This window comes from Nonomuraea phyllanthi (genome assembly GCF_006334985.2).
GTDB lineage: Bacteria > Actinomycetota > Actinomycetes > Streptosporangiales > Streptosporangiaceae > Nonomuraea > Nonomuraea phyllanthi.
The window spans coordinates 170,780-284,727 of sequence record NZ_VDLX02000003.1; the positions used below are offsets into that span (position 1 = coordinate 170,780).

Annotated in this window: 101 protein-coding genes (2 of these 101 running past the window's edge); 47 read left to right on the forward strand and 54 right to left on the reverse strand. The window is 71.1% G+C overall.

Annotation, left to right across the window (positions count from 1 at the left end):
- The 4 genes in view from urtB to urtE are tightly spaced (each overlapping or abutting the next) and all read left to right on the forward strand, a layout consistent with a single transcriptional unit that may run on beyond the window.
- A protein-coding gene (gene urtB, locus FH608_RS09780; protein WP_139630105.1) for an urea ABC transporter permease subunit UrtB crosses the window boundary here: on the forward strand, nt 1-678 show its 3' portion. 171 nt of this gene lie to the left of the window's left edge; only the last 678 of its 849 coding nucleotides appear in the window; its start codon lies off the left edge, out of view; it ends in the stop codon at nt 676-678.
- On the forward strand, nt 675-1,703 hold the full coding sequence (gene urtC, locus FH608_RS09785) for an urea ABC transporter permease subunit UrtC (protein ID WP_139630106.1): 1,029 nt from the start codon (nt 675-677) through the stop codon (nt 1,701-1,703). Before urtB ends, urtC begins: the two co-directional genes overlap by 4 nt.
- Nucleotides 1,687-2,436 (forward strand): urea ABC transporter ATP-binding protein UrtD, encoded by a 750-nt coding sequence (gene urtD, locus FH608_RS09790; RefSeq protein WP_139630107.1) that lies wholly within the window; start codon nt 1,687-1,689, stop codon nt 2,434-2,436. Before urtC ends, urtD begins: the two co-directional genes overlap by 17 nt.
- Nucleotides 2,414-3,103 (forward strand): urea ABC transporter ATP-binding subunit UrtE, encoded by a 690-nt coding sequence (gene urtE / locus FH608_RS09795; protein WP_139630108.1) that lies wholly within the window; start codon nt 2,414-2,416, stop codon nt 3,101-3,103. Before urtD ends, urtE begins: the two co-directional genes overlap by 23 nt.
- Nucleotides 3,104-3,110: 7 nt before the next feature.
- On the opposite strand, the gene FH608_RS09800 is transcribed toward urtE, so the two are convergent.
- Nucleotides 3,111-3,863 (reverse strand): Mut7-C RNAse domain-containing protein, encoded by a 753-nt coding sequence (locus tag FH608_RS09800; protein WP_139630109.1) that lies wholly within the window; start codon nt 3,861-3,863, stop codon nt 3,111-3,113.
- Between FH608_RS09800 and FH608_RS09805 the strand changes: the two genes are divergently transcribed.
- Nucleotides 3,862-4,764, forward strand: a complete 903-nt coding sequence (locus FH608_RS09805; RefSeq protein WP_226899229.1) for a TAXI family TRAP transporter solute-binding subunit — start codon at nt 3,862-3,864, stop codon at nt 4,762-4,764. The two genes, FH608_RS09800 and FH608_RS09805, sit on opposite strands and share 2 nt — an antisense overlap.
- A gap of 18 nt (nt 4,765-4,782) precedes the next feature.
- Here FH608_RS09805 and FH608_RS09810 read toward each other — a convergent pair whose 3' ends face one another.
- From FH608_RS09810 to FH608_RS09835, 6 genes are all read right to left on the reverse strand, one after another.
- Complete coding sequence (locus FH608_RS09810; RefSeq protein WP_139630110.1) at nt 4,783-6,111, reverse strand: sensor histidine kinase; 1,329 nt, start codon at nt 6,109-6,111, stop codon at nt 4,783-4,785.
- The gene (locus tag FH608_RS09815; RefSeq protein ID WP_139630111.1) at nt 6,108-6,773 is read right to left on the reverse strand and encodes a response regulator transcription factor; all 666 of its coding nucleotides are present in this window, start codon (nt 6,771-6,773) and stop codon (nt 6,108-6,110) included. Before FH608_RS09815 ends, FH608_RS09810 begins: the two co-directional genes overlap by 4 nt.
- Before the next feature lie 9 nt (nt 6,774-6,782).
- Complete coding sequence (locus FH608_RS09820; protein ID WP_226899231.1) at nt 6,783-8,093, reverse strand: MFS transporter; 1,311 nt, start codon at nt 8,091-8,093, stop codon at nt 6,783-6,785.
- 155 nt (nt 8,094-8,248) lie between these two features.
- The gene (locus FH608_RS09825; protein ID WP_139630112.1) at nt 8,249-10,336 is read right to left on the reverse strand and encodes a glycoside hydrolase family 6 protein; all 2,088 of its coding nucleotides are present in this window, start codon (nt 10,334-10,336) and stop codon (nt 8,249-8,251) included.
- A 46-nt stretch (nt 10,337-10,382) separates the two neighbouring features.
- A complete protein-coding gene (locus FH608_RS09830; protein WP_139630113.1) occupies nt 10,383-11,357 on the reverse strand; it encodes a GNAT family N-acetyltransferase in 975 nt (324 codons plus the stop codon).
- 88 nt (nt 11,358-11,445) lie between these two features.
- Nucleotides 11,446-11,691 carry a DUF2630 family protein gene (locus tag FH608_RS09835; RefSeq protein ID WP_139630114.1) on the reverse strand — a complete coding sequence of 82 codons (246 nt, stop codon included), beginning with the start codon at nt 11,689-11,691 and terminating at the stop codon, nt 11,446-11,448.
- 213 nt (nt 11,692-11,904) lie between these two features.
- Between FH608_RS09835 and leuA the strand changes: the two genes are divergently transcribed.
- Both leuA and FH608_RS09845 read left to right on the forward strand, forming a co-directional pair.
- On the forward strand, nt 11,905-13,611 hold the full coding sequence (leuA, locus tag FH608_RS09840; RefSeq protein ID WP_139630115.1) for a 2-isopropylmalate synthase: 1,707 nt from the start codon (nt 11,905-11,907) through the stop codon (nt 13,609-13,611).
- Between the two features lie 268 nt (nt 13,612-13,879).
- Entirely contained in the window at nt 13,880-14,461 is a 582-nt protein-coding gene (locus tag FH608_RS09845) for a hypothetical protein (RefSeq protein WP_139630116.1), read from the forward strand.
- A gap of 155 nt (nt 14,462-14,616) precedes the next feature.
- On the opposite strand, the gene FH608_RS09850 is transcribed toward FH608_RS09845, so the two are convergent.
- From FH608_RS09850 to FH608_RS52530, 4 genes are all read right to left on the reverse strand, one after another.
- Nucleotides 14,617-15,045 (reverse strand): hypothetical protein, encoded by a 429-nt coding sequence (locus FH608_RS09850; protein WP_139630117.1) that lies wholly within the window; start codon nt 15,043-15,045, stop codon nt 14,617-14,619.
- A gap of 158 nt (nt 15,046-15,203) precedes the next feature.
- Nucleotides 15,204-17,303 (reverse strand): hypothetical protein, encoded by a 2,100-nt coding sequence (locus FH608_RS09855; RefSeq protein ID WP_139630118.1) that lies wholly within the window; start codon nt 17,301-17,303, stop codon nt 15,204-15,206.
- A gap of 104 nt (nt 17,304-17,407) precedes the next feature.
- On the reverse strand, nt 17,408-17,650 hold the full coding sequence (locus tag FH608_RS09860; RefSeq protein WP_139630119.1) for a hypothetical protein: 243 nt from the start codon (nt 17,648-17,650) through the stop codon (nt 17,408-17,410).
- A gap of 643 nt (nt 17,651-18,293) precedes the next feature.
- Nucleotides 18,294-19,829: a restriction endonuclease gene (locus tag FH608_RS52530; protein WP_226899233.1), complete on the reverse strand. Its 1,536-nt coding sequence runs from the start codon at nt 19,827-19,829 to the stop codon at nt 18,294-18,296.
- 494 nt (nt 19,830-20,323) lie between these two features.
- Between FH608_RS52530 and FH608_RS09870 the strand changes: the two genes are divergently transcribed.
- Genes FH608_RS09870 through FH608_RS09880 form a run of 3 tightly spaced genes read left to right on the forward strand, consistent with a single transcriptional unit; the run spans nt 20,324 to nt 24,648 of the window.
- The gene (locus FH608_RS09870) at nt 20,324-21,700 is read left to right on the forward strand and encodes an MFS transporter (protein ID WP_139630120.1); all 1,377 of its coding nucleotides are present in this window, start codon (nt 20,324-20,326) and stop codon (nt 21,698-21,700) included.
- Complete coding sequence (locus FH608_RS09875; protein WP_139630121.1) at nt 21,697-24,051, forward strand: PEP/pyruvate-binding domain-containing protein; 2,355 nt, start codon at nt 21,697-21,699, stop codon at nt 24,049-24,051. Before FH608_RS09870 ends, FH608_RS09875 begins: the two co-directional genes overlap by 4 nt.
- A 6-nt stretch (nt 24,052-24,057) precedes the next feature.
- Complete coding sequence (locus FH608_RS09880) at nt 24,058-24,648, forward strand: TetR/AcrR family transcriptional regulator (RefSeq protein ID WP_139630122.1); 591 nt, start codon at nt 24,058-24,060, stop codon at nt 24,646-24,648.
- Nucleotides 24,649-24,690: 42 nt separating this feature from the next.
- On the opposite strand, the gene FH608_RS09885 is transcribed toward FH608_RS09880, so the two are convergent.
- Complete coding sequence (locus FH608_RS09885; RefSeq protein WP_139630123.1) at nt 24,691-25,389, reverse strand: TetR/AcrR family transcriptional regulator; 699 nt, start codon at nt 25,387-25,389, stop codon at nt 24,691-24,693.
- 108 nt (nt 25,390-25,497) lie between these two features.
- Between FH608_RS09885 and FH608_RS09890 the strand changes: the two genes are divergently transcribed.
- The gene (locus tag FH608_RS09890) at nt 25,498-25,845 is read left to right on the forward strand and encodes a YrdB family protein (protein ID WP_139630124.1); all 348 of its coding nucleotides are present in this window, start codon (nt 25,498-25,500) and stop codon (nt 25,843-25,845) included.
- Nucleotides 25,846-25,847: 2 nt separating this feature from the next.
- Complete coding sequence (locus tag FH608_RS09895; RefSeq protein WP_139630125.1) at nt 25,848-26,759, forward strand: NAD-dependent epimerase/dehydratase family protein; 912 nt, start codon at nt 25,848-25,850, stop codon at nt 26,757-26,759.
- Between the two features lie 14 nt (nt 26,760-26,773).
- Here the strand turns inward: FH608_RS09895 and FH608_RS09900 are convergent, their stop codons facing one another.
- Genes FH608_RS09900 through FH608_RS09915 form a run of 4 tightly spaced genes read right to left on the reverse strand, consistent with a single transcriptional unit; the run spans nt 26,774 to nt 31,162 of the window.
- The gene (locus FH608_RS09900) at nt 26,774-27,586 is read right to left on the reverse strand and encodes a trypsin-like serine peptidase (protein ID WP_139630126.1); all 813 of its coding nucleotides are present in this window, start codon (nt 27,584-27,586) and stop codon (nt 26,774-26,776) included.
- 58 nt (nt 27,587-27,644) lie between these two features.
- Nucleotides 27,645-28,649 carry an acetamidase/formamidase family protein gene (locus FH608_RS09905; protein WP_139630127.1) on the reverse strand — a complete coding sequence of 335 codons (1,005 nt, stop codon included), beginning with the start codon at nt 28,647-28,649 and terminating at the stop codon, nt 27,645-27,647.
- 13 nt (nt 28,650-28,662) lie between these two features.
- The gene (locus tag FH608_RS09910; protein ID WP_139630128.1) at nt 28,663-30,030 is read right to left on the reverse strand and encodes an APC family permease; all 1,368 of its coding nucleotides are present in this window, start codon (nt 30,028-30,030) and stop codon (nt 28,663-28,665) included.
- 52 nt (nt 30,031-30,082) lie between these two features.
- On the reverse strand, nt 30,083-31,162 hold the full coding sequence (locus FH608_RS09915) for a substrate-binding domain-containing protein (protein WP_226899235.1): 1,080 nt from the start codon (nt 31,160-31,162) through the stop codon (nt 30,083-30,085).
- A 49-nt stretch (nt 31,163-31,211) separates the two neighbouring features.
- On the opposite strand from FH608_RS09915, the gene FH608_RS09920 reads away from it, so the two are divergent.
- Nucleotides 31,212-31,658, forward strand: coding sequence for a MarR family winged helix-turn-helix transcriptional regulator (locus tag FH608_RS09920; protein WP_139630129.1), 447 nt, complete (start codon nt 31,212-31,214; stop codon nt 31,656-31,658).
- Between the two features lie 49 nt (nt 31,659-31,707).
- Here FH608_RS09920 and FH608_RS09925 read toward each other — a convergent pair whose 3' ends face one another.
- Nucleotides 31,708-32,334: a TetR/AcrR family transcriptional regulator gene (locus FH608_RS09925; protein ID WP_193318325.1), complete on the reverse strand. Its 627-nt coding sequence runs from the start codon at nt 32,332-32,334 to the stop codon at nt 31,708-31,710.
- 70 nt (nt 32,335-32,404) lie between these two features.
- On the opposite strand from FH608_RS09925, the gene FH608_RS09930 reads away from it, so the two are divergent.
- On the forward strand, nt 32,405-33,400 hold the full coding sequence (locus FH608_RS09930; protein ID WP_139630131.1) for an MBL fold metallo-hydrolase: 996 nt from the start codon (nt 32,405-32,407) through the stop codon (nt 33,398-33,400).
- A gap of 45 nt (nt 33,401-33,445) precedes the next feature.
- Here FH608_RS09930 and FH608_RS09935 read toward each other — a convergent pair whose 3' ends face one another.
- Complete coding sequence (locus FH608_RS09935; RefSeq protein WP_139630132.1) at nt 33,446-34,714, reverse strand: Glu/Leu/Phe/Val family dehydrogenase; 1,269 nt, start codon at nt 34,712-34,714, stop codon at nt 33,446-33,448.
- 221 nt (nt 34,715-34,935) lie between these two features.
- On the opposite strand from FH608_RS09935, the gene FH608_RS09940 reads away from it, so the two are divergent.
- The 4 genes from FH608_RS09940 to FH608_RS09955 all read left to right on the forward strand — a co-directional run bounded on the left by FH608_RS09940 (nt 34,936) and on the right by FH608_RS09955 (nt 39,082).
- Complete coding sequence (locus FH608_RS09940; protein WP_226899237.1) at nt 34,936-36,486, forward strand: alkaline phosphatase D family protein; 1,551 nt, start codon at nt 34,936-34,938, stop codon at nt 36,484-36,486.
- Nucleotides 36,487-36,491: 5 nt separating this feature from the next.
- Complete coding sequence (locus tag FH608_RS09945) at nt 36,492-37,235, forward strand: class I SAM-dependent methyltransferase (RefSeq protein ID WP_226899238.1); 744 nt, start codon at nt 36,492-36,494, stop codon at nt 37,233-37,235.
- Between the two features lie 76 nt (nt 37,236-37,311).
- Nucleotides 37,312-37,896, forward strand: coding sequence for an RNA polymerase sigma factor (locus tag FH608_RS09950; RefSeq protein WP_226899239.1), 585 nt, complete (start codon nt 37,312-37,314; stop codon nt 37,894-37,896).
- Between the two features lies 1 nt (nt 37,897).
- Nucleotides 37,898-39,082, forward strand: coding sequence for a CU044_5270 family protein (locus FH608_RS09955; RefSeq protein ID WP_139630135.1), 1,185 nt, complete (start codon nt 37,898-37,900; stop codon nt 39,080-39,082).
- A 279-nt stretch (nt 39,083-39,361) separates the two neighbouring features.
- Here FH608_RS09955 and rocD read toward each other — a convergent pair whose 3' ends face one another.
- The 3 genes from rocD to FH608_RS09970 all read right to left on the reverse strand — a co-directional run bounded on the left by rocD (nt 39,362) and on the right by FH608_RS09970 (nt 41,980).
- Nucleotides 39,362-40,570 carry an ornithine--oxo-acid transaminase gene (gene rocD, locus FH608_RS09960; RefSeq protein ID WP_139630136.1) on the reverse strand — a complete coding sequence of 403 codons (1,209 nt, stop codon included), beginning with the start codon at nt 40,568-40,570 and terminating at the stop codon, nt 39,362-39,364.
- Between the two features lie 2 nt (nt 40,571-40,572).
- Entirely contained in the window at nt 40,573-41,370 is a 798-nt protein-coding gene (gene ddaH, locus FH608_RS09965; RefSeq protein WP_139630137.1) for a dimethylargininase, read from the reverse strand.
- 124 nt (nt 41,371-41,494) lie between these two features.
- A complete protein-coding gene (locus FH608_RS09970; protein WP_139630138.1) occupies nt 41,495-41,980 on the reverse strand; it encodes an Lrp/AsnC family transcriptional regulator in 486 nt (161 codons plus the stop codon).
- 115 nt (nt 41,981-42,095) lie between these two features.
- Between FH608_RS09970 and FH608_RS54140 the strand changes: the two genes are divergently transcribed.
- The gene (locus tag FH608_RS54140; RefSeq protein ID WP_139630139.1) at nt 42,096-44,456 is read left to right on the forward strand and encodes a GH1 family beta-glucosidase; all 2,361 of its coding nucleotides are present in this window, start codon (nt 42,096-42,098) and stop codon (nt 44,454-44,456) included.
- A gap of 44 nt (nt 44,457-44,500) precedes the next feature.
- Here the strand turns inward: FH608_RS54140 and FH608_RS09980 are convergent, their stop codons facing one another.
- The 4 genes from FH608_RS09980 to FH608_RS53780 all read right to left on the reverse strand — a co-directional run bounded on the left by FH608_RS09980 (nt 44,501) and on the right by FH608_RS53780 (nt 49,743).
- The gene (locus tag FH608_RS09980; protein ID WP_139630140.1) at nt 44,501-45,625 is read right to left on the reverse strand and encodes an RNA-guided endonuclease InsQ/TnpB family protein; all 1,125 of its coding nucleotides are present in this window, start codon (nt 45,623-45,625) and stop codon (nt 44,501-44,503) included.
- 134 nt (nt 45,626-45,759) lie between these two features.
- Nucleotides 45,760-47,166, reverse strand: coding sequence for a glycoside hydrolase family 16 protein (locus FH608_RS09985; protein WP_139630141.1), 1,407 nt, complete (start codon nt 47,164-47,166; stop codon nt 45,760-45,762).
- Nucleotides 47,167-47,482: 316 nt separating this feature from the next.
- Complete coding sequence (locus FH608_RS53775) at nt 47,483-48,202, reverse strand: DUF5941 domain-containing protein (RefSeq protein ID WP_139630142.1); 720 nt, start codon at nt 48,200-48,202, stop codon at nt 47,483-47,485.
- Nucleotides 48,199-49,743, reverse strand: a complete 1,545-nt coding sequence (locus FH608_RS53780; protein ID WP_139630143.1) for a CDP-alcohol phosphatidyltransferase family protein — start codon at nt 49,741-49,743, stop codon at nt 48,199-48,201. Before FH608_RS53780 ends, FH608_RS53775 begins: the two co-directional genes overlap by 4 nt.
- Before the next feature lie 140 nt (nt 49,744-49,883).
- On the opposite strand from FH608_RS53780, the gene recO reads away from it, so the two are divergent.
- The 3 genes from recO to FH608_RS10010 all read left to right on the forward strand — a co-directional run bounded on the left by recO (nt 49,884) and on the right by FH608_RS10010 (nt 52,220).
- Nucleotides 49,884-50,618, forward strand: a complete 735-nt coding sequence (recO, locus tag FH608_RS10000; protein ID WP_139630144.1) for a DNA repair protein RecO — start codon at nt 49,884-49,886, stop codon at nt 50,616-50,618.
- Complete coding sequence (locus FH608_RS10005) at nt 50,615-51,388, forward strand: isoprenyl transferase (RefSeq protein ID WP_139630145.1); 774 nt, start codon at nt 50,615-50,617, stop codon at nt 51,386-51,388. The genes recO and FH608_RS10005 overlap by 4 nt, the downstream gene beginning before the upstream one ends.
- Nucleotides 51,389-51,449: 61 nt before the next feature.
- Nucleotides 51,450-52,220, forward strand: coding sequence for a phosphotransferase family protein (locus FH608_RS10010; RefSeq protein ID WP_139630146.1), 771 nt, complete (start codon nt 51,450-51,452; stop codon nt 52,218-52,220).
- Nucleotides 52,221-52,278: 58 nt separating this feature from the next.
- On the opposite strand, the gene FH608_RS10015 is transcribed toward FH608_RS10010, so the two are convergent.
- The gene (locus tag FH608_RS10015; RefSeq protein WP_139630147.1) at nt 52,279-53,124 is read right to left on the reverse strand and encodes an LLM class flavin-dependent oxidoreductase; all 846 of its coding nucleotides are present in this window, start codon (nt 53,122-53,124) and stop codon (nt 52,279-52,281) included.
- 198 nt (nt 53,125-53,322) lie between these two features.
- Complete coding sequence (locus FH608_RS10020) at nt 53,323-53,697, reverse strand: winged helix-turn-helix transcriptional regulator (RefSeq protein WP_139630148.1); 375 nt, start codon at nt 53,695-53,697, stop codon at nt 53,323-53,325.
- Between the two features lie 63 nt (nt 53,698-53,760).
- On the opposite strand from FH608_RS10020, the gene FH608_RS10025 reads away from it, so the two are divergent.
- The gene (locus FH608_RS10025; RefSeq protein WP_139630149.1) at nt 53,761-54,159 is read left to right on the forward strand and encodes a YybH family protein; all 399 of its coding nucleotides are present in this window, start codon (nt 53,761-53,763) and stop codon (nt 54,157-54,159) included.
- Between the two features lie 83 nt (nt 54,160-54,242).
- On the opposite strand, the gene FH608_RS10030 is transcribed toward FH608_RS10025, so the two are convergent.
- On the reverse strand, nt 54,243-54,770 hold the full coding sequence (locus tag FH608_RS10030) for a CGNR zinc finger domain-containing protein (protein ID WP_317135555.1): 528 nt from the start codon (nt 54,768-54,770) through the stop codon (nt 54,243-54,245).
- 113 nt (nt 54,771-54,883) lie between these two features.
- Here FH608_RS10030 and FH608_RS10035 point away from each other — a divergent pair, with 113 nt between their 5' ends.
- Complete coding sequence (locus FH608_RS10035) at nt 54,884-55,789, forward strand: DMT family transporter (RefSeq protein ID WP_226899240.1); 906 nt, start codon at nt 54,884-54,886, stop codon at nt 55,787-55,789.
- A gap of 10 nt (nt 55,790-55,799) precedes the next feature.
- Here the strand turns inward: FH608_RS10035 and FH608_RS10040 are convergent, their stop codons facing one another.
- From FH608_RS10040 to FH608_RS10080, 9 genes are all read right to left on the reverse strand, one after another.
- Nucleotides 55,800-56,186, reverse strand: a complete 387-nt coding sequence (locus tag FH608_RS10040) for a Fur family transcriptional regulator (RefSeq protein WP_139630151.1) — start codon at nt 56,184-56,186, stop codon at nt 55,800-55,802.
- Nucleotides 56,183-57,055: a metal ABC transporter permease gene (locus tag FH608_RS10045; RefSeq protein ID WP_139630420.1), complete on the reverse strand. Its 873-nt coding sequence runs from the start codon at nt 57,053-57,055 to the stop codon at nt 56,183-56,185. The genes FH608_RS10040 and FH608_RS10045 overlap by 4 nt, the downstream gene beginning before the upstream one ends.
- The gene (locus tag FH608_RS10050) at nt 57,055-57,834 is read right to left on the reverse strand and encodes a metal ABC transporter ATP-binding protein (protein WP_193318328.1); all 780 of its coding nucleotides are present in this window, start codon (nt 57,832-57,834) and stop codon (nt 57,055-57,057) included. Before FH608_RS10050 ends, FH608_RS10045 begins: the two co-directional genes overlap by 1 nt.
- Nucleotides 57,831-58,718, reverse strand: coding sequence for a metal ABC transporter substrate-binding protein (locus FH608_RS10055; RefSeq protein ID WP_226899241.1), 888 nt, complete (start codon nt 58,716-58,718; stop codon nt 57,831-57,833). The genes FH608_RS10050 and FH608_RS10055 overlap by 4 nt, the downstream gene beginning before the upstream one ends.
- A 423-nt stretch (nt 58,719-59,141) precedes the next feature.
- Nucleotides 59,142-60,023: a formate dehydrogenase accessory sulfurtransferase FdhD gene (fdhD, locus tag FH608_RS10060; RefSeq protein ID WP_139630153.1), complete on the reverse strand. Its 882-nt coding sequence runs from the start codon at nt 60,021-60,023 to the stop codon at nt 59,142-59,144.
- Nucleotides 60,016-60,855, reverse strand: a complete 840-nt coding sequence (locus FH608_RS10065) for a 2Fe-2S iron-sulfur cluster-binding protein (RefSeq protein WP_226899316.1) — start codon at nt 60,853-60,855, stop codon at nt 60,016-60,018. Before FH608_RS10065 ends, fdhD begins: the two co-directional genes overlap by 8 nt.
- Nucleotides 60,855-62,648, reverse strand: coding sequence for an NAD(P)H-dependent oxidoreductase subunit E (locus FH608_RS10070; protein ID WP_139630154.1), 1,794 nt, complete (start codon nt 62,646-62,648; stop codon nt 60,855-60,857). Before FH608_RS10070 ends, FH608_RS10065 begins: the two co-directional genes overlap by 1 nt.
- Nucleotides 62,649-62,652: 4 nt before the next feature.
- Nucleotides 62,653-64,554: a formate dehydrogenase subunit alpha gene (fdhF, locus tag FH608_RS10075; RefSeq protein WP_139630155.1), complete on the reverse strand. Its 1,902-nt coding sequence runs from the start codon at nt 64,552-64,554 to the stop codon at nt 62,653-62,655.
- 38 nt (nt 64,555-64,592) lie between these two features.
- A complete protein-coding gene (locus FH608_RS10080) occupies nt 64,593-65,570 on the reverse strand; it encodes a 2-dehydropantoate 2-reductase (RefSeq protein WP_139630156.1) in 978 nt (325 codons plus the stop codon).
- 159 nt (nt 65,571-65,729) lie between these two features.
- On the opposite strand from FH608_RS10080, the gene FH608_RS10085 reads away from it, so the two are divergent.
- The 7 genes from FH608_RS10085 to FH608_RS10115 all read left to right on the forward strand — a co-directional run bounded on the left by FH608_RS10085 (nt 65,730) and on the right by FH608_RS10115 (nt 75,074).
- Nucleotides 65,730-66,929, forward strand: coding sequence for a molybdopterin molybdotransferase MoeA (locus FH608_RS10085; protein WP_226899242.1), 1,200 nt, complete (start codon nt 65,730-65,732; stop codon nt 66,927-66,929).
- Nucleotides 66,930-67,017: 88 nt separating this feature from the next.
- Nucleotides 67,018-68,691: a thiamine pyrophosphate-binding protein gene (locus FH608_RS10090; RefSeq protein WP_139630158.1), complete on the forward strand. Its 1,674-nt coding sequence runs from the start codon at nt 67,018-67,020 to the stop codon at nt 68,689-68,691.
- A 13-nt stretch (nt 68,692-68,704) separates the two neighbouring features.
- Nucleotides 68,705-69,928, forward strand: coding sequence for a formyl-CoA transferase (frc, locus tag FH608_RS10095; RefSeq protein WP_139630159.1), 1,224 nt, complete (start codon nt 68,705-68,707; stop codon nt 69,926-69,928).
- The gene (locus tag FH608_RS10100) at nt 69,928-72,039 is read left to right on the forward strand and encodes an acetate--CoA ligase family protein (protein WP_139630160.1); all 2,112 of its coding nucleotides are present in this window, start codon (nt 69,928-69,930) and stop codon (nt 72,037-72,039) included. The genes frc and FH608_RS10100 overlap by 1 nt, the downstream gene beginning before the upstream one ends.
- Before the next feature lie 160 nt (nt 72,040-72,199).
- The gene (locus tag FH608_RS10105; RefSeq protein ID WP_139630161.1) at nt 72,200-73,606 is read left to right on the forward strand and encodes an Nramp family divalent metal transporter; all 1,407 of its coding nucleotides are present in this window, start codon (nt 72,200-72,202) and stop codon (nt 73,604-73,606) included.
- A complete protein-coding gene (locus FH608_RS10110) occupies nt 73,606-74,094 on the forward strand; it encodes a hypothetical protein (protein WP_139630162.1) in 489 nt (162 codons plus the stop codon). The genes FH608_RS10105 and FH608_RS10110 overlap by 1 nt, the downstream gene beginning before the upstream one ends.
- Nucleotides 74,091-75,074, forward strand: a complete 984-nt coding sequence (locus FH608_RS10115) for a TerC family protein (RefSeq protein WP_139630163.1) — start codon at nt 74,091-74,093, stop codon at nt 75,072-75,074. Before FH608_RS10110 ends, FH608_RS10115 begins: the two co-directional genes overlap by 4 nt.
- 34 nt (nt 75,075-75,108) lie before the next feature.
- On the opposite strand, the gene FH608_RS10120 is transcribed toward FH608_RS10115, so the two are convergent.
- From FH608_RS10120 to FH608_RS10130, 3 genes are all read right to left on the reverse strand, one after another.
- Nucleotides 75,109-75,291, reverse strand: coding sequence for a hypothetical protein (locus FH608_RS10120; protein ID WP_139630164.1), 183 nt, complete (start codon nt 75,289-75,291; stop codon nt 75,109-75,111).
- Between the two features lie 76 nt (nt 75,292-75,367).
- Nucleotides 75,368-76,105: a GntR family transcriptional regulator gene (locus FH608_RS10125; RefSeq protein ID WP_139630165.1), complete on the reverse strand. Its 738-nt coding sequence runs from the start codon at nt 76,103-76,105 to the stop codon at nt 75,368-75,370.
- Between the two features lie 255 nt (nt 76,106-76,360).
- Nucleotides 76,361-77,689, reverse strand: coding sequence for an MFS transporter (locus FH608_RS10130; RefSeq protein WP_139630166.1), 1,329 nt, complete (start codon nt 77,687-77,689; stop codon nt 76,361-76,363).
- Nucleotides 77,690-77,778: 89 nt separating this feature from the next.
- Here FH608_RS10130 and sucC point away from each other — a divergent pair, with 89 nt between their 5' ends.
- The 6 genes from sucC to FH608_RS10160 are packed head-to-tail and all read left to right on the forward strand — an operon-like array spanning nt 77,779 to nt 84,663.
- Nucleotides 77,779-78,909 (forward strand): ADP-forming succinate--CoA ligase subunit beta, encoded by a 1,131-nt coding sequence (gene sucC / locus FH608_RS10135; RefSeq protein WP_139630167.1) that lies wholly within the window; start codon nt 77,779-77,781, stop codon nt 78,907-78,909.
- Complete coding sequence (gene sucD / locus FH608_RS10140; protein WP_139630168.1) at nt 78,909-79,787, forward strand: succinate--CoA ligase subunit alpha; 879 nt, start codon at nt 78,909-78,911, stop codon at nt 79,785-79,787. The genes sucC and sucD overlap by 1 nt, the downstream gene beginning before the upstream one ends.
- Nucleotides 79,784-80,548 (forward strand): hydroxypyruvate isomerase family protein, encoded by a 765-nt coding sequence (locus FH608_RS10145; protein ID WP_139630169.1) that lies wholly within the window; start codon nt 79,784-79,786, stop codon nt 80,546-80,548. Before sucD ends, FH608_RS10145 begins: the two co-directional genes overlap by 4 nt.
- Complete coding sequence (locus tag FH608_RS10150) at nt 80,545-81,405, forward strand: 2-hydroxy-3-oxopropionate reductase (RefSeq protein WP_139630170.1); 861 nt, start codon at nt 80,545-80,547, stop codon at nt 81,403-81,405. Before FH608_RS10145 ends, FH608_RS10150 begins: the two co-directional genes overlap by 4 nt.
- Nucleotides 81,402-83,123, forward strand: a complete 1,722-nt coding sequence (gcl, locus tag FH608_RS10155; protein WP_139630171.1) for a glyoxylate carboligase — start codon at nt 81,402-81,404, stop codon at nt 83,121-83,123. Before FH608_RS10150 ends, gcl begins: the two co-directional genes overlap by 4 nt.
- A 10-nt stretch (nt 83,124-83,133) precedes the next feature.
- Nucleotides 83,134-84,663 carry an aldehyde dehydrogenase family protein gene (locus FH608_RS10160; RefSeq protein ID WP_139630172.1) on the forward strand — a complete coding sequence of 510 codons (1,530 nt, stop codon included), beginning with the start codon at nt 83,134-83,136 and terminating at the stop codon, nt 84,661-84,663.
- A gap of 119 nt (nt 84,664-84,782) precedes the next feature.
- Here FH608_RS10160 and FH608_RS10165 read toward each other — a convergent pair whose 3' ends face one another.
- A complete protein-coding gene (locus FH608_RS10165; protein ID WP_139630173.1) occupies nt 84,783-85,127 on the reverse strand; it encodes a DUF6703 family protein in 345 nt (114 codons plus the stop codon).
- 51 nt (nt 85,128-85,178) lie between these two features.
- Here FH608_RS10165 and FH608_RS10170 point away from each other — a divergent pair, with 51 nt between their 5' ends.
- The gene (locus FH608_RS10170; protein WP_139630174.1) at nt 85,179-85,466 is read left to right on the forward strand and encodes an antibiotic biosynthesis monooxygenase family protein; all 288 of its coding nucleotides are present in this window, start codon (nt 85,179-85,181) and stop codon (nt 85,464-85,466) included.
- Between the two features lie 97 nt (nt 85,467-85,563).
- Nucleotides 85,564-86,949, forward strand: coding sequence for a glycine--tRNA ligase (locus tag FH608_RS10175; RefSeq protein ID WP_193318329.1), 1,386 nt, complete (start codon nt 85,564-85,566; stop codon nt 86,947-86,949).
- 228 nt (nt 86,950-87,177) lie between these two features.
- Here FH608_RS10175 and FH608_RS10180 read toward each other — a convergent pair whose 3' ends face one another.
- The gene (locus FH608_RS10180; protein ID WP_139630175.1) at nt 87,178-88,548 is read right to left on the reverse strand and encodes a cytochrome b; all 1,371 of its coding nucleotides are present in this window, start codon (nt 88,546-88,548) and stop codon (nt 87,178-87,180) included.
- Nucleotides 88,549-88,776: 228 nt separating this feature from the next.
- On the opposite strand from FH608_RS10180, the gene ppdK reads away from it, so the two are divergent.
- Nucleotides 88,777-91,410: a pyruvate, phosphate dikinase gene (gene ppdK / locus FH608_RS10185; protein ID WP_139630176.1), complete on the forward strand. Its 2,634-nt coding sequence runs from the start codon at nt 88,777-88,779 to the stop codon at nt 91,408-91,410.
- A 118-nt stretch (nt 91,411-91,528) separates the two neighbouring features.
- Here the strand turns inward: ppdK and FH608_RS10190 are convergent, their stop codons facing one another.
- From FH608_RS10190 to FH608_RS10200, 3 genes are all read right to left on the reverse strand, one after another.
- Nucleotides 91,529-92,077: a GNAT family N-acetyltransferase gene (locus tag FH608_RS10190; RefSeq protein WP_139630177.1), complete on the reverse strand. Its 549-nt coding sequence runs from the start codon at nt 92,075-92,077 to the stop codon at nt 91,529-91,531.
- A gap of 50 nt (nt 92,078-92,127) precedes the next feature.
- Entirely contained in the window at nt 92,128-92,964 is an 837-nt protein-coding gene (locus FH608_RS10195; RefSeq protein WP_226899243.1) for a protein-L-isoaspartate O-methyltransferase family protein, read from the reverse strand.
- Nucleotides 92,965-93,159: 195 nt separating this feature from the next.
- Nucleotides 93,160-93,624 carry a DUF6194 family protein gene (locus FH608_RS10200; protein ID WP_139630178.1) on the reverse strand — a complete coding sequence of 155 codons (465 nt, stop codon included), beginning with the start codon at nt 93,622-93,624 and terminating at the stop codon, nt 93,160-93,162.
- Nucleotides 93,625-93,730: 106 nt separating this feature from the next.
- Between FH608_RS10200 and FH608_RS10205 the strand changes: the two genes are divergently transcribed.
- A complete protein-coding gene (locus FH608_RS10205; protein ID WP_139630179.1) occupies nt 93,731-94,462 on the forward strand; it encodes a phosphotransferase in 732 nt (243 codons plus the stop codon).
- Between the two features lie 37 nt (nt 94,463-94,499).
- Here FH608_RS10205 and FH608_RS10210 read toward each other — a convergent pair whose 3' ends face one another.
- Nucleotides 94,500-96,203: a M48 family metalloprotease gene (locus tag FH608_RS10210; protein WP_139630180.1), complete on the reverse strand. Its 1,704-nt coding sequence runs from the start codon at nt 96,201-96,203 to the stop codon at nt 94,500-94,502.
- An 80-nt stretch (nt 96,204-96,283) separates the two neighbouring features.
- Between FH608_RS10210 and FH608_RS10215 the strand changes: the two genes are divergently transcribed.
- Both FH608_RS10215 and FH608_RS10220 read left to right on the forward strand, forming a co-directional pair.
- Nucleotides 96,284-97,504 (forward strand): deoxyguanosinetriphosphate triphosphohydrolase, encoded by a 1,221-nt coding sequence (locus FH608_RS10215; RefSeq protein ID WP_139630181.1) that lies wholly within the window; start codon nt 96,284-96,286, stop codon nt 97,502-97,504.
- A 68-nt stretch (nt 97,505-97,572) separates the two neighbouring features.
- Nucleotides 97,573-98,730, forward strand: coding sequence for an NAD(P)/FAD-dependent oxidoreductase (locus FH608_RS10220; protein ID WP_193318330.1), 1,158 nt, complete (start codon nt 97,573-97,575; stop codon nt 98,728-98,730).
- Here FH608_RS10220 and FH608_RS10225 read toward each other — a convergent pair.
- Nucleotides 98,696-99,583 carry a M23 family metallopeptidase gene (locus FH608_RS10225; protein WP_193318331.1) on the reverse strand — a complete coding sequence of 296 codons (888 nt, stop codon included), beginning with the start codon at nt 99,581-99,583 and terminating at the stop codon, nt 98,696-98,698. The two genes, FH608_RS10220 and FH608_RS10225, sit on opposite strands and share 35 nt — an antisense overlap.
- A 168-nt stretch (nt 99,584-99,751) precedes the next feature.
- On the opposite strand from FH608_RS10225, the gene dnaG reads away from it, so the two are divergent.
- Together dnaG and rpoD are read left to right on the forward strand one after the other, a co-directional pair.
- The gene (gene dnaG, locus FH608_RS10230; RefSeq protein WP_139630183.1) at nt 99,752-102,553 is read left to right on the forward strand and encodes a DNA primase; all 2,802 of its coding nucleotides are present in this window, start codon (nt 99,752-99,754) and stop codon (nt 102,551-102,553) included.
- A 589-nt stretch (nt 102,554-103,142) separates the two neighbouring features.
- The gene (gene rpoD / locus FH608_RS10235; protein WP_394367669.1) at nt 103,143-104,246 is read left to right on the forward strand and encodes an RNA polymerase sigma factor RpoD; all 1,104 of its coding nucleotides are present in this window, start codon (nt 103,143-103,145) and stop codon (nt 104,244-104,246) included.
- 70 nt (nt 104,247-104,316) lie between these two features.
- On the opposite strand, the gene FH608_RS10240 is transcribed toward rpoD, so the two are convergent.
- The 7 genes from FH608_RS10240 to FH608_RS10270 are packed head-to-tail and all read right to left on the reverse strand — an operon-like array spanning nt 104,317 to nt 112,613.
- A complete protein-coding gene (locus FH608_RS10240) occupies nt 104,317-105,123 on the reverse strand; it encodes a transporter substrate-binding domain-containing protein (protein ID WP_139630184.1) in 807 nt (268 codons plus the stop codon).
- A complete protein-coding gene (locus tag FH608_RS10245) occupies nt 105,120-106,535 on the reverse strand; it encodes a hypothetical protein (protein WP_139630185.1) in 1,416 nt (471 codons plus the stop codon). The genes FH608_RS10240 and FH608_RS10245 overlap by 4 nt, the downstream gene beginning before the upstream one ends.
- Nucleotides 106,536-106,560: 25 nt before the next feature.
- A complete protein-coding gene (locus tag FH608_RS10250; RefSeq protein WP_139630186.1) occupies nt 106,561-107,214 on the reverse strand; it encodes an FHA domain-containing protein in 654 nt (217 codons plus the stop codon).
- Complete coding sequence (locus FH608_RS10255; protein WP_139630187.1) at nt 107,214-108,497, reverse strand: vWA domain-containing protein; 1,284 nt, start codon at nt 108,495-108,497, stop codon at nt 107,214-107,216. The genes FH608_RS10250 and FH608_RS10255 overlap by 1 nt, the downstream gene beginning before the upstream one ends.
- Before the next feature lie 20 nt (nt 108,498-108,517).
- On the reverse strand, nt 108,518-109,333 hold the full coding sequence (locus FH608_RS10260) for a PP2C family serine/threonine-protein phosphatase (protein ID WP_226899245.1): 816 nt from the start codon (nt 109,331-109,333) through the stop codon (nt 108,518-108,520).
- Complete coding sequence (locus FH608_RS10265) at nt 109,324-111,450, reverse strand: serine/threonine-protein kinase (RefSeq protein WP_139630188.1); 2,127 nt, start codon at nt 111,448-111,450, stop codon at nt 109,324-109,326. The genes FH608_RS10260 and FH608_RS10265 overlap by 10 nt, the downstream gene beginning before the upstream one ends.
- Nucleotides 111,447-112,613: a hypothetical protein gene (locus FH608_RS10270; protein ID WP_139630189.1), complete on the reverse strand. Its 1,167-nt coding sequence runs from the start codon at nt 112,611-112,613 to the stop codon at nt 111,447-111,449. The genes FH608_RS10265 and FH608_RS10270 overlap by 4 nt, the downstream gene beginning before the upstream one ends.
- Nucleotides 112,614-112,791: 178 nt before the next feature.
- Between FH608_RS10270 and FH608_RS51360 the strand changes: the two genes are divergently transcribed.
- Complete coding sequence (locus FH608_RS51360) at nt 112,792-112,953, forward strand: hypothetical protein (protein ID WP_193318332.1); 162 nt, start codon at nt 112,792-112,794, stop codon at nt 112,951-112,953.
- A gap of 32 nt (nt 112,954-112,985) precedes the next feature.
- Nucleotides 112,986-113,948 carry the 5' portion of an amylo-alpha-1,6-glucosidase gene (locus FH608_RS10275; protein WP_193318333.1) on the forward strand. The gene runs 312 nt beyond the window's last position, so 963 of the gene's 1,275 nt are visible here — the first part of the coding sequence; the start codon lies at nt 112,986-112,988; its stop codon lies beyond the right edge, outside the window.

Consider the following 113,948-nt stretch of genomic DNA (forward strand, 5'->3'; position numbering starts at 1 on the left):
CTCGCGCTGCCCGCCGCGTTCCTGGTGGCCGGCGTCATGGGGCTGATCCTCGAACGCGCCGCCATCAGGCACTTCTACGGCCGGCCGCTCGACACGCTGCTGCTCACCTGGGGCGTGAGCCTGGTGCTGCAGCAGCTGGCCCGCGACCTGTTCGGCGCCCCGAACGTGCAGGTGCCCGCCCCCTCCTGGCTGTCGGGCGGGGTGGGCATCCTGCCCTACAACCGGCTGTTCATCATGGCGCTGGCGATCGCGGGCGTCGTGGCGGTCTGGCTCTACCTCAACCGCACCGGGCTCGGCCGCAGGACCCAGGCCGTGGTGCAGAACCGGCGGCTGGCCGCCACCAGCGGCATCGACACCGGCCGGGTGGACATGCTGACGTTCTTCATCGGGTCGGGGCTGGCCGGCGTGGCCGGGGTCGCGCTGACGCTTATCGGCCCCGTCGGGCCGACGCTCGGGACGTACTACATCGTGGACGCCTTCCTCGTCGTCGTGGCGGGCGGGCTCGGGCAGCTGCGCGGGGCCGTGCTGGCGGCGATCGGGCTGGGCCTGCTGAACTCCTACGCCGAGTTCTGGTCGGACGCCTCGCTGGCCAAGGTGATCGTCTTCGCCGTGCTGATCGCGTTCCTCCAGATACGCCCGCAGGGCCTGTTCGCGCTCCGATCGAGGGTGCTCACATGATCCGGATGCTCAGGAGGAACCTGCCGTTCGCGACCGTCGCGGTGATCGCGCTGGTGGCGGCGCCGCTGCTGCTGGAGCCGTTCCGGCTGGGGCTGCTCGCGAAATACCTCTGCTACGCGATCGTCGCTCTCGGGATCGGGCTGGTCTGGGGCAAGGGCGGCATGCTGACCCTCGGCCAGGGCGTGTTCTTCGGGCTCGGCGGCTACTCCATGGCGATGTACCTCAAGCTCACCGAGGCCGGCGGCGGGCTGCCCGACTTCATGGTGTGGAGCGGCGTCGAGCACCTGCCCGCCCTGTGGGTGCCGTTCGCGAATCCGGTCTTCGCCCTGGTCATGGCCGTGCTGGGGCCCATGCTGATCGCGGTGATCCTGGGCACGCTGGTGTTCAGGCAGCGCGTACGAGGTGCGTACTTCGCCATTCTCACCCAGGCCCTGGCCGCCGCCATGGTGATCCTGCTCGTGGGGCAGCAGGGCCTGACCGGCGGCACCAACGGCATGACCAACTTCTTCGAGCTGTTCGGCCAGGACCTCGCCGAGGACTCCACGCAGCGGCTGCTCTACCTGGCGGTCGCGGTCGTGCTCGGCGCCCTCTACCTCGCCACCCGCCAGCTGGTGAACAGCCGCTACGGCCGGCTGCTCGTCGCGGTCAGGGACGGCGAGGACCGCGTGCGCTTCCTCGGCTACGACCCCGCCCTGGTCAAGACCGTCACCTTCGCGCTCTCGGCGGGCATGGCCGGGCTGGCGGGCGCGCTGTTCGTGCCGGTCGTCGGCATCATCTCGCCCGCGCTGCTCGGCGTCGTGCCCTCGCTGGAGCTGGTCGTCGCGGTGGCCGTCGGCGGGCGGCACGTGCTGGCCGGGGCCGTGCTCGGCGCGGTCGTCATGGGCTACGCCAAGACGGCGTTCAGCGAGCAGTTCGCCGACGGCTGGCTCTACCTGCAGGGGGCCCTGTTCATCCTCGTGATGACGCTGGCCCCGAAAGGCGTCATCGGCGTGATGGGGAGGCTCCGACGTGCTCGAACTACGTGACGTCCAGGTCGTGTTCGACGGGTTCAGGGCGCTCGACGGCGTGGACCTGACCGTGCCCGAGGGCGAGCTGCGGTTCCTGATCGGCCCCAACGGAGCGGGCAAGACCACGCTCATCGACGTGATCACCGGGCTGACCAGGCCGGCGGCCGGCAGCGTGCGGTTCGGGGAGCACGACCTGGTCGGCAGGAAGGAGCACCAGATCGTCCGGCTGGGCGTCGGGCGCACGTTCCAGACATCGGTCGTGTTCGAGGAGCTCACCGTGCTCGAGAACATCGACCTCGCCGCCAGCTTCCGCAGGCCCCTGTGGTCGCTGGCCCGGCGGCGCAGGGGCGTGTCGGAGGCCGTCGAGGAGGCGCTGGCCAGGACCGGGCTCGAAGAGCTCGCCGAGCGTTCAGCCGGCGTTCTCTCGCACGGCCAGCGCCAGTGGCTCGAGATCGGCATGCTGCTGGCGCAGCGGCCGAAGCTGCTGCTCCTGGACGAGCCCGTGGCGGGCATGTCCGGCGACGAACGGCAGCGTACGGGCGAGCTGCTCACCCGGATCGCCGACGACCACACGGTCATCGTGGTGGAGCACGACATGGAGTTCCTGCGGCGGCACGCCTCCACCGTGACCGTGCTGCACGAGGGCCGGGTGCTGGTGGAGGGGTCGGTGGAGCAGGTCAGCGCGGACCCGCGCGTCCAGGAGGTCTATCTGGGGAGGAAGGCGAGCGATGCTGTCGGTAACCGGCCTTGAGTCGGGGTACGGGACGGCGCGCGTCCTGTTCGGGGTCTCGCTGGAGGTCGGGCCAGGGCGGCTGGTCTGCGTCATGGGGCGCAACGGCGTCGGCAAGACCACCCTGCTCAACACCGTCATGGGCGTGCTCCCGGCGACGGCCGGCACGGTCACGTTCGAGGGCCGCGACGTGACCAGGCTGAAGCCGCACGAGCGCGTGCGCCTCGGCATGGGGTACGTGCCGCAGGGCCACCAGTGCTTCCCCCAGCTGTCCGTCCTCGGCAACCTCCTGGTCACCCAGGAGGCCGCCAAGGAGCCCAGGAGCGCCCTCGACGAGGCCCTCGACGTCTTCCCCGCGCTCAAGCCGCTGCTCAAGCGGAGCGCCGGGCACCTGTCGGGCGGCCAGCAGCAGCAGCTCGCCATGGCCCGCGCCCTGGTGACCAGGCCGAAGATGCTCATCCTCGACGAGCCGACCGAGGGCATCCAGCCGTCGATCGTCGAGGAGATCGAGGCGGCCATCGAGCGGCTGCACGCCTCGGGGCTGGCCGTGCTGCTCGTGGAGCAGTATCTCGACGTCGCGCTGCGGCTGGCCGACACGTTCGTCATCCTCGACGGCGGCCACGTCGTGCGCACCGGCGCGGCCGGCGACCTGCACCAGGAGGACGTCCGCCGCCTGCTCGCCGTCTAGGCGGGGATCACGAGGTCCAGGCGCGGGCCTGGCTGATGATCTTCTCCAGGTGGTCGCTGTGCGCGCCGCGCCAGTAGACCTGGCCGCACCGCTCGCACCGGCCGTACACGTCGTAGGTGCGCTGCGTGCCGGCCTCCAGCAGGGGCTCCACCTCCTGCTTGGCGACCGGCTCCAGCTCGCCGTTGCACGCCGTGCAGCGCGTCCACGGCCGCAGCGGCGGGGCGAAGCGCTGGAGCAGGTCGCGGAGCTGGTCGGCGGGGCGCGAGCCGCGTACGTACGCGCCCAGCCACAGCGCGCGGCGGCGCAGCAGGCCGCGATCCTGCGTGAGCAGCACCCGGCGCTCCTCGTTGGCCTGCACCACCAGCGCCGGGTCGTCCATGTCGTTGTGGTAGGCCGCGTCGATGCCGAGCAGCCGCAGCCGCCGCGCCAGCGTGCCCAGGTGGACGTCCAGCAGGAACCGCGGCTCGTCCGGCAGTGGCTGCGGGCGCGGCACCGGGCCCACCTCCACCACATCGCCGGGTGCCAGCAGGTAGGAGGGCGGCACGCCGCGGCCCTCCGCGAGCATCGGCCCCACCTCGGTCAGCGGGATGCCGAGCGACTCGACGTGGTGGCCCAGCGTGGAGGTGCCGTCCGTCGTCACCCGCTGCCACTCCTGGCGCCGGCTCACCGGCAGGAACATCGTCAGCTCCGAGGAGATGCGCAGGCGTGCGTCCCGTTCGCTCACAGTCCCATTCTGGTGGAGCGGATACCGTGATTTCATGCCGATATCCCGCCGCGCCCTGCTCGGGCTCGCCGCGCTGGCGGCCGGGTGCTCGGCCTCCGGCGACCGGCCCGAGCTGCGGCTGGTGACGGGCACGACGGGCGGGCTCTACGAGCAGCTCGGCGACGGACTCGCGCGGGAGCTGCGGCTGGACGGGCTCGCGGTCCGCGTGATGAAGACCGCGGCCAGCGTGCAGAATCTCACGATGATGGCCGACGGCCGGGCCGACGCGGGCTTCGCGCTGGCCGACAGCGCCGACGACGCCGTCAGGGTGCGCCACCAGCCGGTCTCCGCCCTGGCCCGGGTCTACATGAACTACGTCCACCTGGTCGTGCGGCAGGGCTCCGGCATCGCGGACGTCGGCGACCTGGCCGGGCGGGCGGTCTCCATCGGGCTGGAGGGCTCGGGCACCTCGGTCAGCGCCACCCGCGTGCTGGCCCTCGCCGAGCCGGCCGAGCCCGCCGAGGTCAGCCGGCTCGACCTGGACGAGTCGGTCAAGGCGCTGCGCGACGGCGACATCGAGGCGTTCTTCTGGTCGGGCGGGGTGCCCACGCCCGCCCTGACCTCGCACGGCGACATCGCGCTCGTGCCGCTCGACTCGCTGGTGCCGCAGCTGCGCCGCCGCTTCGGGCCGCTCTACGAGCACGCGGTGGTGCCCTCCGGCGTGTACGGCAACCCCAAGCCGGTGCCGACCGTGGGCACGCCCAGCTATCTGATGTGCCGGACCTCGCTGGCGGACGACCTGGCGTACACCGTCACCGAGACGCTCTTCCGCGCCCGCGACCGCCTCCAGGCCCCGTCGGCGCCGGGCGGGCGGCTCGACGAGCGCTACGCCATCGGCACCGGGGTCGTCCCGCTCCACCCGGGCGCCGCCCGCTACTACCGCTCCGTCTACGGCTGATTCTCTACGGCTGATCTCTTACGGCTGGGTCTTCAGGGTCAGCTCCACGACCAGGCCGTGCGGTACGGCCGGCAGCAGCGCCAGCCTGGCCCCGCAGGCCCTGGCCAGCTCGGCGGCGATGGCCAGCCCCAGACCGCTGCCCGGCACGTTCGCGTGGGCGCCGGAGCGCCAGAAGCGCCCCAGCGCCTCCGCGCGCTCCTCCTCGCCCAGCCCCGGCCCGTCGTCGGAGACCCGCAGCACCCCGTCGTCCAGGGTGACCGTCACGGTGCCGCCCGCCGGCACGAACTTCTGGGCGTTGTCGAGCGCGATGTCCGCGATCCGGGCCGCCGCCTCCGGCACGACCGACATTTCAGAAATGTCGGTCACGAGGTGCACGCCCTTGGCCGCGTACACCTCCCGCCAGGCCCCGAGCCGCGGCCCGAGCGGGATGTCCTTGCCCTCGACCCCCGCGCCCGCCTCCACCCCGGCCAGCGCCAGCAGGTCGTCCACCAGCAGCGCCAGCCGGTCCAGCTCCGCCATCGCCTCCTCGAACTCGGCGGTGCCCTCGCCCTTCAGGTGCGGCTCCAGGTTCTCCAGCCGCAGCCCGAGCACGGTGAGCGGGGTGCGCAGCTCGTGCGAGGCGTCCGCCACGAACGCCCGCTGCCGCTCCATCGCCCCGGAGACCGCGTCGGCCATCGCGTTGAAGCGCTCCTCCAGCCGGCGCAGCTCGGACGGCCCGGCGCCGGGATGCGCTCGCGCGTCGAGCCTGCCCTGCGCGATGGCCTGCGTCGTACGGTCGAGCTCGGTGACGGGCCGCAGGATCCAGCGGGCCAGCCGCCCGGCCACCAGCGCCGAGTACGCCAGTGCCACCAGCGCGCCGACCGCCAGCGTCCCCCACACCAGCGACACGTCCAGCCTCGCCCGGTCGGTGGGCGCCTCCAGCAGCACCACCCCCGACAGCTGCGCGTCCCGGCCCGCCGGCTCCGCCAGCAGCACCGTGGCCGGGCCGAACGGGCTGATCGTCGGCAGGTCCTCGGTGGTACGGCCCGCCAGCGCCAGCCGGGTCGCCTCCCGGTCGTCGGCGTCGAACCGGCCGGCACCGGCCAGCATGGAGCCGTTGCGCCCGCGCACCCGCACCGCCGCGCCGTAGAGCTCGGCGTACCGGCCGATCTCGGCGACCAGCCCCGTGCGGTCGTCCTCCCTGGCCGCCTGGTCGGCCAGCTCGGCGAAGCGGGTGGCGTCGGCGCGCCGGTCGAGGAGCAGCCGGTTGGTGCGGTGGGAGGCGTAGGCCAGCCCGAGCGGCACGGCCAGCGCCGCGATGAGGAAGACGATCAGCGTGGTGAACGTGACCACCAGGCGGGAGTTCACGTCGCCGAGCCCAGCCGGTAGCCGGTGCCGCGCAGGGTCTCCACCAGCCCGGGACGGCCCGTCTTGGCGCGCAGGTTGGCCACGTGCACGTCCAGCGACCGCGACGCCGACAGCAGCGGGTCGCCCCAGACCTCGTCGAGGATTTCCTCCCGGCCGCGCACCACGCCCGGCTCGCGCGCCAGCAGCGCCAGCACGTCGAACTCCCGCCTGGTCAGCGTCACCGGCTCCCCGGCCACCGTGACCTGCCGCGACTCCAGGTCGATGCGGACGTCGCCGACGCTCACCACGTCGTCGCGCGCCGGGCGCGGCCTGGTGCCGCGCCGCACCACCGCCTCCATGCGGGCCATCAGCTCGAACGTCCGGAACGGCTTGACCAGGTAGTCGTCGGCCCCCGAGCGCAGGCCCCGCAGCACCTCGCGCTCCTCCGTACGGGCCGTGACCACGATGAGCGGCACCGCCGACACCCGGCGCAGGCGGCGCAGCGCGTCGAGCCCGTCCATGTCGGGCAGGCCCAGGTCGAGCAGCACGAAGTCGACGCCCCCCGCCAGGCGGAGGGCGTCGACGGCCAGGCCCGCCCGGCTGACCTGGTGGCCGTGCCGGGCGAGTGCCGTGGTGAGCGCGGAGGCGAGGCGGTCGTCGTCCTCGACCAGGAGAACCCGCATGTGGCCAGGTTAGACGCGCGCCGGGACCTCCGCCGACGCCTGCTCGGTCCGCGAGAGCGCCACGTCCCTCGTCTCGCGCATCGTGAGGTAGACGACGAGCGACACCGCGGCGCATCCGGAGACGTACCAGAAGAAGCCGGACTCGATGCCGCTGTCCTTGAACCACAGCGCCACGTACTGGGCCGTGCCGCCGAACAGCGCGTTCGCGATAGCGTACGGGAGCGCGACGCCGAGGGCGCGCACGTTCGTCGGGAACAGCTCCGCCTTGACCACCGCGTTGATCGAGGTGTAGCCGGTGACGATGACCAGCCCGATGAGCGCGAGCGTCAGAGCCCCGGCGAAGCCCTGCACGCCGCCCAGAGCCGTCATCAACGGCACCGTGCCCACCATCGACCCGATCCCGAACGTGATCAGCAGCGGCCGCCGCCCGATCCGGTCCGACAGGCGGCCGGCCAGCGGCTGCAGGCACATGAACACGAACAGCGCGCAGAAGCTCACCAGCGTCGCCGTCTCCTTCGCCAGTCCGGCGCTGTTGGACAGGTACTTGGTGAGGTAGGTGGTGTAGGTGTAGTACGCGACCGTGCCGCCCATGGTCAGGGCGATGACCAGCAGCGCCTCCTTCTTGTGGGCGAGCAGCTCCTTGATCGTGCCGCGGTCGTGCGGCGTGACCTCGCGCTCCTCCTCGTCGTACGCCTCCGTCTCCAGCAGGCTGCGACGCAGGTAGAACACGACCGCGGCGGCCACCGCGCCCACCACGAACGGCACCCGCCAGCCGTAGGAGTCGAGCGCCTCCTGCGACATCGTGTTCTGCAGGATGATCTGCAGCAGGAGGCCGACGAGCTGGCCGGCGGTCATGGAGACGTACTGGAAGCTCGACGCGAAGCCGCGCCGGCCGCGCGGGGTGGCCTCGGTGAGGTAGGTGGCGCTGGCCGCGTACTCGCCGCCCACCGACAGGCCCTGCAACAGGCGCGCCACCACCAGCACCACGGCGCCTATGTAGCCGACTGAGTCGTACGTCGGCGCTACGGCGATCAGCAGCGCGCTGGCCGACATGAGCGTGACGGTCAGCGTCAGCGCCGACTTGCGGCCCTTCCTGTCGGCGTACCGGCCGAGCAGCCAGCCGCCGAGCGGGCGCATGAAGAAGCCGACGGCGAAAATGGCCGCGGTGTTGAGCAGCTTGGCGGTGTCGTCCCCCTCGGGGAAGAAGGAACCGGCGAAATAGATGGCGAAACTGCTGTAGACGAACCAGTCGTACCACTCGACCATGTTGCCGATCGAGCCGCCGATCACTGCCTTCCACGGCATGCGAGCCTTGCTCACGAAGACCTCCTGCGAGGAGCCTGGGGGGAGTAGGTGCAGGCCAGAGCCTCTCCGCGGAAGGGTGTCCGGACAAGGGCGGCGGGCCGAGATCTAACGTGCGCTTAACATGCGGGAAACCATCGGCGGCGGGTCGGCGTCTCCGGCCTTTGGGAAAGCTAGAGCGGCGGGTTGGCGTTCCTGGCCCGCTCCAGCGCCTGGGCCGGCCACCACTCGCCGGCCTCCGGCAGCACGATGCCGCGCACGGGATCCTTCTCGCCGTCGGTGCCGCGCCGGCACCGGCCGTTGGACGAGCCCGCCCGCGTGATCCACAGGTAGGCGTCGGCCAGTTCCTCGCCCGTGTCGGTCGTGGGCCGGTCCCCGACGCCCCTGCCGGGCGGGTTGCACCACGTCTGCGGGTCGGGGTACTTCTTGTCCGGCTGCCACGCGCCCTGCCCGTTCCTGGCGGTGTCGACGACGAAGTGCGGCATCGTGGCCGGGTCCACCTTCGCGTCCGTCGGGCAGTCCTGCCCCCCGGTGGCCCGCTGGACGCTGATGCAGGCCGACAGCGCCCTGCCGTACTCCACGTTCTTGTCGGTGGGCTGGTAGCCGGCCGTGTTGACGAAGAAGCCGTCGGCCTCGTGGACGCCGGACTTGATCAGGCGCTGCGCCATGATCTCGGTGCCGGGCCAGTAGTTGTGGCTGCCGTCGAGGTAGACGGCCGTGTTCGGGTTCGACTCGAGGGTGCGTACGGCCTGGCGCAGGTCCGCGTACCGCTGGTCGGCGGAGCCGCGCGGGTCGCAGTTCGCCGCGCCCGGCACCTTGACCAGCGCGCCGGGCTCCAGGATCACCACCGCCCCGGCCTGGCCGATGGCGCCGGCGATGCCCTTGATCCACTCCTGGTACGCGTCCATGGCGGCGGACGTCCTCGGCCGGCAGTCGCTGCCGGGCAGGCGGTTGACCAGGAACACCGGCACGCCGCCCGCCTGGCGCGCGGCGGTGAGGGTGGCGGCGATCTTGGGCCTGACCTCGGGCTCGCCGAGGCGGATGGCGTGGGGGACGGCGGCCAGCTTGCGCATGAGCGCGGCGTCCTCGGGGCGGTCCTTCTCCCAGAGGCCGGCCTGGCGGGCGGCGGCCCCCTCCGCGGGGGCGTAGAACGTGACGCGGCCCTCGGATCTCAGGGGGTTGTGGTGCCCGCCTCCCGTGGCCGCGGTCGTGCTGCCCTGCCCGCCGGAGGCCGTCGCCGTCGATGAGGTCGTCGTCCTGGAGGCTGTCGCCGTCGCGGACGTTTGCGCGTTGTGCCACGCGACGGCCGTCGAGCCGCCCACGGCCGCCACGACCACGGCCGCGCCGGCCGCCGTGAGCCGTCGCCGCCTCCCCTCCGCCCACGCGATCATCCTCGCCCTGGTCCCCGTCCCGGTGTCCGCGGCGTGCGGCGTGCTGTGCTCCACCGAGACGGAGCCGGTGTGGGAGGAGGCGCTGAGGCGGTCCATCAGCTCCTGGGCCGTGGGCCGCTCCGAGGGATCCTTGGACAGGGCGGCTGTCACGAGCTCGCGCAGCGGGTCCGGCAGGCCGCGCAGGTCAGGGGGATCGTTCACGATGCGCAGGAGCACCGTCGGCATCGAGCCCGTGCCGAAGGGCGGGACGCCGCTCGCCGCGTACGCGACCGTACATCCCCACGAGAAGATGTCGGAGGCGGGCCCCAGGGGAGCGCCCGACACCTGCTCGGGCGACATGTACGCCGGAGTGCCCACGACCGCGCTGGTGGTCTCCGCGTCCAGCACCTGGGCGACGCCGAAGTCGATGACCTTGGGCCCGACCTGGGAGAGCAGCACGTTCGACGGCTTGAGGTCGCTGTGCACGACGCCGGCGGCGTGGATGGCGCGCAGGGCCATGGCCATCGCGGCGGCCAGGCCGTCCAGCGCCGAGCCCTTCAGCGGCCCGGACTCGCGGATGGCGGCGCCCAGGCTCGGCCCCTCGACGTACTCGGTGACGAGGTAGGCCACCTCCCCCTCGACGTCGGCGTCGAGGACGGGCGCGGTGCAGAAGCGGGCCACCCGCTTGGCGGCGGCGACCTCGCGGGCGAAGCGGCGCCGGAAGTCCGCCTGCGCGGCCATTCTGGCATGGATGACCTTGACCGCCACCCGTGTCCCGTCCGGGGCCCGGCCCAGGTAGACGACGCCCATGCCGCCCTGGCCGAGCCGACCCAGGAGCGCGTAAGGCCCCACCGTGCGCGGATCCGCGTCCCTCAACGCCTCCAAGGTCATAGAGCTCCAGGTTAGCCCGCCACCGGCGGACGGCCTACCGGACGGCTTACAGCGTCAGCCGCCACTCGTTCCACTCGTCGAAGAGCTGGAAGCCCATGGCCTCGTTGATGGCCAGCATGTGGGCGTTGGAGGTGGCGTTCCAGGTGATGATCCGCTCCAGGTGGGGCTCGTGCTCGCGCAGCCAGAGCAGGTTGGCGACCTTGAGCAGGAGACCAAGGCGGTGGCCCCGGTGCTCGCCCAGCACGGCCGTGTCGGCCTGGTGGCCCCAGCCGTCGGAGCGGTCGGCTTCGAGATAGACGCGGGTGTATCCAGCGGGAGCGCCGTCGGAGTCGCGGCGGGCGATCATCGTGTAGCACGTGAAGCCACGGTCCGGGACGGCCTCCTCGTAGTGGCGGATGCGGTCGAGGCTGAAGTCGACGTCCTCGACGTCGACGTCGCGCGGGGCGTCGTTCATGCCGTTCATCAGCGCCGCGAGGTCGGGGATCAGCTCGGGGCCCGCCGGTCCCGTCCAACGCTCCAGGTGGTAGCCCTCGACGGCGGGGAGCATGCGTGCGAGCTTGTCCCAGTCGGCCGTACGGAGGTCCAGCGTGCGGCGGGCCTCCGTCAGGGAGACCGTCAGGCCGCGGGCGCGGGCGAAACGGGCGCCCACGCCGGTGGTGGGCGTCTCGGTGAGGAGCAGGCTCCTGCCGTGGTGGCGCAACCGGTCAAGCGCGTGCTCGAGCAGCGCCGAGCCGAGCCCCCGGCCGCGCCGCTCCGGACGTACCACGAGAGGGAAGAGGTTTCCGAGACGGGTGTTGTCGAGCTGGGGGAGCGACAGCCCGTAGCCGCCGGTGACCACGCCGTCCTCGACGAGCGCCCACGCCTCGACCCGCTCGCCCGGCGAGTGCGTCGCGACCTGGTGGCGGAAGCGGGCGAGCGGGACCATGGGCCCCGGATCGTCGGCGCACGCCGCCACGTAGGCGTCGTGCAGGCGCGTGACGAGGTCTCCCGGCCGGTCGAGATCGATGGGCTGGATCAGCATGAGCCCAGCAAAGCGCACGCGACGGGCCGGGGCGAGCGAATTTACCGCCGGCAGCCCTCGACCTCTTTACCGCCTCTTTGCTGCCTCTTTATTGCCGGTAGCCCTCGACCTCGTCGACCGGGCGCGGGGCCGCGTAGTCGGGGTCCTCGCCCGCGCTGCGCCGCGCCCGGCGCTGCCTGAGCAGGTCCCAGCACTGGTCGAGCGCGGTCTCCAGCTGCTTGATGCGCTCGTGCTCCTCGTCCGTGGTCACCTCGCCCTTGCCCAGCCGGCCGCGCAGCTCGTGCTCCTCGTCGACCAGAGCACTGATTTTGGTGAGAATCTCGTCGTCCCGCATGCCGAAGACTCTAACCGCTACGGCGTTCTCGACACGTTCTCAGAATCTGAGATCATGAATGGCGCATGCCGAGACGTCTGGTAGCGTGCAAGACATGCTGCGTGGGCTGCTTCTTAGCTGCCGCGGCGGGGGCCACTGAGGCCGGCTCCCTCGCCGCGGAGCCAGTCATGCGCGTCGGCCGCTTTCTTCCCGACCGACGAGGAGCCACCAGACATGACCGCCCAGCAGCCCAGTCCCATGCCGATCCATCGTTATCAGCCTTATCAGCCCGTGCGTCTGACCGACCGCACGTGGCCCGACCAGGTCATCACCAAGGCGCCCCGCTGGTGCGCGGTCGACCTGCGCGACGGCAACCAGGCCCTGATCGACCCGATGGACCCGCACCGCAAGCTCCAGATGTTCGAGCTGCTCGTACGCATGGGCTACAAGGAGATCGAGGTCGGCTTCCCGGCCGCCTCCCAGACCGACTTCGACTTCATCCGGCAGATCATCGAAGAGGGCCGCGTCCCCGACGACGTGGTCATCCAGGTGCTGACCCAGGCCCGTCCCGAGCTGATCGAGCGCACCTTCGAGGCCATCGAGGGCGCCAAGCAGGCCATCGTCCACCTGTACAACTCGACCTCCACCCTCCAGCGCCGCGTCGTGTTCGGCCTCGACAAGGACGGCATCACCGCCATCGCCGTCGAGGGCGCCAAACTCGTCAAGAAGCTCGCCGACGCGACCGACGTCGACGTCCGCTTCCAGTACTCTCCCGAGTCGTTCACCGGCACCGAGCTCGAATACGCCGTCGAGGTGTGCGACGCGGTCAACGACGTGTGGCAGCCCACGCCCGACCGCAAGGTCATCATCAACCTGCCCGCCACCGTCGAGATGGCCACCCCCAACGTCTACGCCGACCAGATCGAGTGGATGCACCGCCACCTCAAGCACCGCGACTCGATCGTGCTGTCCCTGCACCCGCACAACGACCGCGGCAGCGCCGTGGCCGCCGCCGAGCTGGGTTACATGGCGGGCGCCGACCGCATCGAGGGCTGCCTGTTCGGCAACGGCGAGCGCACCGGCAACGTCTGCCTCGTCACCCTGGGGATGAACCTGTTCTCCCAGGGCATCGACCCCGAGATCGACTTCAGTGACATCGACGAGATCCGCCGCGTCACCGAATACTGCAACCAGCTGCCCGTGCACCCGCGCCACCCGTGGGGCGGCGAGCTGGTCTACACCGCCTTCTCCGGCTCCCACCAGGACGCCATCAAGAAGGGCTTCGAACACCTGGAGCGCGACGCGGCCGCGGCGGGCGTGCCGGTCGACTCCTTCACCTGGGCGGTCCCGTACCTCCCGATCGACCCGAAGGACATCGGCCGCACCTACGAGGCGGTCATCCGCGTCAACAGCCAGTCGGGCAAGGGCGGCGTCGCCTACATCATGAAGGCCGACCACCAACTCGACCTGCCGCGGCGGCTGCAGATCGAGTTCTCCAAGGTGGTGCAGGCCCGCACCGACAGCGAGGGCGGCGAGATCAGCCCGGCCACGATGTACGACATCTTCCGGGACGAATACCTCCCCAACCCGGCCAACCGCTGGGGCCGCCTCAGCCTCATGGCCCACCGCCACGAGTCCACCGTGGACGACAAGGACCGCATCGGCGCCGACGTCCGGCTCGACGGGGAGATCCGCGAGATCGCGGGCACCGGCAACGGCCCCATCTCAGCCTTCATCGACGCCCTGGCGGGGGTCGGCATCCGGGTGCGCGTGCTCGACTACGTGGAACACGCGATGAGCGCCGGCACCGACGCCAAGGCGGCGTCCTACCTGGAGTGCGAGGTGGACGGGCAGGTGCTGTGGGGCGTCGGGATCGACGCCAACGCGACGACGGCCTCCCTCAAGGCCATCATCTCGGCGGTGAACCGCGCCTCCCACTGACACTTTTTCTTAGTCTCGACCGCGCTCTCTCGACCTTTTGTGAGAGGCGCGGTCGATTTGTTTTGGCGCAGTCGACCGGATATGGCATTTCTATGTCGGAAATGCGCTGATTCGACTAAGTCTGCCGAGCGGGTCCTGAGTCATCGATGCTGGAAAACGTACGGTCGCAGTCCTGCATATGCAAGAATCAACCCAAGTCGCGGGCTGCGCGATCGGTTCCTGTTCGTCCCTTTTCTCGTCTCTGGCGACATAGGAAGGCCAGGAAATCATGGCAAGCATCGTCGTCGAACTCCTTGACAAGCGAGAGATCTCAAAATATCTGATCGGAATTGCCGACGTCGAGGCCGAATGGGACCTCCGTTACATCGCCATCAAGAAAGACGAATGGATCCGTACCGGCGACAATGGAATCCGGATCAACGAGGGTCAATCCGAGAGATGCCTCGTCAAATACGAACTATGGGACAAGCCGCCTCCGCCGCTGGATTGCTGGGACAGGACCTGGTCCGGAAGCGTGCGCCTGACCTCCGGACTTGTTTTCGCACTGAACGACTGCCATCCAGGCGAAGCGTATTACGGAGCAGAGTTCAACCTTGGTCAGCGCGACACCGTCTGGCAGGTCAGAATCCACCGCAAGGCTCTTGGCTACGAAGAATTCACGCCGGACCTCATCAGTTTCACCCTGCTGAAGCTACAGTTCTGGCTGGCCCCGCCGTGGACGTGCGATGCGGAAACCCCGCACCAGACCCACCACGACCAAGGACCGCATCGGTGCCGACGCCCGGCTCGGCGGAGAGATCCGCGAGATCGCGGCCACCGGCCCCTCCGCAGGCCCCGTCGGCGCCATTGAGGAGGATCGGCATCCGGGTGCGCGTGCTCGACTGCGTGGAGCACGCTCTGACCCGGCGGCACCGATGCCAAAGCGTTTCCCAGGACTACCAGGTGGATGGGCGGGTGCTGTGAGGCCGGCAGCACCCGAACCCTTCGGCCAGGGGGCTCTGGTTCTTATGCGTCCAGGGTGCAGTTGTACAGCTTGCTGTAGCGTTTTTGGGCGATACGCATAAGTTCGGCCAGATCCTTCATCGCCTCTCTGCCCTTGGCGATCTTGGCCAAGAAAATGTCGATAAGTCGCTCTTTGTCGCCGCAACGGAATTTTGCGCTCACCTGGTATGGTTGGTCGGAAAACGGAGTATTCGGGAGGTAAGCGGCCATGCCGTCACCGAGATCATTAGAGAGAGTGATACCACCATGCCTACTGTAAAGGTCGCGTCTGTCATCCATAAGAAAGTCCAGATGTTCCTGGCTTGTGCGGTCGTCCACCTGTAGCCAGCCCACTTCGAGTGGCCGTGGAGATGCGTCAGGGGCCCAGCATTCGCCGCTGTTCTGATTGCCGCTCGTTTTCTCGACGAGGGGACCGGTTACGCCGGTCACCAAGCGAAAAGCCTGCGTAGGAACGAGCTTACAGATGTATGGTGCGGAATCAGTGACGGGTTGAAGGGCCGGTGCAGGTGCGGAGGCCATCCTGTTCCCCGAAGTGCAGGCAGTGGTGAGCAACATAAAAGTCCCCAGAACGACGGGTAGACGAGAATGCCTCATTGGCCGCCTCCGTGGGTGGACGGAATCTGGAGGTTCAGGTAGTCGTCCACCTCGCTGGTCCGACGGAAGGTCCCACTGAAACGATCGATCAGATCACGACCTCCGCCCTTCTTTCGAACCCATTCAAGGAACTGGCTGTAGTCCTGCGGGCTCATCTCGGTGAAAGGCTTGATCGTGGGGGAGGTTCCAGTGGTAAATGTCCGATCGATCACTTCGATATCATCAAGTAGACCCTTGTTGAGCATGGCTGTGGCCAGCATCTGCTCTGCCAGTCGTTCCACTGCCAGCCGATTGTCAGCCACCGTTCGGTACGTCTCGTCCAGGCTCCGCCCATGGTGGGACATCTGCTGTGCGACCTTTCGCGCGACCTCGTCATACGCGGCTCCAGTGAGCTTGTCGTACCCCGTGGTCGCCAGCTTGCCGAAGGCCCCAGTGGCCAATTCGCCCACCTGCTTGGCTCCCGGCACCGGAAGCAGGCCGATCGCTTCGCGCACCATGGTCTTCAGTGCCTCGTCCGCCTTCTTGTCATCCAACCCTTGGGCGATCAGCACCTGACGACGGATTTCCACGAGGTGGCTGAAGGGGCGTGCCTCCGCCACAGTGCGGTCCGTCAGGAACTGCTTGATATCCGCCTTGTCCACTCGCCCGTCGCCGTCGAAGTCGAACTCCTTGACATCGGCCTTCGTGAAGCCGAGTCGCTCGGCGTTGGAGGTGTTGAGCCCGACCGGAGGCACGGTGTCGAGCGCCGCTCGCATGTGTTCGGTCTGCGCCGCCACCAGCGCTTCGAAACCGGCGTCATTGGAGGTGGCCAGCGCCAGCGCGTACGACATGTCCTCGGCCGCGACGTGCCCGAAGCTCGCATGGTCGAGGAGCAGCCGGGAGAGCTGGTCGATGTTGGCGGCGATCGCGCGGGCCAGAGGGTAACTCAGCGGCGTGTAGCGGTCGAAGGCGGCGCGGTCCTTGATCTCCAGGTTGCCGCTGTCGCCCTTGCCGAAGGCGCCGCGCACCTGGTCGGCGAGAATTTTGGTCATCTCCGAGGCCAGCCTTCGGGAAGTGTCGTCCTGGCCGGTCGTCGCGGTCACCAGCAGGTCGTTGAACGGCGTGTAGTCGCCCAGATAGCGGGTGGCGTCCCAGCGGGTCGTCAGCAGATGGTCGAGCACGGACTCGTTCCACCCCGCCGGAGTGTGGTCGAGCAGGGCGTGGGCGGCCTCGCGGCTGGACTTCGCCGCGTGGAACAGGTCGTCCACCACCGACGATCCGCCTTTCGCGCCCGCGGCGCCCATCTGGGTGCCCGGTCTGAGGAGGGTGCCGAGGCCGAGGGCGCCGGCCAGGTCGGCGATGGGGACCTGGGCGCCGGCGAAGATTTGTCCCAGTGGGTCCCTGCTCGCCGCCCACTCGTCCTTGCGCTGCTCGTACTCGTGGACGATCACGTCTCGTCCGACGACCTCCATGAACTCTTTCGAGTACGGCGGCTTCCCGTCGTGGGCTCGCCAGATGAGCGCCTGGGCCTGGTAGCCCGAGTAGGTGACATCACCGGCCTGGTGCTGGGCCCGACCCTGTTCCACCAGGTCCTTGAGGAAATCGGCCCCCCTGTACGCGGCGTTCTTCGGGTCCGTACCGCGAGCCAGGGCCGCGCTCAGCATGCGGAGGACCTTCTGGCCCGAGGCGGCGAGCTGGGCCGCCCGGTCCGTGTCTCCGTGGGCCCTGGCATCGCGGAGTTGTGCGGCGAGTGAGCCGGGTAGGCGGGTCACACCGGCGGTGCTCAGCGTGCCAAGGAACGCCTTGACGAACTCCGCATCTCCCGTCCGCGCCGCGTACTTCTCCAGTTCGGCCAGCGCCTTGGCCTCCCCGTTCGCGGCGCTCAGCGCGGCGCGGCCCGCGAGCGTCCCGTCCAGCAGGCCCTTCGCCGCCTCCGGCCCGTCAGGCATCTCCACGAAGCTGCCGGCGGGCGTGCTCCGGCCGAAGGTGACCTTCTGGCGCTGCAGCTCGTGGACGAGGTTCTGGCGTCGCCGCAGGTCCTCGGCCTGTGTGGTGACGCGTCCGGCCAGCTGTCGCAGCCGTGCCGCCGGAGAGGTGTCGAGCCCGGCGCTCCGCAACTCGCCGTGCAGCGTCCGGGCCAGCTCCTCCAGCCGCCCGGCGGCCTCCGTGTGCTTGCTCGTCATCGTGTCGAACTCGACCGGTTTGACCCCTGTGAAGTCCGTCATGGGGCGTCCGGGAGCGAGGCCAGCTTCTGGTTCGCGCTGTGGACGGCTTGGGCGAGCATCTCGCGCAGCTCCCGCTGATCGGCATGGACCTGCGCGTCGAACTTGGCACCCGCAGGCCCCACCCACGCGTCGCCCTCCATCAGGCGGCAGGACGGATCGAGCGCCCACCAGTGCTCGTCGGACAACCGCTGGATCCGCTGCACCACGGCCTGCATCGCCTTGCGATCGAGGTTGGCCAAGATTGATCCCCTAGAAGCGAGGTCAGGAGCGGAATCCCACAGCCTCCACACGGTAATCAACATCACGTCAACGGAACAAGCTCAAACTCGCTGAAAGGTATGGCGCCTTCGAGTTTTCTTCGAAAATGGGTTGTATGACCGGTTGGTGCAGGGGTGTTGCTCCAACAAAGCAAAAGCATGGTGAGGAGGGGGCGTTATGCGTCGGTAGAGATGTGATCTTCTGGCGGTATTGTCGGGCGAGAATTGGCTGTGATCGATGGATTTCTCCCCGATGAGAATGAAACAGGTGGCCGACGAGTACACCGTCGCGGACGGGAAGATCCCGGGCGTCGGGGGTCGGCGGAGGCGAGGAGTGCAACTGCGGGCGGACTACGCGGCCGGGTCTCCCCATTGCTGTGGTGGAGGTCGAGTAGGGCGGCGACCGCCTGGCGGATGTAGCGCCAGGTGGTCGCGATGCCGACGGCGAACTCTGCCAGGGTCCCGCCCTTGCCGTCCTATCTCTCCCTGGCCCATCCGCTCCTGCAACAGTGCGCGGATGGGCCGGCGGACGCGATTCTGCTGAAGGTCCGGATGAGGTCTTGGGAGGAAATCTGAAGGTGTCAATCTTTCTCTATGCGATCTCACTCTTGGGCGGGCCGACGCGCTAGGCAACTGGGCCCGGCCGCCCGGACTGCCGATTGCCGGAAGGCCTCACCTGCGTCGGAGGCGCGGTTCCCGGGACAACGTCGATGTCCAGGTGTTCTTTGAAGAGGTGTTTGAGCTCGGCCCCGTTGATGAGCGTGATTTTGTTGCGCCGGGCGAATAGCTCGCCGGCCCGGTCGAACCATGAGGTGGCGACCAGAACGCCGGTGGTGGCGTTGTGATCGGTCATGGCGGCGGCGAGAGCCGAAACGGCTTCGAGATCGACCGGTCCTGACGATTGCTTCGCCTGGATGAGGCAGACGCCTCCGAAGAAGAGGTTGTCGCTCGTCGCCACCGCCTCGACTCCGCCGTCTTTCGGCGGGAGGGCCGTCCATGTCTCGGCGCCCATGGCCACGAACAACTCTCGGATGAGGTGCTCGAACTCGGTGGGCGAGAGCTTGGGGAGACTTCGGCGCGAGTCGAGCCCCGATGCGACGTCCATGTCATCGGAGAAGTCGAACCGCTTCGGGTCGAAGGTGATGAACGGCTCGACGGCTTCGAGGTCGTACGGGTTCGGCGACACGAGGGCGTTGAGTCGCTTCAGACATGGGACGGGACTGCTATTGGTGAGGTCGAGGGTTTCGAACTTGGCCCGCTCGGCCCCCACGCTCAGCAGGTGCGGGCGGACCTCCTTGCCTGTCACCTGGTCGATGGTTCTGACGCGGCCGTTGAACACGATCGCTTCGACGAGTCCGCGAGGCGTCGAGGTGAAGATCTCGTGCAGGGTACGGAGCGCGACGCGGGCGATCAGCTTGGTGTATCGCTGCTTCACTTCCTTCTGCGACCGCCGAAGGGGTTCGATGGCGTCTCGGCTCTTGACGTACCTGTACGCGCGCACCTCCGGCACGATGCCTTGCGGCGGTAGTTCGAACTCGACGACCAGGTCGCGGTTCTCGGGGCGATACGCCACCTGGAAGGTCTTGGGGAAGCCCGTCGGATATTTCGATCGTTCCAACACCATAAATGCGAACCATCTCAACGCTGCGGGGCGACCGGCATTGAAGTCCGCACGCATCTGATCGAGCCGGGCGTTGACTTCAGCGATCCTCTTCCTTTGCTCGGCCGCCTGGCGGTCGTAGGCGCTGTGAGCGACATTCAGCTCGTCCAGCCACTGCTGATGACTGTTGGAGGTTCTTTTGTAGAGTGTGCGAGCTTCGGTCAGAACCTGCTCGTAGCGGTCCATGGCCGGTATTGGGGCGTTCAGGTGAGGCTCGGGCTTGAATGATGGTGGGAGGCTGGTCGGCCGCATCTGATCGAAGGAGAAGGGGCGCACGCCAAGTGCCGCTAGTAAGACGTGGTCCAGTTGTTGGATGTACTGGATGAGCTCGGCCGACATCCGTGCTGCCGCAGACTGCTGGCGTTCCTGATAGCAACGCAGACGTTCACGTTCCTGCTCTGTGACGACCTTCGCAGCTTCACGAGCGCGTTGTTCTTCCTCGCGGCGAAGAGCTATCCGATGCCGTAGCTGCCGTAGCCACTCATCACGATCGTCTGCCACCTCGATCCGCCTTCCGCTCCACACAAGGACAGCCGGACACCAGCTGACGCATCGGCGGTCGGCTGGCCGTCCATTGTGACGTTGAGATAAGGCTAGATGTACTCTGCGTGTTCGTCAGGGGATCTGGCCACTACTTCTGCCCAGCCGATGGTGATGAGGAGCAGGCGGGGCGGGGCGGGGCAGGCGGGGTGGATGGCACGCCCGATTCGGACGCGACCGAGCGGTCCACGCCGGCCGGGCCGGTTCCGAGCAGGAGCGTCATCCCGCGGAGTGAGCCGAGAAGGACCCGCACGCCGGCGCGTACCGAAGCTCCGGCCCAGCCCACCACCAAGCAGCCGACACGCGCACCCACGACTAGGCAGGCCAAGCCCACCAGGACGGCTCGGGCCGTGATGGTTCGGGAAGAGGGGGTTTCCTCATAGAGAACGTTGCGTTTCTTCTGGATGAATTCTATGCTCCTTAGAGAACGACTCGTTCTCTAAGGAGCAGTCACCATGGGTTTCGTGCTGTCCGGCCTGATGCTGGCGATGCTGTTGGGCGCGCTCGATCAGACGATCATGGCGCCCGCCCTGCCGGCCGTGGCGGGCAGCCTGGGCGGGCTCGACCAGATGCCCGGCGTCGTCACCGCCTACCTCGTGGCCGCCACCGTCGTCATGCCCGTCTACGGCAAGCTGGGCGACCGGTACGGCCGCAAGCCCACCATGCAGGCCGCCATCGTGATCTTCGTGACCGGGGCCGTGCTGTGCGCGGTCGCCACGTCGATGCCGCAGTTCATCGCCTTCCGGGCGGTGCAGGGCATGGGCGGCGGCGGGTTGATGATCGGGGCGCAGGCGGTCATCGGCGAGGTCGTGAGCCCGCGCGAGCGGGGGCGCTACCTGGGGCTCATCGGCGCCATGTACGTCGTCGCAGCCGTGGGCGGGCCGCTGGTCGGCGGGTTCTTCATCGACCAGCTCAGCTGGCGGTGGATCTTCGCCATCTACCCGCCGCTGGGCCTGGTGGCGCTGGTCGTCCTGAGCCTCACCCTGCGGCTGCCGAAGCCGCGCACGCGGGCGCCGCTGGACGTCGCGGGGGCCGTGACGCTGGCCGTCGCCGTCGTCGGGGTGGTCATGGTGGGCCAGACCGGAAACCCCGCCTACCTCGCCATGGCGGCGGTGGGCGCGGTGGCGTGGCTGGTCAGCGCGCGCCGCGCCAGAGATCCGATCCTGCCGCTGCGGCTCTTCCGCGACCGGGCGTTCGCGGTGCCCGTGTCGATCAGCCTGCTCATCGGGTTCGCGTTGTTCGGGACGGTCACGTACATGCCCGCCTACCTGCAGATCGCCCTGGGCTCCAGCGCGACCCAGGCGGGGCTGCTGGTGACGGCGCTCATGGGTGGCGTGCTCACCACGACCGTCGTGTCCGGGCGGCTGATCACGAGGACCGGCCGCTACAAGCCGTACCCCGTCGCGGGCACGGCCGTGGCGGGGGCGGGTCTCGGGCTGATCGGCCTGGCGGGCGGCGACGCGGTGGCGCTGGCCGGGGCCATGCTGCTGACCGGGCTCGGGGTCGGGCTCGTCATGCAGACCATGGTGCTGGCCGCGCAGAACGCCGTGGAGTACGCCGATCTGGGCGCCGCCACCTCGGCGGTGACCTTCCTGCGCCAGATCGGCGCGTCGGCGGGGGTGGCGCTGGTGGGTGCGCTGATCACCCTCAGGACGGGCATCTCCGCCACCGAGCCGTCCGCCGTCCCGGAGAGCATGCGCACCGCCTTCGCCGAAGGCGTCCCGCCGGTCTTCGCCGCCATGGCGCCGCTGCTGGCCGTGGCGTTCTTCCTCGCGCTGGCGATGCCGGCGCGCCCCCTTCGCACCACCGCCTACGCCGAGGAGAGAGCATGAAACTCGTCGCACCACTCACCGCCTTCGGCCGGGACGACCTGCCCCTCGCCGGAGGCAAGGGCGCCAACCTGGGCGAGCTCGCCAGGAAGGGCTGGCCCGTCCCTGGCGGCTTCGTCGTCACCACCGACGCCTACGGCCTGGTCGCCGAGGGGCACGGCACGCGGGCGTACTTCGAGCAGGTCGAGCTGCCCGGCGAGCTGCGGGAGGCCATCGCCGCCGCGTACGCCGAGCTCGGCGGCGGGCCGGTGGCCGTGCGGTCCAGCGCCACCGCCGAGGACCTGCCGGGGGCCGCGTTCGCGGGCCAGCAGGACACGTACCTGAACATCGTCGGCGAGCAGGCCGTGCTCGACGCCGTCCGCCGCTGCTGGGGCTCGCTCTGGACCGACCGCGCCGTCGCCTACCGCGCCCGGCTCGGCATCGACGACTCCGAGGTGCGGATCGCGGTGGTCGTGCAGAGCATGGTCGAGGCGGACCTGGCGGGCGTCATGTTCACGGCGAATCCCGTCACCGGCGACCGGGGGCAGATCGTCGTGGACGCCAGCAGCGGACTGGGGGAGGCGGTCGTGTCCGGGCTGGTCACGCCCGACCACTACGTGATCTCCGACAAGGGAGTCGAGTTCGCGCCGGGCCGCCGCGAGGTGGTCATCCGGAGTACGGCGGGCGGTGGCGTCACCCACGAGAGCGGCACCGGGACACCGGAGCGCCTGCCCGACCGGGCGGTGAAGGAGCTGGCGCTGCTCGGGAAGGAGGTCGCCGCGCACTTCGGGCGTCCCCAGGACATCGAGTGGGCGTACGCGGGCGGCCGCGTGCAGTTGCTCCAGGCCCGCCCCATGACCGCGCTCCCGCCGCCCCCGGTGGGCGAGCTCAACCCGATCCAGCGCCGCCTCTGCGGCATGCTGCTCGAATACCTCCCGGTACGCCCCTATCCGATCGACGTGACGACCTGGATCCCGTACGGTCCGGTGGGGCTGATGGGCAGGGTGACCGCCGGCTTCGGCGTGCGCGGCCTGTTCGAGGGGTTCCTGCGCGAGGAGGACGGCGTCGTCTACCGGATCGTGCCGCCGTCGCCGCGCCCCTCCTTCGCGATGCTGGCCGCGCCGTTCACCGTGCTGTCCAAGGCCAGGAGGTACGACCCGGCGCGCTGGACCGACGACCCGCGCTTCCGCGCCTACCTGGCGGAGGTCAAGGAGCTGGCCGGGCGTGACCTGGCGGCCATGGCGTGGCCGGAGCTCGTCCGGCTGCCGAGGAAGGCGCTGGCCCTGGTGAGCCCGATGGCCGACCTGCGCCTGGACTACCTGCCCGGCACCGGGCTGGCGCTGGTGCGGCTGAAGGTCGCGCTCCGGCTGCGCGGGCTCGGCGACTTCTTCGGCGACCTGCTGCACGGGGCGCGTACCCGCACCGCCGACGCCAATGACGCGCTGCAGCGGCTGGCGGAGGTGGCCGAGCGCACGGGCGCGCTCGACGGGGAGCCGAGGCCCGCCGAGTTCGAGGAGGCGCTGCGGGCGTTCCTGGCGGAGTACGGTCACCGCGAGACCTCCAGCCCGATCCTCGTCACCACGCCCACCTGGGAGGACGCCCCCGAGACCGTGCTCGACCTGATCAAGGTGCTGGCCGGCGGCCCGTCCGGGAAGAAGGAGGAGGACGACGCGCTGGAGCGCCTGCTCGGCCACCCGCGGCTGCGGGCCAGGGGCCGTGCCAGGCTGCGGCGGCGGGTGGCGGCGGCCCGCGCGGGCGTCGCGTTCCGGGAGGACAGCCACTTCTACTTCATGATGCCGCAGCCCGTCGTGCGCAGGTCGCTGCTGGAGCTGGGCCGCCGCCTGTGCGGCGTGGACGTGCTGGAGCGGCCGGAGGACGTCTTCCACCTGCGGCTGGAGGAGCTGGAGTCGATCGCGGACGTGACCGCGATGCGCCCCCAGCACCGGGAGCGGCTGCGCGACACGGTCAGGGCGCGGGCGGCCAGGCGCGAGGAGCTGTCCGGCGTGCGGCTCCTCGACCCGGGCGCGGTCTACCCCGTCCAGGAGACGGGCGACGCGCTGGTGTCCGGAGCGCCGGCCAGCGGCGGCGTGGTGAGCGGGCCGGTGAAGGTGATCAGGGAGCCGGCCGAGTTCGCCAAGCTGGAGAGCGGCGACGTGCTCGTCTGCCCGTACACCAACCCGTCGTGGACGCCGCTGTTCCAGCGGGCGGCGGCCGTGGTGGTGGACGCCGGAGGCGCGGCCTCGCACGCCGCGATCGTGGCCAGGGAGTACGGCATCCCGGCGGTCATGGGCACGGGACGGGCCACCGCGGTGCTGGAGGACGGCCAGATCGTCACCGTCAACGGCGACACCGGCCAGGTCACCCGGACTTCCTAAACTGCCATGGTGACCGATCATCGCAAGCTGCCGCGCCGCCGGGGCGAGGCGCTCAACGCCGCCATCCACCAGGCGACGCTCGACGAGCTGGCCGAGGTCGGCTACGCGGGGCTGACCATGGAGCGCGTCGCCGAGCGGGCCAGGGCGAGCAAGGCCTCGCTCTACCGGCGCTGGCCGACCCGCATCGAGCTGGTGATGGAGGCGGTCTACAGCTCGCTGCCCTCCCCGGGCTCCGCGCCCAGCACGGGCGACCTGCGCGACGACCTCGTGGCCGTGCTCAGGCTCACCGCCAAGGCGCTGTCGGGGCCGGCGGGCGAGGCGCTGCGCGGGCTGCTCGGCGAGGCCCTGCGCGGCGAGTCGCCGCTGGGCACCTTGCGGAAGAACTCTCAGGGGACCGCGAGGAAGCTGATGGAGGAGGTCGTGGGCCGGGCCGTCGAGCGGGGTGAGGTCGACCCGGCCATCGTCACCCCGCGCCGCCTCGACGCCGGTCACGCGCTGCTGCGCCACCACTTCCTCTTCGAGGGGCCGCCCATCCCCGACGAACTGGTCGTCGCGATCGTGGACGAGGTGCTGGTGCCGCTCTTCAAACCGAGCTGAGGCCGGTCACCGCGGTCGCGGACGAGATCCCGGGGTCGCACCTCAAGCCGAGCTGAGGCCGACCGTCGCGGCGGCCAGGCGCATCGTGTGCGCGAACGCCGCCCGCCTGTGCTCGATCGTGTTGTTGAACTGGCCGAACACCTCGAAGCTGATCCACCCGTACATCGCGGTCCAAGCCGAGACGGCGCGCCAGACCACGCCGGTGGGCACCCCGGGCATGAGCCCCTTGACGGAGGCCGCCTCGTCCGCCAGCTCCGCCGGCACCTCCTCCTCCGCGGGCGCCGGGACCGCGCCCGCCCGCCAGGCGTCGGAGACGATCCGGCCGAGCACGGTGACGTCGCGGGACCTGGCCACGATCGTGTCCTCCGGCGCCTGGTAGCCGGGCACGGGGGAGCCGTAGAGCAGCGCGTACTCGTGGGGGTGCGCCACCGCCCAGTCGCGCACCGCGTGACACACCGCCATGTAGCGGCCGCTGAAGTCGTCACGCGCGCACCCGGCGTCGGCCTGCTCCACGGCCTCGCCGACCGCGTTGTAGCCGTCGATGATCAGCGTGGTCAGCAGGTCGTCGCGGCTCGGGAAATAGCGGTAGATGGCCGAGGAGACCATGCCCATCTCCCGCGCGACGGCCCTGAGCGACAGGCCGCCGGCGCCCTCGGTGGCGAGCTGGCGGCGCGCGATGTCGGTGATCTCCCGGGTGAGCTCGGCCCTGACACGTTCTCTGGCGGTACGGCTGGCTGTCATGGACAGCACACTACCAGAGCGGTGCCAAAAAACGAGAGCACTGCTCTTGACGAACGGTGCTCCGTTGAGAGAGCATTGCTCTCGTAAGCGAACGAGACGGAGGCCCTGATGATCGCCAAACACGCCAACGCCCTTCTGATGTTCCTCCTGGAGCTCGGCGTGCTGGCCTCGGTGGGCTACTGGGGCTTCACGGTGAGCGGGCCATGGGTGGTCAAGCTGGTGGCCGGGCTGGGCGGCCCGGCGCTGTTCATCGCCGTGTGGGCGCTGTTCGGCGCGGGCGGCGGCGCGAACGCCACCTTCCCCCTCACCGGCCTGGCGCGCGCCGCGCTGGAGATCGCCTGGTTCGGCGGCGGCGCCGTCGCGCTCTACGCCGCCGGCCTGGTCACCCCCGCCGCCGTCTTCTTCGCACTGTTCGTCGTCAACGCGGTGCTCCGCATCGTCTGGAAGCAGGTCTGATCATGGGTAAGCACGTCGTCGTGGGCTCCGGCCAGGTCGGTACGCATCTGGCGAGGAAGCTCGCCGCGCAGGGACACGAGGTCACCGTCGTGACCCGCTCGGGCAGCGGCCCGGCGGGCACCACCCGGGTGGCCGCCGACGTCGCCGACAAGGCCAGGCTCATCGAGCTGACCAGGGGCGCCGACGCCCTCTACAACTGCGTCAACCCGCAGTACCACCGCTGGCTCACCGACTGGCCGCCGATGGCCGGGTCGTTCCTGGCCGCCGCCGAGGCGAGCGGCGCGGTGTACGTGATGCTCGGCAACCTCTACCCGTACGGGCCGGTCACCGGCCCCATGACCGAGGACCTGCCGCTCTCCTCCACCAGCGCCAAGGCGCAGGTGCGGGCGAGGATGTGGCACGACGCGCTGGCCGCGCACGAGGCGGGCCGGATCAGGACGACCGAGGTGCGGGGCTCCGACTACTTCGGCCCCGGCGGCACCGACCAGGGCTACCTGGGGGACCGGTTCCTCGTGCCGCTCAGGGCGGGCAAGACGATCCAGGTGCCCTACCCGGTGGACGTGCCGCACAGCTGGACGTACCTGCCGGACGTGGCCGACGCGCTCATCGTGGCCGGCGGCGACGAGCGGGCCTGGGGGCGGCCCTGGCACGTGCCCACCGCCGAGCCGCTGAGCTTCCGGCAGCTGGGCGAGCGCATGGCCGCGCAGCTCGGCCTGCCCGCGCCGAAGGTGGCGCAGATCCCGTGGGCGCTGGTCAGGGCGGCCGGCCTGTTCTCGCCCATGCTCGGCGAGCTCAAGCACGTCCGCTACCAGTTCACCGCGCCGTACGTGCTCGACTCCTCCGCCTTCCAGCGCACGTTCGGCGTCGAGCCCACCCCGATCGAACAGGCGCTCAAGGCCACGCTCGAAGGGTGAGTCAGCAGGATGGGTCAACTGGGCCGCATCGCCTTGTCGGCCCTGGCGAACATCCGCTCGAACGTGCTGTCGCTCAGCCGGGTGAGCACGGTGTAGCCCTTGTCGTCGCGCAGCGGACTGGACGACGACACGACGCCGGCCACCGCGCCGCCGTACAGCGCGGGGCCGCCGCTGCCCCCGGCGGCGGCGTGGCAGTTGTGCGTGACCATGAGGCCGGGCCCCTTGGACAGCGCCTCCACCGCGTCGCCCACGCACCGGTACATCCGCATCCCCGGATAGCCCTTGCCCCCCGGGTAGCCGAGCAGTTCCAGCCCGCGCAGCTCCGTGCCGCGGCCGGTGGGCAGGCGCGACAGTCCCCGTCCGGTCACGGCCTCCAGCGGGCGGTCGCGGCGCGCCACCCCCACCAGGCCGATGTCGTACGGCAGCAGATCGGCGGAGTACGGCTGGTTGCGCCACCGCGCGGGCACCCACGTGCGCACGGCCGGCCAGATCCCCATGCGGGGCCGCCGGTCGTAGCCGGGCAGGAAGGCCAGCTGCTTGACCGCCCGCCCGTCGTGGAACAGGCAGTGCGCCGCCGTCACCACCAGGCTCCGGCTACGCGAGTTGATCACCGTGCCGCCGCACAGCACGTTGCGCCCCGTCACGGGGTCGAGGCCGAGCAGCACCCCGGTGAGCCGGCGCGACCCCGTGTAGGGGCGCGGGACGGGCGCGTAGCCCAGGCGGTCGCCGTCGGGGGTGAGGACCCGGCGAACGGGCACGCCGTGGTAGGGCATCTCGGGAACGGCGGACGGATCGAGCAGGAGCAGGGACAATACCAGCCTGAGCACCCTCCCACCTTAGGGCGAAGATGATCAGAGGCTTGACCTGCGACATTAAGTTTTACCCCTAGGTTGCGTACGAGAAACCCAGGGTCCGCAGCCGATCGTGCACCGAGTCGTAGACGGTGGTGTTCCCGAGGTAGGCCTTGGGCAGCTTCGCGACCATCGTGTAGTTGCTGTCGCACACGTTCCCGACCGGCGCCTGCCCGGCCTGGCTGACGAGCTGATAGGCGTCCAGCGTGTCCAGCCCGGTCAGCTCCGACGTCCAGGTGACCAGGTCGTGCTGGCTGATCCGGTACGCGTCCTCCAGCGGCCTGGCCGACCCCGTGGACATCACGTGCAGGTCGTCCTCCAGCCGCGGCCACGGCGTCGCCACGCCCTTGAGCAGCTCAACCGCGACCACGGTCCGCATGGCCGACTCCACCGCGGTGCCGCAGACCTCGCCGTGCCCCTGCAGCGCGTGGCCGTCGCCGATCGAGAACATCCCGCCCTCGACGTTGACCCCCAGGTAGACGGTGACGCCCGCGCGCAGCTCCGGCGTGTCCATGTTGCCGCCGTGGGCGTCGGGGGTGATGGTCATGCGGGCCTCGTTCGCGGCGGGGGCCACGCCGACCGTGCCGTGCATCGGGTCGATCGGCAGTGCCACGCTGAAGTCGCTCCTGCGGGCGTGGTAGACGGCCACGCCCTTGTCGAGGTCGATGTCGTAGCGCCAGACCCGCTCCTCCAGCGGCGGCTGCAGCATGGCCGTCGTGTGGGTGCCGGTCAGCGCGCCGAAGTGGGGGAACGTCGTGGACACCGCCCAGTCCCTGGCCGGTGTGATCGTGATGAAGTGCAGGGCCAGCGTGTCGCCCGGCTCGGCGCCCTCGACGTGGAAGGGGCCGGTCACGGGGTTCAGGTAGGGGAACTCGCACACCCGCGACGGCAGGTCGTCGATGCTCCGGACGAGGCCGCCGAAGCAGTCCTCGGTGTACAGCTCCAGGATCGTGCCGGGGCGTACCTTGCCGACGGCCGGGCGGCCCCCGAAGGTGTAGCTCAGCTCCTCCGGCGAGGGATGGTAGGACACGACGTTCATGAAACCTCCGAGTTCATGAGACCTCCGACGGGAGTGCGGGGCGGCGGCCGGTGGCGTACGTGACGCCGAGGACGGCGAGGCCGACGACCAGCCAGACGCCGCCCACCCACTGGGCGTAGACGCTCTGGTTGAGGACGACGGCCACCAGGACGGCGAAGCCGATCACGGGTGCGGCCAGGTGTGCGAGCCAGTTGCGGCTGCGCCGCCTGACGACGAAGTGCACGACGACCGCGACGTGCAGCAGCAGGAAGGCGACCATCGCCCCGAAGTTGACCAGCGAGGTCAGCTCGCCGATGCCCGCGGTCCTGGTGCTCATGTAGACGCCGATGACCAGCGAGAGGGCGGCCACCACCAGGGTCGCGTTGACCGGCACCCGGTGCTTCGGGTCCACCTTGGCGAGGAACGAGGGCAGCTGCCGGTCCCGTCCCATCGCGAACAGCAGGCGCGAGGTGGCCGCCTGCGCGACCAGCGAGTTGGCGAAGCCCCACGCGATGGCGGTGGCCACGGCGGTGAGCACCGACAGCCAGTGCCCGCCGGCGAACTCGGCGGTGGTGTAGAACGCGTTGCCGGCCGCGTCGTCGTTGGCGATGAGGGCGTCGCGGTCGGGGGTGAGCAGCGCGGCGACCCACGTCTGCGTGACGAACAGCACGGCGGCCAGGCCCAGCGCGGCCACCATGGAGCGCCCGAGCCGGCGGGCGTCCTCGCGGTTCTCCTCCGCCAGCGTGGAGATGCCGTCGAAGCCGAGGAACGACAGCACCGCCACCGACGCGGCGGCCAGCACCACGCTCCAGCTGAACCCGCCGGACTCGAAGATCGGCGTCAGCGCGCCCGTCTGCGCCTTGCCCTGGGCCAGCGCGACGCCGCCGGCCACCAGGAAGATCGCCAGCACGGCGAGCTCGGCGACCAGCATGACCCGGGTGATCCTCGCGGTCATCTGGATCCCGAGGTAGTTGACGACGGTGTTGAGCGCCACGAACGCGACCAGCCACGCCCAGACGGGGATCGCCGGCACGAACGAGTTCATGGCGGTGCTCGCGACCAGGTAGAGCAGCGACGGCACGAGCACGTAGTCGAGCAGGATCGCCCATCCGGCCATGAACCCGACGGGGGCGGCGATGCCGCGCCCCGCGTACGTGTAGACCGAGCCGGCCATGGGGAACGCGCGGGCCATCTGCGCGTACGACAGCGCCGTGAAGGCCATCGCCACTAGGCCGATGACGTACGCGAGCGCGACCATGCCGTGGGACACCGCGAAGACGTGGCCGAAGATGCCGAACGGCGCGATCGGCACCATGAAGATCAGGCCGTAGATCATCAGATCGGCGAAGCCCAGGGAGCGCCGGAGCTCCTGACGGTAGCCGAACTGCTCGATTGTGCTCATGGACGGCTCCTAGCTGCGTGGGGGGCGTATCGCACCTTAGAGCGAAAGCTTTCTATAGAAAAGGTTTCTCTAGAAAGAAATCGAGGCCGTCCGCCCTGCCGAGGTGCACCGGGTGGCGTACCTGGCGGCCGCGCAGGGTGATCGTGCCGCGGGCGCTGGCGACCGTGGTGCCGTCGGCGACCGCGTCGAGGGCGGGCACGGCCAGCGTCCCCGCCCGCTCGGCCAGGGCCGCCAGCATGGCGACGGCCTCGTAGCAGCCGTGGCCGTGGGCGTTCAGCATCGGGGCGTCCCGGCCGAACCTGGCGGCGTACCGCTCGGCGAAGTCGAGACCGGCGTCGGTCGTCAGATCGCGGAAGTAGCCCATGGAGGCGTACAGCTCGCCGGTGCCGTCGCCGCCGATGCCCAGCAGGCCGTGCTCCTCCAGCGCGCCGCACAGCCGCGCCGCGCCCAGCCCGGCGGCGGCGTACGCCCGGTTGAACGCCATCAGGTCACTGCCGATCAACGTCAGCAGGATGGCGTCCGGCCTGGTGTCGGCCACCCGGTCCAGCAGGCGCGTGGCCTCGCCGTAGCGGACGAAGCTCTCGCCCACCACCTGCGCGCCGCGGGCGCGCAGCCGCCTGCGCGCGCTGGCGTGCACCAGGCGCGGCCAGATGTAGTCGTTGCCCACCAGGAACCAGCGGCGCGCCCTGCGGGTGTCCACCAGCCACTCGATGCCCGGCGCCAGCTGCCTGCCGGGCGTCTCGCCGAGGAAGTAGACGCCCGGCGCGTGGCCACCGCCCTCGTACGGCGGCGCGTACGCGAACGGCACCCGCCCCGCGATCGCCGACACGATCTCCACCCGCACGTCGCTGGCGTGGGAGCCCGCGACGGCCTGCACCGTGCCCGATCCGACCAGCTCGGCCACCTCGGCCGCCACCCGGCGCGCCGGCCGGCCGCCGTCCACCAGGACCAGCTCCACCGGCCGGCCCAGCACGCCGGCCCGCGCGTTGAGCTCGTCGGCGGCCAGCACGGCGCAGTTGATCGCGCACGGGCCCATCAGGCCGAGCACCCCCGACACGGGCACGACCAGTCCGATCCTGGTCGACTCCGACGGTATGAGCCGCGCTTCCAGCGGATCCACGGTCGCCGCCACGCCGACGAGTATCCTCCCTTCTAGCTCCCCGACGAAAGGATCGATCTCGATGACGACCTCTGGGCTCGGGTCCTCACTCGCCTACCTCCTCAGCCGCGCCGAGCGCAGCGCCAACAGGGCGCTGGCCGCGGTGCTGGCCGGGGAGGACGTCACGGTGGAGCAGTGGCGCATCCTGCGGGCGCTGGCCGACGGGCGGGGCGACTCGATGGGCGAGCTGGCCGAGGCGGTGCTGATGCCGCACCCGACGCTGACCAAGGCGGTCGACCGGCTCATCGACCGCGCGCTGGTCTACCGCGGACCGTCGAAGGGCGACCGGCGCCGGGTGGCGGTGTTCGTCTCCGACCGGGGGGCCGAGCTGCTCGACCGGGTGGACGGGGCGGTCGCCGAGCACCACGGGCTGATCGCGGTGGCGTTCGGGCGCGAGCGCACGGAGCAGCTCATGCGCGACCTGGAGGGCCTGGCGGCGGCCCTGGACGGCGCCGAGCTGCGCGTCTGACAGTGACGATGGGGATGAGCGCAGTGACGAGGGAGATGAGCGCCATCCGTCAGGGGGTGAGTGCCCTGGCGAACAGGGCGGCGTGCGCCTCGATGCGGTCGCGGGCGCGCCGGCGCTGCTCCTCCGTGGCGGTGCCGTGCAGCCACAGCATGCGGGCGTGCGCGATCGGCGCCAGGAGCGCGTAGGCGAGCTCGCCGGGACCGCCCAGGTCCGTACGGATCCGCCCCTCCGACAGCCACCTCCCGAACACCTCCGCCAGGCGCTCCAGCGCGTCCTCGATGCCCGCGTTCAGCACGTCGTCGTGGATCAGGCCGTCGCGCGAGACCAGGCTCATGACCTGCCGGGACTGCGGGGTGTCCCAGGCGGCCAGCACCTGGGCGGCGAACGACTCGACGAACGCCGCCGGGTCCTCCGGGGCGTGCTCGATGGCCACCCCGGCGGCCTGGGGGCCGGCCAGGGCCATGGCGGCGTCGTAGATCGCCTGCTTGCCGGCGAAGTGGGCGTAGAGGACGCTCTCGCTCAGCCCCACCTCCCTGGCGATGGCCCTGATCGAGGTGCCGGCGTACCCCTTCTGCGCGAACAGGCGCAGCGCGGCGTCCAGGAGTGCGGCCTTGGTGTCGCCGGCCTCGGCCTTGGAAGGGCGGCCCGGCCTGCGGCGGCTGGTCACGTTGCTCACGGGGACATCCAATCACCTTGAAAAATAATCGCTCGTTCGATTAGTTTAGAGGAGAGAGAAGGGAGCGGGAATGTTCACATCACGGATTCCCGACCGGGAGATCGCCGAGCGCCCCGACGGTTACGGTGGCCCCAACCTGTCGCCGGTCGGCCTGGAGCTGGCGCCCCACACGTTCGCCGAGGGCGTCCACGCGCTGATGGCCACCCTCCCGCCGAAGGACAACAACGGGGTGGTGGCCGGGAGCGACGCGGCGCTGGTGATCGACGCCGGGATAACGCCCTCGGTCTCGGAGAAGATCCAGGCGCTCGCCGCCGAGCTCACCGACCGGCCCCTCCGCTACCTGGTCAACACGACCTACCACGGCGACCACACCTTCGGGAACGCCGCGTTCCCCCGCGAGGTGGTCGTGGTCTCGTCGCGGGCGAACCGGGACAACATGACCGACCTGGCTTACGAGAAGCAGACCAGAACGGGAAACATGTACGGCGACGGCGCCCTGCTCGACGCGGTCACCACATGGCGCCTGCCGGACCTCGTGTTCGACTCGTACGCCGAGATCGACCTCGGCGGCCGCGTGGTCCAGCTGCACCACTTCGGGCCCGGCAACGGCCCCGGCGACACGGTGGTGTACGTCCCCGGCACCCGCACCGCCTGGACCGGCAACTTCCTGTGCCACGCGGGCACGTCCCACATGCTGCTCCAGGGCGGGCCCGAGCCCTACATCAGGTCGCTGCGCAGGATGCGCGAGGCGCTGCCGGAGCTGGAGACGATCGTCCCCGGCCACGGCCCGATGGGCGACGGGCCCGCGGCGCTGGCCGCGCTCATCGGCTACCTGGAGCGGCTGCACGAGGAGGTGCTGGGCTGCGTCGAGGCCGGGCGCTCCCTGGAGGAGACGTTCGCGGCCTGCACCGACCCGTGGGCCGAGGCCCTGGACCCGCGCCTGGAGGCGGCCATGGCCGGTTACGCGGTGCCGCAGGACCTGGCCCGGCAGGGCATGCTGGCGCTCTGCCGGGACATGCACCGGCTCAACATCCTGGCCACCTACCGCCTCTACGAGGCGCGCTAGCCCGTCCCGTCCCCGCACCGGGGGACGGGACGGCGGGTGCGCGGGTCAGTGCTCGGAGGCGACGCGGCCGACGGCGACGGCGTGGGCGGCCTCGCGCAGGGTGAGGCCCTGGGCGGTGGCGAGCGAGCGCACCTCGACGTACGCCTCGTGCATGCGGTCGTGGAGCCGGGCGTCGAACTCCGCGCCGCTCCACGAGCCGGACTGGGCGTCGCGCACCCACTCCAGGTGCGACACGATCACCCCGCCCGCGCCGGCCAGGATGTCGGGCACGACCGTGGCGCCGTTCGCGGCGAGGATCTCGTCGGCCTCCGGCGTCGTCGGGCCGTTGGCGGCCTCCACGATCAGGCGGGCGCGCACCCGGGGCGCGTCGGCCTCGGTGATCGCGCCTTCGAGCGCGGCCAGGACGAGGATGTCCACGTCCAGCTCCAGGAGGGCGTCGCGGCCCAGCGCCGTCGCGCCGGGACAGCCGGACACGCTCCCGGCCTCGGCCTTCCAGGCGCGCAGGGCGGCCACGTCGAGGCCGCCGGGCGCGTGCACGGCGCCCGAGGTGTCGGAGACGGCCACCACCTCGGCGCCCGCCTCCGCGAGGTAGTGCGCGACCCACGCGCCCACCTTGCCGAAGCCCTGGACGGCCACGGTCAGGCCCCTGGGCGAGCCGCCCAGCGCCGACAGCGCGGCGATCCGCGCGCCCCGGGCGGTCGCGTCGTCGAGCGTCATGACGCTCTCGCCCCGCGACCAGTAGCCGGAGTCGCGGTGGTCCCGGTTCAGGCGGCCCATGTCGGGGCCGTCGAGGTGGTAGGCGTCGCGGATCCAGGACATGGTCCGCTCGTCCGTCCCGGCGTCGGGCACCGGGACCTCCTTCTCCGGCCCCGCCAGCGGCAGGATCTCCCCGGCGTAGCGGCGGGTCAGCCGCTCCAGCTCGCGGCCGGTCAGCCCGGCCGGGTCCACGGCCACGCCGCCCATGGCGCCGCCGTACGGGATGCCGGCCAGCGCGCACTTCCACGTCATCCCCATCGCGAGGGCGGTGACCTCGTTCAGGTCGGTGCCGGGATGGTAGCGGAGCCCGCCCTTGGCGGGGCCGCGGGAGACGTTGTGCTGGACGCGGAACCCCTGGACCACCTGGACGCGGCCGTCCTCGCGCCGCACCGGGACCGCGACGGCCATGGAGCGGCGGGGCGTGGCCAGCATCGTGTGGGTCTCGTCGTCGAGCCCGAGCTGCTGGACGGCGCGGGCCAGCTGGTGGAGAGCGGAGTCGAGAGCCCGGCGGCCCGGGGTGATCAGCGCCGGCGTCTTTGACGGCACCATGATGCTCATGGAAGCGAGTCCTCCTGTTACCTACGCCCTAGTTTGCAGGGAAAGCGCCATTGCCTTCCCGTTATGGGCGTTCTCATCACGATCATCCTAGGTGGGGGTGTTTGACCTTGCCTAGTTGGTTGGTGAAATCCAGGCCGTAGATCGACGTGCCGTGGACCGTGCCACTCTGGCAGGGTTGAGTCACGAGAACGTGCCGAATCATGAAAATCTCGGGGAGTGAGATGCCCGCACTCGTGATGGGGCCGATGCTGCGGTACGTCGACTCCGTCAGCGCCTCGATCTGGGTGGAGACCGGCGAGCCCTGCACGGTCACCGTCGAGGCGGACGGCAGGTCTTACCGGTCGCCTACGTTCACCGTGCACGGTCACCACTACGCGATCGTGGATCTCGTTGAGCTCTCACAGGATATCGGTTCCTACTCCGTCCGCCTCGACGAGGAGCAGGTATGGCCCCTGGCGGGTCGCCCGCCGAGCCGGATCCGGCTGCTGCCCGCCGCCGGGGCGCGCAGGCTGGCCTTCGGCTCCTGCCGCGCCAACGTGCCGCACGACGCGGCGCACGTGCTCACCCACGGCGCCGACGTGCTGCGCTCGTACGGCGACCACCTCGGGGCGGCCGAGGACGCCGAGTGGCCCGACCTGCTGCTGCTCATCGGCGACCAGGTCTACGCCGACAACCCCGCGCCCGAGATGCTGGAGTTCATCAGATCCCGCAGGAGCACGGAGCCGCAGAAGGAGATCGCCGACTACGAGGAGTACGCCGAGCTCTACCGCCAGGCGTGGACCGACCCGAAGATCCGGTGGCTGCTGTCCACCGTGCCGACCGCGATGATCTTCGACGACCACGACGTGCGCGACGACTGGAACACCTCGCAGCCCTGGCGCGAGCAGATGGCCGCGACGCCCTGGTGGCAGCGCAGGGTGGTGGCGGGGCTCGGGTCGTACTGGGTCTACCAGCACCTCGGCAACCTCTCGCCGGCCGAGCGCGCGGAGGACCCGCTGCTGCGCGAGCTGATGGAGGGCGGCGACGGGGGCGCGGCGCTCGACGCGTTCGCCGAGAAGGCGGACGCCGAGCCGAGCAGCAACCGCTGGAGCTACGCCCGCGACCTCGGATCGACCCGCCTGATCATGGTCGACACCCGGTGCGCCAGGCAGCTCACCCCGGGCGACCGCCGCATGCTCGACGCGGAGGAGTGGGCCTGGCTGGAGGAGCAGGTCGCCGCCCCGGCCGAGCGGCTGGTCATCGGCTCGTCGATCCCGTTCCTGCTCCCCGAGGGCGTGCACGCCGTCCAGAACTGGAACGAGGCCCTGTGCGACGGCCGCTGGGGCGGGCTCGCGCGGCGGTGGTCGGAGAAGCTCAGGCAGGCCATCGACCTGGAGCACTGGGCGGCGTTCCGGCGCTCGTTCGACGACCTGGCCGGGCTGCTGATGAGGCTCGGCAAGCCGGTGCTGATCCTCTCGGGCGACGTGCACTTCTCCTACCTGGCCAGAGCCCGCACCGGACCGGTCTTCCAGATCGTCTGCTCGCCGATCCGCAACCCGCTCAGCCGCCTGCTGCGCTGGGCCAACGTGTTCACCCAGTTCCGCGTCGCCACGCTGGTGGGCGGGCTGCTGGCCCGGCTGGCGGGCATCCCGCGGCCGCCGTTCAGGTGGCGGGTCACCCGGGGGCCGTGGTTCCAGAACGCGGTGGCCACGCTGACCCTCCCCGACGAGGTCACCTGGTACGAGTCCGACGGCGACGGCGTGCGCCCGATCGACTCAGCCCGCCTACGCTGATGCGCGTGATTGAGCATGACCACGTCAAGGATGACCACATCAAGGATGACTACGCCGTCGCCGTGCCCTTCTACGACCTGTGGCACGAGGACGGGCACGTGCCGCTGGTCCGCGAGCTGCTGCCCCCGCTGCTGAAGGGCGTGGAGCGGAGCGTCATCGAGATCGGCGCGGGCACCGGCCTGATCACGCGGGTGATCGCCCAGGAGACGCCGGCGCGGATCTACGCCGTCGAGCCGTCGCTCGGCATGCGCTCCGTCCTGGTCAACCGGCTGGCGGAGGATCCACGGCTGCTCGGCCGCGTGACGGTGCTGCCGTGCGGGGCGCTGGACGTGGAGGTGGACGAGCCGGTCGAGGCGATCGTGATGATCTCGGTGCTGCAGAGCTTCCCGGCGGAGCAGCGGGCCGAGCTGTGGCGGGTGCTGGCCAGGCAGCTGCAGCCGGGCGGGCGGCTGGTGTTCAACTGGCGCGAGCGGGCCCTGCCCGTGCCGGGCGACCTCGAGGTCATGGGCTCGTACGCGGTCGGCAGGCACGCGTACGAGGTCGCGGGGCAGGTGCTGGAGGCCGCGGGCGAGAGCGTCACCTCCCGCTTCGTCTACCGGATCAGGCAGCGCGGCGTGGCGATCAGCGAGGACGAGGTCGTCGTCACGAACCACTGGCCCGCCGGGGAGCGGCTGGCCGCGGAGCTGCGGGCGGCCGGGTTCGACCGCGACGCGGCACCGGAGGGCATGGAGATGTGGCGGCTCCCGTAACGGCGAAACAGTGGGAACCGGGCTCCTGAGTGCGGCCAAGAACAGGGTGACCGCATGAGAGAGGACCGGAAGAGTGGTGGGTGTTCAGGATGCGCCTGAGACGCTGGATGACTCGACCCTGATCGGGCAGTCGCTCGGCTCTCCCGAGAGCTTCGCGGCGCTGTTCGACCGGCATGCCGACGAGATCCACCGGTACGCGGCCCGGCGCCTCGGGCCGGAGATGGCCGACGACGTGACGGGGGAGGTGTTCCTCGTCGCGTTCCGGGGGCGGGCGCGTTACGACCGTTCCTGGCCGGACGCCCGGCCCTGGTTATACGGCATCGCCACCAGGATCGTCGCCCAGCACCGCAGGGCCGAGCGGCGGCGCACCGCGGCCATGGCCAGGGTGGGCGTGGAGCGGCCGGGCGGGTTCGACGAGCGCAGCGCCGAGCGGGTCACCGCCGAGCAGCTCCAGCCCCGGCTGGCCAGGGCGCTGACCCGGCTCAACGCGGGCGAGCGCGACCTGCTGCTGCTCGTGGCCTGGGCGGACCTGACGTACGAGGACGCGGCGCTGGCGCTCGGCGTGCCCGTCGGCACCGTCAGGTCCCGGCTCCACCGGCTGCGCGTGAAGATGCGCAGAGCGCTCGGCGGCACCGACCCCTTCGCAGCAGAGGAGCGCTGAGATGCCCGAGACGAACGACCCCGGCATGGACGACGAGATCCGCGTGTTCGCCGCCGGCAAGCCCGCCGTGCCCCCCTACGGGGCGCAGGCCCGGGCCAGGGCGCGGGAGCGGCTGCTGGCGGAGGCGGCCGGCGGGCGGAGCTTTCGCCTGCCCCGGCTGGGCTGGCAGGCGGCGGCCGCGTTCGGGGCCACGGTCGTCCTGGTCGGCGGCGTGGCCGTGGCCCTGTCGCACCAGGGACAGGGCGCCACGGGCCCGGCCACCGCGGTGACCCAGTCGGCCGAGCTCTCGACCGGCGAGCTGGACCCCCGGCCCGGCCAGTTCATCGTCATCGAGTCGGACACGATGTACGGCTCGCTCACGGTAGGGACCGAGGGGGAGTCGCGCCACCTCTACCGCACGCACAGGAAGCTCTGGCGGTCGGTGGACGGCAGCGCCGACGGGCTGCTGCTCGTCGAGGGCCGCGAGCCCAGCCCGTGGCCGGGCCGCCCGCTGCCGGAGGCGGCGAAGGACTGGGCGGGCTCCGACTGGCACGTCCTGCCCTCCTGCCCCGGCCGGCACCGCCTGGACTACGCCTTCCTGAGCAAGCTGCCGGCGGATGCGGCCGGGATGCGGGCGCGCCTGTACGAGACCGCCGGCAAGGGCTCCGACCGCGACCGGGCCGCCTTCGACCACATGAGGGACCTGGTCAGGGAGACCTACCTGCCGAAGGCCCAGCGCGACGCGCTCTTCGAGGCGGCGAGCACGATCCCCGGCGTCCAGGTGGCCGAGGGCGTGGCGGACTCGGCGGGCCGCAAGGGCGTGGCACTGGGACGCCTGGACCCCCGGGGCACACTCGCCCAGGCCGTCTTCGACCCGGCGACACACCTGCTGCTGGGCGAGCGGGAAACGGTCGTGGACGAGAAACTCGCCAAGGCCCCCAAGGGCAGCGTGCTCGCCCTGACCGCCCAGCTGAAGGCCTCGGTGGTGGACGAACTCCCGAAGGCCGCCCCGGCATCCCGAAAGGCCGCCTCCGCCTGCCCATCTCCGGTCTCGGCCAGCCCCGTCCCATCACCGCGCTCGAAGACACCGATGCCGTCGACCGCACCTCCGAGGAGGTCGGCCACGGCGGTACCGATGCCGACGCCGACCGGAGACGGACCGTCACCGGTGCCGTCGACCGCGAAGGCGCCCCCGGCCGGGAAGTGACCATGCAGTCGGCCAGGAAGGCGCCGTGACGGCGGCCGGCCGGTGAACTGGAGAACCGTCCCCCTGGACGGAGCCCAGCCACGTACGGTGGCTGGGCGTTCCGTGCGGAGCCGTAAAGACAGTGCCGTAAAGACAGTGCCGTAAAGACAGCGCCGTAAAGACAGCGCCGTAAAGACAGCGCCGTAAAGACAGCGCCGTAAAGACAGCGCCGTAAAGACAGCGCCGTAAAGACAGCGCCGTAAACAGCGCCTGGCACCGCCGCAAAACGGCCCCGTAAAACTAGGAAAGGGCGTAAAGGGCGTCGGCGAGCTGAGACACCGCCCAGATGAGGTCCTCCTCGGAGACGACGATCGGCGGGGCGAGGCGGATCGTCGAGCCGTGGGTGTCCTTGGCGAGCACGCTGCGCGCCAGCAGCGCCTTCGACACCTCGCGCCCCGTGGCGAGGTTCGGGTCGACGTCGATGCCCGCCCACAGGCCGCGCCCGCGCACCTCGACCACTCCCTTGCCGACCAGCTCGCGCAGCCGGGCGTGCAGCACCTCGCCCAGCTTGGCGGCCCTGGCCTGGAACTCGCCGGTGTTGAGCAGCTCGATGACCGCGATGCCGACCGCGCACGCCAGCGGGTTGCCGCCGAACGTGGAGCCGTGCTGGCCGGGCTGGACGACCCCGAGGATCTCGCGGTCGGCGGCGATGGCCGAGACGGGGACGACGCCGCCGCCGAGCGCCTTGCCCAGGATGTAGATGTCGGGCACGACGCCCTCGAAGTCGCACGCGAACGTCTGCCCGGTGCGCCCCAGCCCCGACTGCACCTCGTCGGCGACCATGAGGATGCCCTGGGCGGTGCAGAGCTCGCGGATCTCGCTCAGGTACCCGTCCGGCGGGACCAGCACCCCGGCCTCGCCCTGGATCGGCTCGACCAGCACCGCGACCGTGTTGGCGTCGACGGCCCGCCTGATCGCCTCGGCGGACCCGTACGGCACGAGCCGGAAGCCCGGCGTGTACGGGCCGTAGTTGTCGTGCGCCTCCGGGTCCGTGGAGAAGCTCACGATCGTGGTGGTGCGGCCGTGGAAGTTGCCCTCCATGACGATGATGTTGGCCTGGTCGGGCTCGACGCCCTTGACCTCGTAGCCCCACTTGCGGGCCACCTTGATGGCGGTCTCGACGGCCTCGGCGCCGGTGTTCATGGGCAGGATCATGTCCTTGCCCGTGAGGTCGCCGAGCCCGGCGCAGAACTGCGCGAACTGGTCGTGGTAGAAGGCGCGGCTGGTCAGCGTCAGGCGCTCCAGCTGGGTGCGGGCGGCCTCGATGATCTTCGGGTGGCCGTGGCCGAAGTTGAGCGAGGAGTAGCCGGACAGGCAGTCCAGATAACGTTTACCGTCGACGTCGGTGACCCAGGCGCCGTGCGCCTCGTGGATCACGACGGGCAGCGGATGATAGTTGTGAGCGCTGCGGCGCTCGCTCATCTCGATGAGCTCTGCGCTGGTGGTCATGGTCAGTTCTCCCCCCTGATCTCCAGTGTGCAGCACTTGGGACCCCCGCCCGCTTTGCGCAGTTCCGACAACTCGACCGGGATGACCTCGTACCCTCGCCGCTTGAGCTCCAACTGGAGGTTCGACGCCTCGGCGTTGATGATGACGTTCCGGCCGTCGCTGACCGCGTTCAGCCCGAGCACCTCCGCGTCCTCGGCGCTCGCGAGCACCGCGTCGGGGAACATCGCGCGCAGCACCTTCCTGCTGCCCTCGGAGAAGGCCTCCGGGTAGTACGCGACGTTGCGGCCGTCGAGCGGGAACAGCGCCGTGTCCAGGTGGTAGAAGCGCGGGTCGACCAGGGTCAGGGAGACCACCGGGCGGCCCAGCCACTCCTGCGCCTCCTGGTGCGCGGTCAGGTCGGTACGGAAGCCGGTGCCGGCGAGGATGACCTCGTCGAGCGTGAGGAAGTCACCCTCGCCCTCGTTGACGTGCAGCGGCCCGTGGACCGGGTAGCCGCGCTCGGCGAACCACCGCAGGTAGGCGGGGCCCTCGGGGCCGCGCTGCGGGTAGGCGAACCTGGCACCGTAGACGCTGCCGCCCACGACGAGCGCTCCGTTGGCGGCGAACACCATGTCGGGCAGCCCCTCGATCGGGTCGATCAGGCTGACCTCGTGCCCGAGCTCCTCGTACGCCGCCTTCAGTCCCTCCCACTGCCGGACCGCCACGTCGCGGTCGGCGCCGGCCTCGGGGTGCATCCACGGATTGATGGCGTACTCGACCGTGAAGTAGTCGGGACGGCACATGAGGAAGTGTTTGGGCATGCAGTTCTCCGCCGAGGTTTATGGGTGGATGTCCCGATTGATGGGGACGGACACATGCTAAGAAGGCGCGTTCACGCAGGCCAAGCGTCCGGCATTGCGTGTCCGCGCGGGTCTGTTGCGTGTCTCAGGCGGTGAGAGGCGATTCGTTGCGCGGCTGCGGAACCGTGGTCCCCGGAGGGGCGTCCACCAGCCGCGACAGCACGATGCAGCTCTTGGTCCGCACGACGAACGGCTCGGCCGCGATGCGCTCGATCACCCGCTCCACGTGGCGCACGTCCGTGGCCCTGATGTGCAGCAGTGCGTCCGCCTCACCGGTGATCGTGGCCGCCCCCACCACCTCGGGGTACTTCGCCACGGCGATCGCGATGTCCGACGGCTTGGTCTTGCCCTGGCAGAACAGCTCGACGTACGCCTCGGTCGTCCAGCCGAGCGCCTGCGGCGCCACCCGCGCGCTGAACCCGGTGATCGCGCCGGTGTCGCGCAGCCGGTCGACCCGCCGCTTGACCGCCGACGCGCTCAGCCCCACGAGGTGGCCGATGTCCGCGTAGGTGGCGCGGGCGTCCTCGACGAGCGCCGCGATGATGTCACGATCGAGCCGGTCCAGTTCCACGCGCCCTGTATACCGCCTGGCCAGGCTGGCGCGCGACGAGCGGCTCGCGGGAGACTGTGCGTGCCGGCAGCCATCGCAAGGTATTCGCAGGAATGGGCAAGGAATGAGCGCGGAGATGAAGGTCCCGAGGTTCCCCGACGGTTTCGTGTGGGGAGTGTCGACGTCCGCCTTCCAGATCGAGGGGGCCACGTCCGCCGACGGTCGCGGGCCGTCCATCTGGGACGTCTTCTCCGCCGACCGCGCGGAGGCCTGCGACCATTACCACCGCCGTTCCGAGGACGTGCGGCTGATGCGGGAGCTCGGAATGGCCGCCTACCGGTTCTCGGTGAGCTGGCCGCGCGTCTTCCCGGACGGCTCGGGAAAGCCGAACCCCGCGGGGCTCGACTTCTACGAGCGGCTGGTCGACGAACTGCTGGCCGCCGGCATCGCGCCTTACGCGACCCTCTACCACTGGGACCTGCCGCAGGCGCTGGAGGAGCGCGGCGGCTGGCCGTCCCGCGACACCGCCCGCCGCTTCGCCGACTACGCCGCCGCCGTCCACGACCGGCTGGGGGACCGGGTCGGCACGTGGTTCACGGTCAACGAGCCGTGGGTGGCGGCCTTCCTGGGCTACGGCTCCGGCGTCCACGCGCCGGGCCGCAAGTCGGCCGCCGAGGCGTTCAGGAGCGCGCACCACATGCTGCTCGCGCACGGGCTGGCCACCCAGGCGCTGCGCGCGGCGGGGGCCGCGAAGGTCGGGGCGGTGCTCAACCTGTCGCCGGTCATGACGCCCGCCCAGGTCGGCGACTTCGGCAGGGAGCTGTCGGAGGAGGACGCCGAGGCCGTGGGCAGGATCGACGCGCTGGCCAACCGGCAGTTCCTGGAGCCGATGCTGCGCGGCGCCTACCCCGCCGAGCTGCTGCCCGTCATCGAGCGCCACGGCGGGCTCGGCCACGTCCGCGACGGCGACCTCGACACCATCGCCCAGCCCCTGGACCTGCTCGGCGTCAACTACTACACGCCGCTGGTGGTGCAGGCCCAGCCCAGCGAGGCCGCCGACCCGGCCTTTCCCGGCAGCGACGGCGTGCTGTTCTGCACGATTCCGACGGCGGTCACGGCGATGGGCTGGCCCATCGTGCCGGGCGGCCTCACGCTGGTGCTGCGGCGCCTCTCCGAGGAATATCCGGACCTCGATCTGATGGTCACCGAGAACGGCGCCGACTTCGTGGACGTGGTGACCGGCGACGGCATTCACGACGTGGAGCGCATCAGTTTCATCGAGGACCATCTGCGCGCCCTGCTCTCGGCCGTCCGCGAGGGCGCCCGCGTGCGCGGATATCTCGTCTGGACCCTGCTCGACAATCTCGAATGGTCCGACGGCTACCAGCGCAAGTTCGGCCTCGTCCACGTCGACTTCGCCACACAGCGGCGGCGGCCGAAGGACAGCGCGCTGTGGTACCGCGACGTCATCCGCCGCAACGGCCTCACCGAGACCCCGCCCAGGCGGCCCACCCTCGAAACCGTCGCCGCCCGCGCCGGGGTCTCCCGCGCCACGGTCTCGCGCGTCGTCAACGGCGAAGCGTCGGTGAGCGCGGACGTCCGCACGTCCGTGCTGCGGGCCGTCAAGGAGCTCGGGTACGTGCCCAACGCCGCCGCCCGCAGCCTGGTCACGCGGCGCACCGACACCATCGCCCTGGTCCTGTCCGTCCCCCGGCAGGGCGACGCGCTGACCGCCGCCGTCGTGCAGTACGTCACCAGCATGCTCGAAGGCGCCGGCAAGCAGATCACCCTCATGCTCGCCGACACCGCCGAGAGCCACCGGCGCATCGTCCAGCACGCGGAGGCCCGGCTGGCGGACGGGGTCGTGCTGCTGCCGCCCGACCGGGCCGACACGCTCGCCGAGCGGCTCTCCCGCACCGGCGTGCCGCTCGTGCTGCTGGGCAAGCCCGCCGTCGCCTCGATGGTGCCGTACGTGGACGTGGACAACGCGGGCGGCGCCGCGGCCGCCACCGAGCACTTACTGGCGCGCGGGCGCCGCCGCATCGGCATGATCTGCGGCCCCATGGACCTGGTCGCCGTCCAGGACCGCCTGGCCGGGCACCGGGCGGCGCTGCACCGCGCCGGCCTGCGACCGCTCCTGGCCCTGGCCGACGTCACCCGCGCCTCCGGCGCCGCGGCGGCCCGGCAGCTCCTCGCCGACGACCCGTCGCTGGACGCCGTCTTCGCCGCCGGCGACCAGCTCGCCATCGGGGCGCTGCACGCGCTGCGCGAGGCGGGGCGGCGGGTGCCCGAGGACGTGGCGGTCGCGGGCTTCGACGACATCGACGCCGCCTCGGCCACCACGCCGGGGCTCACGACGGTGCGGGTCCCGGTGGCGGACCAGGCGCTGGCGCTGGCCCGGTTGCTGCTGTCCCGCCTGGAGGGCCGCCACACCACCTCCGTCGTGCTCCCGACCCGCCTGGTGGTCAGGGACTCCACGTCAGCTTCTCGGCCCTGAAGGGACCGAGCTTGCAGCTCCTCACCGCACGTGGCGTGCACGGTTCAGGCCGCGTCGTCGGCAGCGTGACTCACTGCCCAGCCCACAGCACCGCGCGAGGCGATGTTGCGGGCTGCGTTGACATCGGCGTGCTCAGCGAAGCCGCACGACGTACAGCAGAACGTTTCCTGGTCCGGCCGGTTCTTCTTGTCGATGTGGCCGCACGTGCTGCACCCCTGCGAGGTGTAACGAGGGTCAATGTAAACCACCGCGACCCCGGCGCGGGCGGCCTTGTAGGCGATGAACTGGCCAAGCTGGGCGAACGCCCACGAGTGCAGCGTGACCCGCTGGGGCTTGCGGAGCCGTACCCTCTCGCGGATGCCGCCCAGGTCTTCCAGGGCGATGCCGCGCGAGGTGCGTGCAGCCTCGGTCACGATGCTTTTCGAGATCACATGGTTGACGTCCCGGGCATACCGGGCCTCCGCGCGGCGGCGGCGCTTGAGCAGTCGCTTGGCGGACTTGGTGCGCTTGGCCTGCAACCGGCGACGCAGCTCCCGGTTGCGGTGCCGGACCGCGTTCAGCGCATTCCCGGCGTGGCGGGTGCCGTCGTCGGTGGTGGCGATGTTGGCGATGCCGAGATCCACGCCGAGGAAGCCGTCCGGGTCGGTGACGTCGGTGTCGGGCACGTCGCAAGTGGCGATCAGCAGCCACAGGCCATCGCGGTGCACGAGGTCGGACTCGCCTTTGCGGTAGGCGGCCAGCGCGCGGGCCTGGGGGTCGGAGCAGCCGAACCGGACGCCTTTCGCCCGGCCGTCGGTCGTCCAGATGGAGACGGTGCGGTCGGGGATCTGCCAGGACAGACACCGGTCATCGAACGGCTGCGCGGCGTCCTTGCGGAATCCGATCGGCTTCTCCAGTGGTTGACGTATCCCGGCCTTCACTTGAGCTTTCACGGTCGTGTAGGCGTCGGCGACCTTTTTGATCACATGCTGGGCGGGCTGGGCAGACAGGCCCATGCTCTTCAACTCGCCGTAGGTGTGCAGCCGCAGGTCGTAGTTGCGGAACACCTTGGTCTCCCACGCGGTACGAGAGACCAGGTTCGCGGCTGCGTTGCACAGGCGCAGGGTGTCCGCCAGCGCCGCCTCCTGGGCGGGCGTGGGGAACAGCCTCACTTGCACAACGAATTTCACGCTGTGAAGTTTATTGCACGTCGAACATGTGCGCAGACCGTAGGCGATTCCTCCCGGCCCTGAAGAGCCAGCGTTCCTCGCTTGACCTAGCTGAAGGAGCCCCGCCCGGGACGGACGGGGCTCTTCCAATGGCTTCAGCTGGTCGAGAAGGTGAACCAGTTGACGTTGACGAAGTCGGCGGGCTGGCCGCTGCTGAAGGTCAGGTAGACCGTGTGCGTCCCGGTCACGGCCGAGATGTTGGCCGGGACGGTCCGCCAGCTCTGCCACCCGCCCGTGTTGGCGATCGCGAAGTCGCCGATGGGCGCGGCCGTGCGGCTGTCGAGCCGGACCTGCACCAGCCCGCTCACCCCGCCGCCGGCCCCGGACGCCACCCTGGCCTTGAACTGGTGGGCGGCCTGCGTGCCGAAGTCCACCCCGTCGAAGCGCAGCCAGTCGCCGTTGGCGATCGCGCCGACGTTCTGGCCGCCGCCCGAGTCAGTGGTGGTCTCGGTGATGGTGCCCGACTGCGCCTGGTACCGCTCCGCCTGGATGGTGGAGCGCGCGTCCACGCCACCCGGAGGATCCGTCGGGTCGTCCGGGGGATCGGTCGGGTCGGAGCCGCCGCCGCTCTGCCACACCGCCACGTAGTCGACCAGCATGGGCCGGTCCGGCACGGTCGCCGCCGTGGGCGTCTGGCCGCCGAGCGCGTTCGGGAACGCGCCGCCCATCGCCACGTTCAGCAGCAGGAAGTAGCCGCCGTGGCCGGTCATGTTGTTCCAGGTGGTGGCGTCGAGCTGGGCCTGGCTGACGCTGTGGAACTGCTGGCCGTCCACGTACCAGCGCAGCTGGTTGGGGCTCGCGGCGCGGTCCCACTCGAAGCGGTAGGTGTGGAACGCCGACTGGCACGTCGAGCCGGGGCAGGCGCGGTTGGCGCCGAGGCCGGTCGTCTCCTGGCACGGCCCGCCCGGGCTGACGCCGCAGTGGAGGACGCCCCAGACGGAGTTGATGCCGTTGACGTTCTCCATGATGTCGAACTCGCCGATGCCCGGCCAGTTCCAGTAGTTCCCCCGGTACGGGGCGCCGAGCGCCCAGAACGCCGGCCAGTAGCCCAGGGCGGCGTTCCCGGTCACGTTCGGCATCTGGATCCGGCCCTCGATGCGCAGGACGCGGCCGTCGGCAGGCTTGAAGTCGGCCCGCCTGGTCTCGATGCGGGCCGAGGTCCACTCGCCGGACCCGCTGCGGCGCGGCGTGATCCGCAGGTTGCCGCCGCCGTCGAGGCTGAGGTTGGAGGTGCTGGAGGTGTAGTTCTGGATCTCGCCGGTGCCCCAGTTGCCGGGGCCGCCCGGGTACGCGTGCCCGGTGTCGATGATCCAGTTGGTCGATGAGGGAAGCGTGTTCGCGGTGCCGTTGAAGTCGTCCGACCAGACCAGCGACCAGCCCGATGGGGTGGGCGGCACGGAGGCCGAGGCGCTGACGGCCACCTTGACGAGCAGGCCGCTGAGCGCCACGAGCACCACGGCCACCGCCGCCAGACGGCGCCGGTGCCGGTTGGCTGTTGTCATCGTCGCTCCAGGGGGGTGAGGAGGCGTGGACGTGAGAGAGCGCTCTCACAACGATGTCAACACGGCGCTTAAAGCCTGTCAATGGCCCGTTTTGGGTATGGGACAGCGCTCTCTAAGCGGACGCGGGCGGCTCGGCGTGACCCCGTAACCGGCCCACCGTGCGGCGTCACGGCGGCGCGCCGGTGAAGGGTCAGTGAGCGTCTCCTGGAGGGCCCTCAGCCCCGTGCGGGGGTGGCGGTCCGGGGGCGCAGCCGTACGAGATGGGTGGGGGTGAAAAGAGAGCGGCGCCGCACAGGAAGTACGGCGCCGCAATGCGTCAATTCTGGTCGGCCTCGCCGGTGGCCTGTTCGAGCTGCTCCTCCGGGGACGCCTCCAGGTCCTGCTCGGAGTCGGCGCTCGCCTGGGCGGAGGCCTTGTCGAGGCGCACCCAGCTGGTCACGCTCTCCACCGCGAACAGCACGAAGAGGTACGCCGTCAGCACCGCCAGCACGGGCGTCAGACGGTCGAGCGCCGCGCCGACACCGATGATCAGCAGCCGCAGCTCCCAGCCCAGCCCCGCGTGGAACACCCACGCGGGCGGCCAGATGCTCTGCCGCGTCCGGTAGACGGTGTCGTACGTGTGGTAGCCGACCACGTAGACCAGCACGAACAGCAGCCACTTGGGCGCCCCGGCCGCGAGGCCGATCGCGACGATGGCGAGGAGTTCGGTGGCGCGCAGCAGCGGCGGCGTCAGCCAGTCGAAACGGCCCAGGTGGTCGCGCGGCGCGGTCGGCAGCACGAGCAGCACCGTGGTCGCGACCGGGAGCAGCATGGCGGGGCCGGGGGTGAGCGCGCCGGTGACCACGAAGGCGACGACGGCGAGGAGAGCGACGAGCGTGGCCGGCACGGGCGGAAGGCCCCGGCCGAGCTTGCCCGCCAGCGCGTGGGTGAGCGGGCCGTCGTCGCGGTAGGCGAGCAGGCGGGCGGTCTGGATGCGGCGGCGTTCCTCGTCGGGGTCCGGCGTGGGGGTGGCCATGGCCTGCGGTTGAGTGATCATACGAGGGACCTCATGAGGCGTCCGGTGAGGGTGTAGGCGGCGGCGACGGAGCCCCAGATCACCAGCGTGATGAAGGTGATGCGGGCGTCGAAGAGGGCGGCGGTGATCGCGATGGCCGCGAACCGCTCGCCGATGGGGAACACGATCATCTTGCGCGCCCAGTGGACGGCCCGGAACCTGCCGGCCTTGGTCCACATCTTGAGCACGCCGCGCAGGCCCTGGCTGCGCTCCACCTTGCGGCGGGTGAGCTTCTGGCGCAGCTCACGGTCGTCCGGCGCGTCGAGGGCGATCGTGGGCAGCGGGGAGGGGGGCTTGCGGCGGTTGGAGATGCCGAAGGAGAAGTCGAGCAGGTGGCGGGTGGTCTGCAGGCCGATCGCGGCGAGGGCGAGGATCCAGATGTCGTCGCCGTTGCCGGAGACGACCCAGCCGACCGCCAGGCCGGCGAAGACCACGTACTCCTTGAACCGGTCGAACGTGGCGTCCAGCCATGCCCCCAGCACGCCGAACTTGCGGGCGTACCGGGCGACCTGACCGTCCACGCAGTCGAACACGAACGCGAAGTAGATCAGCACGCCGCCCAGCACCATCCAGGGCCTGTCGCCCGTGGCGAAGCAGGCGGCCGCGGCCACGCCCAGCGTGATCGAGATCAGCGTCACCTGGTTGGGCGTGAGGCCGCGCCGCGCCGCCCAGCGGGCGATGAAGCGCGAGTATGTGGAGACGAAGAATGTGGTGAAGAAGCCGTCGGCGCCCTTGACCGCGTTGTTGAGCCTCGCGCGGTCCTCGTCGATGCCGATGATCTCGGCGCCGGCCTCGTTCACCTCCTCCTGGGTCGTCACCCGGCGGTAGAACAGGTCGCGCCGGCCCCTGATGCCGACCGACACGCCGTTGCGGACCAGGCCGAAGACGATGAGCTGCACCAGGTCGTCGTCCTCGCCGAAGGTCGAGGCCATCGCGGCCAGGTCACGGCAGGTCTGGGCCAGCGTCGGCGCGTTGCGCGCGCTGACGTGCAGCGGGCCGAGGAGGATCGCGTTGGGCCTGGTCACGGCGTGGTGCGCGGTGCCGACGGACACCACGCGCCCCGACTTGCCGATGCGCGCGCGCAGGGGCAGACCTTCCACACGTTCGAGGCCGATCTCGGGCTCGGCCTCGTCAATCGGGACGTATTCGTCCGGACCTGTGTCGTCCTCCTCCTCTTCCTGCTGCTGTTCCTCCTCCGTCACCTCCGGGCGCGGCCGTTTGGCGACCAGCGCCAGGGCGCCACGCTTGGTCTTGGTGATCTGGTAGATCAACTCGTCGTGGACGACGGAGTTCTCCGGAATGATGAACAGGCTCTCCGTCGCGGACTCGGCGACGTCGGCCAGGGCGTGCAGCGCGGTGGCCACGTCGCCTGACTCGATCGTGGCGAATCGCGGATCCAGGGACGCGAGCTGGCTGCGCAGTCGCTCGGCCACGGTGGGATTGCCAGGTAGCGCGGCCAGCCTCAGGCCGGTCGGAGAGGTGTCGGGGCCGGGCGAAGCGCCCAGCAGGACCACGCGGGTCATGACTCCCTTTCGCAGCGGTGTCGGGGGGTTGTACAACGGGTAATGCGGGGACAGACGTCAAAGTCTAATGATGGTGACGTAAAGTCGCGTCATCAGAGCATGCCCGTAACAACGGTCCGGTCCGGCCGTAAGATGTCCGAGTGAGTCTCTACCGTGACGAAGGCGTAGTTCTACGCACACAGAAGCTCGGTGAGGCCGACCGCATCGTCACCATCCTGGCCAAGCGCACCGGCAAGATCCGGGCCGTGGCGAAGGGCGTGCGCCGCACGACGTCCCGCTTCGGGGCCAGGCTGGAGCCGTTCACGCACGTCGACCTGCAGCTGCACACCGGGCGCACGCTCGACGTCGTCACGCAGGCGGAGACCATCAGGCCCTACGGCGAGGTGCTGGCCGCCGACTACCCCCGCTACACCGCGGGCAGCGCGATGCTGGAGACCGCCGACCGGCTGACGCACGGGGAGAAGGAGCCCGCGCTGCGGCAGTTCCTGCTGCTGGTGGGCGGGCTGCGCACGCTCGCCGACCGCGGCCACGAGGCCAGGCTGGTGCTGGACGCCTACTTCCTGCGCTCCCTGGCCGTGGCCGGCTACGCCCCCGCGCTCGACGCGTGCGCCAAGTGCCGCGCACCGGCGATCAGGGCGTTCGCCATCGTGTCCGGGGGAGTGGTGTGCGGGGCGTGCCGGCCGGCCGGCGCCGCCGTGCCGGCGGGAGAGACGATCGGGCTGATGACGGCGCTGCTGCGCGGCGACTGGGCCGCCGCCGACGCCTCCGAGCCGCGCCATCGCAGCGAGTGCAGCGGGCTCGTGGCCGCCTATCTGCAGTGGCACCTCGAACACGGAATACGCTCTCTCCGACACGTCGAAAGGGAGCCCGTGTGAACGTACGACCACCGTCCCCGCATCCGTCGGGCGCGACGCCGCCGCCGATCCCGCGCGATCTGGTGCCCCGGCACGTCGCCATCATCATGGACGGCAACGGCCGCTGGGCCAAGGCCCGGGGCCTGCCCCGCACCGAGGGCCACAAGGCGGGCGAGTCCTCGCTGTTCGACGTCATCGAGGGAGCGCTCGAGCTGGGCATCCCCTATCTCAGCGCGTACGCCTTCTCCACGGAGAACTGGAAGCGCTCGCCCGACGAGGTGCGCTTCCTCATGGGGTTCAACCGTGACGTGATCAGGCGGCGGCGCGACGAGCTCAACGCCATGGGCGTGCGCGTCCGGTGGGCCGGCAGGCCCGGCCGGCTGTGGAAGAGCGTCATCTCCGAGCTGCGGACCGCCGAGGAGATGACGGTCGGCAACCGGAAGCTGACGTTGCAGTTCTGCGTCAACTACGGCGGGCAGGCCGAGATCGTCGACGCGGCGGTCAAGCTGGCCGAGGACATCGCGGCCGGCCGGGTCAAGCCGTCGAAGGTCAACGAGAAGATGTTCGCCCGCTACCTCGACGAGCCGGAGATCCCCGAGGTGGACCTGTTCGTGCGCTCGTCGGGGGAGCAGCGCTTCTCGAACTTCCTGCTGTGGCAGTCGGCCTACGCCGAGATGGTCTTCCTCGACCGGCTCTGGCCCGACTTCGACCGCAGGGACCTGTGGGAGGCGTGCGAGATCTTCGCCAAGCGCGACCGGCGGTACGGCGGGGCGCTGCCCAATCCGGTCTGACCGCCCCGGCCCCGACGGGATGATCTAGGATGGCGGACCATCCCGCGAGATCGGAGGGCGGATGGGCGGCCATGCCATCGAGGTGCGGTCCGACGTGGTGGTCAAGCGCTACCGGTCGTCCGGCCACGACGAGCCCGGGCGCGAGTGGCGGGCCCTGGGGCTGCTCGACGCGTACGCGCCGGGCCTGGCTCCCGCGCCGGTGAGCGCCGATCTGGAGGCCGACCCGCCCGTCGTGGTGATGTCCCGCCTCGGCGGGGACGCCGTGCGCGGGAAGATCGCCGGCAGGCTGGTGGACGCCCTCGCCGAGGCCGTCACCCGCGTGCAGCACGGCATCCCGCGCCGGGCGCTGGAGCAGGTCCCGCCACGGGCCGGGCACCCGGTCGAGCTGCTGGAGCAGGTACGCGGGTGGGCCGCGCCCGCCGCGCCCCTCGACGGGGATCCCACGATCGCCGAGGCCCTTCGCGCGGCCTCGGCGTGGGTGGCGCGGCCCGGCCTGGAGCGGGTGCTCGCGCGGCCGGGCACCCCGGTGTTCGGCACCGGAGACGGGAACCTGGCCAACTACCTGTGGGACGGGACGCGGGTCCGGGTCGTCGACTTCGAGTACTCCGGGCGCAGCGACCGCGCGTTCGAGCTGGCCGAGATCGGCGAGCACATCGCCGTCTGGGAGAACGACCGGCACGGGATGACCGCCGTACTGGAACGGCTGGAACTGACCGCCGAGGAGGCCGCCAGGCTGACGGAGTGCCGGCGGCTGATGGCGATGTACTGGCTGCTGCGCACCAAGGGGGAGGTCCGGTCCGAGCAGGCGGTCCGGATGCTGGCCCTGCTGTAGTGCCCCACCGGGAGGGGCGGACGTCCAGCCCTCCCGGAGAGGCGCGATGACAGGAAGATCAGACGACGTCGGCGAGGCGGTCGACCTGTCCGGGGTCGGCGCCGTGGCAGTAGAGCATCACCTCGTCCGCGCCGAGGTCCGCGTACTGGCCGATGGCCCGCCGGATCTCCTCTGGCGTGGTGAGCAGGCCCTCGACCATCCGCTCGGCCCGGCCGGTGAACGCGTAATAGGCGCCCATGGCCGTACGGGCGTCCGACACGACCTCCTCAGGGCCGAGCGCGACGTTGACCTGGGTGACGATGCGGGGCGAGCCGGAGCGTCCCGCCTCCTTCCAGCGCCGGTGGACGGTCTCGATGAGGCCGCCCGCCCAGGACGGCGGGGCGGCGGCGAGGAACCCGTCCCCCCAGCGCGCGACCCGCGCGAGCGCGGCCGGCTGGAACCCGCCGAAGAGCAGCTCGGGGCCGCCGGGACGGGCGGGGAGCGGCCCGACCGGGCCGGCGCCGTCACCGTACGGCTCGCCGGACCACAGCCGCCGCATGACGGCCAGCTGCCCGTCCAGCCGCCGGCCCCGGGTCCTGAGGTCGGTGCCGGCGGCGACGTGGTCGTCCTCGCGGCCCCCGACGCCGATCCCCAGCACCAGCCGGCCGCCGGACATCCGGTCCAGCGTCGCGGCCTGCTTGGCCAGCAGGGCGGGCTCGCGGAGCGGCGCGAGCAGCACCTCCGTCTGTACGCGTACGCGCGTGGTGGCCCCGGCCAGGACCGCCAGGGCGACCAGCGGCTCGGGGTTGTCGTAGACCAGCCGGTCGAGGAGAGCGATGGTGGTGAAGGGGCCGGCATCAGCGCGGCGGGCCCAGTCGAGCAGCGCCGCGGGGTCGCTGATGGGCAGGCCGAGACCGACGTTCATGAACGTACCTCCGTGAAGGGCATGCGGAATCGATGCCGCCCCTCCAGGACCTCCCGCGACGGGGGAGGCAGGGCTCCCGTTCTGCGGCGCACTTCAGGGGAGCTCCTGATCAGAGTGCCCCCACTCTAGGGGCGCGCCGCTCAGGCGAGCAAACCGGCGGCCCGGGGCCGCGGCACCGCGACAACCGGCCCTCAGGCGTCAGCGGAGGGGGTCGAGCTCCGCGCCCCAATCCCAGAGCGCCTGCAGGACGGGGCCGAGGCGGCGCCCGTGCGCGGTCAGCCGGTAGCGGGTGCGGGGCGGCCAGCCGCGCTGCCGGTCGCGGTCGAGGACGCCGACCCGGGTGAGGTGCGCCAGCCGATCCGCCAGCACCTTGTCCGACAGCTCGGGCAGCGCCCGGCGGAGCTCGGTGAAGGTGCGCTCGCCCCGCAGCAGCTCGCGGACCACCAGGGTCGTCCACCGGCCGCGCAGGGCGTCGAGCGCGATCTCGACCGGGCAGTCCGGGTCGGGCGCCGCGACGTTCGCGAGGGGACCGCTGGGCAGCCCCGGCACGTCCCCATCCGTTTGGTGAGTCACGAAGGCGCCTCCTACCGTTGCCGCGTCTGACTGATTTCTACCCTTTCGAAGGGATGTGCGTTGATGATGGGACAGCTCGCCGACCGTGCCGAGGACGTGCCCGCGGTGTTCGCCGACCGCTTCAACGGCGGCGACCGGGCGGCCGTGGCGGAGGTGTACGAGAGCGGGGCCGTCTTCGTGCCCGAGCCCGGTTCGCCGCTGACCGGCACCCAGGCCGAGGCCGCCAACGGAGAGTTCATGAGCCTCGGAGCGCCGATCACGGTCCGGCCGCGCCACGTCTACACCGCCGGGGACATCGCCCTGCTGATCGTGGACTGGAACATCGACGGGATGGACCATGACGGCCGTGCGGTGCACATCGAGGGCACGGCCACCGACGTGGCCCGCCGCGGCGAGGACGGGTACTGGCGGTACGTCATCGACAACCCGTTCGGCGTGGAGCGCCCGGGACCGGCGGACTGAGCGCGCGGCTTCCGCTGCCATCGGGGGCCTACAGCCGCAGGGCGCGAGCTTCCGTCGTGCGGAAGCGGGTCGTCCGCGGACGTTCAGGCGCGGCGTCTGGCGCGGTAGGCGGCCACGTGCATGCGGTTGCCGCATGTGCGGCTGTCGCAGTACACCCGGGACCGGTTGCGCGACTCGTCGACGAAGACGCGGTCGCAGTCGGGGGCCGAGCAGGTGCGCAGGCGTTCGGCCTCGCCCTCCACCAGCAGATGGGCCAGGGCCACCCCGCAGTCGGCCGCCACGTGCTCCGCCAGGGTGGCGTCGGCGGCGAAGTAGTGGACGTGCAGCGGGTGGCCGTCGTGCTCCGTCAGGCGGGGCGTGATCCGGGTCTCCGACAGCAGGCCGTTGAGGGTGCGGACCGCCGCGGCCGGGTCGGTGGAGGTGAAGACGCGGTGGAACGCCTCGCGCACGATGCGCACCTGGCCCAGGTCGCGGGCGGTCAGTTTGGTGACGCCGCTGATCTGGCGGGACTCCACGAACGCCTGCAATTCGGCCAGGCCGGCCAGGCCCTCGTCCCCGCCGGTGGACGGTGAGGTGTTGACCAGCTCGACAACGGTCGCCAAAGAATGCACCATGTCATGGCCAAACGGCATGTTGACTCCTGTACGCGCCGGGTTCTAGCGTTGTCGCACTGTATCTCCTGCATGGGCGTCCGGGGGTTTCCGTGAGTGCACATCGTCGTATCGTGCTGATCGCGATCGCCGGTGCGCTGATCATTTCCACGTCCGGTCCCCTGGTCCGGCTCTCGGAGGTATCGCCCGCGACGTCCGCCTTGTTCCGTTGTGCGTACGCCGTCCCGCCCATGCTCGTGCTGGCCTGGCTGGAGCGGCGCAGGCTGGGGCCGATGCCGCTCAGGGCGCTGGTGCCGGCCTGGGCGGCGGGCGTGGTGTTCGCGTTCGACCTGCTGTTCTGGCACCACGCGATCGACTACGTGGGCGCGGGCCTGGCCACGGTGCTGGGGAACCTGCAGGTGTTCCTGGTGGCGTTCGCGGCGTGGGCGGTGTTCAAGGAGCGGCCGGCCACGCGGCTGATGGTGGCCACGCCGGTGGTGTTCGCCGGGGTGGTGCTCATCTCCGGGGTGTTCGACAGCGCCGCGTACGGGCGCGACCCCGTGATGGGCGTGCTGGCCGGGGTCGCCACGTCGGTCTCCTACGCGGCGTTCCTGCTGCTGATGAAGGCCGGTCCCGGGCGGAGCGCCGGGCCGCTGGCGCACGCCACCGTGGTCGCGACCGTGGCCATCGCGCTGCTCAGCCCCGTCTTCGGCGGCGCCGACCTGGTGCCCGAGTGGCCGGCGCACGGGTGGCTGCTGGTGCTCGCGCTGGGGCCGCAGGTGCTGGGCTGGTCCCTGATCACGTACTCGCTGCCGCGCCAGCCCGCGGCGCTCACGGCGCTGCTGCTGCTGGTGCAGCCCATGACGACGGTGGCGCTGTCGGCGGTGGCGCTCGGCGAGCGCCCCTCGGCGCTGCAACTCGCCGGATGCGCGGTGATCGTCCTCGGTGTCCTGTACGGCTCCCGCAGCCGCGGACCGTCCCCCGGCGGGCGTCGCAGGCCCTCCCGGGAGGAGGAGGCGGAGCAGGTGCTTCCCGGCTGAACCTGGAGGCTCAGCCGACCCTGGCGGGGGAGCAGGAGGCGCAGGTGCCGAAGACCTCCACCGTGTGGGTGATCTCGGTGAAGCCGTGCTCGCTGCCCACCGCCTCGGCCCACCGCTCGACGGCGGGCCCGGCCACCTCCACCGTGCGGCCGCAGCGGCGGCAGACCAGGTGGTGGTGGTGGGTGTCGGTGGCGCACGCGCGGTAGACCGACTCGCCGTCGTCGGTGCGCAGCACGTCGACCTGGCCGCCGTCGGCCAGGGCCTGCAGGGCGCGGTAGACGGTGGTCAGGCCGATCTTCGCCCCGTGCAGGCGCATCTCGGCATAGACGTCCTGCGCGCTGCGGAAGCCCTCGCTCTGGCGGAGGGTGTCGTGCACGGCATCGCGCCTCGTCGTCATGCGACCTCCTCCACACGCATCTGTGGTCGCTCGCTCACTGTCGACTCCTGGGTACGGCCTCGCCGTACGAATCTACCGATACCGAGGGCCAGGACGAAGCCGGCGAGCGCAAGAAGCACGATCGCCGCCCCAGGAGGAACCTTGGGCGAGTAGGTGGAGGCCAGCAGGCCGCCCACCGAGGCGAGCACGCCGAACAGCATGGCCAGCCCCATCGTCGTGCGGAAGCCGCGGGTGAGCTGCTGGCTGGTGGCCACCGGGATCACCATCAGCGCGCTGACCAGCAGCAGGCCGACGACGCGCATGGCGATCACCACGGTCAGCGCGGCCGTGACCGCGATCAGCAGGCTGAGGAAGCGCACGGGCAGGCCGCTGGCCCTGGCCATCTCCTCGTCCTGGCAGAGCACGAACAGCTCCCTGCCGAAGATCAGCACCACCGCGATCACGGCGACGGCGAGCCCGGCGATGACCCAGATGTCCTCGGGGGTGACGCTGGCGATGGCGCCGAACAGGTACGAGTTCAGCTTGGCGTTGCTGCCCCCCGGCGCGACGCCCATGAGCATGACGCCGCCCGCGATGCCGCCGTAGAACAGCAGGGCCAGCGCCACGTCGCCGCTGGTGCGCCCGCGCGCCCTGACCAGCTCGATGGCGACCGCCCCGGCGAGCGAGACGATCACGGCGGTGAGCACGGGGGCGGTGCCCGTCAGGAAGCCCAGGGCCACGCCGGTCAGCGCCACGTGGCCGATGCCGTCGCCGAGCAGCGCCAGCCTGCGCTGGACGATGAACGTGCCGACGGCGGGCGCGCAGAGCCCCACCAGCAGCGCCGCGATCAGCGCGAGCTGGAAGAGCCGCTCCTGCAGCAGGTCCACGATCACAGCGATCCCTCCTGGAGGCCGGCCAGCGGGCCCACGGGCGGGGCGTCGGCGTGCGGGTGCTGGTGCTCGTGGCCGGGACGGGCGCACTCGCCCTCCGGGCGCGGCGGGCGGCCGTCGTGGGCGACGCGGCCCTCGCGGATCACCACGCCGCGCGTGATGACCGGCTCCAGCGGGCCGAGCTCGTGCGCCACCAGAACCACCGTCTTCCCGTCGAGTACCAGCCCGGACAGCGTGTCGGCGAGCAGCTGCTGCGTCTCGGCGTCCACGCCGGCCGTGGGCTCGTCCATCACGTACGTGTCCGGCTCGCCGGCCAGCGCCCGCGCGATGAGCACCCGCTGCTGCTGACCGCCGGACAGCGACTGGACGGGGTCGTTCGCGCGGTCGGCCAGCCGGACGGCCTCCAGCGCGCGGGCCACGGCGGCCCGGTCGGCCTGGCTGGTCCTGCGCAGCCGGCGCTGCCGGGCGATGCGCCCCGAGGCCACGACCTCCCGCACGGTGGCGGGCACGCCACCCCCGACCGACAGCCGCTGCGGCACGTATCCGATGCGCCACCAGTCGCGGAACCGGCCCGGCGGCGAGCCGTACACCAGCGTGGTACCGCCGGACAGCGGCGTGAGGCCGAGCAGGGCGCGGACCAGCGTCGACTTGCCCGAGCCGTTGGATCCCAGGAGGGCGACGACCTCCCCCGGGCAGACGGTCAGATCGACGCCCCGAAGGACGGGCTTGCCATCGAAGGAGACCCGGCCATCGGTCATGGCGAAGGCCGTTTCGCTCATGTCGTACACCCCAGTGCTGTTTGCAGGGTTTTGAGGTTATCGCGCATGGCCGACAGGTAGTCGCCGGAGGGCTTGCTCTCCAGCGGGTCGAGCACGGCCGTCTTCGCGCCGACCTCGTTCGCGAGCACCTCGGCCACCTTGGGGCTGACCAGGGTCTCGGTGAAGATCGTGGTCACGCCCTCGCTCTTGGCGAGCTTGGCCACCTCGGAGATGCGCGCGGGCGACGGCTCCATCTCCGGGTCGAGCGTGATGCCCACCTGCTTGAGCCCGTAGCGATCGGCCAGGTAGCCGAACGCCTCGTGGCCGGTCACCAGCGTCTTGCTGCGGCACGTGCCCAGCCCCTTGGCGAACTCCTGGTCGAGGGTGCCGAGCTCGCCCGCCGTCTTGGCGGCGCGGTCCTTGTACGCCTGCGCGTGCGCCGGGTCGGCGGTGGCCAGCCGCTCGCCCAGCGCGGTGGCGACGGTGGCCAGGCGGGACGGGTCGAGCCAGAGGTGCGGGTCGTAGGAGACCTCGTGCTCGTGAGCCTCCTCGCCGCCCTCCTCCTCGTGCTCGCCCATCGGGATGGTCTTGACGGCCGTCGCGGCGTCGAAGCTCCTGTCCTGCTCCACCGCGTCGTCCACGGCGGGCTGGACGCCCTTGATGTAGACGGCGAGCGCGGCGTCCTTGATCTCGGTCACCTGCTGGATGCCCAGCTCCAGGTCGTGCGGCTCCACGCCGGGCGCGGTCAGGCCCGTCACGTGCGCGTCGGATCCCGCCACCTGCTCGGTCAGCCATTGGAGCGGATAGAACGCGGCGACCACCGCGGGCTTGCCGTCCGCCGCGGTGGCCCCGGACGTGCCGGATCCACAGGCGGCGGTGGTGAGAAGGGCGGCTCCGGCCAGCAATCCGACAGCGTACGACCGGGAAAATCCTGACATCATGCGAGTCAGTATGCGCCAAAATGAAAATGGTTGTCAAAATCCTCGAAGCGAGAGAGCTGCCGACGCCTGGAGGAGCGGCGGGAGCGTAGCGACCAGAGCGGGGGAAGGCGGCGGCATCAAGGGCGATCGAGCGTGCCTCCGCGGAGTGGAGGCCATGAGCAGGGGGGAGCTGCCGACGCCTGGAGGAGCGGCGGGAGCGTAGCGACCAGAGCGGGGGAAGGCGGCGGCATCAAGGGCGATCGAGCCCGCCTCCGCGGAGTGGAGGCCATGAGCAGGGGGGGGAGCGGGGATGCCGGACGGCGGCTGGGGGCCAGGAGCGCCGTCCGGTGGGCCGCCATCGTCGACCCGCCGCAGGTGACGGGGCACGTCACCTGCGGCATCCCATCATCACCCCGTCGAACGCACGCCGGCTGAGCCGTAGCCGGCGCCCGGGGTGACGTCTGAGGGCCGCTCCGGCGAGGTCAGCCGCCGCTCGCCCGTGTAGACGTTCATCGAGGTGCCGCGCAGGAACCCGATGAGCGTCAGCCCTTCCTCGGCGGCCAGTTCGACCGCGAGCGACGACGGAGCCGAGACGGCGGTGAGCGCCGGGATCCCGCCCATGACGGCCTTCTGCACCAGCTCGAACGAGGCCCGCCCCGACACCATCAGGACGGTGCCGCGCAGCGGCAGCCGGCCCTCGCGCAGGGCCCAGCCGAGCAGCTTGTCCACCGCGTTGTGCCGGCCCACGTCCTCGCGCACGCACAGCGGCTCGCCGTCGGCCGTGAACAGGCCGGCCGCGTGCAGGCCCCCGGTCCTGTCGAACACCCGCTGGGCCGCACGCAGCCGGTCCGGGAGGGTGACGACGACGGACTGCGCCAGCTCGACCGGGTCGTCGCCGGCGCTCCAGCGAGCCACGGTGCGCACCGCCTCCAGCGACGCCTTGCCGCAGACACCGCAGGACGACGTGGTGTAGAAGTTGCGCGGGGCGGGCGCCTCGACGCCGGGCGCCAGCCGTACGTCGAGGACGTTGTAGGTGTTGCCGCCGTCCACCGTCGCGCCCGCGCAGTAGCGGATCGTGGCGATGTCGTCCGGCGAGCCCACGGCGCCCTCGCTGACGAGGAACCCGGCCGCCAGGTCGAAGTCGTCGCCCGGCGTGCGCATGGTGACCGTCAGCGGGGTGCCGTCGAGGCGGATCTCCAGCGGCTCCTCGGCGGCCAGCGAGTCGACCCGGCTGACGCGGGCCGCGTCCTTGACCCGCAGGATGCGCTTCTTGACGGCGACCCTAGACATAGCCGAACCCGAAGCGCCCCTTGACGCACAGGTTGCCCTTCGTCACGGGGTTGTCGTGCGGCGAGGTCACCTTGACGATCTTGTTGTCCTGCACGTGCAGGGTCAGGTTGCAGCCGACCCCGCAGTAGCTGCAGATCGTCGTGGTCTCCGTCTGGCGGGACTCGTCCCAGGTGCCCTCGGCCCGCATGTCGAACTCGGTCTTGAACGACAGCGCGCCCGTCGGGCACACCTCGACGCAGTTGCCGCAGTAGACGCAGGCCGAGTCGGTGAGCGGGGCGTCGAACTCCGTGGAGATCGTCGCGTCGAAGCCGCGGCCCGCGACGCCGATGGCGAAGGTGTTCTGCCACTGGTCGCCGCAGGCGTCCACGCACTTGTAGCACAGGATGCACTTGCTGTAGTCGCGGACGTAGAGGTCGTTGTCGACCTTGGCGGGCTGCTCCACCGTGGCCGCGTCGTCGCCGAACCTGGCCGGGTCGGCGCCGTACTCCTCCACCCACTCGGCGGCGCGCGGCGTGGTCGACATGTCGACGGAGGAGCCGAGCAGCTCCAGCACCACCTTGCGGCTCTGCCTGGCCCGCTCGGTGTCGGTGCCGACCTTCATGCCCGCCTCGGCCTTCCTGGAGCAGGCGGGCGCCAGCGTCCTGGCGCCCTCCACCTCCACGACGCAGACCCGGCAGGCGTTCTTCGGGGTCAGCGTGTCGCCGTAGCAGAGGGTCGGGATGTCCTTCCCGGCCGCCTGGCAGGCGTCGAGGATCGTCGAGCCCTCCGGCACGCGCACGTCCTCGCCGTCGATCTGGACGTCGATGAGCCGCCGGGGCGGCTGCAGCGGAATCACTTGAACACTCCCAGACGATCGATGGCGGATTCGACGGCGTTCCAGGCGGTCTGTCCCAGGCCGCAGATGGAGGCGTCGCGCATGGTCTGCCCGACCTCGCGCAGCAGCACGAGATCGTCCTGGTCGACCCGGCTCGAGAGCCGGTGCAGCGCCTCCTCCTGGCGTACGGTACCCACCCGGCAGGGCACGCACTGCCCGCAGGACTCGTCGCGGAAGAACTCCGCGATGCGCAGCAGCAGGCGTTTCATGTCCACGGTGTCGTCGATGACGAGCACCACGCCGGAGCCGAGGGTGGCCCCCGCGTTCCTGGTGCCCTCGAAGGTGAGCGGGATGTCGAGGTCGGTGACGAACGCGCCGGCCGCGCCGCCCAGCAGCACCGCCCTGGTCGTGCCGGTGGTGCCGGCCAGCTCCACCAGCTCGCGCAGGGTGGCGCCGAACGTCAGCTCGTACACGCCGGGCCGCTCGACCGCGCCCGAGACGCAGAAGAGCTTGGGCTCTGCCGCCGCGTACGCCTGGGCGCCGCGCTCCAGGATCGGCAGCACGTTGACCAGCGTCTCGACGTTGTTGACCACGGTCGGCTTGCCGAACAGCCCTTTCTCCACGGGGAAGGGCGGCTTGCTGCGCGGCTCGCCGCGCTGCCCCTCGATGGAGTTGAAGATCGCGGTCTCCTCGCCGCAGATGTAGGCGCCCGCGCCCCGGCGCAGCTCGATGTCGAACGAGAGACCCTTGCCGAGGATGTTCTCGCCGAGGAGGCCGCGCGAGCGGGCGGTCGCGATGGCGTGCTGGAGGCGCGCGGTGGCGCGGGGGTACTCGCCCCTGATGTAGAGGTAGCCCTTGGCGCAGCCGGTGGCGTAGGCGGCGATCGTCATCGCCTCCACCAGCGCGTACGGGTCGCCCTCCATGATGACCCGGTCCTTGAACGTGCCCGGCTCGCTCTCGTCGGCGTTGCAGACCAGGTAGTGGGGGTGGTCGGGCTGGCGCGCGGTGGCGTCCCACTTGCGGCCGGTCGGGAAGGCGGCGCCGCCCCGGCCGACCAGCCCGGACTCCAGCACCTCCCTGATCACCCCGGCCGGACCCAGCTCGAACGCCCGCCGGAGCGCGGTGTAGCCGCCGTTCGCGCGGTAGTCGTCCAGACTGCCCGGATCGGTCGTGCCGACCCGCCTGAGCAGCAGCAGCCCGTCCTTCCCGGCCTGCGGCACGGCGTCCTTGACCGGCGCGTCGCCCGCGACGTCCAGGTTGGGGGTGTGGCCGTTGGGGCTGGGGGCGGCGGCGATCGTCTCGGCGTCGGCCGGGGCGTACACCCTGGCCGTGGGCGGCGTGCCCGCCTCCAGGGCGAGCGCGGCGGGGGCCCGCTCGCACAGGCCCAGGCACGGGCTCTCGTGCCAGGACGTGCCCTGCGGGCCGAGCGCCTCCTCCACCCGCCTGCGTACGGCCTCGCCGCCCTTGGCCTGGCAGGCCAGGTCGGTGCAGACGTGCAGCACGCGCTTGGGCCGCGGCTCCATGGAGAACAGCGAGTAGAACGTGGCCACGCCGTACGCCTCGGCGGGCGGCACGGTGAGGCGGCGGCAGATGTATTCGAGCGCGCCCTCGCTGATCCAGCCCACCCGGTCGTTGACCGCGTGCAGCGCGGGTAGCAGCAGGTCGCGCTGCGACTCGGAGCGGGCGGCGATCCGCAGGTCGGTCTCGGTGCGGGTGCCGCCCTCCCAGGCGGTGGCCGGCGGCCCGAGCAGGGCGTCGACGGCCGCGCGCTCTTCCTCGGACGGCTCAGCGCCGCGGAACCTCAGATCCATCAGATCACCCGGCCTTCACGAGCTTCTCGACACGTACGGCTGCCGCCTTGAACTCGGCCGTGCCCGCGATGGGGTCGGTGGCCTCGATGGTCAGGGCGTTGGTGTCCACCTCGTCGGGGAAGTGGAAGGTCATGAACACCAGCCCCGGCCGCAGGGCGGGGTCGATGAACACGGGCGCGGTCACGGACCCGCGCCGCGAGCTGATCCGCACCTCCTCGCCGGCGACGAGGCCGAGGCGCTCGGCGTCCTCGGGGCTCATCTCCACCGTCTCGCCGCGCCGCAGGGGGGAGGCGAAGCCGGAGGACTGCACGCCCGTGTTGTACGAGTCGAGCCGCCGCCCGGTGGTCAGGCGCAGCGGGTATTCCTCGTCCAGCAGGTCCACCGGCGGCGAGTGGCGCAGCACCGCGAACGGCGCCGGCGTGCCCCTCTTGACCGGGTCGGTCTCCCACAGCCTGTGGTGCAGGTAGGGGGGCTCGACGGAGTCCTCGGACGGGCAGGGCCACTGGATGCCCTGCAGGTCGGCGAGCCGCTGGTAGGTCATGCCGGCGTGCTGCGGCGACAGGGCGCGCAGCTCGTCCCAGACCTCCTCGGCGCCGTCGTAGTGCCAGTCGTGGCCGAGCCGGCGGGCGATCTCGCACATGATCCAGATGTCGTCGCGTGCCTCGCCCGGTGGCTCCAGGGCCTTGCGCACCCGCTGGACGCGGCGCTCGCTGTTGGTGAACGTGCCGTCCGCCTCGCACCAGGCCGCGCTGGCGGGCAGCACGACGTCGGCCATCTGGGCGGTCTTGGTGAGGAAGATGTCCTGCACGACCAGGTGATCGAGCATGGACAGGCGCTTGATGCAGGACAGCGAGTCGGCCTCCGACTGCACGGGATTCTCACCGATGAGGTAGCAGGTTGTCACCTTGCCTTCGCCCATCGCCTCCAGCATCTCGGTGAGGTTGTAGCCGTAGCGGGGCTGGAGCGGCTTGCCCCAGGCGGTCTCGAACCGGGTCCTGATCTCGGGGTCGAGGAGGTCCTGGAAGCCCGGCAGGCGGTTGGGGATGGCGCCCATGTCGCCGCCGCCCTGCACGTTGTTCTGGCCGCGCAGCGGCGACAGGCCGGAGCCGTAGCGGCCGACGTGGCCGGTGAGCAGGGCCAGGTTGATCAGGGCCCGTACGTTGTCCGTCGCGTTGTGGTGCTCGGTGATGCCGAGGGTCCAGCACAGCTGGGCGCGGTCGGCGCGGGCGTAGGCGTGGGCCAGCTCGCGGATGGCGTCCGCGGGCACGCCGGTGACCTGCTCGGCGGCCGTCAGCGTCCACGGCTCGACGGACTCCTTGAACTCCTCGAACCCGACGGTGGCCCGCTCGATGAAGGCCTCGTTGTGCAGCCCCGCGTGGATGATCTCCCTGGCCACCGCGTGGGCGAGCGGGATGTCCGTGCCCACGTTGAGCCCGAGCCACAGGTGCGCCCACTGGGCGGTGCCGGTGCGCCGCGGGTCCACGGCGAACATCCGGGCGCCGTTGTGGATGGCCTTCAGCACGTGCTGGAAGAAGATGGGATGGGCGTTGCGGGCCGCCGAACCCCACATCACGATCACATCGGTATCCTCCACCTCCTGGTAGGAGGAGGTGCCGCCACCACTGCCGAACACGGCCGACAATCCGGCCACGCTCGGCGCGTGACAGGTGCGGTTGCAGGAGTCCACATTGTTGGTGCCCACCACCACCCGGGTGAACTTCTGTCCGACGTAGTTCATCTCATTGGTGGAGCGGGCACACGCCAGCATGCAGAAGCTGTCGGGGCCGTTCTTGGCGATATTGCGGCGGAAGCCCTCCGCCGCCCGCTCGAGCGCCTCGTCCCAGGTCGCTCTGCGTAGCACGCCGTTCTCGCGCACCAGTGGATGGGTCAGGCGGTCATAGCTCATGATCCCTCCATTCTGTATACAGGCTACGGTATTCGTGTCTAGCCTGCCCGGACAAGGTTCGCGTTGAGGAGGTCGCTGACCGCGTGGATCGCGCGCAGCGTCGGCACCTCGGCGCCGGTCAGGTCGGCCAGCTCGACCACCGCCGCGAGCAGCACGTCGAGCTCCAGCGGCTTGCCCTTCTCCAGGTCCTGGAGCGTGGAGGTCTTGTGCTCGCCCGCCTTCTCGGCGCCCCGCAGGCGGCGCTCGATCGAGATGCCGGGGTCGCAGCCGACCCGCCTGGCCACCTCGACGGTCTCGCGCATCATGGCCACGACCAGCTCCCTGGCGCCGTCGTGGCGGCAGATGCCGGCCATGGTCGCCCTGGCCAGCGCGCTGATCGGGTTGAAGGCGATGTTTCCCATGAGTTTGATCCAGACGTCGCGCCGCAGGTCGCGCTCCACCGGACACTTCAGCCCGCCCGCGACAGCGGCCTCGCTGAAGGCGGTGCACCGCATACTCATCTTGCCGTCCGGCTCGCCGATGGAGAAGCGGGTGCCTTCGAGGTGACGGATGACGCCTGGTTCTTCGATCTCGGTGGCGGCGTACACGACGCAGCCGATGGCACGGTGAAGGGGCAGCGCGGCCGTGACCGCGCCGCCCGGGTCGACGCTCTCGATGCGGTAGCCCTCGTGGGGGCCCTTGAGCCCGTGGAAGTACCACCACGGGATGCCGTTCTGCGCGGCGATGATGCTCGTGGTCTCGTGCAGCAACGGCTTGATCATGGGGCCCGCGGAGGCGTAGCTGTTCGCCTTGAGGCCCAGGAAGACGTGGTCCACCGGCCCGACCTCGGTGGGGTCGTCGGTGGCATGGGGATGGGCGGTGAAGTCGCCCCTGGGGGTGAGCACCCGCACACCGGCGTGGCGTATCGCCCGCAGGTGCTCGCCTCTGGCGATGAGGTGCACCTCGACTCCCGCCCTGTGGAGGGCGGCCCCCACGTATGCGCCGATGGCGCCGGCGCCAAGAACAGCGACTTTCATGCTGCGCTCCGTTCTCGCGTCGGATTGTAGGTGCGGAATCCGCTACCTGCGACAACCCGCTGAGCGCGGGGTATCGTGCATTCGGTATACAGTATGGAAAAACGCGGGTCAAGGAGTGGGCCTATGACCGTTTTGCGGCATGAACCAGTGGTGGAATCGATGTCATGGGCCTCGGCGCGGTCCCTGGCGGCGAGCTCGGCGCGGCCTCTGAGGGCCGCGCCGGTGCCGCTCGCGGAGGCGCTCGGATGTCGGCTGGCCGAGCCGCTGACGGCGCTGGTGGCGGTGCCCGGGGTGGACGTCTCGGCGATGGACGGCTACGCGGTGGCCGGGGCCGGTCCCTGGCGGGTGGCGGGGCGCGTCCTGGCCGGCGGCGCCTGCCACGGGCCGGCCCTGGAGCCCGGCGAGGCGGTCGAGATCGCCACGGGCGCGCCGGTGCCGGCGGGGACGTCGGCGGTCCTGCCGTACGAGCAGGCGGCCGCCCACCCGGTGTGGGCGGACCCGGTGCGGGTGGACGGTCCGGAAGCGATGCGGGCGGGCGCGCTGTGGGTGGACGGCCCGGCGGAGGCCGGGCGGCACATCCGGCGGCGCGGTGAGGACATCGCCGAGGGCGCGGTCGTGCTCGGGGCGGGCGCGGTGGTGACCCCGGTGGCGCTCGGGCTGGCCGCCGCGCTGGGCCACGACGAGCTGCTGGTACGGCCCCGTCCGCGCGTCGCGGTGCTGGTCACCGGCGACGAGGTGGTGCACGAGGGGATCCCGGCGCCCGGCCGGGTCCGCGACGCCATCGGCCCGTTCCTGCCCGGCCTCGTGGAGTGGGCCGGCGGCCGGATGGCCGGCACGGACCGGCTCCCGGACGGCCCGGGCGCGCTCCGCGCCGCCCTGGCCGCCACAGCGGTGGTCGACGTGGTCGTCGTGTGCGGCGCGTCGTCCAAGGGGCCGGCCGACCACCTGCGGGCCGTGCTCGGCGACCTGGGCGCCGACGTGCTCGTCGACGGCGTCGCCGTACGCCCCGGGCACCCGCAGCTCCTGGCCCGGCTGCCCGGCGGCCCGCTCGTCGTGGGCCTGCCGGGCAACCCGTTCGCGGCGCTGGCCGCCTCGCTCACCCTGCTCGCGCCCATCCTGCGCGAGCTGGCCGGGACGGCCGCGCGCAAGGAGATGTCCGCACTGGCGGGCCCGGTGCGGACGCACCCGAGGAACACCCGGCTGGTGCCGGTGCGGAGATCGAGCCGGGGAGCGGTTCCCGTGGGGCACGACCGGCCGGGTTCGCTGTGGGGAGCGGCGCTGGCCGAAGCCCTGGCAGTGGTGCCTGCGGGGTGGTCCGGAGAACAGGTCGAGCTGATCGAGTTGCCCCCTGGGGGCTAGACAGGCCGAACGCGAGGGAGTAACCATTGCGGTCATACGGTATGCAGTATGCGGAAGACAGCGAGCTCCGAGAGCTTGGAAGGACGGCATGATGTCGGAAACGATCTCTGGCGGTCATCTCGTAGCCAAGGCACTGAAGGCCGAGGGCGTGGAAGTGATCTACACGCTCTGCGGCGGCCACATCATCGATATCTACGACGGCTGTGTCGATGAGGGCATCGAGGTCATCGACGTACGCCACGAGCAGGTGGCCGCGCACGCGGCCGACGGTTACGCCCGCATCACCGGCAAGCCCGGCTGCGCGGTGGTCACCGCGGGACCGGGCACGACCGACGCGGTGACCGGCGTGGCCAACGCCTTCCGCGCGGAGAGCCCGATGTTGCTCATCGGCGGCCAGGGAGCGCTGAGCCAGCACAAGATGGGCTCCCTGCAGGACCTGCCGCACGTGGACATGATGACCCCGATCACCAAGTTCGCGGCCACAGTGCCCAGCACGGAGCGGGTGGCCGACATCGTGTCGATGGCCTTCCGCGAGTGCTACCACGGCGCGCCGGGGCCGTCGTTCCTGGAGATCCCGCGCGACGTGCTCGACGCGAAGGTGCCGCTGGAGAAGGCGCGCATCCCCGAGCCGGGCCGCTACCGCGCCTCCACCCGCCAGATGGGCGACCCCGAGGCGATCGAGCGGCTGGCGGACCTGCTGGCGCACGCGGAGAAGCCGTGCATCCTGCTCGGGAACCAGGTGTGGACCTGCCGGGCCACCGACGCCGCGATCGACTTCGTCCGCGGCCTCAACGTGCCCGCGTACATGAACGGCTCGGGCCGCGGCACGCTCCCGCCCGGCGACCCGCACCACTTCCAGCTCAGCCGCAGGTACGCCTTCACCAACGCCGACCTGATCATCATCGTCGGCACCCCGTTCGACTTCCGGATGGGCTACGGCAAGCGCCTGTCGCCGACCGCCACCGTCGTCCAGATCGACCTCGACTACCGCACCGTCGGCAAGAACCGCGACATCGACCTCGGCATCGTGGGCGACGCCGGCCTCGTGCTCGCGGCGGCCCTCCAGGCCGCCAGCGGCCGGATCGAGAACGCCACCACCAAGCGCAAGGCGTGGATGGACGAGCTGCGCGCGGTCGAGACGCAGGCGTACGAGAAGCGCCTGCCCCGCCAGCTCTCCGACGCCCAGCCGATCGACCCGTACCGGCTGGTCCACGAGATCAACGAGTTCCTCACCGAGGACACCATCTACATCGGCGACGGCGGCGACATCGTCACCTTCTCCGGCCAGGTGGTCCAGCCCAAGTCGCCCGGCCACTGGATGGACCCGGGACCGCTCGGCACGCTCGGCGTCGGCATGGCCTTCGCGATGGCCGCCAAGCAGGCGCGGCGCGACAAGGAGGTGCTCTGCCTCTTCGGCGACGGCGCCTTCAGCCTGACCGGCTGGGACTTCGAGACCATGGTCCGCTTCGACCTGCCGTTCATCGGCGTCGTCGGCAACAACTCGTCCATGAACCAGATCCGGTACGGCCAGGCCGCCAAGTACGGCCAGGACCGCGCCCGCGTCGGCAACACCCTCGGCGACATCCGCTACGGCGAGTTCGCCAAGCTGCTCGGCGGTTACGGCGAGGAGGTGCGCGACCCGGCCGAGATCCGCCCCGCGCTGGAGCGGGCCAGGGAGTCGGGCAAGCCCTCGCTGATCAACGTGTGGGTCGATCCAGAGGTCTACGCCCCCGGGACCATGAACCAGACGATGTACAAGTGAGGTAATTGCCGCGATGAAGGCTCTCGAAGGTGTCCGCGTCCTCGACATGACCCACGTCCAGTCGGGCCCGTCCTGCACCCAGCTGCTCGCGTGGCTGGGCGCGGACGTGGTCAAGCTGGAGGCCCCCACCGGCGACATCACCCGGCAGCAGCTCCGCGACCTGCCAGGTGTCGACAGCCTCTATTTCACGATGCTCAACTGCAACAAGCGCAGCATCACCCTCAACATGAAGAGCGAGCGCGGCAAGGAGATCTTCACCGAGCTGGTGAAGAGCGCCGACATCCTGGTGGAGAACTTCGGTCCCGGCGCGGTCGACCGCATGGGCTTCACCTGGGAGCGCCTCCAGGAGCTCAACCCGCGCCTGATCTACGCCTCGATCAAGGGCTTCGGCACCGGCCGGTACGCCAAGTTCAAGGCGTACGAGGTGATCGCCCAGGCCATGGGCGGCTCGATGAGCACCACCGGCTTCGAGGAGGGCCCGCCGCTGGCCACCGGGGCGCAGATCGGTGACTCCGGGACCGGCGTCCACACGGTGGCCGGCATCCTGGCCGCCCTCTACCAGCGCGAGCAGACCGGCCGCGGGCAGCGCGTACAGGTGGCCATGCAGCACGCCGTGCTGAACCTGTGCCGCGTCAAGCTCCGCGACCAGCAGCGGCTCACGCACGGGCCGCTGCGGGAGTACCCGAACAGGACCTTCAACGACGAGGTGCCCCGCTCGGGCAACGCCAGCGGCGGCGGCCAGCCCGGCTGGGCGGTGCGCTGCGCGCCCGGCGGCCCGAACGACTACATCTACGTCATCGTGCAGCCGGTCGGCTGGAAGCCGATCTCGTCCATCATCGGGCGGCCGGAGCTGGCCGACGACCCCGAGTGGGCGACGCCCGAGGCGCGGCTGTCGAAGCTGGACAAGATGTTCCAGCTCATCGAGGAGTGGACGATCCGCCACGACAAGTGGACGGTGCTCGACCGGCTCAACGCCGAGAACATCCCGTGCGGGCCGATCCTGTCCACCAAGGAGCTGGTGGAGGACGAGAGCCTGCGCGAGGAGGGCATCGTCGTCGCGGTCGACCACCCGGAGCGCGGCGAGTTCGTGACCGTCGGGAGCCCGCTGCAGCTGTCGGACTCGCCGGTGGACGTGCGCACCCCGCCCCTGCTCGGCGAGCACAACCAGGAGATCTACGGCGAGCTCGGCGTGAGCGCGGACGAACTTGCCCAGCTGAAGACGAACGGAGTCATCTAGTGGTCAGGGAAGTCATCGAGAAGGCGCTGGCCGAGGGGCGGACGGCCCTGACGGCTCCGGAGGGGCGCAAGCTGTGCGAGGAGTACGGCATCGCCACCCCCGGCGAGGGCCTGGCCACGTCCGCGGAGGAGGCGGCGGCCATCGCCGAGCGCATCGGCCTCCCCGTCGTGCTGAAGATCGTCTCGCCGGACATCCTGCACAAGACCGACGCCGGCGGCGTGCTGGTCGGCCTCAAGACCGCGGACGAGGTGCGCGCGGGCTACGACACGATCCTCGCCAACGCCCGTGCCTACAACCCCGAGGCCACGATCGACGGCGTCCAGGTGCAGCAGCTGGTCGGCGGCGGCCACGAGGTCATCGTCGGCGCCGTCACCGACCCCACGTTCGGCAAGGTCATCGCGTTCGGGCTGGGCGGCGTCCTGGTCGAGGTGCTGAAGGACGTGACCTTCCGTCTTGCCCCGGTTTCGGGTGAAGATGCCCTTGGGATGCTGGACGACATCAAAGCGGCCGAAGTGCTGCGTGGTGCCCGTGGCGCCGAGCCGGTCAACCGGGAGGCGCTCGCGGAGCTGATCGAGCGCGTCGGCCGGCTGGTCTCCGACTTCCCCGAGATCGTGGAGGTCGACCTCAACCCGGTCTTCGCCGACGCGAACGGCGCGGTCGCGGCCGACGTGCGCATCCTCATCGGCGACAAGCCCGCCGAGGTGAGCCGGCTGCCGCGGGAGGAGATCCTCCGGCAGATGACCCGGATCTTCAAGCCGCGCTCGGTCGCCGTGATCGGCGCCTCCGCCGAGGCCGGCAAGATCGGCAACTCTGTCATGCGCAACCTCATCAACGGCGGCTACCAGGGGCAGATCTACCCGATCAACCCCAAGGCCGACGAGATCATGGGGCTCACCGCGTACAAGAGCATCTCGGACGTGCCGGACTTCGTGGACGTGGCGGTGTTCGCGATCCCCGCCAAGTTCGTGGCGCCGGCACTGGAGGAGGTCGGCAAGAAGGGCGTGGCGGGCGCCGTCATGATCCCCTCCGGGTTCGCCGAGACCGGCAACGTCGAGGGCCAGAAGGAGATCGTCGAGATCGCCAGGCGGCACGGCGTGCGCATGCTCGGCCCCAACATCTACGGCTACTACTACACGCCGGAGAACCTCTGCGCGACCTTCTGCACGCCGTACGACGTCAAGGGCAGCGTGGCGCTGACCTCGCAGAGCGGCGGCATCGGCATGGCCATCCTGGGCTTCAGCCGGACCACCAAGATGGGCGTCTCGGCCATCGTCGGCGTCGGCAACAAGGCCGACGTGGACGAGGACGACCTGCTGACCTTCTTCGAGCAGGACGACAACACCAAGGCCGTGGCCATGCACCTTGAGGACCTCAAGGACGGGCGCGGCTTCGTGGACGCCGCCCGCAGGGTCGTCAAGCAGAAGCCGGTCATCGTGCTCAAGGCGGGCCGCACCGCGATGGGCGCCCGGGCGGCGGGCTCGCACACGGGCGCGCTGGCGGGCGACGACAAGGTGTACGACGACATCCTGCGGCAGGCCGGGGTGGTGCGCGCGCCGGGGCTGAACGACATGCTCGAATACGCCCGCGCGCTGCCGATCCTGCCCGCGCCCAAGGGCGAGAACGTCGTCATCATCACCGGGGCGGGCGGCTCGGGCGTGCTGCTCTCGGACGCCATCGTGGACGCCGGGCTGACCCTCATGGACATCCCGCCCGACCTGGACGCGGCCTTCCGCGCCTACATCCCGCCGTTCGGGGCGGCGGGCAATCCCATCGACATCACCGGCGGCGAACCTCCCTCGACTTACGAGAACACGGTCCGCCTCGGCCTGGCCGACGAGCGCATCCACGCTCTGGTGCTGGGCTACTGGCACACGATCGTGACGCCGCCGATGGTCTTCGCCGAGCTCATCGCCCGTGTCGTGGCGGAGGAGCGGGCGAAGGGCAACACCAAGCCGGTCGTGGCGTCACTCGCCGGCGACACCGAGGTCGAGGAGGCCAGCGAGTACCTATTCGAGCATGGCGTGGTCGCGTACCCGTACACGACGGAGAAGCCCGTGGCGGTACTCGGTGCGAAGTACCGCTGGGCGAGAGCAGCCGGGCTGCTGAGCTAAGAGCCGAGCCAGCAGTCCAGGCGAGGGGGCTAATCGGGGCGCACGAGGAAGTAACAACCCCCCAGGAGGTCCGTAGGTGGACACATCGAAAACACCACCGGCGACGGCCACGCCGCCGGTCGAGGACGAACGAGTATGGAAAGCGGGCCGGCTTGAGCCGATGCCCATTCGGAAGCTGCCCGACGCCCCTCCGTCGGTGCACATTCTCGGGCCGACGGTCTTCCTCGTCGCGCTGGGCGTGGGCATGGGCGAGTCGTACATGTGGCCCAGACTGGTGCTGCTGTTCGGGCCCGAGATCAGGTGGCTGTTCCTGATCGGCGTCACCCTCCAGGCCGTGGTGATGCTCGAGATGGCGCGGTACGCCATGGCCACGGGGGAGAGCATCTTCTCCGGCGCGGCCAGGGTGTTCAAGCCGCTGATGTGGTTCTTCTTCATCGTGGCCATCGCCGTCTACATCTGGCCGGGACACCTCTCGGCGGGAGCGGCGGCGTTCGAGCAGATCACCGGCATCCCCTGGATGGTGACCGCCATAGCCGGTCTCATCCTGGTGGGCGTGGTGTTCAGCCTGGCCAAGGTGATCTACAACGTGCTCGAGAACGTGCTGTCGCTGCTCATCGGCGCGCTCGTCCTCGGCACGGCGGTCGTGGCGGCCATGGTCGGGTCCTGGGGCGACGTGGTCTCCACGATCACCGGCATGTTCTCCTTCGGCTACCTGCCGCCGGAGGCCATGTCAGCCGCCTGGTTCCCGGTCATCGTGGGCGCGTGCGCCTTCGCCGGACCCTCCGGCATGCAGCAGATGTGGTACACGCTGCACCTGCGTGCCTCCGGAGCCGGCATGGGCGCGCACATCCCGAAGGTCCGCGGCCTGGCCCACGCGGGCGAGGAAGAGGAGATGCCCTCGCGCGGGTTCATGTTCGACACCGAGGACCCGGCCGAGCTGGCCAAGTGGAAGGGCTGGCGGCGCTGGGTAACGTTCGACGCGCTGCTGCTGTTCTGGGGCATCACGATGCTCGTGACGATCTCGTTCACGGTCATCGCCCAGTCGGCCGTACGGCTGGACCCGGGCGTGCGCGACGTCATCCGGGACGGCGAGCAGTCCGTGGCGCTGACCGCGATGGCCAACGCCGTCTCCTCGGCCGGCAGCACGGTGCTCGGGGGCGTGTTCCTCGGGTTCATCGCGCTCATCGGGTTGAACGCGACGCTCGGTCTGTTCGACTCCTTCTCCCGGGGTCAGGCGGACATGACGTTCAACTTCATCCCCGGTGCGAAGAAGATCGGCATGTCCCGCCTGTACGCGATGTTCCTCTGGGGCGTGATCCTCTTCGGGATCCTGATCCTGCTGTTCGGACCCGCTGACGGGCCGGCCAGCATCCTGGACACGCTGGCGTTCCTGTCGACCTTCGCGATGGGCGCGTACTGCGTGACGCTGCTCCTGGTGAACAACCGCATGCTGCCGAAGCCGATCAGGCCCAAGTGGTGGACGAACGTGATCATCGGGTGCGGCGCCGTGTTCTACCTCGGCATGCTGTTCTACAGCCTGTTCGCCTTCGGCGTGGTCGTGGGCTGATGGGCGGACGGCACAGCCTCGAACTCGCCCTGCCAGGGGCGTCGATCGGAGCCGTCGCCGGAGCCATGGCCGGTGGGCTGACCCTGTTCGCGGGGCAGCCCATCGGGATGGCCACGCTCTCGGCCCTGTCGCTCGCCGTACCGCTCGCCCTCTTCGGCGGTCTGTACGGCATGCTGCTGGGCCAGGGCGTGTTCCGTCCGGGGACGTTCGGACCTGTCGGCATCTACTGGATCGTGGCCTTCCCCGTGTCCCGGCTGGTGCAGGAGAGCCTGTACGGGGTCGGCCTGGCCGAGGGCGTCCTGCCCTTCCTCGGCTACCAGGCGATGGTCAGCGTCGGCTTCGCCATCGGTTTCGTCTGGATCCACGAGCGCGCCATGCCGCACTGGCTGATGCGCCGGGCCGACGACAACCCCATCGCCCGGGATCTGCTCGGGCTCTACGTACGGCACGCGAGCCTGCTACAGGCACGGAAGGGGCGGCGCCGGTGAACCTGCCCTTCTGGATCTGGCTCGCCACGATCGGCGGCTTCGCCGTCGTGATCACGGTGGACTTCTGGATCGTCGCCAGAAAGCCTCATGAGCCCACCATGAAGGAATGCGTGGCATGGGTGTCGTTCTACGTCGGCCTGGCGGCGGCGTTCGGCGCCGGGCTGCTGCTCCTCTCGGGACCCGCGCACGGCGGCGAGTTCTTCGCCGGGTGGATCACCGAGTACTCCCTCAGCGTGGACAACCTGTTCGTGTTCCTGCTGATCATGAGCCGGTTCCAGGTGCCGCGGCAGTACCGGCAGAAGGTCCTGCTCGTCGGCATCATCCTGGCGCTGGGCATGCGGGGAGCGTTCATCGCCGCCGGCGCGGAGGCGGTGTCCAGGTTCGACTGGCTCTTCTACGTGTTCGGCGCCTTCCTCGTCTACACGGCGTGGAAGCTGATCGGGCACGAGGAGGACGAGGCGGAGTTCTCCGAGAACATCGCCCTGCGCGCGGCGCGCCGGGTGCTCCCGACGACGGACACCTATCACGGTGCCCGCCTGACGGTGCACCACGGCCGCAGGATGGTCACCCCGATGCTGATCGTCATGGTCGCCATCGGGACCACCGACCTGCTCTTCGCGCTGGACTCCATCCCGGCGATCTTCGGCCTCACCAAGGAGCCCTACCTGGTCTTCACCGCCAACGCCTTCGCCCTCATGGGGCTGCGGCAGCTCTTCTTCCTCATCGGCGGGCTGCTCGACCGGCTCGTCTACCTGAGCAAGGGACTGTCGGTGGTGCTCGCCTTCATCGGCGTGAAGCTGATCCTCGAAGCCCTGCACCACGACGGCGTGTCGTGGGCGCCGGAGATCCCGATCCTGGTGTCCCTCGGGGTCATCGTCGGCACTCTCGCCGTCACCACGGTGCTGAGCCTGCTCAAGTCGGCCCGCGACGCCAGGGCCTCTCAGGCTGAGGAGGTGGAGCCCGAGCCGGTGGACCGCTGATCACGCCGCGGTGGGGGCCGGCCCCTGCCGCGGCTCAGTGGCGCGGGGAGTCGTGGTGGACGTCGCGTTCGGTCGCGGCCCACTCGCGCAAAAACAGGTCCGCGTCGTCCGCGGAGTAGTACTTTTTCAATGCCGTGCTCAGGCCCAGGCCGATCGCCCGGCCGTCCGCTGCCTGCCCCGGGGGATCACCCAGGAGAAAGCGGATGAACGCCTTCATGGTCAATGCACCTCCTTACGGCTCCGGTCACCTACCCGAGGCGTGACGGAGCATGTGGATTTCTGTGAACGTCAGGTCAACCGAGCTGCCGCTGGCGGCGCCTGCGCACGGGCTTGGGCGCCGGCTCCACCGGCTCCTTCTCGCGTTGCGCCAGGTAGGAGGCACGGGTGTGCTCGGTGTGCTCGCGCATGATCTTCGCCGCGCGGCGTTCGTCGCCTGCCTCGATGGCGTCGATCAGCGAGGTGTGCTCGTCCCACGACGCCATGCCGCGCTGGCGCGCCACCGGCGTGTGGTACCACCGCACCCGCCTGGCCACCTGGCTGGCCAGCTCCGACAGGACCTTGTTGCCTGACAGCTCGGTCACCAGGGCGTGCAGCTCGGAGTTGGTCGCCACGGCCGAGTCGACGTCGTCGGACTGCACCGCCGCGATGCCCCGCGCGCACAGCGCGCGCAGGCGCTTCACGCCGTCCTCGCCGGCGTGCTCGGCGGCGAGTCTGGCAGACTCGGTCTCCAGCAGCGTGCGGACCGCCAGCAGCTGGTCGGCCTCCTCCAGCGTCGGGACGTGCACGAACGCGCCCTGCCCCGGGAACAGGTCGACCCAGCCCTCGCCGCTGAGCTGCTGCAGCGCCTCGCGGACCGGCTGCCTCGAGACGCCGAGCAGCTCGGCCAGCTCGCTCTCGACCAGGTGCTGGCCCGGCTTCAGCTGGCTGGAGACGATGAGCTCTTGGATAGCCTCGATGACGCTCTCCCGCAGCGTGGCGGGACGGGGAATCTTGGCGGCCGGGGCTTGGCCGGCCTGATCCGACAGCAACATGTCACGCCTCCAGCTGCAGTAAGGGTTTTTGGTCGACTGCCTACAGCATACCGTCCCACGGTTGCCCTCGGCCGGTGAGTCTCATCACACGAATCCCCTTGCCACCGGGGGCTTCTCGCGTCGCCGCCCGCCGGGATCCCCCTGTCGCACTGCCGCACGGCACCCGTCCAGGGCGGCAAGGGGTGCCCTGGACGGGGTGGCCGCGAGCGCGCTCGTCCCCTCTTCCCGCCGCTCGGGGACGCGCCCGCCGCCGGGTCACACGGGGATGGTGGCGGGAAGGCCCGGGATGCGCAGCCTGGGGGTGGCCAGGGCGGGGAGCGCGGCGAGGACGGCGGCGACGGCCAGCGCCGTCACCGGGTCGCCCAGGGCGGCGAGAGCCAGCCCCACGGCCGCCACTCCGGCCAGCGCCTTGGCGCTGTAGACGACGGCGTGGATCTCGCCCGCGCGCTCGACACCGAAGAACTCCCGCACCAGGCTGGCGAGCAGCGGGTAGAACGCCCCGCCCCCGAGCCCGGCGGCCACCACGCCCAGCCACAGCAGCGGCCCGCCACCCGCCACGAGCGGCCCGCCCGCCCCCGCTGCACCAGCCAGGTCTCCGCCGGACGCCGCCAGCGGGACAGGGCCTGCGGGGGCGGTCGGGGCGATCGGCTGGAGGGCGGTGGCGAGGAGGACCTGGCCCACGGCGAGCGAGCCGAGGACGGCGGCGAGGACGCGCCGCCGCCCGAACAGCTCCGAGCACCGCATGGCCACCGACCGGCTGGCCCCGTTCAGCGCCACCAGCAGCGCCAGCGCCCCCCAGACCCCGGTTCCCGCCACCACGACCACGTCGAAGACCGACACCGCGCCCGCGCACGTGAGAATCAGGGCGAGCGCCGGCAGCGTGCGCGTGCGCAGCGCCTGCGGGAGCCCGAACTGCTTGGCGGCATCGGGGGTCACCCGCAGTCGGGCGGCGTCCAGGGCATGGGTGCGCGGGTCCACGTCGTCGGGCCACCACAGGGCCGGCGCCAGCCGCAGGTGCCGGGCCGCGGCCCCGATGACCACCGCGGCGACGGCCGCCGCGACGAGGAGCGCGGTGGACGTGGCGGAGGGCGCGATCCCGGCCCACACGAGCACGGGCACGGCTCCGTACCCGAACGCGCCGGTGATCAGGCCGACCCGGGCGGCGGGCCGTTCCGGATGCCAGGAGGAGACGACCTCGCCGCAGATCCCGTAGACGAGGCCCGCGCCCAGCCCGCCGAGCAGCGCGTAGCCCACGAGGGTGGCCGGGCCCGGGTCGCCGAGGGCCGCGGCGGCGAGGCCGAGGGCGCTCAGCGCGGCGCCGGCCACCAGGGAGGTGCGGACGCTGAGGCGGCCCCGCCGTACCAGGTGGAGGGCCGGGAGGGCGCCGGCGGCCTGGCAGGCGATCCAGACGGCGAGCAGGGTGAGGCCGGCGGCGTCCCGGGCGAGGAGCCCGGCGTAGCCGTACTGGAGCGGGCTGATCGCCGCCATGGCGCCCCAGGACAGCCAGAACATGCGCGTGCGGTCGGCGGGGACGGGTCCTGGGAGGTACGAACGCCCGCGCCAGTCTCTAACTGCATTCTCCATACTGTATGGAATATCCAGTAGACGAGAGCCTGTCGAGACCCTAGACGAAGCATTTTCCATACGGTATACCGTCTACAAAGGAGGCTCGAATGGACCTGTACGAGTACCAGGCGAAGGAGCTCTTCGGGCGCCACGGGATCCCCGTCCCGGCCGGCAGGATCGCGACCACCCCCGCTGAGGCCCGCGACATCGCGGCCGAGCTGAACGCGCCCGTCGTCATCAAGGCCCAGGTGAAGACCGGCGGGCGCGGCAAGGCGGGCGGGATCAGACCCGCCGCCGGGCCGGTCGCAGCCGAGACGGAGGCCGGGCGCGTCATCGGGATGGACATCAAGGGGCACGTCGCGCGCAGCGTGCTGGTCGAGACCGCGACCGTGCCGTTCGAGGAGTATTACGCGGCTTTCCTGGTGGACAGGGCCGAGGGCGCCTTCCTGGCGATGGTGTCCGGCCAGGGCGGCATGGAGATCGAGGAACTGGCCGCCACCGACCCTGACGCCCTGGTGAAGCTGCCGATCGACCCCGTGGCAGGCGTGGACGCCGACACCGCGCGGCTGCTGGCCGCCAAGGCGGGCCTGCCCGAGCAGGCGGCCGAGGTGCTGGAGAAGCTGTGGCGGGTCCTGGTCGAGGAGGATGCCCTGCTGGTCGAGGTCAACCCGCTGATCTGCACCACCGACCAGCGCATCGTGGCCCTCGACGGCAAGGTCACGCTGGACGACAACTCCGCGTTCCGGCACTCCTGGGAGTACGCGGAGAGCACGGACGGCTTGGAGGACCGCGCCAGGGCCAAGGGCTTGAACTACGTGAAACTGAACGGCTCGGTCGGCGTGATCGGCAACGGCGCCGGGCTGGTCATGAGCACGCTCGACGTGGTCGCCGGGGCCGGTGCCGACCCCGCGAACTTCCTGGACATCGGCGGCGGCGCGTCCGCCAAGATCATGGCCGACGGGCTGGAGATCATCCTGGCCGACCCCGACGTGCGCTCGGTGCTGGTCAACGTCTTCGGCGGCATCACGGCCTGCGACGCGGTGGCCAACGGCATCGTCACCGCGCTCGAACTGCTCGGCGACCGCGGCCTCGGCAGGCCCATCGTCGTACGGCTGGACGGCAACAACGCCGAGGTGGGCCGGCGCATCCTCAGCGACGCCAGGCACCCGGCGGTCCGGCAGGTCTCCACCATGGACGGCGCCGCCGAGATGGCGGCCAGACTCGCGGCAGGTGCGTGATGGCGATCTTTCTGACCAAGGACAGCCGGGTCCTCGTGCAGGGCATGACGGGCGCGGAGGGCAGCAGGCACACCACCCGCATGCTGGCCGCCGGCACCGACGTCGTGGCCGGGGTGACGCCCGGCAAGGGCGGGCGCTCCGTCGACTTCGGCGAGCGCACGGTGCCCGTGTTCGGCTCGGTGGCCGAGGCGGTGGAGGAGACGGGGGCCGACGTCTCGGTGGTGTTCGTGCCGCCGCGCTTCACCGGCGCGGCCGTGGAGGAGGCCGTCGGGGCGGGCGTGCCGCTGTGCGTGGTCATCACCGAGGGCGTGCCCGTGCACGACGCGGTACGCTTCCGCGCCCTGGCGAACGGTCGGACCCGGATCATCGGGCCCAACTGCCCCGGCCTGATCAGCCCCGGCCAGTCGTCGGCCGGCATCATCCCCGCCGACATCACCTCGGCCGGGCGCATCGGCCTGGTGTCGAAGTCGGGCACGCTGACGTACCAGCTCATGTACGAGCTGCGCGACCTCGGCTTCTCCACCGCCGTCGGCATCGGCGGCGACCCCGTCGTCGGCACCACCCACATCGACTGCCTGAAGGCGTTCCAGGACGACCCCGGCACGGACGCCATCGTCATGATCGGCGAGATCGGCGGCGACGCCGAGGAGCGGGCCGCCGCCTACATCGCCGAGAACGTCACCAAGCCCGTGGTCGCCTACGTGGCCGGGTCCACCGCGCCGGAGGGCAAGACCATGGGGCACGCGGGCGCGATCGTGTCCGGCTCGTCGGGCACCGCCCAGGCCAAGAAGGAGGCCCTGGAGTCGGTCGGCGTCCGCGTCGGCCGCACCCCGTCGGAGACCGCCCGGCTCATGCGCTCCGCCCTGGGGTCGTCATGAGGTTCGCCGTCAACCTCTCCATCCTCTTCACGGACCTGCCGCTGCTGGAGCGGCCCGAGGCGGCGGCCAAGGCCGGGTTCGACGCGGTGGAGCTGTGGTGGCCGTTCGACACGCCGGACCCGGGCGGCGCGCGGCTGGCCGCGCTGCGGCAGGCGATCGAGGACGCCGGGGTGCGCCTGACCGGGCTGAACTTCGACGCGGGCGACATGGCCGCGGGCGAGCGCGGGCTGCTGTCCAGGCCGGGCGAGTCCGCCCGTTTCCAGGCCAACATCGACGTGGCGGTGCGGCTGGCGGGCGAGCTGGGCTGCACGGTGCTCAACGCCCTGTACGGCAACGACCCCGGCACCGACAGGCGCCTGGCCGTGGCGAACCTGCGCAGGGCGGCCGACGCGGCGGCCCCGATCGGCGCGACCGTGGTGGTCGAGGCCCTCAACTCCCACGAGAACCCGAAATATCCCATCACGTCGTCGCAGGCGGCGTTCGAGCTGATCGACGAGGTGGACCGGCCGAACGTGGCCTTCCTCGCCGACCTCTACCACCTGCACCGGATGGGCGAGGACGTGGTGGCGCTCATCGACGGGCACGCCGCCCGGTTCGGCCACGTCCAGGTCGCCGACGACCCCGGCAGGGGACACCCCGGCAGCGGGCGCATGCCGTACGACGAGATCTTCGCCCGGCTGGCGGCCGCGGGTTACGGCGGCCACGTCGGCCTGGAGTACCGGCACGAGGGGCCGGGCGCGTTCGACTGGAGGCGGACATGAACATCGGCTTCATCGGCTTGGGGATCATGGGCAGCCCGATGGCCGCCAACCTTCTCAAGGCCGGACATGTCGTGACCGGCTACGACGTGAGCGCCGAGCGGATCGACCAGCTCGTCGCCGCGGGCGGCAAGGGCGCCTCCGGCGTCGTCGACGCGGTCGCCGGCGCCGAGGTGGTGATCACGATGCTGCCCGACTCGCCGCAGGTGGAGGAGGTCGCCCCGCTGGTCGTCGAGTACGGCCGGCCGAACCTGCTCTACATCGACATGAGCACCATCAAACCCGAGACCTCGCGCCGGGTCGCCACGCAGGCCGCCGCCGCCGGCGTGCGCGCGCTGGACGCCCCGGTCAGCGGCGGCGAGCGCGGCGCGATCGAGGGCACCCTGTCGATCATGGTGGGCGGCGAGCCCGACGACGTGGAGGCGGCCAGGCCGGTGCTCTGGTCGCTCGGCACGACGGTCGTCCACGTCGGCCCGGCCGGCGCGGGACAGACCGTCAAGGCGGCCAACCAGCTCGTCGTCGGCGGCATCTACGGCCTCGTGTCCGAGGCGATCGTGCTGCTCGAAGCCTCCGGCGTGGATCCCGTGGCCGGGCTCGACGTGCTCGCGGGCGGCCTGGCCGGCTCCAGGATCCTGGAGCTCAAGCGGCACACCATGGTCAAAAGGGAGTTCGCCCCCGGGTTCCGGATCGACCTGCATCACAAGGACATGGGCATCGCCGTGGCCGCCGCCCGCGAGGCCGGCCTCAGCCTGCCGCTCACCGGGCAGGTCGCCCAGCTCGTGGCCGCGGCCAGGGCGCAGGGCCACGGCTCGCTCGACCACTCAGCCCTGCTCAAGGTCGTCGAAAGGCTGAACACATGAAGCGGATCCCCTGCATGGAGGCCGTGGTCGCCGTGCTGGAGTCGGAGGGCGTGGACACCGTCTTCGGCATCCCCGGCGCGGCCATCCTGCCCCTCTACGCCGCGCTCCAGCACAGCTCGATCAGGCACGTCACCGTACGCCACGAGGAGGGCGGCACCCACGCGGCCGACGGCTGGGCCCGCGTGACCGGGAACGTCGGCGTCTGCATCGGCACCTCGGGCCCCGCCGGGACCAACATGATCACCGGCCTCTACACCGCGCTCGCCGACTCGATCCCGATGATCTGCGTCACCGGGCAGGCGGTCAGCTCCAAGCTGCACCAGGAGGCGTTCCAGGCGGTCGACATCGTGGAGATCGCCCGCCCGGTGACCAAGTGGGCGGTGCAGCTCAAGGAGCCCGCGCAGGCGCCGTGGGTGTTCAGGGAGGCGTTCAGGATCGCCCGCTCGGGACGTCCGGGGCCCGTGCTCATCGACCTGCCGCTCGACGTGCAGCGCGGGACCTGCCTGTACGACCGGGAGCTCGACGCGCCGCTGCCCGTGGAGGAGCCGGAACCACTGCCCGCCGCCATACGCAGGGCCGTGGACCTGCTGGGGGAGGCCAGGCGGCCGATCATCCTGGCCGGCGGCGGCGTCATCATCGCCGACGCGGCCGACGAGCTACGCGCGCTGGCCGAGCACCTCCAGGTGCCCGTGCAGGTGACGCTCATGGGCAAGGGCGCCTTCCCCGAGGACCACCCGCTGTTCGCCGGCATGGCGGGCATCCAGACCCAGACGCGGTGGGGCAACGCCGCGTTCCTGGACAGCGACCTGGTGCTGGCCGTGGGCGCCCGCTTCGGCGACCGGCACACCGGCGACCTCGACGTCTACCGCCGCGGCCGCACCTTCGTGCACGTGGACATCGAGCCGATGCAGATCGGCCGGGTCTTCGAGCCGGACCTGGGCATCGTCGGCCACGCCCGGCCGGTGCTGGCCGAGCTGCTGGCCGAGGCGCGCCGCCGCGGCGCGCCGCAGGAGCCGGGCAAATGGGTACGGAAGGTCGCCGACCTGCGCCGGACCATGGCCCGCCGCGACGACTTCGACGACGTGCCGATCAAGCCGCCACGGGTGTTCAAGGAGATCAACGAGTACTTCGGCAGGGACACCACCTTCGTCACCGCCATCGGGCTCTACCAGATCTGGTCGGGTCAGTTCCAGACGACCTACCTGCCGCGCCGCTACCTCGTCTGCGGCCAGGCCGGGCCGCTCGGCTGGGAGGTGCCCGCGGCGATGGGCGTCAAGTGCGCCCATCCCGAGCGGCAGGTCGTGGCGGTGGTCGGCGACTACTCCTTCCAGTTCCTCATGGAGGAGGTCGCGGTGGCCGCCCAGTACCGCATCCCGTTCGTCATCGTCATGATCAACAACGAGTACCTGGGGCTCATCCGGCAGGCCGAGATCCCGTACGGCATGAACTACGCCGTGGACCTGCACTACGGAGAGGGCGGCATCGACCATGTCAAGGCCATGGAGGCGTTCGGCTGCCCGGCGCGCCGCGTGGAGCTGCCGGGCGACATCCGCGACGCGCTGGCCTGGGCGACCGCGGAGTCGGCGCGGGAGCGGCTGCCCGTGCTGGTGGAGGTGATGGTGGAACGCGAGGCCAACGCCGCCATGGGCGCCTCGCTCGAGTCGATCAAGGAGTTCGAGCCCCTGCCCGAGCTCATCACCGCCGACTGGTCCGACTGAGGAGGAGCGCATGCAACTCAAGCCGGGTACGGCCTGGCGGGACGCCTACGAACGGTGCTGTTCCGCGGCGCCGGAAGCCTTCCACGACGACCGGGTGCTGAACCACTGGGGCGGCATCTGGCACCGCGACGGGCGGCCCGTCCCCGGCTTCTCGCCGCTGGACGGGAGCCTCGTCGCGGGCCTGCCCAGGCTCGACCGGGCGGGCGCGGGACGCGCGGTGGCCGGCGCGGTCGAGGAGCACAACAGGTGGCGGCACACCCCGCTCGCCGAGCGCAAGGCCATGGTGTCGGCCGCCGTCGAGTCCATGGCCGAGCACCGCGACCTGCTGGCCCTGCTGCTGGTCTGGGAGATCGGCAAGCCGTGGAAGACGGCCTGCGCGGACGTGGACCGCTGCCTGGACGGCGTGCGCTGGTACGTCTCCGAGATCGACCGCATGGTCGCCGGGCGGGCCCCGCTGCCCGGCCCGGTCAGCAACATCGCGAGCTGGAACTACCCGATGAGCGTGCTCATGCACGCCATGCTCGTGCAGGCGCTGGCCGGCAACGCGGTGATCGCCAAGACGCCCACGGACGGCGGGCTGTGCTGCCTCACGCTCGCCTGCGCGCTCGCCGTGCGCGAGGGGCTGCCGTTCACGCTGGTCAGCGGCGGAGGGGCGGAGCTGTCGCCGATGCTGGTCGGCGGGCGCTCGCTCGGCTGCGTGTCGTTCGTGGGCGGCCGGGACGCCGGGGCGCAGGTGGCGACCTCGCTGGCCGACGTCGGCCGGCGGCACGTGCTGGAGCAGGAGGGGCTCAACTGCTGGGGCGTGTGGGAGTACGGCGACTGGGAGCTGCTGACCCGGCAGATCCGGGCGTCGTTCGACTACGGCAAGCAGCGCTGCACCGCCTACCCGCGGTTCGTGGTGCAGCGGTCGCTCTTCCACGAGTTCCTGGGGGCGTACCTGGCGGCGGTGGGGTCGCTGCGGTTCGGCCACCCGCTGGCGGTGGAGTCTCCCGACGATCCGCTGCCCGAGCTGGACTTCGGGCCGCTGATCAACGCCTCGAAGGCCAAGGAGCTGGCCGACCAGGTGGACGAGGCGGTGGCCAGGGGAGGGGTGCCGGTGCACCGGGCGCCGCTCGACGCCGGACATTTCCTGCCGGGGCAGGATATTTCGGCCTATTTCGCGCCTACGGCCCTGCTCAACCCGCCCCGCTCCTCACCCCTCTTCCACGCCGAGCCCTTCGGGCCGGTGGACACGTTCGTCCTGGTGGACACCGAGGCGGAGCTGCTGGCCGCGATGAACGCCAGCAACGGCGCCCTGGTCGCCACGGTGTCCTGCGACGAGGAGGAGACGTTCCGGCGGCTCGCCCCGGAGGTGCGGGCGTTCAAGGTCGGCCACAACCGGCCGCGCTCGCGCGGGGACCGCGAGGAGTTGTTCGGCGGGCTCGGCGCGTCCTGGCGCGGCGCGTTCGTCGGCGGCGAACTGCTCGTACGGGCCGCCACCACGGGCCCGGACGGCGAGCGCCTCCCCGGCAACTTCCCCACCTACACCCTGCTTCCCTAGAGGGCTCCCTCTAGGGAGCCTTCAAGCCTCGCGCCCCACAAGGGCCGCCGCCTTCTCCCGCTCCTCCCACAAGGACCACAGTCAGAAGCGCGGCGCGGGCGACCCTCGCGGCCAGGGGCTCAGAAAGCGCCGAAGCGGGTCGCGGCCAGCAGCACCAGGAAGGTCAGCATGGCGACCCGCAACACCTTCCCCCCGGCCCCCAGCGACGGCCACGACAGGTACGCCAGCCAGCCGATGAACACGATCGCCGGCAACACCGCCACACCACCCAGCGGATTGGCCACGGCGAACCCGACCAGCAGCAGGATCACCAGCAGGGCGGGCGCGACCCACCGCGGGACCTGCGTGAACAGGAACGTCATCGGCACGGCGCTGCGCTGCTCGACCGCCTTGCGCAGGCCGGTCGCGCCCGGCGTGAAGAACTGCTCGCCCTTGGGAAGCGGGCGCTTGCTGTCTTGGGCCACACCCAGAGCCTACGGGAGCCGGGCGGAGCGCGTCGCCTTTAGGCTGGTCGGGTGCTCGCCGTGATCCGATACACCGTTCCAGAGTCCCAGGCCCAAGACTTCGTCAAGCAGGGGCACACGATCCTTGAGACGCTGGCTGCCCAGCCGGGCTACCAGCGTGGCAGGCTGGCCCGCTCGGTCGACGAGCCCAACCTGTGGGCGCTGGTCACGGAGTGGGAGGGCGCCGGCTTCTACCGCAGGGCGCTCTCCGCCGCCCGTATGGTGATGTATCCGCTGATGATTCTCATGGTCAACGAACCCAGCGCGTACGAGGACGTCCACACTCAGGACAGGACGTAGCGATTACTGGCGCGCGAGAGGGTGCGTGCGTCCCCTAAGCTGGGTTCTCACCAATTACACCCTCGCCGACCTCCAGCCGGAAAGAGAATCAACCAAAATGGCACGACGCATCGACGTCATGGACACCATCGTCAGCCTCGCCAAGCGCCGCGGGCTCGTATACCCGTCGAGCGAGATCTACGGCGGACTGCGCGCGTCGTGGGACTACGGTCCACTGGGTGTCGAGCTGAAGAACAACGTCAAGCGGCAGTGGTGGCTGTCGATGGTCCAGTCGCGCGACGACGTGGTGGGCCTCGACTCCTGCGTCATCCTGGCGCCCGAGGTCTGGCGGGCCAGCGGCCACGTCGAGACCTTCACCGACCCGCTCACCGAGTGCCTCTCCTGCCACAAGCGCTTCCGCGCCGATCACCTCGTCGAGGCCTACGAGGAGAAGAACGGCAAGGCGCCCGAGGGCGGCCTGGCCGACATCACCTGCCCCAACTGCGGCAACAAGGGCACCTTCACCGAGCCCCGGCAGTTCAGCGGCCTGCTCAAGACCTACCTCGGCCCGGTCGAGGACGAGTCGGGCCTGGCCTACCTGCGGCCCGAGACCGCCCAGGGCATCTTCATCAACTACCTCAACGTGCAGCAGTCGGCACGCAGGAAGATCCCGTTCGGCATCGGCCAGGTCGGCAAGTCGTTCCGCAACGAGATCACGCCGGGCAACTTCATCTTCCGCACCCGCGAGTTCGAGCAGATGGAGATGGAGTTCTTCGTCAAGCCCGGCACCGACGAGGAGTGGCACCAGTACTGGATCGACGAGCGCTACCGCTGGTACTCCGACCTGGGGATCAACAAGGACAACCTGCGCCTGTACGAGCACCCCAAGGAGAAGCTGTCCCACTACTCCAAGCGCACGGTCGACATCGAATACCGCTTCAACTTCACCGGTTCGGAGTGGGGTGAGCTGGAGGGCATCGCCAACCGCACCGACTTCGACCTCAGCTCCCACTCCAAGGCGTCCGGCACCGACCTCAGCTTCTTCGAGCAGGACACGGGGGAGCGCTACATCCCCTACGTCATCGAGCCGGCGGCCGGCGTCGACCGCGCCACGCTGACGTTCCTGCTCGACGCCTACAGCGAGGACGAGGCGCCCAACGCCAAGGGGGTCATGGAGAAGCGCACGGTCATGCGGCTCGACCACCGGCTCGCCCCGGTCAAGGCCGCGGTGCTGCCGCTGTCGCGCAACACCGACCTGTCGCCCAAGGCCCGCGACCTGGCCGCGCAGCTGCGCCGCAGGTGGAACGTCGAGTTCGACGACGCAGGCGCCATCGGCCGCCGCTACCGCCGCCAGGACGAGATCGGCACGCCGTTCTGCATCACGATCGACTTCGACACGCTGGAAGACCACGCGGTGACGATCCGCGAGCGCGACAGCATGGCCCAGGAGCGCATCCCGATCGACGGCGTGGAGTCCTACCTGCGCCAGCACCTGAATGATTGATTGATCATTTTCCTCTCGGGGGTGCTCGCCGTTGTTTCGGCGAGCGCCCCCGTTCTTGCGGGGGACCTCCATCCTCTACGGCTCCGCACGGTGGGCTCCACCCGCCGCGGCCGGCTGACGGCCCTCCAGGGAGACGCTCCTCCGCCTCACCGCCGCCCCGCCGTGACGCGCGCACACTTGACGGGCTCCGTGGTGCTTCGTCCCCATGTCCCGGCGATCGCGTCCTGGCTAGGCGGCGCGTCCGCGGCACACGGCGCGGGTGATCACGAAGGCCGCCACCGGAAGCACGAAGACGGCCACCCGCAGCCCGGTCACGATCGCCGTATACGTGTCGTGTGGCACGGTCAGCAGCGCGTCGGGGGCCTGGAGCGGGGGTGGGAGGCCGGGGGCGGAGTGCATGGGCGGAGACGCCTCCGACACCCACGTGCCCGCCCACGACACCGCGAAGAAGGTGATGACCGCGACGCCCAGCCCCGTGCGGACCGGGGCTTGGGAAGGGCGGTCCAGCAGGTGGTGGTGGTCGCCGTCGCCGGTGAGGCGGCGCTCGATGAACGGGTAGAGCAGCAGGATCCCGAAGAAGACCGTGAGGACGAGCGGCGGGATCCAGAGGCCGGGCTGTAAGACGTACCCGCCGACCGTGATCTCCCACGGCGGGACCAGCCGCTGCGCGCCGTCCAGCACCCCGAAGTACCAGAACGGCTGCGCCGACGGTACGTGGCCGCCCGCCCGGTACGCGCCGTGCTCCCACACCGGGTTGACCTTGACGAACGTGGCCAGCGCCGCGATCGCGCCCATCGTGAACAGCGCGGTGGCGCCGTTCTTGACCGCGAAGTACGGGAAGAACGGGCCCCCCGTCACCCGCTGCTCGGTGGCTCGTTCCTCGCTCTCTCGTCGCGAGCTCCTTCGCTCGGTGTGCTTCTGCCGCCAGGTCAGGATCAGCGCGTGCAGCGGCACCAGCGCCATCAGGATGCCCGGCACCAGCAGCACGTGGGTGACGAAGACGCGGGGGATGACCTGGCCGGGGAAGCCGCCGTCGAAGGCGAAGGCCGCCAGGTACGTGCCCACCAGCGGGATCGACAGCAGCAGGCCGTGTGCCTCTCGTAGCCCGGTCATGGCGAGCTGGTCGGCGGGCAGCGACACGCCCAGGAACGACTCGAACAGCACCAGCCCGAACAGCACCACCCCGAGCATCCAGGTCAGCTCGCGCGGCCTGCGGAAGGCGCCGGTGAAGAAGACCCGGCACAGGTGGGCGACGATCGCCAGCACGAACACCGTGGCCGACCAGTGGTGCAGCTGACGCATGAGCAGCCCGCCCCGCACGTCGAGGCTGAGGTCGACGGTCGAGGCGAAGGCCACGCCGGGGTGGGCCTGGTAGAAGAGCGTGAGGAACGTGCCCGTGAGCACCAGCAGCGCGAACGAGTAGAGCGCCAGCTCGCCCAGCAGGAACGACCAGTGGCTCGGGAACAGCTTGCGCAGCTGCGGGCGCAGCCAGCGGGCGAACGGGAGCCGGTCGTCGAGGTAGATCGCCGAATCGACGGCCGCTTTCGCGGATCCCACGACGATGCGGGCGCGCCGCCGGGGCTTGGTAGGAGTGGCCATGGGCGCCTCCTGATGGGGGTGTGATCCGATTCTGCGCCCCCTCCCCGCGTTTCTCAAGAATTGGTTTACACCAATTGGTCTAATCCAATTTCCGGCGTCCAGAACTATAATTGGATTAGACCTCTTCTAGACCGTTTACCAGCGCAAACGATGAATTGTCCAAGGAGTGCAGTTTCATCATCAATTTCGCCGGTAGAGTCCGGGCAGAGGCGTTGATTGGAGCGTGTGGTGGCCAAGTACGTTTACGACTTCACCGAGGGCAACAGGAATCTCAAGGATCTCCTCGGCGGCAAGGGAGCGAACCTCGCCGAAATGACCAATCTCGGGCTGCCCGTTCCTCCCGGATTCACGATCACCGCCGACGCCTGCCGCCACTACCTGGCGACGGGCGCCACGCCGGACGGCCTGGACCGGGAGGTCGCGGAACACCTTGACGCGATGGAGAAGCGGATGGGCCGGCGGCTCGGGCAGGCCGACGATCCGCTGCTCGTGAGCGTGCGGTCGGGAGCGAAGTTCTCCATGCCGGGCATGATGGAGACCGTCCTCAACATCGGGCTCAACGACGAGTCGGTGCACGGCCTGGCCAAGCAGGCCGGCGGGAACGACCGCTTCGCGTGGGACTCCTACCGCAGGCTCATCCAGATGTTCGGCAAGACGGTGCTCGGGATCGACGGCGAGCTGTTCGAGCGGGCGCTGGACGGGCTGAAGGGCCGGCGCCAGGACACCGACCTCGACGCGGGCGAGCTGCAGGGGCTCGTGGAGACGTTCAAGGGCATCGTGCGCGAGCAGACCGGGCGCGACTTCCCGACCGACCCGCGCGAGCAGATGCGCCTGGCCGTCATGGCGGTCTTCGACTCCTGGAACGCTCCGCGCGCCATCCTCTACCGCCGCCAGGAGCGCATCCCCGCCGACCTCGGCACCGCCGTGAACATCGTGGCCATGGTCTTCGGCAACGTGGGCGACGACTCGGGCACCGGCGTCGCCTTCACCCGCGACCCGGGCAGCGGCCGGCAGGGCATCTACGGCGACTACCTGCAGAACGCCCAGGGCGAGGACGTGGTGGCCGGCATCCGCAACACGATCCCGCTGGAGGAGCTCGAACGCCTCGACAAGCACTCGTACGACGAGCTGCTCGGCATCATGGAGACCCTCGAGAACCACTACCGGGACCTGTGCGACATCGAGTTCACGATCGAGCGCGGCAAGCTGTGGATGCTGCAGACGAGGGTCGGCAAGCGCACGGCCGCGGCGGCGTTCTGCATCGCCACGCAGCTCGTGGACCAGGGCCTGATCACGCTCGACGAGGCCGTCACGCGCGTCACCGGAGACCAGCTGGCCCAGCTCATGTTCCCCCGCTTCGACAGCGACGCGGACAAGCGGCGCATCGCCAAGGGCATGAACGCCTCACCGGGCGCCGCCGTGGGCAAGGCCGTCTTCTCGTCCGAGCGGGCCGTCGAGCTGTCGGAGCGGGGCGAGGACGTCATCCTGGTCCGCCGCGAGACCAACCCCGACGACCTGGCCGGCATGATCGCCGCCAGGGGCATCCTGACCAGCCGGGGCGGCAAGACCTCCCACGCGGCCGTGGTGGCGAGGGGGATGGGCAAGACGTGCGTGTGCGGGGCGGAGGAGCTGGAGGTCTCCCCGGACGAGCGCCGCTTCACCGCGCCCGGCGGGACGACGGTCTCGGAGGGCGACGTCATCTCCATCGACGGGACGACGGGCGAGATCTTCCTCGGCGAGGTGCCGGTCGTGGACTCGGCCGTGGTCGAGTACTTCGAGGGTGCCGAGCCGGAGGACGAACTGGTCAGGGCCGTGGACCGGATCATCCGTCACGCGGACGCGGCGCGCCGGCTGGGCGTGCGGGCCAACGCCGACACCCCGGAGGACGCGGCGCGCGCCCGCCGGTTCGGCGCGCAGGGCATCGGGTTGTGCCGCACGGAGCACATGTTCCTGGGCGAGCGCAGGAAGCTCGTGGAGGACCTGGTGCTGGCGTCGGCGGACGAGGAGCGCCAGGCGGCGCTGGACGCGCTGGAGCCGCTCCAGAAGTCAGACTTCGTCGAGATATTTCGGGCTATGGATGGTGATCCCGTCACCATTCGCCTCATCGACCCGCCGCTGCACGAGTTCCTGCCCGACATCGTCGACCTGTCCGTCAAGGTCGCCACAGAAGGCGCGAGCGAGAAGGACCGCCGGCTCCTCGCCGCCGTCAAGCGCCTGCACGAGCAGAACCCGATGCTCGGCCTCCGGGGCGTCCGCCTCGGCCTGGTGATCCCCGGCCTGTTCGCCATGCAGGTGCGGGCCATCGCCCAGGCGGCCAAGGAGGTGCCGGGCGCCCGGCCGGAGATCATGATCCCGCTCGTGGCGGCCGTCCAGGAGCTGGAGTACGTACGGGACGAGGCGGAGCGCATCCTCGCGGAGGCCGGCGTCGAGGCCCTGATCGGCACCATGATCGAGGTCCCCAGGGCGGCGCTGACGGCGTCCCGGATAGCCGAGGCGGCGCAGTTCTTCTCGTTCGGCACCAACGACCTGACCCAGATGGCGTGGGGCTTCTCCCGCGACGACGTGGAGTCGGCCTTCTTCTCCCGCTACCTGGACCTGGGCATCTTCGGGGTCTCCCCATTCGAGACCCTGGACCGGGAGGGCGTCGGCCGCCTGATCGAGATCGCGGTGCGCGAGGGCCGCTCGGCCCGGCCGGACCTGCACCTCGGCATCTGTGGCGAGCACGGCGGCGACCCCGACTCGGTGCACTTCTGCCACGACGTCGGCCTCGACTACGTCTCCTGCTCGCCCTTCCGCATCCCGGTGGCCCGCCTGGAGGCCGGTCGCGCCGCCCTCACGGAGTCGGACTCCGACACCCGCTGAGCGCCGCGCTCGCGGAGTCCGGCCCCGTCATCTGCTGAGCGCCGCGCTCACGGATCCAGGGTCCGACACCCCGCCGAGCGCCGTCGCCGGGGGCGGGGAAGCTCGTCGCTCCGCCCTCTCACGCCTGGTGGCCGCTGACCTCGTCGTCCCAGTGCGGCGGGGTCACCGTGCCGGAGATCCAGTCGCGGCGCAGGATCGCGTAGCCGACGGCGTCGTGGAGCGCCCCGTCCAGGCCCGGCCACGACTCCCGGTAGTGCGCCTCCTTGGCGTAGCCGCTCTTGCGGAAGACGGCGCGCATCGCGTGGTTGTCCTGGCGGGTCGTGCCCTCGATCCGGTTGACCTGCGGCAGCTCGGTGAACAGGTAGCCGGTCAGCCACGCGACAGCCTGCGACCCGAGGCCGCGGCCGCGCCAGGACTGCCCGATCCGCAGGTCGAACATGGGGGTGTCGTCGGCGAGGTCCTGCAGCCGCACCAGGCCCGCCCGCTCCCCGTCGGCGAGCACCCAGAACGTGCGCGTCTCCTCGTCGTCGTAGGCGCCGTCGGCGGCCCTGCGACGCACGACCTCCGGATCCTGCACGCCCGAGTGGAAGGGCCAGGGCTGCCCTGTCAGGAAACCGACCAGGTCGTCGACGTCGGCGGGGGAGAACCGGGAGAACTCGATGCGCATCCCCGCATCCTTCACACCGGCCCGGCGGCCGGTCAACCGGGTTTCCGCCGTTACGCGATCACTTGCTCCGGGTGGTCCAGCCACACCCGCTGTCCCTCGGGCGTGACCGTCAGGCCGAGCCGCTCCGGCCCCGGCTTCCCCCACGTCCGCCAGGTCCCGGGACCGAGGAGCGCCGTGGCGAGGGTGATCCACGGCTCCCCCTGGGGCCGCGTCATCGTGGTGAGCCCCGAGAACCGGCCGCTCGCCGTGCCGTCGGCCATGACCAGGAGCCGCAGCGCGTGCTCGCCGCCGAACCCGCAGACGATCACCGCGTCCGGCCTGGCCTGCTCCACCCAGGAGTAGGGCACCGCGCGGACCGCGTCCGTCACGTGCACCCTGTCGTACGGAGCCCGCTCGGGGCACCCTGCCGCCCCGTCGCCCACGACCAGGTGGGGCAGGGCGCCGGCGGCGGCGAGGTTCTTGGCGGCCCGCTCGGCCACGGCGGCGTCCTGCTCGACCGAGGTCACACTGCCCGACTGGCCGACCAGCCGGCACAGCAGCGCGGTGGTCCACCCCGTGCCGGTGCCCACCTCCAGCACCTTCTGCCCGGGGACGGGCCCGAGCAGCTCCAGCAGGTCGGCGACCGCGCCGGCGGCCGGGCACGCGGACCCGTCGGGGGCCACGATGGGGCGCCCGGCGTAGACGGCATCCCACCAGGCCGGCGGGTCGGTGTCGCGGTCGATCGGCGCGCCGCACCCGTCGTCCCCGAACGCCTCGCCCACCGGCGGAACGAACCAGTGGCGCGGAACGCCCCGCAACGCCTGCTCGATCGGGCGGGTGAGAGGCGGGCGATGATCGTTGATCGCCGCGATCATGGTGTTGAGCCGCCAGGCGATGTGCGGCAGCATCACATCTCCCCGTCAGCGAAAGAATGCCCGTATTCGCGCCGCGCCACAGCTCTCCACCTCCACCCCTCGGCAAACGCTATCCGTGACGGTACGGCTACGTTCCGGATGCGGCAAGTGTTTCCAGGAGATTCCTGGAAGCGGACTGCCTGCTTCGGCCGGCGACGCCACCTGGCCGGCCATGGCGATGTCTCGTGATCAGGCCCTGGCGGGACGGTGGCGGGCCACGGCGCGGGCGTGGGCCTCGGCGAGGAGCGGGCGGGCCTGCTCTCCCGGATTCACGATCGAGATCCAGCCCTGGGCCGCGTACACCGGGTGGGGCAGGACGCGGTCCGCGGCCGTGTAGTCGATGCCGTCGTGGTGCTCGGCGTGCGCCGCCGGCGGGTAGCCGAGCAGCCGCTCGAACGCGGCCCGCCCGGCGGCGATGTTCAGCCGGAACACGCCGGGCCTGTTCAGGTCGCTGGCGGTGTCGAACCCGTCGTAGTCCTTGGTGACGACGGTCGCGAACGGCTGCCGGGGGTGGCTCTCCAGGGTGCCGTCCGGGTCGTGGTAGATGAACGTGTCGCCCCAGGCCAGTTCGGGGGTCTCGCTGCCCGGCTCGATGGTCATGGCCACGACTCCCGGCATGGCGGACACGAAGGTGATGATGTCGCTCTCAGTCATACCTTCCAGCGTGTCATTGACGTGCCCTGTGAGACTTCGGGCCGTCGAGGCCCGGCTGACGGCATGGAAGTCTCAAACCGCGGGAGCGTCTGGCAGGCTGGTGACCATGTCCGAGACGCCTCTTCCTGGTGGGTTCGTGAACTCCGTCGTCCGCGTGGGTGACACCGTCCGCCGCACGCGCGGCCGGCGGGCCGCGTACGTGCGTGATCTGCTGCGGCTGTTCGAGCGGAGCGGGTGGGCGGGCGCGCCCCGGTTCCTCGGCGTGGACGAGCGGGGGCGGGAGATCCTGAGCTTCCTCCCCGGCCACGTGGCCTGGGAGGACGTCCAGCCGGACGGCGTCGGCTCCGACGAGAGCCTGGCGAGGGTGGCCGAGCTGGTGCGCGAGTTCCATGACCTGACCGCCGGCACGCCGCTGGCGGAGGGGCAGGAGGTCGTCTGCCACAACGACCTGTCGCCCAAGAACACCGTCTACCGGGGCGCGGAGCCGCGGCCGGTGGCGTTCATCGACTGGGACATCGCGGCGCCGGGGCGGCGCGTCCACGACGTGGCGCACGTCTGCTGGCAGTACGCCGGGCTCGGCCCCGCGGTCACGGACCCGGACGCCGCGGCCGGGCGGGTGCGGCTGATCTGCGACGCCTACGGGCTGCGGGAGCGCGGCGAGGTGGTCGAGACGGTCCTGTGGTGGCAGGACCGCTGCCGGCGCGGCATCGAGGCGGACGCGGCGGCCGGGCTGGCGTACGCGGTGGGGCTGCGGGAGCGCGGGGTGGTGGAGCAGGTGCGCGCCTGCCACGACTGGGTGGCCGAGCACCGCGCCGCCTTCGACCGCGCGCTGCGCTAGCCCGCCCCTGGAGACCTGCCTGCCTCGGAAGGCGCGCCTACGAGGCCTGGCCGCCCTGGCCGGGGCCGGACGGCGCGTCCGTCGGCGCGCCCAGCGGCGCACTCGACGGCGCGTCTGAGGGGGCACTCCACGGCCCGCCTGACGGCATCCCCGCCGGCACCCCCGGCGGCATCTCGGCCGGCGCTCCCACCGGGGCGGCGGACGGTGCGTCCGATGGCGGGCCCGGAGGCAGGGCCGGCGACGCGTCGGCCGGGCTCGCGGCCGGCTCCCGTACGGGGATGTAGTCGGCGCGCATGCCCTGGTCCCCCAGCCACTGCCGCAGCCCCGGCACGGCCGCCGGGTTGGCCGCCACCTGCGCGGCGTACTCCGACAGCGCCACCTCCTCCCCGTCGTCGAAGAGGAGCCGCGCCGGCCCCGACCACGACAGGGTCCACCTTGCCTGCCCGAACTGGATCAGCACCGCCTCCAGCGCCTGCCCCAGCACCCCGGCGAGCAGGGTCTCCGACGGCTTCCAGCCCTGCTCGCGCAGCGCGGCCTCCAGCTCGGCCTGCCGCCCTCGCGCGATCGCCTCGAAGGCGGCGTCCAGGTACGGCTGCGCGGCGCCCATCACCCGCTGCCCCGCCACAGCCAGGTCGTGCAGGGCGTCGGCGTTGCGGGCGGCGTACATGCCGGCGGAGACCAGCTCCTCCCACGAGACGGGCCGCAGCTCCTGCAGCGCCTGCGGCGTCCACATGGACTGCTCCACCGCCTGGACGGCCACGTTGGCGTCGCGCAGCAGCGTCAGCGCGGAGCGGGGGTCGGGCACGTGCGGCGGCTCGGGCAGGTGCTCGATGGCGGCCAGGCGCTCGCTCAGGCTGGGATGGGAGTCGTACGGCGAGACCTCCTCCGGCTCCTCTCCCAGCTTGGCGATCGCGGCCTGCCGCTCGGGGTCGCTCATGAGGGCGTGGAAGCCCCCGAACACGGAGGCGGGACGGGCGCCGCCCGCGCCGGTCATGGACAGGTAGCCGCCGACGTACAGGTCCCAGCCGGCGGCGGTGGCGTGGATCTTGCGCAGGGCGCCCGCCATGGCCTGCCGGCCGCTGATCGCGACCGCGAACTGGTCGGCCTCCAGCTCCTGCTTGCGCGAGACGGCCTGCGAGACCCGGAAGTAGAGCTTGGCGTACCAGGTGAACAGGCGCTGGACGAACGGGTGGTTGCCGAGCCCCTGGACGGTCGCGATGAGCGAGACCCGGCCCCGGTAGACCGGCGCGCCGAGCCGCGTGTGGGCGCCGCTGTAGTGGCCCAGCTCGTGCCCGAGCACCGCGCGCATCTCGTCCACCGTGAGCGTCTGCAGCAGCGGCAGCCCGATGAACATCCGCCGCCGCGTCGCCCTCATCCCGAGCCAGCGCGTGTCCTCGGACACGGCCGCGTTGACCTCGGCGACCAGCCGGATCTCGTCCGGCGGCGCCGTGCGTACGCGCTGGGCGAGCTCCTCGACCGTCTGCCACAGCACCGGCTCGTGCTCGCGCCCGACCGGCACTCCGGGCTGGTCGCCGCCCTGGCGGCGGCTGACCATGAACAGGGCGCGGACGAGCGCGCCGGCTGCCAGGGTGAGGACGATGGCGAACTTGAGCGCGTTGGCGTGGAAGTCCACGATGAGCAGGACGTCGAAGAAGACGGCGGCGGCCAGGATGAGGCCGACCAGTACGTAGAAGCCGGCGAGCAGGGTGAAGGCCAGCACTGCTCGGAACGCTGTCGTCATGGGGGAGGGCTCCCGGGGAATGGGTTCTCGCGAGGCTCGACACTAGCGGAGAGACGAAACTGGATAAAATCACGCAAGCAATGCCGTACTACGACGAGCACGATCAGGAGCGTTGGGTCCCGGAACCTCCCGGCAATCCCGAGCGGTCCGCGTTCGAGCGCGACCGGGCCCGGGTGCTGCACAGCGCGGCACTGCGCAGGCTGGCCGCGAAGACGCAGGTCGTGGGCCCCGGCGAGACGCTCGGCGGCGGCCAGCACATCCCGCGCACCCGGCTCACCCACTCGCTCGAATGCGCCCAGGTCGGCAGGGAGATGGGCGCCACGCTCGGCGTCGACCCCGACCTGGTGGAGACCGCCTGCCTGGCCCACGACCTGGGGCATCCGCCGTTCGGGCACAACGGGGAGGTGGCGCTCAACGCGCTGTCGGCCTCGTGCGGCGGCTTCGAGGGCAACGCGCAGAGCCTGCGCCTGCTGACCAGGCTGGAGGCCAAGGTCGTCACGGAGGACGGCCGCAGCGCCGGCCTCAACCTGACGCGGGCGGCGCTCGACGCCTCGATCAAGTACCCGTGGACGTGCGAGAGGTCCCCGAAGTTCGGGGTCTACGAGGACGACCTGCCCGTGTTCCGGTGGATCAGGGACGGCGCCCCGGACGGGCGGGTGAGCTTCGAGGCGCAGATCATGGACTGGGCCGACGACGTCGCCTACTCCGTGCACGACCTGGAGGACGCCCTGCACTCCGGCCACGTCACGCCCGAGGCGCTGCGCTCGCCGGCCGAGCGCGCGCGGGTGTGCGAGACCACCCGGACCTGGTACGCCCCGTACGCCGACTGCGGCGAGCTGGAGGAGATCTTCGCCAGGCTGATCACCGACCCGCTCTGGCCGCACCGCTTCGAGGCCACGCTCGCCGACCTCGCCGGGCTCAAGGCCCTCACGAGCGGGCTCATCGGGCGCTTCTGCCGTTCCGCCCAGACCGCCACAAAGGAGGCGTACGGCTCCCGCCACCGCGCCGACCTCGTCGTCCCCCGCGCCACCAGGCTGGAGTGCGCGCTGCTCAAGGGCGTGACCGCCCACTACGTCATGACCACCACCGACCACAACGCCAACCAGGCCAGGCAGCGCGAGCTCATCACCGAGCTGGCCTCCATGATCACGCTCGGTGCGCCCGGCACGCTGGAGCCGGCCTTCCGGCCCGCATACCTGGAGGCCCGGGACGACGCGGCCCGCGTCCGGGTGGTCATCGACCAGATCGCCTCGCTCACCGACACCTCGGCGGTGGCGTGGCACCACAGGCTCTCGCGGTGACCAAGCTTTCTCCATGAGCCTGGCCACCAGGCTTTTCCTCGGGACCTCAGGGGGCGGATACTGCGCCCATGGCCACATTTGTGATCGTCGGCGCCGGGCTCGCGGGAGCGAAGGCCGCGCAGACGTTGCGGGAGGAAGGCTTCGACGGCGAGATCGTGCTGATCGGCGCAGAGACCGAACGGCCCTACGAGCGACCGCCGCTGTCCAAGGAGTACCTGCAGGGCAGGAGCGAGAGAGAGAAGATCTTCGTCCACTCCTCCGAGTGGTACGCGGACAACAGCGTGGACCTGCGGCTGGGCACCCGCGTCACCCGGATCGAGCCCGACCACCACCTGGTCAGGCTCGGCGACGGGTCGCGCCAGCCGTACGACAAGCTGCTCATCGCGACCGGCGCCACCCCGCGGCGCCTGCCGGGGCCCGCCCACTACCTGCGTACCGTCCAGGACAGCGAGGCGCTCAAGGAGCGCTTCGCCGCCACCCCCAGGGTGCTCGTCGTCGGCGCGTCCTGGATCGGGCTGGAGACGGCCGCGGCGGCCCGCGCGGCCGGCTGCGAGGTCACCGTCGTCGAGCCGGAGCCCACCGCACTCAACGGCGCGCTCGGCCCCGAGCTCGGCGCCCTGTTCGCCCGCCTGCACGCCGGCAAGGGCGTGGACCTGCGCTTCGGCACCGCCGCAGCCGAGATCACCGGCACCGGCGTGCGCCTCAGCTCCGGCGAGCGGCTGACCGCCGACATGGTGATCGTCGGGATCGGCGCCGTGCCCGAGGTCGGGCTGGCCCGCGAGGCCGGGCTCGACGTGGCCCACGGCATCCGCACCGACGCCGCGCTGCGCACCTCGCACCCCGACGTGTACGCCGCCGGCGACGTGGCCGAGTCCTTCCACCCGCTGTACGGGCGCCACCTGCGCGTCGAGCACTGGGCCAACGCCCTGCACGGCGGCCCCGTCGCGGCCAGGTCCATGCTCGGCCAGGACGTGGTCCACGACCTCGTCCCGTACTTCTACACCGACCAGTACGAGCTGGGCATGGAGTTCTCTGGCGTCATCGAGGGCTACGACGAGATCGTCTACCGGGGCGAGCCGGAGAGCCTGGAGTTCATCGCGTACTGGCTGCGCGGCGGCCGGGTGATCGCCGGCATGAACGTCAACGTCTGGGACGTCGTGGACGAGATCCAGGAGCTGATCAGGTCGGGGGTCATTGTCGACCAAAAGGAGCTATCGTCGGGATGATCCTCTCCGGATCCTCCTCCCTCACCTTCTCCTTCTTCTTCCTCGGCGCCGGCGTCTTGCCGGCCTGGGGGACCTTCTTCGACGAGCACTGCACGGTGCAGCCCGGCGTCTCGCCCAGCTTGCCGCGCAGTGCCAGGGTCTCCTCCCTGGGCGAGTACGTGCGGTTGCCCGACTGCCAGGCGTCGAGGTAGTCCCAGGGCTCGACCATGCCCCTGCGCACCCACCAGTAGGCGGGACCCGTTCTCCACGAGATCGCGAAGTAGAGGTTGGACGCGGTGTCGCGGGCGTTGCCCGACCTGCCCACCCGGCCCAGCACCTGGCCCGCCTTGACCCGGACGCCCGGCTTGATGCCGTCGGCGACCGTGTCGAGGTGGCCGCCGAGGTAGCGCACGCCGTCGTCACCGACGATCGTGACGAACCTGCCCTCGCGGTCGGCCCCCGCGTCCGTGGCGGGGCTCCACCTGTTGTGGATGTTCACCTCGTCCACGACGCCGCCGATCGGAGCCACGAACGCGCACCCCTCCTGCGCCCAGATCGTCGTCTTCGGCAGCACGAGCAGCTTGCGCTGGTACGTCGTCCTGCAGCCCTTGACCGGGAACGTGTACTTGTACTTCGACACCTTCGGCGGCGGCACCCTGACCGGGTCGCCGCCCTTGGGCGGCTGCTCGGCCGCCTGCGGCTCCGCCGTGGGCGTGGGCGTCGGGGTCGAGGACGCCGGGGGGCTCGTCGAGGGCGGGGCGGTGGACGGCGAGTCGGCGCTGACCCCGGCCAGCCCGGTGGCCTGCGAACAGGCGGCGGTCAGCAGCACGACGCCCGTGACGGCCGCCCATTGTCCGATATGCCCCGATCGCATGATCTCCACCCGTGTCACCGTTTCCACCGACAACCTTTACCTTTGTAGCCGACGCAAGGGCCTCGCCGAGCAGGTTTCCCTCTTTCGCAACCCACAGGTAACGCCCGCCTTCCCCGGGGCGCACCCGGACGGCCGAAAGCGTCGGCGGGGCGGAATAGACTCACCGGCGTGGCTGGCCGGATCCGTGATGTCGACATCGCGCTCGTTCGCGAGCGTTCCCCCATCGCCGACGTGATCGGCGAGCACATCCAGTTGCGCAACGCGGGGGGTGGCAACCTCAAGGGCCTGTGCCCCTTCCACGACGAGAAGACCCCGTCGTTCAACGTCACCCCCGAGCGCGGCATGTACTTCTGCCTGGCCGCGGAGACGCGAGTCATGACGTGGGAAGGAGTGCGCCCCATCGCCGAACTGGCGGGAGGGGTGCATCGGATCCTGGCATCGGACGGCACATGGGTGGACGCGCCGTTCATGTCCTTCGGGGTCCAGCCGCTGATGAAGATCGTGCTGAGCCGCAACGGGCAGCGAAAGGAGATCTTCGCCACGCCCGAGCACCGCTGGTTCGTGCGGTCCGGGCGACGGCAGGACAAGCGGGCGGAGGTCATCACCAAGGACCTCAAGCGGCGCCATCGGCTTGTCACGGTGTTCCCAGGTTCACGCGTCAAGCGCACCACCCCGTCTCCCTTTGGCATCGCCCATGGAATCACCTTCGGTGACGGCACCCGAGCCGCCACGGGAAGCAGAGCGACACTCGACAGCGTCAAGGACGCTCAGCTGCTGAAGTGGTTCCCTCTCAGTTATGTGACCGAGGGGTCCGAAGGAGCCTCGGGAAACAGCAGGCAGCTCTTGGTCCACGACCTGCCGCGGTTTTTCAAGGAGCTCCCTTCGCTGGATGAGTCCGTTCCGTACCTTTACGGCTGGCTCGCGGGTTATCTGGCTGCCGATGGACATGTCGCCAACGATGGCACGATCATGCTCAACTGCGCAGACAAGGCGACGCTGGAGTTCGTCCGCGCCGTATGCACCAGGCTCGGCATCAGTACGTATGGCATAACGGAGCAGGTCAGGGTTGGTTCTCCCGGGAGGGAGCCAAGCTCGATCTTCCGCGTTCACTTGGTCAACGAGGATCTCACCGAAGACTTCTTCCTGATCGACGAGCATCGCTTGAGGTTCGCCGGAGCGGCGAAGGCGTTCGCGAGGCGCGGCTGGATGGTGCAGTCGGTCGAGGAGACTGACCGAGTCGAAGAGGTGTTCTGCGCAACCGTCGACCACGGACATGCATTTGTCCTGGAAGACAACATTTTGACAGGGAATTGCTTCGGTTGCTCCGAAGGCGGCGACGTGATCACGTTCGTCGAGAAGATCGAGCACCTGTCGTTCGGCGAGGCGGTCGAGCGGCTGGCGCAGCGGGCCGGCATCCATCTGCAGTACGAACAGGGCGGCTACGTCCCCAGGCGCGACCACGGCGAGCGGGCCAGGCTGGTCGAGGCGCACAAGGCGGCGGCCGAGTTCTACGCCGACAAGCTGCTCGAGCCCGACGCGGCTCCCGGGCGGCGGTTCCTGTCGGAGCGGGGGTTCGAGCGGGCCGACGCCGAGACGTTCGGGGTGGGCTACGCGCCCGCCGAGTGGGAGGCGCTCACCCGCCACCTCCTCGGCCGCGGGTTCACCGCCGAGGAGATCGTCAAGGGCGGGCTCGCCAAGGAGGGGCGGCGGGGGCCCATCGACCGGTTCAGGGGGCGGCTGATCTGGCCGATCAGGGACGCCACCGGGGACGTGATCGGATTCGGGGCGCGGAAGTTGCTCGATTCCGACGACGGCCCGAAATATCTCAATACTCCTGACACCCCGCTTTACAAGAAGAGCCAGGTCCTTTATGGCATCGATCTTGCCAAGCGGGAGATCTCCAAGCGCTCCCAGGCGGTGATCGTCGAGGGCTACACCGACGTGATGGCCTGCCACCTGGCCGGGGTGCCGACGGCCGTGGCCACGTGCGGCACGTCGTTCGGCGAGGAGCACATCAAGATCCTTCGCAGGTTCCTGCTCGACCAGGCCGAGTTCAGGGGCGAGGTGATCTTCACCTTCGACGGCGACGCGGCGGGCCAGAAGGCGGCGCTGCGGGCGTTCGCCGACGAGCAGAAGTTCGTCACGCAGACGTACGTCGCGGTGCAGGGCGACGGGCTCGACCCGTGCGACCTCCGGGTCAAGCAGGGCGACGCGGCGGTGCGCGATCTGATCGCCAGCAGGGAGCCGCTCTTCCAGTTCGCGATCAGGAGCACGATCTCCCGTTACGACCTGCGCAGCAACGAGGGCAAGATCGCCGCCCTCGACGCCGCCGCGCCGATCGTGGCCGGCATCAAGGACGTGGGGCTGCGCAAGCGCTACGCCGTCGACCTCGACCGGTGGCTGGGCTTCATGGACGAGCGCTTCGTCATGCAGCGCATCGCCGAGGTGGGCGGGGCGCAGCAGGGGCGCGCGCGGCGCGCGCCCAGGGCGGCGCCGGTCGATCCGAGCGTGCGCGTGGAGGGCGAGCTGCTCAAGCTGGCCGTGCAGCGCCCGGCGCTGCTGGGGCCCCGCTTCGACGCGCTCGACCCGCAGGCGTTCACGGCCGTCGACCACGTGGCGCTGCACAAGGTCATCGTGGCCGCCGGCGGCGTGGTCGCGGGCGCCTACGGCGGGCGGGAGTGGGTCGACCTGCTGCTGGAGCACGCGCACGAGGAGGGCGCGCGGGCGCTGGTGACCCGCTTCGCGGTGGAGCCCATCCAGGCCGACGCGCACGCCGAGGAGCGCTACGCCGGGGCCATGCTGGCGGCCATCGAGGCCATCGCGGTCGACCGGGCGATCGCGCAGGTCAAGTCGCGGATCCAGCGGCTCAATCCGGTGGAGGAGCAGCAGGAGTACAACAAGCTGTTCGGGGAGCTGGTGGCGCTGGAGCAGCAGCGCCGAGTCCTCCGCGACCGCGCCGCCGGAAGCTGACCCCACCGCCGGAAGCTGACCCCATCGCCGGAAGCTCACCCCATCGCTGGAAACCGGTCCGCCGCTCGACGCCGCCCCTTCGCTCCGAGCCTCCTCATCGCTTCAAGCCGGCTCCACAGTCGGGCTTGTCCCCGCTGGGCCAGGCGGCGCCTCCGGGCCGTGACGGAGTGTTTCGAGGCACCGGCAGCGCGGGCGGAAAATTCGGACGAAACCATCAATAACCGGGCAGATCGCACGGCCGCTCAGGTAACAGTTCGGCTGCGATCCAAGCCGCAAACCAGGGTGGTTGACCGGGAAATCTGGCGCGGTCCAATGCCGCACAAAGGCGAGGACCGTCGAGAAGAAGGCAGCGAAGAAGTCGCGTCCGGCCGGGGGGTGTCGCCGGGCGCCTGAAACCAGACCGCGTAATTGACTTTACTTTCCTGATCAAACTCCGGCCAAACCTATTGGTGATCTCAATTCGGTAAGGACGATCGTTCTTACCTTCGGTGACAAAAATGGGTCTGCCATTTGATGGAACCAATACTGCAGACTGTCTCCCGTGGGTGCTGCATCGGTGCTGCCGAGCGGGCCGCCATCGGTAGATCAGGTGGCGGACCTCGTCGCGAAAGGAAGGGAGCGCGGGAGCGTAACCGTCGATGACGTCGCCGCCGCGCTTGACCGGTCCGAGTTGCCGTCCGACGCGCTTGAACGCGTCGTGCGGATGCTCGCCGAGAACGGCGTGGAGGTCCTCGAGCCTCAGGGCGATGAGGAGTCCACCCGCGCCGATGAGGAAGACGTCGGCAAGCGGGCGCCGACCAGCGATCTCGTCCGTATCTACCTACGGGAGATCGGCCGCGTGCCGTTGCTGACCGCCGAGGAGGAGGTGGAGCTCGCCAAGTCGATCGAGGCCGGCCTGTTCGCCGAGGACAAGCTGGCCGCCGGGGTTTCGCGTCTGGCCTTCCCGGAGTTCAGGGAGCTCGTCTGGCAGGGCACCCGGGCCAAACAACGGCTCATCGAAGCCAACCTCAGGCTCGTGGTGTCGATCGCCAAGCGCTATGTCGGCCGCGGCATGTTGTTCCTGGATCTGATCCAGGAGGGCAACCTCGGGCTCATCCGTGCGGTCGAGAAGTTCGACTACACCAAGGGTTACAAGTTCTCCACCTACGCCACCTGGTGGATCCGGCAGGCGATCACCCGCGCCATCGCCGACCAGGCGCGGACGATCCGCATCCCCGTGCACATGGTGGAGACCATCAACAAGCTCGTACGCGTGCAGCGCCAGCTCCACCAGGACCTCGGCCGCGAGCCGATCCCTGAGGAGATCGCCAAGGAGATGGACCTCCCGGTCGACCGGGTGGTGGAGATCCAGCGCATCGCCCAGGAGCCCGTGTCGCTGCAGTCGCCGATCGGCGAGGAGGACTCCGACCTCGGTGACTTCATCGAGGACGCCGACGCGGTCGTGCCCATGGAGGCCGCGGCCTTCATCATGCTGCAGGACCAGCTCGACGACATCCTGGCCACGCTGTCCGACCGCGAGCAGCGCATCATCCAGCTCCGCTTCGGCCTGGCCGACGGGCATCCGCGCACGCTGGAGGAGGTGGGCAGGGAGTTCGGCGTGACGCGCGAGCGCATCCGGCAGATCGAGTCGAAGACCCTGGCCAAGCTCCGCCACCCGACGCGCGCGCAGATGCTGAGGGACTACCTCGACTGATCAGGATCCAGGAAGGGACGGGCCCGGGCGATCACCGCCCGGGCCCGTCCGCTTTCGAGCGGAGCCGTGCTCAGGAGCAGCCCTCGAACTGCGGCACGGCGACCGTCGAGAGGTCCAGCCCCGACTTGCCGAACCAGCGGTCCAGCAGCCGCTTCGCCGTCCCGTCCTGGTACATGTCGGTGATGGCGCGGTTGACCGCCTCGCACCCCGCCACGTCGCCCCTGCGCATGCCGACCCCGGTGCGCTGCTCGTTGAACTGCGCGTTGGCCAGCTTCAGCCCCGAGCCGTCCTGGGCGGCCAGCCCGGCCAGGATGACGTCGTTGGTGGTGACCGCGTCGACCCGGTGGCTCTTCAGCGCCGCCAGGCAGCCGTTGTAGTCGTCGAACGGCACCACTTGCGCCGCGACCTCCCGCTCCTTGACGACCCGCTCGGCCGCGTTCGAGCCCTTGACCTCGCAGATGCGGCGTCCCCTGAGATCGCGCACGTCCTTGAACGACTCGTCGGGCCGCTGCAGGATGTCCTGGTAGGAGATGTGGTAGGGCCCCGCGAACAGCACGTCCTTCTTGCGTTTCTGGTCGATCGTGAAGGTGGCCAGCACCATGTCGGCCTTGCCCTGGGTGAGCACCGCCGCGCGGTCGGCCGCCAGCACGGCGACGTAGGTGGCCTGCTTGTGCAGCTTGCGGGCGATGTAGGCGGCCACGTCCACGTCGAAGCCCTCGAACCCGCCGTCCGGCCGCCGGAACCCGACCGACGGCAGGTCCGGCCGTACGGCGATGACGATCTGGTCCTTGTCGAGGACCGACTCCTCCTCGTCCGTCCCGCAGCCCGCGACCGCCGTCGCGACCAGGGCCAGCACCACCAGCAGCGCCCGCTTCACCGGTACTCCTTGAGTCGTGGCCACACGCCGGCGATCACCAGCAGGCCGATCCCGCCGATCGCGAACGGCAGCAGCCGCCACAGGTTGTCGAGCGCGCCCTCGCCGGACTCGATCGCGCGCGTGAACTCGGCCTGGTGCCGGGCGGACAGCTCCAGCAGCGCCCGGTCGTAGGCGTCGAACGCCGTGGTGACCGGGCCGAGCCGCTCGGCGACCGCCGCGTTGGTGCGGCCGCTCGTCACCAGCTGCCGGAACCGGGCGTCGGCGGCCTGGAAGGCGCGGTACGCCTTGTGCGCATCGACGCCCTGCTTGCCGACGAGCTGCGGCCCGAGCAGGCCGAGGAAGTCCGTCGAGCCGGTGGCGACCTTCTGGTGGTAGGTCCGCAGGTTGCCCGCGTCGAAGTAGACCACCGTCATCGCCTTGTCCAGGAACGTGTGCTCGTAGGTGTCGGCCCAGTCCTTGTCCAGCAGGTAGCGGCTCTGGTCGCCCTGCATGCTGTTGCTGATCGAGCGGGCCTTGGCGAGCGTCAGCACGGAGTCGAACCCGCGCAGCTTGGCCGTGCGCAGCGCGTCCTGGTCCTTGCCGAGCACGCTCATCCCGGACAGCAGCGCGATCACGGTCGTCACGGTCGCGACCAGCAGCGCGGGCCCGAAGACGCGGCGGAAGCGCCGCGCCAGGAAGATCTGCAGCCAGATGAGGCAGCCCAGCGCGAGCAGCCCGGCCAGCACCACCGCGTCGCGCAGGAGAGGCACCATGACGTCCTTCTCGTCATAGGTGGCGCGCACGATCGTGCCGCTCTCCAGGGTCAGGTTGTACGCCTGGGGCAGCAGCTCGACCCGCATCAGCTTGGTGGCCCCGCGGTAGGCCTCCACCACGTTCTGGGGCGGCGGGCCCGGGGCGTGCCCGGACTGCTCGTCGAGCAGCAGCGCCTGGCCGGCCAGCCGGTCGTAGCGGCCCAGCAGGTCGAGCACCGACTTGACGGTCGCGCGCTCGGCGTCGGTGTCGGCCAGCGACAGCGCCTGCATCAGCGCCTCGTTGGCCCTGGACCGCTGCTCGTCGTAGCGTTCGAGCGCCTCCTTGCGCGGCTGCGCGTACTGGTCGCCCATCACCAGCACGTTGGCCACCTGCGCGTCCATGTCGCTCAGCGCGAGATAGAGCTTCGCGGTGACGATCACCTGCGGTCCCGCGTCGCGCCCGATGACCCGCAGGCCCTCGCGGGCGGTCGCGCTGCCGACCGCGAGCGCCGTGAAGAGCAGGGCCAGCGCGGCGACGGTGACGCCGGTGATGATCCGGATCCTGCCGGGCACGCTGCGCCGTACGGGCGCGCTCGCCGGCGCCGCGGCGGGAGCGGGTGCCGCCGGCGGCGGAGGGGGCGGCTGGGGCGGCTGATGGGCCTGGGGCGGTGCCAGGGTCACGGCGCGCCCTCCCCGCTGGTGGTGGTCACGGCGTGCCCTCCCTGATGGTGATGACGGTCCACGCGCCCAGGTGGATCCGGTCGCCCGGCCCGACCCGGACCGGCACGTTCACCGTGACCGGCCGGCCGTTCAGCTGGGTGCCGTTGGCCGAGCCGGGGTCGACCAGGAGCCACGAGCCGTCCGGCTGCCCCAGCAGCACGGCGTGCAGGTGGGACACGCCCGGGTCCTCGGGCGGCCCGGTCAGGTCGATCTCGGGGCTCGCGTTCCTGGCCCTGCTGCGCCGCCCGATGCGTACCTGCTCGCCGGTCAGCGCGAACGAGCGCTCGGGGCAGTACGGCGGGAACGCCATCGTGCTCGCGTCGGGGCCGCCTTCGGCGATGACCTTCTCGTAGTACGTGCGGTCGGCGGCGGCGACGGCCTCCCACCGGGCTCCGGCCGCAGCGAAGGAGACGGGCGCGCTGGTGCCGGAGTAGTCGTGGCCGCACACCTCGCAGAACTGCCCGGCCCGCGGCGTCTGGCAGACCGGGCACGAGCCGGCGGCCCCGGGCGCCGCACTCGCCGTGCCCTGCGGGTTGGCGGCGGCCTGGGGCTGCGGGGCGGGGACGCCGGTCATCTGGGCGCCGCAGACGTCGCAGTAGTCGTCGGCGCCCGACGGGTGGCCCTGCGGACAGGTCGCCATCAGCTTCCTTCCTTGCGCAGCCGGCTGGTACGGACGGAGCCGGTGTCGAGCTCGATCTCGTCGGCCTTGTCGACGTTCCTGCGCAGCCGGGCCGTGCCGGTGGCCGGGTCGATCTCGACCACCTTCTCCAGCAGCCGGGCGGTGTCCTCACGCCCCGACGCGGCGGCCAGCTGCCTGGCCTTGGCCAGGCGGGCGGTCGCGGTGTCGACGTCGCCCATCGCCCTGGCGCTGAGGCCGTCCTGGATCAGCTCGTGCAGCTCGGCCTGGCCGGTGTAGTGGGCGACCTTGTTGTTGATCCGGGTCGACTGCGCCAGGTCCTCGGTCCACTGGGCGAGCACGTTGCCGGTGGCCAGGACCTCCTGGGTGTCGGGGCGTACGAGCTTGACCCAGCCGGCTCTGATCTCGTGGCCCACCTGCCCCGGCGGCACCTCCACGCAGATGTGGTATTCGCGTTCCTCCGTGCCCCACGAGCCGGTCGGGTAGTCGCCGGTCAGCGGGTTCACGTCGGTGCGCTTGCCGGTCAGGTCGAGCAGCGTGGGGGAGACCTGCTTGACGAACTTCAGCGTGGCGGCCTGCGGCACCCACACCCGCAGCGACACGTCCGCCACGGTCTTGCTCATCGACGCCTGCGTCAACCTGCGGAAGAACTCCGACAGATCCCCCTGGTTGCGGACGAAGTCAAACGTGCCGAGCATCGCCTCGGCCACCTTCCGCAGCTCGGCGGGCACCCAGTCGTCGCCCACCCCCAGCGAGTCGCACACGAACTTGCCGCTCCAGGCCGCCAGCACGGAGGCGAACACGTCGGGCCGCTCGTTGTTCTGTCCGTCGGTCATCAGCAGCGCGTGTCTGATCGCCGACGGATGCGCCGACAGCAGGTGGCCCGCCATCTTCAGCCACTCGCCGATGGCGGTGCCGCCGCGCGCGGACAACCCGCTGATCGCCCGCGCGGCCTCGGCCCTGGTCGCCGGGCTCGCCTTGATCAGCCCGTCGCCGCCCGGATAGACGACCTTGGCCTTCTGGGTCCCGGCGACCACCGCGAAGTTCACCCCGTCACGCAGCGTCTGCACGGCGGTCGTGGCGGCCTGCCTGGCCTCGCGGATCTTGCCTCCGCTCATCGAGCCGGACGTGTCCACGATGATCACCTCGGCGGCCTCAGCGGGGCCGGCCTGCACAGTGATGCCGCCGGTGGAGCCGACCGTGAGGATGGCGTGCACCTCCCGGCCGTCGACCGGGAGGTACTTGTTCTGGTCGATGGTCAAGGTGAAAGCGGGCTGGTCAGCCATGCGTCACTCCTATAAGGGGGTCAAGGCGTCAGAGGGATCAAGGCGATGGTCACGTTGTCGTGCCCGCCGGATTCGAGCGCGTGCCGCAGCATCTCGCGGGACATCTCGATCGGCGTGCCGGCGCGGGGGAAGGCGTAGCCGTCCAGGTAGCGCCACAGGCCGTCGCTGCACACCAGCAGCAGGCCGGGCTCGCGCGGGGCGAACGCGCGTACGTGGAGCGTGACGTCGACGGCGTCGGCGCCGAGCCAGGCGGTGATCTCGCCGGTCTCGACCGCGTCGTCCTCGGTCAGCAGGACGCCGCCGGGCAGCCAGTAGGCGCGGGTGTCGCCGGCCCAGGCCAGCGAGATCCGGCCCGGCCGGACCACGGCGGCCACGTACGTGCAGGCGGGCGCGTCGTTCACGGAGGTGGCGAGCTTGGCCACCGCCCGCGCCGCCAGCCCGAACGCCTCCTCCTGCGGCAGCCCCCTGGCCAGCGCCGCGGAGGCGGTCTCGACGGCCACCGCCGACGCCTCGTCGGCCCGCGGCGAGCTGCCCACGCCGTCGCAGACGACGGTCACCACCGCGTCGCCGGCCGCCAGCAGGGCCATCGCGTCCTCGTTGCGGGCGCGGCGCAGCCCCCGGTCGGTCACCGCCGCCGCGCCGCCGTCGAGCTCCAGCTCGGCGTGGTCCCTGCCGGTGGGCTGGCGCAGCCCGCACCGCTCGCAGTAGCCGTCCTGGTCGACCGCGGGCGCGCCGCACCACGCGCAGGCCGGCGAGCCCAGCGCGTGCCCGCACGCCTCGCAGTAGGTGAAGCCGGCCATCACCGGCGTCTCGCACACGGGGCAGATCACAACCACGTCCTCGGTCGTACGGCGTTCGCCTGGTCGATGAGCGCGTGGCGCTCCTGTCGGGAGTCCGCCGCGACGGCCAGCCTGCGGTAGATGGACTCCAGCCGCCTGCGCAGCCCCGGCTCGGTGAACGGCGCGCCCGCCAGCTGGGCCCCGCCCGGCGCGGGGTTGCTCTCCAACCAGGTCAGCGCCGAGGCCAGTAACTCGGCCGTGAGCAGGTCGCGGCGGCGCGCGTCGAGGTCGGACTGCCTGGCCAGCCGGTCCACCGCCGCCACCAGGTCGGCCGGGGCGAGGCTCGCCAGGTCGGGCCGCCGCACGACGGAGGCCGCCAGCGCCACCTGCGCGGGGACCCGGTAGACCGAGTGGGCCGGCACCTCGTCCAGGATGCCCAGCCGGCCCGCCCTGGCCAGCCCGAACGCCGCGCTCACGTACGAATGGTCGGTCTGCCAGACGCCCGCGTGCCAGCCGGCCGCCGGCTTGCCCGCGCACTCCAGCGCGAGCGCGAGCGCGAGCTTCGGCGCCAGCTCGCCGGGCAGCGCCGACAGGCACCAGTCGAACATCGCCACGGCCTGGTCGGGCTGGTGCGCGGCCAGCGAGAGCACCCCCCGGTACCAGGTCACCCGCCAGTCGCCCGGCAGCTCGCGTTCCAGCTCGCTCAGCGCGACCGGGGCCTCGTCCGCCGCGGCCTCCGCCAGCAGCCTGGCCCGCATCAGCTTCGTCTCGGGCGTCTGGGGCAGCGCGGCGAGCTGGTCCATCAGCTCCTTGCCGTCGCGGCCGAGCAGCCCGGCCAGCGAACCCGCCGCCGGGTCGGCCGGATCGACCAGCGGCACCGGCAGCGAGCGCGCGACCGCCACCGGGTCGAGCGGCCCGAACACCCGGTCGGCCCGGTCCGACAGCGCCGTGCCCACGGCGGTCCGCTCGGGACCGAACATCGGCGAGGGCGCCGGGTACGGCACGCCGTCCTCGAGAGCGCTCACCTCCCGCAGCACGCCGATGAGCTGCTCCTCCATCTCCTCGGCGCTCTGGAACCGGTGGGCGGGATCGTCGGCGGTGGCCTTGCGCAGCAGCCGGGTGAACGACGGGTGCCCGCAGTCCTCGGGCAGCGGCGTCACCCTGCCGTTCGCGTACGGGACGAACCCCGGGATCGCCAGCACCGCCAGCGTCCTGGCCACGGTGTAGAGGTCGGCGGTGGCGGCGGCGGGACGGCTCTCCACCTCGGGGGCGTGGTAGCCGCGCGTGGCCCACCCCGACCCGGGCGGCGCGCCGATCGGCAGCACCGCGCCCAGGTCGATGAGCTTGAGCCGCCGGCCGACCCTGATCACGTTGGCCGGCTTGAGGTCGCAGTAGACCATGCCGTGCTCGTGCAGGTAGGCGAACGCCTGAAGGATCTCCCGCCCGTACATCAGGACCTCGCGCAGCGGCAGCGCGCCCTGGCGGCGCAGCTCGTGCAGCGACTGGCCGCCGACGTACTCCATGACGATGTAGCCGAAGCCGCCCGACACCTGGAAGTTGAGGATCTTGACGATGTTGGGGTGGTCGACCGTGGTGAGGAACTTCCGCTCGGCCTCCGCCGCCGCCAGCGCCTCCGGGTCGTTGGTGTTGAGCAGGCCCTTGAGCACCACCCACATGCCGTCGAGGTTCTCGTCGGAGGCCAGGTAGATCCAGCCCAGCCCGCCGTGCGCCAGGCAGCCCAGCACGCGGTACTGGCCCGCCACCAGGTCGCCCTTGCCGAGCTTCGGGGTGAAGGAGAAGCGCGTGCGGCAGTGCGGGCAGAACCCGTCCGTCAGGCCCGGCCGGCCCTCCCTGGAGCGCCCCACCTCCTTGCCGCACTGGGGGTTCGCGCAGAACCGCTTCTCCTCGGCCACCACGGGGTCGGGCATCACGGCGGTGGCCGGGTCGCGGTAGGGCACCGACGGCAGATCGGCGATGGTGGCCAGCCGGCCGGCCCGCGACCTGCCGCTGCCGCTCGCCGGCGAGCTGGCCGACCTGCTCACCGGCTGGGTCGCGACCGGGACGGACGCCTCGGGGGCCGGGGCGGGCGCGGGCGCGCTCGCCGCGTGGCCGCACAAATCGCAGTAGCCGTCCTCGATCGTGCCCGTGCAGCCCGGCTGCGCGCAGCGGGTCATCCCTTACCTCCGTGAATCGCGCGCTGGTACGTCTCGACGGCCGCCGCCGCCTTCGTCAGGTCGCAGGGCGCGCTCCACAGCAGCGCGCGCGCCCGTTCGTACAGGTCGGACGCCGCGGGATCCTCCGCCAGGCCCTTGCGCACCGCCATCACCTGGCAGGCGCCCAGCCGCCCGCGCAGCTCGTCGCGCCTGCCGACCAGGCCGTAGAGCGCCCTGGCCGTGGCGTGCGACTGCTCGGCGGCCCGGCGGGCGTCGTCCTCCAGCGCCGCCAGCCGCTTGGCCCGCAGCACCCAGGTGCCGGTCGAGGCGTCGAGCGCGGTCAGCTCGTCGGCCAGCGCGTCGGCCCGGCCGCGCGGCTGCGCCTGCGGCGGCAGGGCGATCTTGACGACGACCGCGCCGTGGGCCAGCCGGGCCTCGCTCTCGGCCGCGCGCACCCGGTCGAGCGCGGCCAGCAGGTCCTCCCTGCGCCGGGCGTACTCGCCCTTGACGGTGAGCGCCAGCTCCAGCTCCGTACGGGCGTCCGCCAGCAGCCGGGCCAGCCGGTCGAGGTCGCGCTCGACGGACGCTCCGAGCGGGTCCTCCAGCACCGAGGCGCGCAGCCGCGCCAGCTCGGCCTCCTGGTCCGCAGGGACGGAGCCCTCGCCGAGCTCGCGGACGAGGTCGCGGACGTGGCGCAGGTCGGCTTCGGCCGCGTCGAGGCGGGGCAGGACGGCGTTCCACACCGCGTCGATGTCGGTGAGCGCGGAGGTGACCTCGCGGAAGGCGGCGTCCATGCGGGTCACGGTCTCGTCGAGGGTCAGCCGCTCGTCCGCCTGCGGGAGCAGCGAGCGCTGCTCGACCGGCTTGGCCGCGGCCCGCAGCACCACCGACGGCCCCGTGAGCAGCGCGGTCAGCTCCGCCAGCTCATCGGCGCCCGGCCTGGAGCGGGCGCCCCTGATCCGCTCGGCCTCGCGCAACACGGATCGGTACGCGTCGTTCAGCGACCACAGCGTGGCCAGCGACTCCTGCGCCGCCGCCCATCTCCCGCCGGTCGCCCCGCGTAAGGAGGCGCCCTTGAGCAGCTGGTAGGTGGTGTGGGATTCGAGATCGAGCAGGTCGCCCGAGATGCGGTCACGCTCGTCGGCGCGAGCGCGCAGCGCGTGCTCGACACCCTCCCTGCTCATGGGTGGTCCCAGGCTCATCACGCTCCCCGTGAGACGGGCCCCCGACGCCGCTTGTCGCTACCGGCTCAACGGAGGGGTCCGGCCGGTTGGTTCCAAGGGTAGGGAGGACCCTGACTTGTCCCTGATTCAACCCTGTCTCGCCTGCAAATCGCTTAAACGGGCGCTTACCGTTGCAGATATGGGACGAATTCTGCTGATCATCGCGGCGGTCGTGGCCGCGCTCGTGCTCCTCGGCCCCCTCGTGGGCCTCGCTCTCACGCTGCTCAAGTGGGCGCTCATCATCGGCGCCGTCGCGCTCGGCGTCACGTTCGTGTCGAAGTGGTGGACCAGTAGGACATAGCGTCTTGAAGGATCCCACGTCATAGTTGGGTGATGGAGGCGCGGCCGGCGGTCGACGATGCCGCGCTCGGGCGCGAGGCGCTGGCCGTGCTCGAGGCGAACTGGACGGGCACGGGCACCGTGCCCGCGCCGGGTCTCTACCCGCACCAATGGAGCTGGGACTCCGCCTTCGTCGTCATCGGCCTGGCCCGGCACCGGCCCGACCGGGCCCGCGACGAGCTGCTCAGCCTGCTGCGCGGCCAGTGGGCCACCGGCATGGTGCCGCACATCGTCTTCCACACCCGGGAGGCGTACTTCCCCGGCCCATCCGTGTGGCGCTCCCAGGAGCACGCGGCCGCGCCGCGCGTGCTGACCTCGGGGCTCACCTCGCCGCCGCTGCACGCGCTGGCCCTGTGGTGGCTCTACCGGCACACCGGCGACGTCGCGTTCGTACGCAGGACGTATCCGGCGCTGGTGGCCCAGCACGCCTACCTCTCCGCGGCCCGCGACCTCGGCGGCGCCGGCCTGGCCGCCATCGTGCACCCCTGGGAGTCGGGCATGGACGACAGCCCGTCCTGGGACGACGCGCTGGCCGCCCTCCCCGCGACCAGGCTCGGCCACCGCAACGTCGAGCTGGCCGAACGCCACCCCCAGAGCGACCACGACCGCTACGTCTGGCTCGCCATGAGCTACCGGGACGCCGGATACCGCGCCGAGTACCTGCGCGACGAGCACCCGTTCGCGATCGAGGACCCGATGTTCAACGGGATCTGGCTGGCCTCCTGCCAGGCCCTGGCCGAGCTGGCGCCCCTGGCGGGCGCCGACCCCGCTCCGCATGTCGAGCGGGCCGAGCGCATCAGGCACGCCCTGCTCGACCGCCTCTGGGACGGCTGCTTCTACGCCCGCGACCTGCGGGCCGACCGGCTGATCCGGGTGTGCACGGTGGGCGCCTTCGGGCCGCTCCTCGACCCCGGGCTGCCCGGTGACCACCTGCGGGCCGCCCTGGACGTGCTGGAG

What these genes read in the sequence shown, in the direction of transcription:
- urtC (WP_139630106.1), top strand. Translation starts at nt 675, where the DNA reads ATGATCCGGATGCTCAGGAGGAACCTGCCGTTCGCGACCGTCGCGGTG.
- urtE (WP_139630108.1), top strand. Translation starts at nt 2,414, where the DNA reads ATGCTGTCGGTAACCGGCCTTGAGTCGGGGTACGGGACGGCGCGCGTC.
- FH608_RS09805 (WP_226899229.1), top strand. Translation starts at nt 3,862, where the DNA reads ATGCCGATATCCCGCCGCGCCCTGCTCGGGCTCGCCGCGCTGGCGGCC.
- FH608_RS09800 (WP_139630109.1), bottom strand. Translation starts at nt 3,863, where the DNA reads ATGAAATCACGGTATCCGCTCCACCAGAATGGGACTGTGAGCGAACGG.
- FH608_RS09815 (WP_139630111.1), bottom strand. Translation starts at nt 6,773, where the DNA reads ATGCGGGTTCTCCTGGTCGAGGACGACGACCGCCTCGCCTCCGCGCTC.
- FH608_RS09825 (WP_139630112.1), bottom strand. Translation starts at nt 10,336, where the DNA reads ATGACCTTGGAGGCGTTGAGGGACGCGGATCCGCGCACGGTGGGGCCT.
- FH608_RS09830 (WP_139630113.1), bottom strand. Translation starts at nt 11,357, where the DNA reads ATGCTGATCCAGCCCATCGATCTCGACCGGCCGGGAGACCTCGTCACG.
- FH608_RS09835 (WP_139630114.1), bottom strand. Translation starts at nt 11,691, where the DNA reads ATGCGGGACGACGAGATTCTCACCAAAATCAGTGCTCTGGTCGACGAG.
- leuA (WP_139630115.1), top strand. Translation starts at nt 11,905, where the DNA reads ATGACCGCCCAGCAGCCCAGTCCCATGCCGATCCATCGTTATCAGCCT.
- FH608_RS09845 (WP_139630116.1), top strand. Translation starts at nt 13,880, where the DNA reads ATGGCAAGCATCGTCGTCGAACTCCTTGACAAGCGAGAGATCTCAAAA.
- FH608_RS09870 (WP_139630120.1), top strand. Translation starts at nt 20,324, where the DNA reads ATGGGTTTCGTGCTGTCCGGCCTGATGCTGGCGATGCTGTTGGGCGCG.
- FH608_RS09875 (WP_139630121.1), top strand. Translation starts at nt 21,697, where the DNA reads ATGAAACTCGTCGCACCACTCACCGCCTTCGGCCGGGACGACCTGCCC.
- FH608_RS09880 (WP_139630122.1), top strand. Translation starts at nt 24,058, where the DNA reads ATGGTGACCGATCATCGCAAGCTGCCGCGCCGCCGGGGCGAGGCGCTC.
- FH608_RS09885 (WP_139630123.1), bottom strand. Translation starts at nt 25,389, where the DNA reads ATGACAGCCAGCCGTACCGCCAGAGAACGTGTCAGGGCCGAGCTCACC.
- FH608_RS09890 (WP_139630124.1), top strand. Translation starts at nt 25,498, where the DNA reads ATGATCGCCAAACACGCCAACGCCCTTCTGATGTTCCTCCTGGAGCTC.
- FH608_RS09895 (WP_139630125.1), top strand. Translation starts at nt 25,848, where the DNA reads ATGGGTAAGCACGTCGTCGTGGGCTCCGGCCAGGTCGGTACGCATCTG.
- FH608_RS09905 (WP_139630127.1), bottom strand. Translation starts at nt 28,649, where the DNA reads ATGAACGTCGTGTCCTACCATCCCTCGCCGGAGGAGCTGAGCTACACC.
- FH608_RS09910 (WP_139630128.1), bottom strand. Translation starts at nt 30,030, where the DNA reads ATGAGCACAATCGAGCAGTTCGGCTACCGTCAGGAGCTCCGGCGCTCC.
- FH608_RS09920 (WP_139630129.1), top strand. Translation starts at nt 31,212, where the DNA reads ATGACGACCTCTGGGCTCGGGTCCTCACTCGCCTACCTCCTCAGCCGC.
- FH608_RS09930 (WP_139630131.1), top strand. Translation starts at nt 32,405, where the DNA reads ATGTTCACATCACGGATTCCCGACCGGGAGATCGCCGAGCGCCCCGAC.
- FH608_RS09935 (WP_139630132.1), bottom strand. Translation starts at nt 34,714, where the DNA reads ATGAGCATCATGGTGCCGTCAAAGACGCCGGCGCTGATCACCCCGGGC.
- FH608_RS09940 (WP_226899237.1), top strand. Translation starts at nt 34,936, where the DNA reads ATGCCCGCACTCGTGATGGGGCCGATGCTGCGGTACGTCGACTCCGTC.
- FH608_RS09955 (WP_139630135.1), top strand. Translation starts at nt 37,898, where the DNA reads ATGCCCGAGACGAACGACCCCGGCATGGACGACGAGATCCGCGTGTTC.
- rocD (WP_139630136.1), bottom strand. Translation starts at nt 40,570, where the DNA reads ATGACCACCAGCGCAGAGCTCATCGAGATGAGCGAGCGCCGCAGCGCT.
- ddaH (WP_139630137.1), bottom strand. Translation starts at nt 41,370, where the DNA reads ATGCCCAAACACTTCCTCATGTGCCGTCCCGACTACTTCACGGTCGAG.
- FH608_RS54140 (WP_139630139.1), top strand. Translation starts at nt 42,096, where the DNA reads ATGAAGGTCCCGAGGTTCCCCGACGGTTTCGTGTGGGGAGTGTCGACG.
- FH608_RS09985 (WP_139630141.1), bottom strand. Translation starts at nt 47,166, where the DNA reads ATGACAACAGCCAACCGGCACCGGCGCCGTCTGGCGGCGGTGGCCGTG.
- FH608_RS53775 (WP_139630142.1), bottom strand. Translation starts at nt 48,202, where the DNA reads ATGATCACTCAACCGCAGGCCATGGCCACCCCCACGCCGGACCCCGAC.
- FH608_RS53780 (WP_139630143.1), bottom strand. Translation starts at nt 49,743, where the DNA reads ATGACCCGCGTGGTCCTGCTGGGCGCTTCGCCCGGCCCCGACACCTCT.
- FH608_RS10010 (WP_139630146.1), top strand. Translation starts at nt 51,450, where the DNA reads ATGGGCGGCCATGCCATCGAGGTGCGGTCCGACGTGGTGGTCAAGCGC.
- FH608_RS10015 (WP_139630147.1), bottom strand. Translation starts at nt 53,124, where the DNA reads ATGAACGTCGGTCTCGGCCTGCCCATCAGCGACCCCGCGGCGCTGCTC.
- FH608_RS10025 (WP_139630149.1), top strand. Translation starts at nt 53,761, where the DNA reads ATGATGGGACAGCTCGCCGACCGTGCCGAGGACGTGCCCGCGGTGTTC.
- FH608_RS10040 (WP_139630151.1), bottom strand. Translation starts at nt 56,186, where the DNA reads ATGACGACGAGGCGCGATGCCGTGCACGACACCCTCCGCCAGAGCGAG.
- FH608_RS10050 (WP_193318328.1), bottom strand. Translation starts at nt 57,834, where the DNA reads ATGAGCGAAACGGCCTTCGCCATGACCGATGGCCGGGTCTCCTTCGAT.
- fdhD (WP_139630153.1), bottom strand. Translation starts at nt 60,023, where the DNA reads ATGTCTAGGGTCGCCGTCAAGAAGCGCATCCTGCGGGTCAAGGACGCG.
- FH608_RS10070 (WP_139630154.1), bottom strand. Translation starts at nt 62,648, where the DNA reads ATGGATCTGAGGTTCCGCGGCGCTGAGCCGTCCGAGGAAGAGCGCGCG.
- fdhF (WP_139630155.1), bottom strand. Translation starts at nt 64,554, where the DNA reads ATGAGCTATGACCGCCTGACCCATCCACTGGTGCGCGAGAACGGCGTG.
- FH608_RS10080 (WP_139630156.1), bottom strand. Translation starts at nt 65,570, where the DNA reads ATGAAAGTCGCTGTTCTTGGCGCCGGCGCCATCGGCGCATACGTGGGG.
- FH608_RS10085 (WP_226899242.1), top strand. Translation starts at nt 65,730, where the DNA reads ATGTCATGGGCCTCGGCGCGGTCCCTGGCGGCGAGCTCGGCGCGGCCT.
- FH608_RS10090 (WP_139630158.1), top strand. Translation starts at nt 67,018, where the DNA reads ATGATGTCGGAAACGATCTCTGGCGGTCATCTCGTAGCCAAGGCACTG.
- frc (WP_139630159.1), top strand. Translation starts at nt 68,705, where the DNA reads ATGAAGGCTCTCGAAGGTGTCCGCGTCCTCGACATGACCCACGTCCAG.
- FH608_RS10105 (WP_139630161.1), top strand. Translation starts at nt 72,200, where the DNA reads ATGCCCATTCGGAAGCTGCCCGACGCCCCTCCGTCGGTGCACATTCTC.
- FH608_RS10110 (WP_139630162.1), top strand. Translation starts at nt 73,606, where the DNA reads ATGGGCGGACGGCACAGCCTCGAACTCGCCCTGCCAGGGGCGTCGATC.
- FH608_RS10120 (WP_139630164.1), bottom strand. Translation starts at nt 75,291, where the DNA reads ATGAAGGCGTTCATCCGCTTTCTCCTGGGTGATCCCCCGGGGCAGGCA.
- FH608_RS10125 (WP_139630165.1), bottom strand. Translation starts at nt 76,105, where the DNA reads ATGTTGCTGTCGGATCAGGCCGGCCAAGCCCCGGCCGCCAAGATTCCC.
- FH608_RS10130 (WP_139630166.1), bottom strand. Translation starts at nt 77,689, where the DNA reads ATGGAGAATGCAGTTAGAGACTGGCGCGGGCGTTCGTACCTCCCAGGA.
- sucC (WP_139630167.1), top strand. Translation starts at nt 77,779, where the DNA reads ATGGACCTGTACGAGTACCAGGCGAAGGAGCTCTTCGGGCGCCACGGG.
- sucD (WP_139630168.1), top strand. Translation starts at nt 78,909, where the DNA reads ATGGCGATCTTTCTGACCAAGGACAGCCGGGTCCTCGTGCAGGGCATG.
- FH608_RS10145 (WP_139630169.1), top strand. Translation starts at nt 79,784, where the DNA reads ATGAGGTTCGCCGTCAACCTCTCCATCCTCTTCACGGACCTGCCGCTG.
- FH608_RS10150 (WP_139630170.1), top strand. Translation starts at nt 80,545, where the DNA reads ATGAACATCGGCTTCATCGGCTTGGGGATCATGGGCAGCCCGATGGCC.
- gcl (WP_139630171.1), top strand. Translation starts at nt 81,402, where the DNA reads ATGAAGCGGATCCCCTGCATGGAGGCCGTGGTCGCCGTGCTGGAGTCG.
- FH608_RS10160 (WP_139630172.1), top strand. Translation starts at nt 83,134, where the DNA reads ATGCAACTCAAGCCGGGTACGGCCTGGCGGGACGCCTACGAACGGTGC.
- FH608_RS10175 (WP_193318329.1), top strand. Translation starts at nt 85,564, where the DNA reads ATGGCACGACGCATCGACGTCATGGACACCATCGTCAGCCTCGCCAAG.
- FH608_RS10180 (WP_139630175.1), bottom strand. Translation starts at nt 88,548, where the DNA reads ATGGCCACTCCTACCAAGCCCCGGCGGCGCGCCCGCATCGTCGTGGGA.
- FH608_RS10190 (WP_139630177.1), bottom strand. Translation starts at nt 92,077, where the DNA reads ATGCGCATCGAGTTCTCCCGGTTCTCCCCCGCCGACGTCGACGACCTG.
- FH608_RS10195 (WP_226899243.1), bottom strand. Translation starts at nt 92,964, where the DNA reads ATGCTGCCGCACATCGCCTGGCGGCTCAACACCATGATCGCGGCGATC.
- FH608_RS10200 (WP_139630178.1), bottom strand. Translation starts at nt 93,624, where the DNA reads ATGACTGAGAGCGACATCATCACCTTCGTGTCCGCCATGCCGGGAGTC.
- FH608_RS10205 (WP_139630179.1), top strand. Translation starts at nt 93,731, where the DNA reads ATGTCCGAGACGCCTCTTCCTGGTGGGTTCGTGAACTCCGTCGTCCGC.
- FH608_RS10210 (WP_139630180.1), bottom strand. Translation starts at nt 96,203, where the DNA reads ATGACGACAGCGTTCCGAGCAGTGCTGGCCTTCACCCTGCTCGCCGGC.
- FH608_RS10215 (WP_139630181.1), top strand. Translation starts at nt 96,284, where the DNA reads ATGCCGTACTACGACGAGCACGATCAGGAGCGTTGGGTCCCGGAACCT.
- FH608_RS10220 (WP_193318330.1), top strand. Translation starts at nt 97,573, where the DNA reads ATGGCCACATTTGTGATCGTCGGCGCCGGGCTCGCGGGAGCGAAGGCC.
- FH608_RS10225 (WP_193318331.1), bottom strand. Translation starts at nt 99,583, where the DNA reads ATGCGATCGGGGCATATCGGACAATGGGCGGCCGTCACGGGCGTCGTG.
- FH608_RS10250 (WP_139630186.1), bottom strand. Translation starts at nt 107,214, where the DNA reads ATGGCGACCTGTCCGCAGGGCCACCCGTCGGGCGCCGACGACTACTGC.
- FH608_RS10255 (WP_139630187.1), bottom strand. Translation starts at nt 108,497, where the DNA reads ATGGCTGACCAGCCCGCTTTCACCTTGACCATCGACCAGAACAAGTAC.
- FH608_RS10265 (WP_139630188.1), bottom strand. Translation starts at nt 111,450, where the DNA reads ATGACCCGCTGCGCGCAGCCGGGCTGCACGGGCACGATCGAGGACGGC.
- FH608_RS10270 (WP_139630189.1), bottom strand. Translation starts at nt 112,613, where the DNA reads ATGAGCAGGGAGGGTGTCGAGCACGCGCTGCGCGCTCGCGCCGACGAG.
- FH608_RS51360 (WP_193318332.1), top strand. Translation starts at nt 112,792, where the DNA reads ATGGGACGAATTCTGCTGATCATCGCGGCGGTCGTGGCCGCGCTCGTG.